The organism is Kitasatospora sp. P5_F3 (assembly GCF_054049135.1).
On the sequence record NZ_JBFUMY010000004.1, the window covers coordinates 1 to 113,500 of the forward strand.

The following is a 113,500-nucleotide window of genomic DNA, read 5'->3' on the forward strand; positions in this document are numbered from 1 at the left end:
GTGCGGGCCGGGGTCCGAGCGCGCCGCCGCCGCCCCCGCCCGCCGAGCTGCGCTCCCCGCCGGCCCAGCCCGCACCCGGCTCCGTACCGGTCCCGGGTGCGCCGCCGGTCGGCTACGGCTACCCGGACGCCGCCTCGCTGGGCGCCCCGGCCCCGGCCGCGCCCCCGGCGCCGATGCCCGTGCCGCCGCCACAGCCGGTGAACCCGGGCCTGCCGTCGATCGGCCCCGGCAGCAGCGCGGTGGTCCGCTACCGGGGTCCGGACGGCTCCGAGCAGACCCTGATCCAGCGCAGCGAGCCCGGCACCCCGCACCCGGAGTGGAAGGCGCTCCAGGAGCTGCGCCGGCTCAACGTCCCGCCGGACCAGGTGCTCGAACTGCACACCGACCTGGAGTGCTGCGACCTGCCCGGCGGCTACTGCCTGCGGATGGTCCGGGCGGCCTGGCCGAACGTCCGGCTCAGCCACACCGCCGCGTACGGCCGCGACCAGCAGGCCAGGCAGGCCGGGATGGCGGTGCTGCTGGACCACGTGGACCAGCTGCACCAGCTCGCGGCCGCACCGCAGCGCCCCCGTCCGGTCCGCGCGCCGCTGCCGCAGCCCGGTGCGCTCTCCGGTGCGCCGGTACCGCTGCCGCCGGCCGGACCGCAGCAGCTGGCGGCCGAGCTCGGTCAGGTCTTCGGCCCCGGCGTGTTCCGGTTCGAGCAGCGCGCGGTCTCCCGGCAGGGCGTACCCGAGCCGGTCGCGCAGACCCTGATGTGGGCCGGGCTGCCGCGCGACTTCGCGCCGTTCTTCTGGGCCCAGGCCCAGGAGGGCCGCCCGATCCCGACCCTCGCCGAGCTGGCCGCCGAGCGCGGCCTGCCCGCCGGGCCGGACTTCGGCGGCTACCTGGTGCTGGGCAACGACTACGGCCGTCAGCTCTGCGTCCAGTACGGCACCGCGGCGGTGGTGGCGGTGGACCTGGAGAACGGCGGCGAGGTCCCGCGCTTCGTCAACACCGGCGTCCCGGAGTTCGTCCGCTCGCTGGCCCTGCTGGGCCGGATGTGGCGGCTGCGCTACGGGCTGACGCCCGATCAGGCGGGCCGCTGGACCACCGATTTCCAGGCCCAGCTGCTGGCCGTCGACCCGGCCGCCCTGCAGTCGCCGGAGACCTGGTGGGCGGTGCTGCTGGAGCAGTTCTGGGACGGGCTGTTCTGATCCGAACCGAGTCACGGCCGAGGTGAGCTCGGTCACCCGGAGCTGGGGTGGAGCCATGTCGGATGGCCTTACCCCGGCTCTGCCTTGTTTGGGTTTCGATCCCATCTGCGCAAAATAGGTCAAGAGGAACGTCGTACCGGCGCTCCGCCAGCACGTCCGCCACCGGGGCTCCGTAGCCCGCGAGCACGAGGGGAAGAGCCATGAGCGACGCAGTCTCCCAGCACGGCTTCACCGCTGCCCGACGGGGCTATGCGCCCGAGCAGGTCGACGCGGCACTGGCCGCGTTCACGGTCGACCGGGACCGAGCGTGGGAGCAGCTCGGCGTGCTCGGCGCGGGTGCCCGCGAGATGGAGAAGCGGCTCGCCGAGGTCGTCAAGGCCGCCGAGGACGCACCCGACCCGGACTACGCGGCGCTCAGCGACCAGGCGGTCAAGCTGATGGCCATCGCCCAGGCCGAGGCACTGGCCGTCCGGGAGCTCGCCGAGCGCGCCGCCGAGGACGCCAGGGACGACGCGTACGAGGCCGGGCAGGCGGCCGCCAGCGCCGCCAAGGAGTTCGCCGCCACCACCCGGGGCGACGCCGACCAGGCCGCCCGCCGGACCGAGGAGCGGACCAGGGCCGAGGCGGAGAAGCTCCGCGCGGCCGCCGACGCGGAGGCCAGGGCGATCCGGGACGGCGCGACCGCTGCCGCCGCCAAGGTCCGGGTCGCCGCGGCCGAGGCCGAGGAACTGTCCGAGGACAAGCTGGCCGAGCGGCGCCGCCGGGCCGACGAGACCTTCACCGCCGCCGAGGCCAAGGCCGACGCCGAGGACGCCGAGATCTCGGCGACCGCCGAGAGCCGCCTCAAGGAGGCCGAGCAGCACCGCGAGTCGGTGCTCGCCCAGATCAAGCAGGCCGACGCCCAGGCGAACGCCAAGGCCGAGGAGCTGATCGCGAAGGCCCGGAGCGAGGCGGAGAAGATCCAGTCCGCGAGCGAGCGCGAGCAGCGCGAGTTCGCCGCCGAGCTGGAGCAGGTGCAGCAGCACCTCGACCACATCAAGCAGACCCTGGCCGCCCTCACCGGCGCGGTGGTCGGCCAGATCGAGAAGCCGCCGCAGACCGAGGCCGAGCCGCAGGACGTACCGAAGGACGCGCCCCAGGACACACCGAGGGACGCGCCGAAGGACATGGTCAAGGACCAGCCCGTCGACGCACCCACCACCGTGATCCCGGCGATCCCGGCCGTCCCGGCGAAGCCCCCGGCCCCGCCGGCCGCCCCTGCTCCCAAGCCCGGCGACGCGGAGACCCGGGTCATCCCCAGGATCGTGATCGTGGACGAGGGCCACGAGTACCCCAGCGAGGTGATCCGCCGGGGCTGACGACCCGTCAGAGCACCTCGACTGCCGCCCCGGTGAGCCGGCGGCGGCAGTCCAGGATGTAGCGGGCGTGCGTGGTGACGGCCTCGTAGTCGAAGTCGTCGTGGTCGGCGAGCAGCACGACGGCGTCGGCGGCGGCCAGCTCCTCGGGGGTGGCCTCGACCCGGCGGACGGCGGCGAACGGGTCGCCGTGGCTGTCCGGTTCGGCGGCCCGCTGGCCGGGGATCACCGGGTCGGGCATGTGGACGCCGACCACCACGTGCGGGTCGGCGGCGTGCACCTCGGCCCCCATCCGGACCAGCAGCTCGGCCACCCGGGCGGCCGGGGTCTCCCGGGCGTCGCCGGTGTTCTTCTTGTACGCCAGGCCGAGCAGCAGCACCCGGGAGCCCTTGACCGACCGCTGACGGTCGTTCAGCGCCTCGGTCAGCCGGCGCACCACGTAGTCGGGCATGTGGCTGTTCACGTCGTTGGCCAGCTCGACGAACCGGAACGACTGCCCGAGCGCCCGCTCCACCCGCCAGGACAGGTAGGACGGGTCGATCGGCAGGCAGTGCCCGCCGACACCCGGGCCCGGGGTGAAGCGCAGATAGCCGAACGGCTTGGTGGAGGCGGCGTCGATCGCCTCCCAGACGTCGATGCCGAGGTCGTGCGCGAACATCGCCAGCTCGTTCACCAGCGCGATGTTGACGTGCCGGAAGGTGTTCTCCAGCAGCTTGGTCAGCTCGGCCTCCTTGGTGGAGGAGACCGGCACGGTGCGCTCGACCAGCTGGGCGTAGAAGCCGTCCACCGCCGCCAGCCCGGCCGGCGAGGTGCCGGAGACCACCTTGGGGGTGTTCTCCAGCTTCCAGGTCGGGTTGCCCGGGTCGATCCGCTCCGGGCTGTAGCCGAGGTGGAAGTCCTGGCCGGCCGTCAGCCCCGAGCCCTGCTCCAGGATCGGGGCGAGCAGCTCCTCGGTGGTGCCCGGGTAGGTGGTGGACTCCAGCACCACGGTGGCCCCCGGGCGCAGGTACTGCGCCAGCAGCCGGGCCGAGGACTCGATGTACGAGAGGTCCGGCACCCCGTCCCGGAGCGGCGTCGGCACGGTGATCACGGCGACGTCGAAGCCCGCCACCTCTGCCGGGTCGGCGGTCGGCTGGTACGCCCCGCTCTCCAGCAGCGGCCGCAGCCGTGCCGCCGGGATGTCCTCGACGTACGACTCGCCGAGGGCCAGCCGCTTGATCCGCCGCTCGTCCACGTCGTACCCGACCACCTGGTGCCCGACCTCGGCGGCCCGGACCGCCAGTGGCAGCCCCACATACCCCTGGCCTGCGATGACGACGCGCATGACGAAGTACCCCCTCCATCGCGATTCACGGTGTCCCCACACCGTCTTCACACGAGAGAGTACGGAGCCCGGCCGGGCCGCGTGGGCCTTCGGGCAAAGTGGCGGGAACGGTGTTGTCCCGGAAAAAGCAGGTGCCGTGGTGCCCTTCAGGAAAGGGCACCACGGCTCCCGCGAATGGGCGCGGGCGCCCCCACCCAGGGCCGCCCGGCCACGCACTCCGACCCCCATCGGGGTGCGTCCGTGCCACCACAGCCATCCCCCACGGTTGGATGCGGCGGGCACGAACACCATCCTGCGCGATCACCATGGACGGGCAGTGACAGCAATATGTCGAGTTCGTGATCTGTGGGGTGCCGGGTCTTCGGGGAAACGCCCCGGCTTGCCCTGATCTCCGCCGGTCGTTGCTCACGGCGGCGGGTGCCCCGTCGGCGTAGGCTGGAGACCCCCGGGGCGCTCCGCGTTTCGGGCTGTTCGCGTTGCCCGGCCGGTCGCTCCGGCGCCTGGGCATTCCAGCCGTGGAGCCGAGAAGTATGAGCCTGTCCGGACTGCTCGATGTCGTCGTACGGGACGCCGCCCTCGCCGAGGCGATCGAGGCCGCGGCTGCCGGGCAGCGGCAGCACCTCGACCTGGTGGGACCGCCCGCCGCCCGCCCGTTCGCGATCGCCGCGCTGGCCCGGTCGTTGGCCGGGAAGGCGGGGGAGCGCGGCCGCCCGGTGCTGGCGGTGACCGCCACCGGCCGGGAGGCGGAGGACCTGGCGGCCAGCCTGCGTTCGCTGCTCCCGCCGGACGCGGTGGCGGAGTTCCCCGCGTGGGAGACGCTGCCGCATGAGCGGCTGTCACCGCGCTCGGACACCGTCGGCCGCCGCCTCGCGGTGCTGCGCCGGATCGTCCACCCGCGCGCCGACGACCCGGCGGCCGGGCCGGTGCAGGTGATCGTGGCCCCGGTCCGCTCGGTGCTGCAGCCGCAGGTGAAGGGGCTGGCCGAGCTGGAGCCGGTGGCGCTGCTGCGGGGTGAGCAGCACGATCTGGAGCAGGTGGCCAGGAAGCTCGCGGCCGCTGCCTACTCCCGGGTCGAACTGGTCGAGAAGCGCGGTGAGTTCGCCGTCCGCGGCGGCATCCTGGACGTCTTCCCGCCGACCGAGGAGCACCCGCTCCGGGTGGAGTTCTGGGGCGACGACGTCGAGGAGATCCGGTTCTTCAAGATCGCCGACCAGCGCTCGCTGGAGATCGCCGAACACGGCCTCTGGGCACCGCCCTGCCGTGAGCTGCTGCTCACCGACGAGGTGCGGGCCAAGGCCGCCGAGCTGGCGGCGCGTCACCCGGAGCTGGCCGAGATCCTGGACAAGATCGCCCAGGGCATCGCGGTCGAGGGCATGGAGTCGCTGGCGCCGGTCCTGGTGGACGAGATGGAGCTGCTGCTCGACGTGCTGCCGAGCGGCTCGGTCGCGGTGGTCTGCGACCCGGAGCGGGTCCGGACCCGGGCGGCCGACCTGGTGGCGACCAGTCAGGAGTTCCTGCACGCCTCCTGGGTGGCGGCGGCCTCCGGCGGTGACCGGCCGATCGACATCGAGATGATCGACGTCTCGGCGGCCTCGCTCTGGTCGCTGGCCGACGTCCGGGAGCACGCGGGCGAGGTCGGCCTGCCCTGGTGGTCCGTCAGCCCCTTTGCCACCAGCGACTCGAGCGTGACGGAGATCCTGGAGTTCGACGCCAACACCCTCACCCTCGGTATGCACGCCGTCGAGGCGTACCGGGGCGACACCGCCCGCGCCATCGCGGACGCCAAGGAACGGCTGAACGCCGACTGGCGGGTCGTCATGGTGACCGAGGGCCACGGACCGGCCTCCCGGCTGGCCGAGGTGCTGGCCGGCGAGGGCATCGCGGCCCGGCTGGTCGCCGACCTGGCCGAGGCGCCGACCCGGGACGTCGTGTACGTCTCCTGCGGCTCGATCGAGCACGGCTTCGTGGACGAGCAGCTCAAGCTGACCGTGATCACCGAGACCGACCTGTCCGGCCAGAAGTCCTCCACCAAGGACATGCGCCGGATGCCCTCGCGGCGCCGGAACGCGATCGACCCGCTGGCCCTGGCGGCCGGCGACTACGTGGTGCACGAGGCGCACGGCGTCGGCCGGTACGTGGAGATGGTGCAGCGCACCGTGCAGGGCGCCACCCGCGAGTACCTGGTGCTGGAGTACGCGCCCGCGAAGCGCGGCCACCCCGGCGACCGGCTGTTCGTGCCGACCGACCAGCTGGACCAGGTGACCAAGTACGTCGGCGGCGAGGCCCCGACCCTGCACCGGCTCGGCGGGGCGGACTGGGCGAAGACCAAGCAGCGGGCCAAGAAGGCCGTGCGCGAGATCGCCGGGGACCTGATCAAGCTGTACTCGGCCCGGATGGCCGCGCCGGGCCACACCTTCGGCCCGGACACCCCCTGGCAGCGCGAGCTGGAGGACGCGTTCCCGTACGCGGAGACGCCCGACCAGCTGACCACCATCGCCGAGGTCAAGTCGGACATGGAGAAGTCGGTCCCGATGGACCGGCTGATCTGCGGCGACGTCGGCTACGGCAAGACCGAGATCGCGGTCAGGGCGGCGTTCAAGGCGGTGCAGGACGGCAAGCAGGTGGCCGTGCTGGTGCCGACCACGCTGCTGGTGCAGCAGCACTTCTCCACCTTCGCCGAGCGGTACGCCAACTTCCCGGTGGTGGTGAAGGCACTCTCCCGGTTCCAGAGCGACAGCGAGGCGAAGGCCGTGCTGGAGGGCCTGTTCGAGGGCTCGGTGGACGTGGTGATCGGCACCCACCGGCTGTTCTCCTCCGAGACGAAGTTCAAGGACCTCGGCCTGGTCATCGTCGACGAGGAGCAGCGCTTCGGCGTCGAGCACAAGGAGCAGCTGAAGAAGCTCCGGGCCAACGTGGACGTGCTGACCATGTCGGCCACCCCGATCCCGCGCACCCTGGAGATGGCGGTCACCGGCATCCGGGAGATGTCCACCATCACCACCCCGCCGGAGGAGCGGCACCCGGTGCTGACCTTCGTCGGCCCGTACGACGAGAAGCAGATCTCGGCCGCGATCCGGCGTGAACTCCTGCGCGAGGGCCAGGTGTTCTACATCCACAACCGGGTCGAGTCGATCGACAAGGCGGCCGCCCGGCTGAAGGAGCTGGTGCCCGAGGCGCGGATCGCCACCGCGCACGGGCAGATGGGGGAGAACCTGCTGGAGAAGGTGGTGGTGGACTTCTGGGAGAAGGAGTTCGACGTGCTGGTCTCCACCACCATCGTGGAGTCGGGCATCGACATCTCGAACGCCAACACCCTGATCGTGGAGCGCGGCGACACCTTCGGCCTGTCCCAGCTGCACCAGCTGCGCGGCCGGGTGGGCCGTGGCCGCGAGCGCGGCTACGCCTACATGCTGTACCCGCCGGAGAAGCCGCTCACCGAGACCGCGCACGAGCGTCTGGCCACCATCGCCCAGCACACCGAGATGGGTGCGGGTATGTACGTGGCGATGAAGGACCTGGAGATCCGCGGCGCGGGCAACCTGCTCGGCGGCGAGCAGTCCGGGCACATCGCGGGCGTCGGCTTCGACCTCTACATGCGGATGGTCGGCGAGGCGGTGGCGGAGTTCCGCGACTCGTTGGCCAGTGGCGGCGCGGAGCCGGAGGAGGAGCCGCTGGAGGTGAAGATCGAGCTGCCGGTGGACGCCCACGTGCCGCACGACTACGCCCCCGGTGAGCGGCTGCGCCTGCAGGCGTACCGCTCGATCGCGGCGGTCAACTCCGAGGAGGACATCGTCCAGGTCCGCGAGGAGCTGACGGACCGTTACGGCAAGCTGCCGGAGGCGGTGGAGAACCTGCTGCTGGTCGCGGCCCTGCGGCTGTACGCGCGGCGCTGCGGGATCGGTGACATCACGCTGGCCGGGGCGAACGTCCGGTTCGGGCCGGTGGAGCTGCGCGAGTCGCAGCAGCTGCGGCTGAACCGGATCTACCCGCGCAGCCAGGTCAAGGCCGCCGCCCGGCAGCTGCTGGTGCCCCGGCCGGCCACCGGCCGGATCGGCGGCAAGCCGCTGGTCGGGCGTGAACTGCTGGACTGGTGCCGGGAGTTCCTGACCACGATGTTCGACGACCTGGCGGGCGCGAAGAGGTAACTGTCTGCAGTGGTGCGCCGTGTCGGCGGTCTCGGGCCGGGTGCCCGAGGCCGCCGTGGTGTTTCCTGGCCGGCTGACCGTCAGCCGAGCGACCGTCAGCCGAGCTTCCACTGGCCGGTCTGCGGGGCGAAGCCGCTGTCCAGGGTGAACTGGACCTTGTCGAGCTTGGCGTCGGCGGGCACCTCGAAGGTGAGGAAGCCGAGGCCGCTCTCGCCCGCGGCGATGGTGGTGCCGGCCGCGAAGGACGGGCCCGCCTTGGTGTCGTCCAGGCTGGTGTTGAAGGCCTGGCCCTGGGCGTCGATCAGCTTGGCGCTGTTGGACGGCGAGTCGTTGTAGCCCTTGCCGGTGGCCTTGATCCGGAACTGGACGGCGACGAAGCGCTTGCCGTCGGCCGGCTTGCTGAACTCGTCGACGCCCTCGGCGTTGTCGACCAGCTTCACCGCGGTGACGTCGGCGGTGGTGTCCGCGAGGTTGCCCTTGAGGGCGATGGTGTCGCCGAGCTTGGCGGCAGCCTTCGCGCCCTCCGCGCTCTTGCCCGGGTCGGCGGCCTTGCTGCCGTCGGCCGAGGCGGTGGCGGCCGGCTTCGCCTCGGTGGAGACCGAGGGCTTGGTGTCGGTGCAGGCGGTGGCGCCGAGGACGACCAGGCCCGCGCTGAGCAGCAGGGCGGCGCGGCGGCGGGTGGTGGTGGCGATGGCCATGTCGAACTCCCAGGGTCTCGGGCTGCTTTGCGGCGACTGCCGCTTGCGATGGGTAGATCACATCATCTGCTGTGAACGATGTCAACACTGATTCACGAAAGCTCTCTGTTCACGCGTGAACGAGACGTCAAAGGGTCGATCGCTATGCTGTGTGGTCACACCTCGCCCCGAAGGAGCCCAGATGCCGGACCGCCCCGAGGTGACCGCCGTCGAGATCGCCAGGCTGGCGGGGGTCGGCCGGGCCGCCGTCAGCAACTGGCGCCGCCGCCACCCCGACTTCCCGCGCCCGGTCGGTGGCAGCGACAGCAGCCCCACCTTCCGGCTCGACCAGGTCGAGCGGTGGCTGCGCGAGCAGGGCAAGATCGCCGAGCTGCCGCTGATCGAGCAGACCTGGCGTCAGCTGGAGACCCTGCGCGATCCGGCCGGTCACCCGGCCGGCGCCGTCCCGGCCGCCGGGGCCTTCCTGCTGCTGCTGCACCGCGCCCCGGCCGCCTGGCCCGCGCTGGCCGGCGAGCCCGACACCACGCTGGCCACCGCGCTGCCCCGGGAGCTGCGCCGACTGACCGTCAGCGCCCTCGGCCCTGACGCCCCCGGCCTGCTAGACCTGCCCGCCCTGGCCGGGGCCACCTACCTCGACCTGGCCAGGATGCTGGCCCGGCTGGCCGGACAGCACGGCCCGGTGGCCGCGTACGAGCAACTGCTGGCCCGGCACGCCGAGGCGAACAGCCGTCAGCTCAGCCCCACTCCGCCGGAGGCCGCCGCGCTGCTCGGCGCGCTGGCCGGGCAGCCCGCCTCGGTGCTCGATCCGGCCTGCGGCCTCGGTGCCCTGCTGCTCGCGGTGCCCGGCGCGGCCCACCGGTCGGGCCAGGAGGCCGACCCGGTGCTCGGCGCGCTGGCCCTGCTCCGGCTGGCGCTGCACACCCCCGCCGACACCCCGGGCCCGCTCGGCCTGGACCTGCGCCCGGGCAGCGCCCTGCGGGCCGACGCCCACCCCGGCGGGCTCGCCGACGCGGTGCTCTGCCAGCCCCCGTACAACGAGCGCGACTGGGGCCACGACGAGCTCCAGTACGACAGCCGCTGGCTGGCCGGGGTGGTCCCGCCGCGCGGCGAGTCCGAACTCGCCTGGGTGCTGCACTGCCTGGCGCACACCGCACCGGGCGGCCTGGCCGCGCTGCTGCTGCCGCCGACCGTCGCCTCCCGCCGGGCGGGCCGCCGGGTCCGGGCCGAACTGCTGCGCAGCGGCGCGCTGCGCGCGGTGGTCGCACTGCCCGCCGGGGCCGCCCCGCCGTACGGCGTGCCGCTGCACCTGTGGGTGCTGCGCAGGCCCGCGCCCGGCGACGGCTTCCGCCAGGTGCTGCTGCTGGACGCCGTCCAGGCCGCCCCGGGCGACGGTGGCCGGGACCGGATCGACTGGCCGCAGCTGCACCGCACGGTGCTGGACGCCTGGCGCGGCTTCGACGCCGCCGCCACGGCCGGTACCGCGCTGCCCGCCGACCGGCCCGGGGTGCACCGGGCGGTGCCCGCGATCGACCTGCTCGACGACGAGACCGACCTGTCCCCGGCCCGCCACCTCCCGCCGGCCGCACCGGCCGGGGACGCCGACGGGCTGACCCACCTTCAACTCCGGCTGGCCGAACGGTTCGCCGCGCTGGCCGAGCCGGACGCCCTGCTGCCCCGGGTCAGCCCGGTGACCGGGGCCGGGACGGTCCCGGCCGTCACGGTCGGCGAACTCGCCAGGTCCGGCGCCCTGGAGGTGTACCCGGCGGGCCAGGGCGCCCCGGCCCGCACGCCGCTCGGCCCGGGGGAGACCGCGTTGCTCACCGACCACGACCTGATCAACGGTCACCCGCCGACTGCCTCATCGGCCGCCGAGGGCCCGGTCCCGACCGCCCGCCCGGGGGACGTGCTGGTGCCCGCGCTGGCCACCTCCGCCGCCCGGGTGGTCCGGCCGGGCGACCCCTACGACGGCGCCGCGCTCGGCGCCCGGGTGCACCTGCTGCGCCCCGACCCGGCGCAGCTCGACCCCGACCACCTGGCCGGCCTGCTGCGGGCCACCGACGCCACCCGGCGGGCCAGCAGCTACGCGTCCGGCACCACCCGGCTGGACATCCGCCGGTTCGAGCTGCCCCGCCTCCCGGTCGAGCGGCAGCGCGAACTCGGCGCCGCCTTCCGCCGGATCGCCGACTTCGAGGCCGCCCTCCAGCAGGCCACCGGGCTGGCCAGGACGCTCACCCAGGGACTGACCGACGGGCTGGCGGCGGGCACCCTGGAACCCTGAGACCGTCCGGCAGTTGGGGGTGGCGGAGGGTAGCGTGTGCGGGAACGTTCAGTCCTCGTACGGGAGTCCGCATGGCAGGTCAGCAGTTCGGCGCGCCGGGTCCGTTCCGGGTCGGGCCGAAGATCCTGTTCTGTCTCGTGCCGCTGCTCAGCCTCGGGCTGCTCGGCCTGGTGCCCTCGCTGGTGCTGGCACTGCGCCGCAGGCGGGCGGTGGACGTGCTCGGCGCCGTCGTGTTCGTGCTGCTCCAACTCACCCTGTACGTCAGCATCGGACTCTCGAAGCCGGACGCCCAGGACTCCTTCAGCCTGATCGGCGGCCTCGCCCTGATGGTGCTCTGGCTCGGCGCGCCGGTGCACTTCCTGGTGCTCGACGCGCGGGGCGGCGCGGCGAAGGCCGTACCGCCGGCGCAGCCCGGTGCCTGGTACCCGCCGCCGCAGTACCCGGCCGCCCCGCCGACCCCGCCGCAGCCGGTGCCGGTGCAGCCCGCACCGCAGGCGTCCGCGCCGACCCAGGACGACCTGCAGCAGCTCGGTGAACTGTTGCGCCGTCAGGCCCAGGACGGCAGCCGGTGACCGTCTCCCGGGTGATCGCCGACCGCTACCGGCTGGCGGAGAAGATCGGCCACGGCGGCATGGGCCAGGTCTGGGCCGGGCACGACGAGCGGCTCGGCCGCCGGGTCGCGGTCAAGCTGCTCCGTACCGACCTGCTCAACTCCGCCGACGGCACCGGGGCCGACGCCACCACCAGCCGCAGCGACGAGCTGCGCCGCCGGTTCCTGCGCGAGTGCCGGGTCACCGCCGCGCTCGACCATCCCGGCCTGGTCACCGTCTTCGACGCGGGGGAGGACGGCGGCGAGCTCTACCTGGTCATGCAGCGCGTGCCCGGCCTCAGCCTGGCCGATCTGATCGCCGAGCAGGAGCCGTTCCCGATCGTCTGGGCGGTCGCCGTGGCCGCCCAGCTGTGCACCGCGCTGGCCGCCGTGCACGCCGTCCCGGTGGTGCACCGCGACCTCAAGCCGAGCAATGTGATGGTCCGTGAGGACGGCCGGGTGGTGCTGCTCGACCTCGGCATCGCCACCGCCCTGGACACCGACGCGACCCGGCTGACGCTGACCGGCGTACCGATCGGCAGCCCCGCCTACATGGCCCCCGAGCAGGCGCTGGCCGGCACCGCCGATCCGCGCAGCGACCTCTACGCGCTCGGCTGCCTGCTGCACGAGATGCTCGCGGGGGAGGCCCCGTTCCGGGCCCCGACCGCCCTCGGGGTGCTCCGGCGGCACGTGGACGAGCCGCCCGCCGCCCTGCGCACCCTCCGCCCCGAGGTGCCCGCCGTACTGGAGACGCTGGTCCTCGACCTGCTCGCCAAGCGCCCCGAGGACCGCCCGGCCGACGCCGGCCAGGTGTACGCCCGGCTGCTGCCGCTGCTCCCGGCCGCCGGGGTCGAACTCCAGCCCCCGGTCGGCCCGTTGCCGGACCCGACCCGGCCGTACCGGTACCCGCACCAGCCCCACCGGCCGCAGTCCGCCGCAGTCCCGGCACCCGCCGCTCCGGTGGACGATCTCACCGGCGCCTTCGCCGAGCTCTCCGACCTGGTCGCCGCCCGGCGGTACGCCGAGGTGACCGAACTGGCCGGCCGACTGCTGCCCCGGGCCCGGGTCCAACTCGGCGACGCCGCACCGCTGGTGCAGACCGTCCGGACCATCTACGCCCGCACCCTGCGCGAGCAGCGGCGTTACCGGGAGGCGCTGGCGGAGTACCGGCAGCTGCTCGCCGACGCCGGGGCCGACCCCGAGCGCAGCTTCGAACTCCGGGAGCAGATCGGCCTGCTCCGGGTCCAGCTGGGTGACCGCGAGGGCGCCTGGCAGTGGCTGCTGGAACTGCTGCTGGAGCGCGAACGGAGCCACGGCCCGCACCACCCGGACGTCCTCCGGCTGCGCACCCACCTGAACGGTCTCGGCTCGGCCACCCCGCCGCCCACCCCGGTCCGGGGCAACCCGTACGCCAACAGCTGAGGGCGGCCGGGGTTCACCCGAAGTAAAGCCGTTTGGCCCGTGCCGATGCTCTTGGCCAAACGTCCCGGAGCTTGGAGACTGTGCACCGTCAGGAGAACCACGCGCACCCCACAACTCCCGGGAGCCCCACGTGATCCGCACCCGCACCGCGCTCCGCCACGGCCGAACCGCCGTCGGCGTCCTGCTCGCCGGGGCCGCCCTGGCCGCCTGTGGCAGTGGGGCACCCCACCAGGGGTCGGCAGCCGTGGTCGGCGGCGAACAGATCTCCATCGCGGCGGTCGAGTCCAGGGTGGCCGGGCTGCGGGACGCCGTCGCGGCCGAGTCGGGCGGTCAGCAGACCACCGAGCGGGCCGGGCTGGTGCGGCGGACGGTCGCCGAACTGGTGCTCAACGAGGTGGTGGCCAAGGCCCTGGCTGACCGTCAACTCACGGTGACCGACGGGGAGATCGACGAGGCCAGGGAGAGCGAGGCCAAGATGCTCGGCGGCATGGCCGAGCTCCAGCGCGAGCTGCTGTTCAAGCAGAGCGTCCCGGCCGGTGACGTCACCGCCTTCTACCGCCAGCAGCTGGGTATCCAGAAGCTCGCCGCCGCCCAGGGCAAGGACGCCCGCAGCGCCGAGGGCGACGCGGTGATCCGGGCCGCCCTCACCGACGCCGGGGCCAAGCTGAAGATCGAGGTCAACCCGCGCTACGGCCAATGGGACGTCCGGCAGATCGGCCTGACCAACACCGTCTCCGACTGGCTCCGGCAGCCCGCGGCCACCGCTGCCTGACCCCGGCCGGGCCAGGTAGGTTCGGAGGGTGGACACTCCGAAGCTGATCCTGCTCACCACCACCCACCGGGTCGCCCCCGGCCTGCTCTCCTGGCCCGCCTGGCAGGCACTGCACGGGGCGGCCCGGGTCCTCGCCGCGGACCCGGACCACCCGCAACTGCCCGCCGTACGCCAGGCCGGCGTCGAGGTGGAACTCGTCGAGCGCGGCACCGCCCCGGCGCTGGCCCGGCTGCTCACCGGCACCGATGGCACCGTGGTGTGGCTCGGCAGCATCGACGGCGACCCCGGGCTGACCGACGCCCTCGCCCGGATCGCGGTCGAGGAGGCCGGCCGGGTCCCCGAGATCGAGCTGCTGCCCGGCTCCTACGACCTGCCCGGCGCCCGACTGCTCGACCTGGCCTCGGTGATGGACCGGCTCCGCTCGCCCGGCGGCTGCCCCTGGGACGCCGAGCAGACCCACGAGTCGCTGGTGAAGTACCTGGTCGAGGAGACCTTCGAACTGGTCGAGGCGATCGAGGAGGGCGACCGCGAGACCTTCCGCGAGGAGCTCGGCGACGTCCTGCTGCAGGTCTTCTTCCACTCCCGGATCGCCGAGGAGGACACCGAGGAGCCGTTCTCCATCGACGACGTCGCGGGCGACATCGTGGAGAAGCTGATGTACCGCCACCCGCACGTCTTCGGTGACGTCGAGGCCACCGGGTCCGCCCAGGTCGAGGCCAACTGGGAGCAGCTCAAGGCCGCCGAGAAGCAGCGCGACTCCATCCTGGACGGGGTCCCCGCCGGGCTGCCCGCACTCGCCTACGCGGCCAAGCTGGTCTCCCGGGTCCGCCGCGCAGGCTTCACCGCCGTCCCCGACGCCCCGTACGCCCTCCCGGCCGAGCTCACCCCGGAGTCGGCGGGCCGCCTGCTCCTCGCGGTCGCCCAACGCGCCTACGACGCCGACGTGGACATCGACGCAGCCCTCCGCACGGCGGCTCGCGCCTACCGCGACGACGTCCGCTCAGCTGAAAGCTGACGTCAGGTATCTACGGTCAGGGGCTCGGGGAACTGCGAGGAGGTCTGGCGCTCGGGTCGAAATGCAAAGTGCCTGACCAGCTACGCAGGTGCAGTGCTTCCGAGGTCGGCGTCGCAGTTCCCCGAGCCCCTGGTGGCTGATGCCTGAGCGCGTGCCAGAACTCAGTGGGAGACCTGGACGCCCCGCTGGCGGGGGATGACCTCGCTGATGGCGTCGCCGATCTGGGCCAGGAGTTCGGCCAGCGGGTCGAGGTGGTCGGGGAGTTCGGCCAGCGCGAGGATGCGTTCGCCGTCGGGGCCGGCCACGCAGAACAGGTCGATCGGGCCGAGGTGCTTCGCGGCGGTGGCCACCAGCGCGGCCACGTCGCTGGGCTGCCGGGCGTCGCCGCTGACGCCGACCACGGGGCAGCCGGGCCGGTCGAGTTCGGTGGCGAGGTCCTCGGCGACCCCGGGGCGTTGGTCGGCGATCAGCATGCCGGCGGCGCCGGCCGCCGCGAACCGACGGGCCAGGCCGATGCCTGAACCGCCTTCGAGCACCGCGATGACCACCACTGCCCCGGCTACCCGCATGGCCTGCTCCTCCCTGAGAGCTACGCCCGGTGGAGCACGCCGCACCGGCGTCCACCGAGACCGTATCGGAGGATCGTAAGCACGCCACGATCCTCCGCAAGAGCAATTACCCGCCAGGTGACCCAGCTCACTCCTCTTCTGGCAGGTTACGGTGCACGACATGCCGGAAACGCACCTGAATCCCCAGCCGGAACTCTTCACCTGGGAGTTCGCCGCCGACCCCTACCCCGCGTACGCGTGGCTGCGCGAGCACGCGCCGGTGCACCGCACCACGCTGCCCAGCGGGGTGGAGGCGTGGCTGGTCACCCGGTACGCGGACGCCCGGCAGGCGTTGGCGGACGGGCGGCTGTCGAAGAACCCGGCGCACCACAGCGGGCAGGCGCACAAGACCGGCCGGGTCGGCATCCCGGGCGAGCGGCAGGCGGATCTGATGACGCATCTGCTGAACATCGACCCGCCGGACCACACCCGGCTGCGGCGGCTGGTGTCGAAGGCGTTCACGCCGCGCCGGGTGGCGGAGTTCGAGCCCAGGGTGCAGCAGTTGACGGACCGGCTGATCGACGACTTCGCGGCCCGTGGCTCGGCCGACCTGATCCACGAGTTCGCCTTCCCGCTCCCCATCTACGCGATCTGCGACCTGCTCGGCGTGCCGCCGGAGGACCAGGACGACCTGCGGGACTGGGCGGGCGCGATGATCCGTCACCACGGCGGGCAGCGCGGCGGGGTGGGGCGGGCGGTGAAGAGGATCCGGACCTACCTGCTGGAGCTGATCCACCGCAAGCGGGCCGACCTGGGTGACGATCTGATCTCCGGTCTGATCAGGGCGAGTGACCACGGTGAGCACCTGACCGAGAACGAGGCCGCGGCGATGGCCTTCATCCTGCTGTTCGCCGGCTTCGAGACCACCATCAACCTGATCGGCAACGGCACCTACGCGCTGCTCCGCAACCCGGCCCAACGTGCGTTGCTGCAGGAGTCGGTGCAGCGCGGCGAGACGGCGCTGCTGGCCACGGCGGTGGAGGAACTGCTGCGCTACGACGGCCCGGTGGAGCTGGCCACCTGGCGGTTCGCCACCGAGCCGCTGACCGTCGGCGGCGTGGACATCCCGGTCGGCGACCCGGTGTTGGTGGTGCTGGCGGCGGCCGACCGGGACCCGGCCAGGTTCGCCGGAGAGAACACCCTGGACCTCGCCCGCAAGGACAATCCGCACCTCGGATTCGGCCACGGCATCCACTACTGCATCGGCGCCCCGCTGGCCCGGCTGGAGGGTCAATTCGCCCTGGCCACGCTGCTGACCAGGCTGCCCGACCTCCAACTGGCCGCCGACCCCGAGGAGCTGCGCTGGCGGGGCGGTCTGATCATGCGCGGGCTGCGGGAGTTGCCGGTGTCGTTCACGCCGGAGGGCGCCGACGTGCGCTGACGGCGTGTCGGTCAGATCTGATCAGGTGTGATCTGAGTACGCATCAATCCGGACATACCAGTGCGGTTTGTGGACGATCTATCGTCTGGCGTGATTTCCGTGTGATGTGTTCGACATAAGCTTGTGATCGATCGGGTCATCTGCTTACTCTCCCTGGTGTTCGCAGCTGCGAACCCCGTGCGCGGAACGCCGAATCCTGCCCGCCGCGCTGCCGGGACACCGACCAGACCCTTGGGCAGGGGCGGGGGACCCAGGTAAGTCGCCGTCCCCCACGGCTTGGGGTGAAGCCGCCAGCAGTGGCGGCCGGGCCACCTCCCGGTCCGAACCCGACAGCTCACCTCGCAGGCGTGCGGAGAGGGACTTCTTCATGCTCTTCACCGGTTCGGGCCGTCATCGTCGTCGTACGCAGGCCGAGAAGATCATCGCCGTCGCGGGTGTCGCGGGCGTCGGCATCGCACTCCCGCTGTTGACCGCCACCGGCGCGCAGGCCGCCCCGGTCGACACCTGGGAGAAGGTCGCCCAGTGCGAGAGTGGCGGCAACTGGAGCATCAACACCGGGAACGGCTTCTACGGCGGACTCCAGTTCACCCCGAGCACCTGGAAGGCGTTCGGCGGTCAGCAGTACGCCGGGCAGGCCAACCAGGCCAGCAAGGGCCAGCAGATCGCCGTCGCCGAGAAGGTGCTCGCCTCCCAGGGCCCGGGCGCCTGGCCGGTCTGCTCGGTCAAGGCCGGTCTGTCCAAGGGTGGTTCGGCCGCCCAGGTGGACACCTCCTCGGACCGTGCCACCCGCTCGGAGACCCGCGCCCCGGCGCCGGCCGCCAAGTCCTCGAAGCAGACCACGCCGAAGGCGTCGGCCGCCCCGAAGCCCGCGACCCCGAAGTCGGCCGCGCCGACGGTGACCGCACCGAAGCACGCCGCGCCGACGACGCCGGCCGCCGGCGGATACACCGTCAAGTCGGGTGACACCCTGTCCGACATCGCCGCTGCCAACGGCCTGAACTGGCAGCAGGTTTACCAGGCCAACCAGTCCGTCATCGGCGGCGACCCGGACCTGATCCTGCCGGGTCAGGTGCTCAAGCTCGGCTGAGTCGCGACCCGCTGATTCACGACACACCGTCAGGCGGGGTCGTACCGGCTTGTTCCGGTACGACCCCGTTTACGGTCATTCAGGTGAACTACCGATGAGTAGCCGGGCCACACGGTGAGACGGGACCAAGGTCAGCGTGGCCCCGGGCTCCGGTGCGGTTAGGCTCTGGTCGTAACGACAACAGATCCCGCTTCCGTCAAGGAGATGCCTCGTGCCGTCCATTGATGTCGTCGTAGCCCGTGAGATTCTCGACTCCCGTGGCAACCCCACGGTCGAGGTCGAGGTCGGTCTGGACGACGGCAGCACCGGCCGTGCCGCCGTCCCGTCGGGTGCTTCCACCGGTGCCTTCGAGGCTCTTGAGCTGCGCGACGGCGACAAGAACCGCTACTTCGGCAAGGGTGTCGAGAAGGCCGTGCTGGCCGTCATCGAGCAGATCGGCCCGGAGCTGGTCGGCTACGACGCCACCGAGCAGCGGCTGATCGACCAGGCCATGCTCGACCTGGACGCCACCCCGGACAAGTCCTCGCTCGGCGCCAACGCGATCCTCGGCGTCTCGCTCGCCGTGGCGCACGCCGCCTCCGAGGCCAGCGACCTGCCGCTGTTCCGCTACCTCGGTGGCCCGAACGCGCACGTGCTGCCCGTCCCGATGATGAACATCCTCAACGGTGGGTCGCACGCCGACTCCAACGTCGACATCCAGGAGTTCATGATCGCGCCGATCGGCGCCGAGTCCTTCTCCGAGGCCGTCCGCTGGGGCGTCGAGGTCTACCACACGCTCAAGGGCGTGCTGAAGGAGCGCGGCCTCTCCACCGGTCTGGGCGACGAGGGCGGCTTCGCGCCGAACCTCGACTCCAACCGTGAGGCCCTCGACCTCATCGTCGAGGCCATCAAGAAGGCCGGCTACACCCCGGGCAAGGACGTCGCGCTCGCCCTGGACGTCGCCGCCTCCGAGTTCTTCAAGGACGGCGCCTACCAGTTCGAGGGCAAGGCGCTCTCCTCCGCCGAGCTGATCGCCTACTACGCCGAGCTGGTCGCCGCGTACCCGCTGGTCTCGATCGAGGACCCGCTGGACGAGCAGGACTGGGACGGCTGGAAGGCCATGACGGACGAGCTGGGCGACAAGGTCCAGCTGGTCGGTGACGACCTGTTCGTCACCAACCCGGTCCGCCTGGCCCGTGGCATCGAGACCGGCACCGCCAACGCGATGCTGGTGAAGGTGAACCAGATCGGTTCGCTGACCGAGACCCTGGACGCCGTCGAGCTGGCCCAGCGCAACGGCTACCGCTGCATGATGTCGCACCGCTCCGGCGAGACCGAGGACGTCACCATCGCCGACCTCGCCGTCGCCACCAACTGCGGCCAGATCAAGACCGGCGCCCCGGCCCGCTCCGAGCGCGTCGCCAAGTACAACCAGCTGCTGCGCATCGAGGAGATCCTCGACGACGCCGCGGAGTACGCCGGCCGTGGCGCGTTCCCGCGGTTCCGTACCGAGGCCTGAGACATCAGGGGCTGACACCCCAGGCGTCTGAACCGGTGCCCCGGCTCCCACCCCGTAGGGTGGAGGGCCGGGGCACCGGCATGTGATCAGGAGGGGTACCAGCGATGTGGAAGATTCCGGGCTTGGCGGCGCGACCGCGCTTCACCAGCCGGGCCACCGTCCTGGTGCTGGTGCTCTGTTCGCTGGTGGCGATCCTCGCCTACCCGACCCGGCAGTTCATCTCGCAGCGCTCGGACATCTCCGACCAGCGGACCAAGGCCGAGCACGCCAGGCAGCAGGTCGAGCAGCTCCGCCGGGAGCGCGCCCGCTGGCAGGACCCGGAGTTCGTCAAGGCGCAGGGCCGGGAGCGGCTGCACTACGCGATGCCCGGCGAGACCCCCTTCATCTCGGTGGACCCGAACCCGCCGAGCCCCAAGTCCTCCTCGGCCGACGCGGGGTCAGCCCCGCAGGCCAAGGCCGCCCAGCCCTGGTACGCCAGTGTCTGGGACTCGGTCGACCAGGCCGACTCCACCCCCGCACCCCGCTAGAGGCAGCGCATCCCCATGACTGAGAACCCGACCGTCCCGGACCAGGACGTCGCCGCGATCGCGGCCCAGCTCGGCCGCGTCCCGCGCGGCCTGCGCGGGGTGGCGCACCGCTGCCCGTGCGGCAACCCCGACGTGGTGGAGACCGCGCCCCGGCTGCCGGACGGCACGCCGTTCCCCACCCTGTACTACCTGACCTGCCCCAAGGCCGCCTCGCTGATCGGCACCCTGGAGGCGGACGGGGTGATGAAGGATCAGACCGCCCGGCTGGCCGAGGATCCGGAGCTGGCGGCGGCGTACCAGAAGGCGCACGAGGACTACATCGCGCGCCGGGACGCCATCGAGGTGCTGGAGGGCTTCCCGAGCGCGGGCGGCATGCCGGACCGGGTGAAGTGCCTGCACGTCCTGGTCGGCCACTCGCTGGCGGCGGGCCCGGGGGTCAACCCGCTCGGCGACGAGGCGATCGGGATGCTGGAGGACTGGTGGGCCAAGGGCCCCTGCGTCTCGCCGGAGGAGGTCGAGGCGGCCGGTGGCCGGGTGGCCAGGAACCGGGCCAAGAACCAGGACCACGCGGCCGTGATCGCCGCCAAGGAGCAGCTGGCCGCCGAGCGCGCGGCCAAGCGCGCCGAGGCCGAGCAGGACGAGGAGTCCGAGTGAGCACCAGCAGGGTCGGCGCGATCGACTGCGGCACCAACTCCATCCGCCTGCTGGTCGCCGACCTCGACCCGGAGACCGGTGAGATCACCGACCTGGACCGCCGGATGGTGATCAACCGGCTCGGCCAGGACGTGGACCGGACCGGCCGGCTGGCGCCCGAGGCGCTGGAGCGCACTTTCGCGGCCTGCCGCGAGTACGCCGCCGTGCTGGCCGAGTACGGGGTCGGCCCCGACCGGCTGCGGTTCGTCGCCACCAGTGCCTCCCGGGACGCGGAGAACAGCGCCGAGTACGTCGCCGGGGTGCGCGAGATCCTCGGCGTCGAGCCGACCGTGGTGAGCGGTGACGAGGAGGCCCGGCTGTCCTTCACCGGCGCCACCAAGGAGCTGACCGGTGGTCAGTTCCCGTCCCCGTACCTGGTGTTCGACCTGGGCGGCGGCTCGACCGAGTTCGTGCTCGGCGGGCAGGACGTCGAGGCGGCCCGCTCGGTGGACATCGGCTGCGTCCGGCTGACCGAGCGGCACTTCGCCGGTTCGGAGCTGCCCGCGCTCGGCCAGATCTCCCGCGCCAAGGCTGATGTCCGGGCCGCGCTGGACGTGGCGGCCGAGGCGGTCCCGCTGACCGCCGCCGCCACCCTGGTCGGCCTGGCGGGCACCGTCACCACGGTGGCGGGCATCGCGCTGGAGCTGCCCGCGTACGACTCCGAGGCCATCCACCACGCCCGCCTGACGGTGGACCAGGTCCGCGAGGTGGCCGGCCGGCTGCTGACCATGACGCACGAGCAGCGCGCCGCGATCCCGGTGATGCACCCCGGCCGGGTGGACGTGATCGGCGCGGGCGCCCTGGTGCTGCTGGAGATCATGGAGCGGACCGGCGCCGCCGAGCTGGTGGTGAGCGAGCACGACATCCTCGACGGGATCGCCTGGAGCCTGGTCTCCTGACCCCGCGAAGACCCCACGCAGACCCCACGCAGACTCCGCGAAGACCCCTGCCGGACCCCGTCCGGACGGCCCCGGGACGCCCCTTCGGCACCCGGGGCCGCGTGCTGATCGGCGTGCCGCGAGAAACTTCGTGAATTTCTTCACATGGCGATCCAGTCATTCGTCGCACTCCGATGTCCCCTCCGTCCGGAATGCGGGACCGAAGGTCGACTCCGGCGGGTGTCCATCGGATCGCAGGCAGGTATCGGGGTCGGTGATGGAATCGAAACGCCAGTGCGGGAACCCGCTCACGGTGGGGATCGTTGCTGCTCAGAGCCGCCCCGTCGGCCGGGCGCCGCACAGGGACCGTCCCGGCGGTGTGAGGTGACACCCTCGCCGGGAAAGTGTGGCCGGGCAGTGTAGCAGGTGCTGTCCAGGGGCTTGTGACGGGCCTCACGAAGGTGCCCCCAACCGGGGGTGGATACTTTCGGATATGAGCACCACGGAGCGTCCTCGCATCCTCGTAGTCGGCGGTGGTTACGTCGGCCTGTATGCCGCGATGCGCATCCTCAAGAAGATGCGCTACGGCGAAGCGACCGTCACGGTCGTCGACCCGCGGTCGTACATGACGTACCTGCCCTTCCTCCCCGAGGCGGCCGGCGGCAACGTCGCGCCTCGCAACCTCGTTGCCCCGCTGCGCAGCGCCCTCAAGAAGGCGGAGGTGCTCACCGGTCACGTGACCGATGTGGACCACGCCCGCAAGGTCGCCACCATCCACCCCGCCGCGGGCGACTCGTACGAGCTGTCCTTCGACTACCTCGTCGTGGCCACCGGCTCGGTCTCCCGCACCTTCCCGATCCCCGGCCTGGCCGAGCACGGCATCGGCATGAAGACGGTCGAGGAGGCGATCAGCCTCCGCAACCACGTCATGGCGCAGCTGGACAAGGCCGAGTCCACCACGGACGAGGCGATCCGCCGCAAGGCCCTGACCTTCGTGGTGATCGGCGGCGGCTTCGCCGGCGTCGAGACCATCGCCGAGGTCGAGGACATGGCGCGGGACGCGGCGAAGATCTACAAGACCGTCAGCCGTGACGACATGCGCTTCATCCTGGTGGAGGCGGCCAACCGCATCCTCCCGGAGATGGGCCCGGACCTCGGTCTGTGGACCAAGGAGAAGCTCGAAGAGCGCAACATCGAGATCTACATCGAGACCTCGATGGACTCCTGCGTCGACCAGCACGTGGTGCTGAAGAACGGTGTCGAGGCCGACGCCTCCACCATCGTGTGGACGGCGGGCGTCAAGCCCAACCCGATCCTCAACCGTTTCGGTCTGCCGCTCGGCCCGCGCGGTCACGTGGACACCGCCCCGACCCTCCAGGTCCAGGGCTTCGACTACGTCTGGGCGGCCGGCGACAACGCGCAGGTCCCCGACCTCGCCGTCGGCGACGGTGCCTGGTGCCCGCCGAACGCGCAGCACGCGGTCCGTCAGGCCATCGTGCTCGCCGACAACGTGATCTCGGGCATGCGGGGCTTCCCGCAGGCTGAGTACAAGCACAAGAACCTCGGTGCGGTGGCCGGTCTCGGTCTGCACAAGGGCGTGGCGATCCTCTTCGGCAAGTACAAGCTGAAGGGCCGTCCGGCCTGGTGGTTCCACCGCCTGTACCACGGCAGCCGGGTGCCGACCATGAACCGCAAGGTCCGGGTCTTCACCGACTGGACGCTGGCGATGTTCCTCAAGCGCGAGACCGTGGGTCTGGCCGAGATGGAGAACCCGTTCGTGGCGTTCCAGGAGGCTGCGGCCCCCGCGCCGAAGCCGGTGGCTGCCGCTGCCGCCGCCGAGCCGGTGAAGGAGCTCGCGAGCAGCAAGTAGGACGACTGGCCCCGGGACGACCCGGGGTACGAGTCGGAGGCTCTCCGCCCGGCAGCGTCGCCGGACCACGACCTCCGTGGTGCTCAGCCGGCCGTGCGACCGGGCGGAGTACAGCAGTTCAGAGCCAAGCAGGTAGACAGAAGGCCCCCGCCGGAACCCTCCCCGGCAGGGGCCTTCTGCGTGTTCGGACGGACCGTCAGTCGGTCTTGATGCTCTCCAGGATGTCCAGCTTGGACGCCCGGCGGGCGGGCCAGAGCGCCGCCACCAGGCCGACCAGCCCGGCCATCAGCAGGAAGAGCAGCAGCTGACCGTACGGCAGCTCGGTGACCAGGCCCGGGATGCTGGAGCCCAGGGTGCCGTTCACCGCCCAGGCCAGGAAGACGCCGAGCAGCACGCCGATGGTCGCGCCGAACAGCGAGATCACCACCGACTCGAGCCGGACCATCCGCTTGATGCCGCTCCGGTCCAGACCGATCGCGCGCAGCATTCCGATCTCCCTCTTCCGCTCGAAGACCGACATGGCCAGGGTGTTGATCACGCCGAGCACGGCGACCAGCACCGACATGGCCAGCAGGCCGTACATCATGTTCAGGGCGAAGGAGATGATCTTGCTGAACTCCTCCTTCATGTCCTCCTGGCTCTTCACCTCGATCACCGGGTTCTTGCCGGTGGCGTCCTTGATGGACTGCTGAAGCGCCGCGGTGGCACCGTCGGTGCCGCGCACCAGGACGTCCCGGATGTCGATGTCGTCCTTGGCGTGCTTGGCGATCTCGGCGTTGGACATCACCGTGTTGGAGAGCAGGTCGATCGACTGGAAGACGCCGCCGACGGTGACCGTGCCGGTGCTGCCGTCGCCGTAGCCGATCTGCACGGCGCTGCCGACCGCGAGGTTGTCGCGCTTCGCCCGCTCGCTGCTGACCAGCACCTGACCCTGGCTCAGGGAGTTGGCCGAGCCGCTGTCCATGGTGAGGTCGAGCAGCTTGTCCAGGCTCTTGGCGTCGACCCCGCTGATCGCGGAGGTCCGGCCGTTCAGCTCCCAGTAGACGTTGGTCAGCGGGCTGGAGGCGGCCACGCCGGGGGCCTTGGCCACGTCGGCGGCCAGCTCGGGCGACATGCTCATCCGGTTGGCGGTGGTCACGTTGTAGTCCGCGACCATGCCCTTGGTGACGATCCGGTCCACCGCGCCGCCGACCGAGGCGCCGAGCACGGTCATTGCGGAGACCAGGGTCAGGCCGATGGTCAGCGCGGCGGCGGTGGTGGCCGTCCGGCGCGGGTTGCGGACCGCGTTGCGGCGGGCCAGCTTGCCGGGCGTGCCGAACAGCCGGGCCAGCAGCGGGCCGACCAGGGCGATCATCGGGCGGGACAGCAGCGGCAGCAGGATGAAGATGCCGATCAGTGCGAGCGGGGCGCCGCCGGCGATCAGGTACCGGCCGTTCTCCCCGCCGGCCGCGGCGCCGCCGAAGATCAGCGCGAAGCCGCCGGCCGTGATCACCGAGCCGATGATGTTCCGGATCAGCAGGCTCTTGTGGGTGCTGGGCTGGTCACCGCTGCTCATCGCGGCCACCGGGGCGACCCGGGAGGCCCGGATCGCGGGCAGCACGGCGGACAGCACGGTCACCAGCACGCCGACCACCAGGGCCACCGCGATGGTCACCGGGGCGACCACCAGCGGTCCGGTGGGCATGCCGGCCGAGAACACCTTCATCAGCGACTGCATCCCGGCGCCGATCCCGATACCGGCCAGCAGGCCGGCCACCGAGGCGGTCAGGCCGATCACCAGCGCCTCGACCAGCACCGACCTGGTGACCTGCCAGCGCCCGGCACCGACCGCGCGGAGCAGGGCCAGCTCCTTGGTGCGCTGGGCGACCAGCATGGTGAAGGTGTTGGCGATGATGAAGATGCCGACGAACAGCGAGATCCCGGCGAAGGCGAGCAGCATGGTCTTCATGCCGGACGTGCCGGCGGAGATCTGCTTGGTCTCGTCAGCCGTCAGCTGCTCACCGGTCTGGACGATGAACTGGGTGCCCTGCGGCAGTGTGGTCTGCACCTCGGTGAGCAGCGCGTCCTGCGTCACGCCGGGCTTGGCCTGCACGGTGACCGTGCTGAACTGACCCGGGGTCAGCAGGAACTGCTGCGCGCTCGCGGTGTCCATCAGGGTGAGCGAGCCGCCGGAACTGACCTGCGGGTCGTCGGTGGTGAAGATGCCGGTCAGCCTGGCGTCCACGGCCGGGCCGTTGCCGGCGATCCGGACGGTGTCGCCGACCCGGTAGCCACCGCTGCTCGCGGCCTCCTGGTCCAGTGCGATCTCGCCGGACTTCTGCGGGCCGCGGCCCTGGGCCATCGGGTAGCGGCTGTCCTGACCGGTGGCGTCCGGGTTGAAGTTCGCACCGCGGGCCTGCCAGGCCTGGCCGATCAGGACGCCCTTCCGGTCGGCCACGCCGGTGAAGCCGCCCACCACGCCCTGCGCCTTGGCGGTGCCGGGCAGCGCGGCGATCTTGTCGACCGTCGCCTTGGTCAGCTCGCCGCCGGTGGCGTCGCTCCGGTCGCGGGCGGAGGCGCCCGAACCTGCGGCGTTGTCGGTGACCAGGACGGAGATGTCCGAGTAGCTCTTGGAGTAGCTGTTCTTCATGGCCTGGCCGAGCGTGTCGGAGAAGACCATGGTGCCGGCCACGAAGGCCGTGCCGAGCATGACGGCCAGTGCCGTCATGAGGAGTCGGCCCTTGTGGGCCAGCACATTGCGCAGTGCGGTGCGGAACATGGGGTGTCCTGGGGGGAGTTGGGTTCGGGCCGGTGGGTGGCGGAGCGTCAGCTCGTGCGGCCCTTGGCGTCGAAGCGGCGCATCCGGTCCAGGACGCTGTCGGCGGTGGGATTGGTCAGCTCGTCGACGACGCGGCCGTCGGCGAGGAAGATCACGCGGTCCGCGTAGGAGGCGGCGACCGGGTCGTGGGTGACCATCACGACGGTCTGGCCGAGCTCGCGGACCGAGTTGCGCAGGAAGGAGAGGATCTCCGCGCCGGAGCGGGAGTCCAGGTTGCCGGTGGGCTCGTCGGCGAAGACGATGTCCGGCCGGGAGGCCAGCGCGCGGGCGCAGGCGACGCGCTGCTGCTGGCCGCCGGAGAGCTGCGAGGGGCGGTGCGAGAGCCGGCCGGAGAGGCCGACCGTGTCGACCACCCGGTCGAGCCAGGCCTTGTCGACCTTGCGGCCGGCGATGTCCATCGGCAGCGTGATGTTCTCCAGCGCGGTCAGCGTGGGCAGCAGGTTGAAGGCCTGGAAGACGAAGCCGATGTGGTCGCGGCGGAGCTTGGTGAGCTGCTTGTCGCGCAGCCCGACCAGCTCGGTGTCGCCGATCATCGAGGAGCCGGAGGAGACCGTGTCGAGGCCCGCCATGCAGTGCATGAGGGTCGACTTGCCCGAGCCGGACGGACCCATGATCGCGGTGAACTGGCCCTGCGGGAACGCCACGCTGACGTTGTCCAGCGCGACCACCTTGGTCTCGCCCTCCCCGTAGACCTTGTTCAGGCCGGTGGCTCGGGCGGCCGCCTGGCCGGTCTGGACGGCGGATGCGGTCGTGGTGGTCACGGGGGACTCCTTGCGGACGTGGCGTGCGGAAGTGGTGTGGACGGTCGGTGCGCAGAGCACCGGCGTATGCGGGGTCCGGCTTTCTCCTCCTGCGGTATGACACAACCCCTGAGAGTGGCGCCGTGGCCGATTCCGAACCGGGGTTGGCCGAATCACCGACGATTCGTCAGATGGCAAGGAAACATGACAAATTAGCTGGCGGAGAGTGTGCGAAAGGGTGCACCGGGCGACTAGTCTCGGGGGTAGCCCGCACAGGGGCGGAGGGGTTCCCGCCCGGGTGGTGGAACGCAGACACGGGCAGCTTAAAACTGCTTGGCCGCGAGGCCGTGCCGGTTCGAGTCCGGCCCCGGGCACCACTCCGCGCCAGGTCGTCCGGCCGCGAAATCCGCGCAGCGACGGCCCGAGAGATCATCCTCGCGGCGTAGACTGCTTCCTTTGCCAAGGCATTACCCTGGAGCGGTGCGGGTGGCACGATGCCGCCCCGGAGGGAATGACATGAGAAGCAGCAACCCGGTCTTCTCGCGGGAGGGCTCCTTCACCCGCGAGAACGGTAACGGCTACGCGGGGTTCAACACGGGCCAGCCGCAGGCCGGGGCCCCGAACGCGGGCAACCCGTACGGCAACAACCCCTACGGCAACAATCCCTACGCACAGCCGCAGGGCGGCGGGCTGACGGACGACCAGCTGGTCGAGATGTACCAGGCGCCGTCGGCCGGCCCGCTGCAGACCGGCCGGATGACCATGGACGACGTGGTCGCCCGGACCGCGCTCACCCTGCTCACGCTGGTGGTGTCGGGCGCGGTCGCCTGGTTCGCGCTGCCGGCCGCCAACTTCGGCCCGGCCATGGTCGCCGCCTTCGCGGCCTTCGTGGTCGCCATGGTGATCACCTTCAAGCAGAGCGTCAGCGCCCCGCTGATCATCACCTACGCGGCGCTGGAGGGCTTCTTCCTCGGTGCGATCAGCCACGCCTTCGACATGATCTGGGAGGGCATCGCGATCCAGGCGGTGCTGGGCACGGCGGCGGTCTTCGCGGCGATGCTGATCGCCTACAAGTCCGGCCGGATCCGGGTCACCCCGCGCTACACCAGGATCGGCATCGCGATCGCGATGGGCTTCGTGCTGCTGCTGCTGGTCAACCTGGTGGCCTCGATGCTCGGTGCCGACATGGGCCTGCGCTCGGGCCCGCTCGGCATTCTGGTCGGCATCGTCGGCATCGCGCTCGGCGCCTTCTTCCTCTCGCTGGACTTCGCCGAGATCGAGGCGGGAATCCAGGGCGGCGCCCCGCAGCAGGAGTCCTGGCGGGCGGCCTTCGGGCTGACCCTCTCGTTGGTCTGGATCTACATGGAGATGCTCCGGCTGATCGCGATCCTGCGCGGCGACGACTAATCCCCACCTGCACTTCCGGAGGCGCGGCGGACCACTCGGTCCGGCCGCGCCTCCGGCCTTTCCGGGGCCGGTCCGAGAAGCCCTAGGCTCGTGGGATGGCAGATGCGCAGACCTTGCTGGCCGCCGTGGACCGGCTGGCCGACCGCTTCCGTTCGATGCCGCAGAGCCGGCTGCTCGGGCCGGTGCCCGGGTACCCGAGCCGGGCCGCCGCCGTGCACGCGCTGGCTTCCCGGCTGGCCGGGCGGGCGCKGGCGGCGGCGGGGCAGCCGGACCGGAGCTTTCCGGACGCCGGGGCCTTCGCGGCCGGGGACCAACTCGCGGTCGCCGGGCGGGAGCTGGCGGCCGTGGCGGACGCCCCGGCGCTGGCCGAAGCGATGGCCGAGGTCCGGGGCGTCGACGAACTGACCGCGTGAAGATCTGAGAAGCGCCGAAGGCCGGTCGAGTCGGTAACCCCAGGGATCCTCGCCGGCCCGGACGGCGTCGATCAGCCGGTAGGCCGCCTCCCGGTCGCCGGGGGCGACGCAGAGCGTGGTGCCGTCGGCGAAGGCGTACACGTCCAGGGTGCCGAGCGGGCCGGGACGGACGTCGGTGAGCGTGACGGCCTCCTCGGCCAGCGAGGCCAGCCGGGTGTCGGTCCACTCGCGGGACGGGGCCTGGCTCGGGACGAAGTCGGGGTGCGAGGGGTGGCGGCGCGGGTCGGGTGCGGCCACCGGCTCGGCGTCCGGGGTCGACTCGGTGTCGAGCAGTCCGGCCTCCAGGCCGGTGGCCAGCAGGTCGGCCTCGCGGCGGGCCCTGGCCTCACCGGCGGTCTCGCCGCCGACTCCGGCACCGGTCCCGGCGGGGTGGCCGCCGGCAGGGTGGCCGCCGGTGGCCGGGCGGGCCGGGGTGCCGCCGTCCTCGTTGATCAGGTCCTCCAGCGCGGAGCGCAGCGCCTCGCCGAACTCCGGGTCCATCGTGCCGGAGTGGTCGGCCGCGTCCTGCGGGCCGGTCGGCCGCGGGAAGAACAGCGGCCACTCCTCACCGGGGTTGAGCCCGGCGCTGGTGAAGGGGGAGTCGAAGAGCGGCGCGTCCTCGGCCGCCCTGGCCTCCTGCTCGGCCCAGAACGCCCGGGCCTCGGCTATCTCCCGCTCACGGTCGGCGGCCAGCGCCTCGTTGACCGCGCGGCGGATCACGGCTTCGTCAACCGGCGCCGGGGCGGCGGCACTTGAAGGTTCGGACGGGACGGCGAGCCGACGGGCCAGGCTGCGCAGCTGCATCAGGACAGCGGTGCAGAGGGCGATCAGGACCAGCAGCAGGGAGATGTACACGGCGCTCACGGAACGTACTCCTAGCGAGGAGTGGAACGGGGTTACGTCTCCACACTGCCGCATGGGGCGGAGTTACTGCAGTGGCAGATGTCCGATTTGTCCGGGACTTTCGGCCTTGTCCTCAAATTGTTAGGTAGTGCCGTTCTACGCAGCGGAGTTGACCGACTTCGGGGTGTCGACAAAACGGGCCTGGAAGGGCATGCGGAGGGGCGGATCACGATCGCGATGTGATCCGCCCCTCAGTCACACAGGGTCACTCCGAACGGGTGGTGCGGGCCGGCCCGGTGACTCAGCTGAGTCGCTCGATCACCATCGCCATACCCTGGCCGCCGCCGACGCACATGGTCTCCAGACCGAACTGCTTGTCGTGCCACTGGAGCGAGTTGATCAGGGTGGTGGTGAGCCGGGCGCCGGTCATGCCGAACGGGTGGCCGACCGCGATCGCGCCGCCGTTCACGTTCAGCTTCTCCAGCGGGATGCCCAAGTCCCGGTAGGACGGGATGACCTGGGCCGCAAAGGCCTCGTTGATCTCCACCAGGTCGATGTCGTCGATGGTCAGGCCGGCCCGCTTGAGCGCCTGGCGGCTGGCCTCGACCGGGCCGTAGCCCATGATCTCGGGGGAGAGGCCGCTGACCCCGGTGGAGACCACCCGGGCGAGCGGGGTCAGGCCGAGCTCGCGGGCCTTGGTGTCGGACATGATCACCAGGGCGGCGGCGCCGTCGTTGAGCGGGCAGCAGTTACCAGCGGTAACCGTGCCGTCCGGGCGGAACACCGGCTTCAGGCCGGAGACCGCGTCCAGGGTGACCCCCGCGCGCGGGCCGTCGTCGGTGCTCACCACGGTGCCGTCGGGCAGCGTGACGGGGGTGATCTCGCGGGCCCAGAAGCCGGACTTGATGGCCGCCTCGGCCAGGTTCTGCGAGCGGACCCCGAACTCGTCCTGCTCGGCCCGGGTGATGCCCTTGAGCGCGGCCAGGTTCTCGGCGGTCTGGCCCATCGCGATGTACGCGTCCGGCAGCAGGCCGTCCTCACGCGGGTCGTGCCACTCGCCGCCGCCCTCGGCCGCCCGGCGGGCGGTGCGCGCCACGGCGTCCCCGAACAGCGGGTTCTGGGTGCCGGGCATGCCGTCCGAGGTGCCGTTGATGCTGCGCGAGACGGTCTCGACGCCGGCCGAGAGGAAGATGTCGCCCTCGCCCGCCTTGATCGCGTGCAGTGCCATCCGGGTGGTCTGCAGCGAGGAGGAGCAGTACCGGGTGATGGTGGCGCCGGGCAGGTAGTCCATACCCATCTGGACCGCGATGGTGCGGGCCAGGTTGTGGCCCTGCTCGCCGCCGGGCAGGCCGCAGCCGAGCATCAGGTCCTCGATCAGGCGCGGGTCCAGCTCGGGCACCTTGGCCAGCGCGGCGCCGATGATCTGCGCGGTCAGGTCGTCCGGCCGGATGTCCTTCAGGGAGCCCTTGAAGGCCCGGCCGATCGGCGAACGGGCGGCGCTGACGATGACGGCTTCGGGCATGACGGGCTCCTCGCTGAGTGTCTCCGGACTGCGGGGCGTACACGTCCGACCGTACTCCGGCCCAAGCGGTCAGCCCGGGAGGAAAGTTACCGCTAAGTAGCTCGGACGTCACCCGTTCCCGGGTGTGAGTTGGCCGACGCCGACCCCGCCTCCGGAATGCTCTCCGAGCTGTCCGGCAGGCCCAGTCGCAGCCGCAGTTTGACCTGCGCCCAGCGGCGGCCCAGATCGCCGAGCCGCTCGGCGGCGGCCACCTCGGTGCCGGAGCGCCCGGCGGCGGCGGCCGCGGCCACCGCCATCGGCAGCACCTGCTCGGCCTCGATCCTGGGACCCGACTCCTCCGGCCAGAGGTCCAGCACGGCGCAGAGCGAGGGCAGCAGCGCCATCGCGGCGGTCGCGTAGCCCTGCGCGGAGGGGTGGTAGCGGTCGGCCGCGAACATCTCCGGGCGGGCCGCGAACTCCGGGCCGAGCAGCGAGCCGAGCGACACCGTCCGGCCGCCCTGCTCCACCACCGCGATGGTCTGGGCCGCCGCCAGCTGCCGGCTGACCCGCCGGGCCACCCAGCGCAGCGGCGGCCGCACCGGCTTGATGGTGCCCAGGTCCGGACAGGTGCCGACCACCACCTGGCAGCCCGCCTCGCGCAGCGCCCGTACCGTCTCGCCGAGTTGACGGACCGCCAGGGCGGCGGGGGTGTGCTTGGTCACGTCGTTGGCGCCGATGATGATCACCGCCAGCTCCGGCCGGTGCGGCAGGGCCAGCTCCACCTGGCCGGCCAGCTCGACGGACTGGGCGCCGGACCGGGCCACGTTCACCAGCCGGACCCGGCGCTCGGCCACCGAGGCCAGCCCGGTCGCGAGCAGCGCGCCGGGGGTCTCCTCCCCCGTGGTCACGCCGAGCCCTGCCGCCGTCGAGTCACCCAGAAAGGCGAGCACCAGCGGCGGCTGGTCACTCCCGGGGTCGGCGAAGGCCGCCCCGTAGACCCCGTCCGCGGGCGGCGGCTCGCCGTCCAGCAGCCCGACCGCGCGGATCGCCAGCCTGCTCTCGGTCACCAGCAGGCCGATCAGCCCGACCCCGAGCAGACCGAGACCGCCGCCCCCGTACGCGGCCGCCGTGGCGATACGCCGGGCCACCCGGGCCCGTGACACCTGTGCCGCTGCCACCCCGGCCCCCCTTCACCTGGCCCCTCCTGCGGGGCGCCACCTGTGCTCTGTCCCTCTTAGGTACCCAGGGATCCGGGGGCCTATCGGGGCGGATCGCCCATCCGGTGGGTGAACGTACGGGAAGTGAAGAGGCCGAATCGGACGTCGCGCGTGTGCGCGTCCGTCCCTTGAGACGCCCTAGGCTTTGAAGTACCCATAGCTGTCGTAGCGTCCCAGACCGGGAGGACCCCCGTGCGGTACCACAATTCGATCATCGACCTGGTCGGCAACACACCCCTGGTGAAGCTCAACAAGGTCACCGAGGGGATCAGCGCCACCGTGCTGGCGAAGGTCGAGTACTTCAACCCCGGGGGGTCGATCAAGGACCGCATCGCGATGCGCATGATCGAGGCCGCCGAGGCGTCCGGCGCCCTCAAGCCGGGCGGCACGATCGTCGAGCCCACCTCGGGCAACACCGGTGTCGGCCTGGCGATCGTGGCCCAGCAGAAGGGCTACCACTGCATCTTCGTCTGTCCGGACAAGGTGTCCACCGACAAGATCAACACGCTGCGGGCCTACGGTGCCGAGGTGGTGGTCTGCCCGACCGCCGTCGCCCCCGAGCACCCGGACTCCTACTACAACGTCTCCGACCGCCTGGTCCGGGAGACCCCGAACGCCTGGAAGCCGGACCAGTACTCCAACCCGGAGAACCCGGCCTCGCACTACCACTCGACCGGTCCCGAGCTCTGGGAGCAGACCGAGGGAAAGATCACCCACCTGGTGGCGGGCGTCGGCACCGGCGGCACCATCTCCGGCACCGGCGGCTACCTCAAGGAGGCCTCCGGCGGTGCGGTCAAGGTGATCGGCGCCGACCCGGAGGGCTCGGTCTACTCCGGCGGCACCGGCCGTCCGTACCTGGTCGAGGGTGTCGGTGAGGACTTCTGGCCGACCGCCTACGACCGGAACGTGGCGGACGAGATCGTCGCGGTCTCGGACAAGGACTCGTTCCAGATGACCCGCCGCCTCGCCAAGGAGGAGGGCCTGCTGGTCGGCGGCTCCTGCGGGATGGCCGTGGTGGCCGCCCTGGAGGTGGCCAGGCGGCTCGGCCCGGACGACGTGGTCGTGGTGATCCTGCCCGACGGCGGCCGGGGCTACCTCTCGAAGATCTTCAACGACGACTGGATGGCCGACTACGGCTTCCTGCCGTCGGGCACCGACGAGGCACACATCGGCGAGGTGCTGGCCCGCAAGGACGCGATCGAGCACGAGGGCATCCCGCAGTTCGTCCACATGCACCCGAGCGAGACGGTCGCCGAGGCCGTCCGGGTGCTGCGGGACTTCGGCGTCTCGCAGATGCCGGTGGTCTCCCCGGGCGCCGGGCACCCCGACATCATGGCGGGCGAGGTGATCGGCTCGGTGGTCGAGCGCGAGGTGCTGGAGGGCCTGTTCACCCAGCGGATCGCGCTCACCGACACGCTGGAGAGCGTGATGTCCAAGCCGCTGCCCGTGGTCGGCTCCGGCGAGACGGTGACCAGTCTGATGACCGTACTGGAGAAGGCCGACGCCGCCGTGGTGCTGGTCGAGGGCAAGCCGCAGGGCATCGTGACCAGCCAGGACCTGCTGGCCTTCCTGGCCACCCGGGCCGGTCACTGATCTGTCGTCAGCCCGCCCGGGCCGCCGGAAGGGTGAGGATTCGTCTCCTCACGAAGTGGTACACCGGTGTCACCTCCGCGCATCACGCGGTTAACACGGCTCGGGCAATGTATGAGTCACGGCAAGACGCCGAGCATGGTGACAGCAACAGTCGGGAGCGGCTCCCCGGCACCGCAGTCACCACGGACACGTCGGTCGGCCCTGACCCGGCCTTCCGTGTCCGCCCGTAGGGGTTGCCGTCGTCCCGCCCCTGGCAGCGGTCTCGACCGAGGCCAGGGTGCGGCGGCTCCTGCGGCACCTACCGCGCCGAAAGGCGCGTCTCCGTGGCTCCCGGGTGGGGGAGTCCGACGGAGACGGAAGGGTCGGCCCCCGGTTTCCGGGGGCCGGCCCGTCGTACGCCTCAGCATCGAAATCATCGCCGAGATCACCGACGAGCAGGCCCTGAAGGCCGCCGCACTCGCCCAGGTCCAGAGCGACGAGTACTTGGACGACGAGGAGCGCACCCAGTCGGTGGAGGCGATCGAGGTGGACCCGTCCGGTTCGCTCGCGCACTTCATCGACCCGGTGGCGCTGCTCGGCGAGGTGCCGGGCATCGAGCTGACCTCGGCCACCTGGGAGTCCGCCCAGACCGAGTTCGACCCGACCGACGAGAACTGGGACGAGTACGCCGTCGAGGCGGCCGAGTAGTCCCTCCCGTACCACGAATCGCCCGTCCGGACTGCTCCGGGCGGGCGATTCGTCCGTTATGGCGGCATCTTCAGTAGTCTCATACGATCTCAACCGTTTGGTGATGGAACCGCTTCGTCCTGGATTGCGTTGTTTGTATCCGTAGCGCCCGCAGGTGAAGAGCAGGGAGACCGACCGTGACGTCAGCCGATGAGCAGCGCCCCACCCCCGGCAGCAGCTGGACCCGACGCGGGGTGCTGGGCGGTCTGCTGGGCGCCCCGGTCCTGCTGCTGGCGGCCTGCAGCGGCGACTCCGACAAGGGCGGCGGCGGTGGCGGTACCGGGGGTGGCGCGAGCAGCTCGCCGAAGACCTCGGTCGCCAAGATCACGGTGGTCCCGGCCGACGGTGTGACGGATGCCTCCTTCACCGAGCCGGTGAAGATCACCGTCGCCGACGGCAAGCTCAGCTCGGTCAAGCTCACCGGTGAGGACGGCAAGGAGATACCCGGGCAGCTCGCCGCCGACGGGGCGAGCTGGGTCTCCACCGGGCCGCTCACCAGTGGTGCCAAGTACCGCGTGGCGGCCGTCGCGCTGGACGCGGACAAGCTGGAGGCGGACGCCAACACCAAGTTCGGCACCGCCTCGCCGGCCAACACCTTCATCGGCTACTTCACCCCGGAGAACGGCTCGACCGTCGGGGTGGGTATGCCGGTCTCGATCAACTTCAACAAGCCGGTCACCAACCGGAAGGCCGTCCAGCAGGCGATCACGGTGACCGCGCAGCCGGGCGTCGAGATCGTCGGCCACTGGTTCTCCAGCACCCGGCTGGACTTCCGGCCGCAGCAGTACTGGGCGAAGGGCACCAGGGTCACCCTGCAGCTCCGGCTGAAGGACGTGGAGGGCGCCAAGGGCGTCTACGGCACCCAGTCCAAGGACGTGAACTTCACCATCGGCCGCAGCCAGACCAGCGTGGCCGACCTCTCCGCCGACACCCTCACGGTCACCACCGACGGTCAGGTCACCGCGACCTACCCGGTCATCGGCGGCGCCCCCGAGCACAAGACCTGGGCCGGCAAGCTGGTCATCTCCGAGCAGTACCAGCAGACCAAGATGGACTCCGCCACGGTCGGCCTCGGCGACGAGTACAACATCCCGGACGTGCCGCACGCGCAGCGGCTGACCACCTCGGGCACCTTCATCCACGGCAACTACTGGTCGCCCGACTCGCAGTTCGGCAACGCCAACACCAGCCATGGCTGCATCTCCCTCAAGGACGCCAAGGGTGCTTCGGACCCGAACACCAACGGGGCCAAGTTCTACGCGAGTTCGATGGTGGGCGACGTGGTCGAGGTGATCAACTCCGGTGACCGGACGGTCGATCCGTCGAACGGCCTGAACGGCTGGAACATGGACTGGGCGACCTGGCGGGCGGGCAGTGCGATCTGACCCCCGCGGTCGGACTGTCGTAAGAACCGGATAAGTTATGGGGCACGTCCCGATTCCGCCACGACCGGCGAAATCGGGGTGCCCCGGCGGGTGAAAGCTGCTTGTCTGGGCACCGTATCCAGCAGCAGTCAAACCTTTCCGCCCGGCTGTCGACACCGCCTGGGCGCAGCCTTACGGGGGAGAGTTCCATCAACACCACCATGCGCCGCACGGTCCGGGGGGCCGTCGCCGCGACCGCCTGCACCGTTGTCCTCGCCACCGGCCTGGCCGCCTGTGGCACCGTCAAGCAGCTGACCGCCGCCGAGAAGGTCTCCGACGCCTTCGGCAACATCACGGACAGCAAGACCTTCAAGGCCGAGCTCTCCTTCGGGGCGACGGCCGACGAGATCCTCGCGTTCGACAAGCTCGCCAGCGACAAGGGCGAGCAGATGGACCGCAAGACCGCCGAGCTGATGGCCGAGCTGAAGATCTCGCTCGCGGTCAGCGCGGACAAGCCGCTCAAGGACCTCGAGTCCTTCAAGAACGCCCAGTCCGGCGCCGACCCGCTCAACTCGCTCGGCCAGGACCCCGGTTACGACGTCGCGTACGCGCTGTCCGGCAAGAGCGGCAAGAGCTACGCCGAGCTGCGCCTGGTCGACGGCAACTTCTACGTGAAGGCCGATGTCGACGGCATCGCCCAGCTGGCCGGCGAGGACGCCGGTGAGATCAAGGACGCCGCCGGGGCCTTCCCGAAGGTGATCCAGGACGCCCTCGCCGGCAAGTGGATCTCCATCGAGGGCAAGACCCTCAAGGAGTTCGCCGAGCAGGCGACCAAGGCGGCCGGCAGCAAGCCCGGCGGCGCCTCGGCCGCTCCCTCGGTCGACCCGAAGGTCGCCTCCGGCCTGGTGAACACCGTCAAGGACGTCCTCTCCCGCAACGTCACCTTCGAGGACAAGGGCAAGCACGACGGCGCCGAGCACATCTACGTCGCCGCTCCGGCCAAGGCCCTCGCGGACGACCTGCTGAAGAGCATCAAGCCGGTGCTCAAGGACATCCCGGGGATGGAGAAGCTGCCCGGCGCCGCCCCGACCGACATCCCGGACAAGAAGATCGGCTTGGACGTCTTCATCAAGGACGGCTCGGTCTCCGAGATCTCCTTCGACCTGGCCCAGATCGACTCCAAGCTGCCGGCCGAGGCGCACCTGCCGGTCAAGGTGACCTTCAGCAAGGACGCCGGGGAGGCCCCGAAGGCTCCGGACGGCGCCACCAAGTTCGCGATGTCCGACTTCGAGGAGATCGTCACCTCGATGATGGGCTCGGCCGGCAGCAAGGCCAAGACCGGCGGCAAGACCGCCGCGGCCCCGCTGACGGCAGCTCAGCTCAAGGAGCTGACGGCCAAGGGCATCCCCGAGGCACAGATCAAGCTGCTGAACCAGAGCGGCATGACCTACGAGCAGATCAAGAAGCTGCTCGACGCCACCAGCTGACACCCCGTACGTGACGAAGGCCCCGCCGGTTCTCCGACGGGGCCTTCATCGTCCTTGAGGAGAACGAACGTGACGCAGTCTCAACAGGTCCCGCAGGCGACCGACGAACGGCTCTGCTGGCTCGCGGTCCGGGACCACCTGGGCCGGAAGAGCCGGCGGACGGGCTTCGCCGGTCTGCTCCAGGTCGTGGGCACGGTGCTCGGCAGCGGGTTGGCAGCCCGGATCGGTGGCGACATGCGAAGGGACGGCACAGCGCAGAAGATGGGCCACTACGCGTTCGCCGTGGACGCCGCTGCGGATCGCCTCACCGCCGACGAACGTCGGCAACTGCGCGCCACCGGCGAGGTTCCCGGCTGGTTCCTCGCCGATGTCGAGCAGCGTGCCGCTGAACGGCGCAAGCGCCGCTAGGCCCCGGCCACCGACGACCCGGTCTCAGCCCTCGGTGCGGGCCACGCCGATCGGGCAGCTGGCGCCGGTGCCGCCGAGCGTGCTGTGCCATGTGACCGATTGCGGCTGGCTCGACGAGTCGCTCTCTCGTGGCGTGGTCACCAGTCCACCTCACCGTTTCCACGGAGCATCGGGCGGTATGCGGCGATGGCGTGGTCGGGCTGGTTATGGTGCTCCATCGCCTCGGCCACGGCGTGGAGCCAGGTGCCCAGGCTGGGCCATCCGAGGAAGCTTGCCGTGTCGTCGTGTGGGGCGTGTCCGAGGTGGTTGTGCCACGTTCCGGGGCCTGCCTCGATGAAGTGCTCGTCCCCGTCCCCGCCGGCGAACGGGATCCACAGCGCTCCCCACCAAGGATCCTGCTGGTCGTCGGGATCTTCGGGCTCCCAGATGTCCATGCGCATGCTGCGGATCTCGATGACCTGTTCGGTCGAGTACAGCTGTCCGCAGGGGAGCACGCCAATGCGACTCTCGTCGCCGTTGTGGCAGAGCAGAGATTCCCGGAGATCAAACGGCAGCGAAGCCCCGAGGAGTGTCTCCGCGCGCTCGATTTTCCAGTGGGGAGGCGGGAGGGCGCAACTGCGCATGGCTGGCCCGGGCATGGTTGGCCAACCACCGGTCGATGCGGCTCCAGGACGAGGTCACTGACGGTATGACTGGCGGGAGGCCTGCGCGCGGCGGCTCGATCATGCGGAGCAGCATCTCAGGGCGCCCCGACAGGCCGGGCTACGGGCGCAGGCCAGGGCGATCCTTACTCGCCGGTCTTGGCGACGCCGATCTGGCAGGCAGGGCCCCAGCCCGTAGAAGGGTCACTCAGGTTGACACCCGTGCCGGCGAGTGCGCTGCGGCCGTGCCGTGGTGCTGGTCCGACTCCCATTCGTGGGGGCGCGGAGACCGCCGGTGGTCTCTCGTACCCGACCGAAGCGGGCACGGGATGTCGGGTGCGGCAGGGTGGGGCCTTCCTAGGGTGAGTGATCGAAGGGGAAGGAGACCGGGGTGCTGGAACGGCTGAACCAGGCCATGGAACACGTCGAGGGCAATCTCGACCAGCAGATCGATGTGGCCGAGCTGGCCCGCATCGCGCTGACGTCCGAGTACCACTTGCGGCGGCTGTTCTCCATGCTGGCCGGGATCCCGCTGTCGGAGTACATCCGGCGCCGGCGGCTGACGGTCGCGGGCGCTGAGGTGCTCGCGGGGGAGCGGACGCTGCTGGACGTCGCGACGCGGTACGGCTACGGATCGGCCGAGGCGTTCGCACGGGCGTTCCGCGCGGTGCACGGTGTCGGTCCGGGTGAGGCCAGGCGGACCGGTGCGGCTCTGCAGTCCCAGTCCCGGATGTCCTTCCGACTCATCATCGAAGGGAGCAGCACCATGAAGTACCAGGTCGTGGAGAAGGAGGAGTTTCGTGTCGTCGGCAAGAAGGCCACAGTCCCTCTGATCCACGAGGGGGTGAACCCGTACATCGCCGAGCATGTCCGGAGCATCGGACCGGAGACTGTGCAGCGCATCGCGAGCCTGTCCGATCAGGAGCCGGAGGGGATCCTCTCGGTGGTCGTGCATCTCTCCGACAGCCGTGAGGAGGGAAGCGAACTCGACTACTGGCATGCGGTGGTGACCAGCGCCGGGGCGCCCGAGGACCTTGACGTGCTTACTGTCCCGGCGGGTACGTGGGCCGTCTTCGAGAACACCGGGCCGTACCCGCAGGCGCTTCAGCACCTGTGGCGGGACGTGTTCACGCAGTGGTTCCCGTCCAACCCGTACGCGAGTCGGCCGGGGCCCGAGATCCTGCGTACCCGACCGTCGGCGGACTGGACGGAGTCGGACACACAGCTGTGGATTCCGGTGGAACGCAGCCCGGCCATCCGTTAGGCGCCTGGCCTGCACACAGTTCGAGCCCTCGCCCGGAAGATCGGGGAGGGCTCGAACTGTGTGCGGATGCTTCAGCTGTCTGTCTTGGCCACGCCGATCGGGCAGCTGGCGCCGGTGCCGCCGAGGCCGCAGTAGCCGTTCGGGTTCTTGGCGTCGGACAGGTACTGCTGGTGGTAGGGCTCGGCCGGGTAGAACGGGCCGGCCGGGCCGGTCTCGGTGGTGATCGGGCCGAGGCCGATCGCGGTCAGGGCGGGCTGGAAGGCGTCCCGCGAGGCGGCCAGGGCGGCCGCCTGCTCCGGGGTGTGGGTGTACGCGGCGGAGCGGTACTGGGTGCCCTGGTCGTTGCCCTGGCGGAAGCCCTGGGTCGGGTCGTGCGCCTCCCAGAAGGTCTTCAGCAGCGTCTCGTACGAGACCAGCGCCGGGTCGTAGACCACCCGGACCGCCTCGGTGTGCCCGGTCCGGCCGCTGCACACCTCTTCGTAGGTCGGGTTCGGGGTGTGCCCGCCCTGGTAGCCGACCAGGGTGGTCCACACTCCGTCCAGCTCCCAGAACTTCCGCTCGGCGCCCCAGAAGCACCCCAACCCGAAGTCGGCCGTCTCAAGACCGGCGGGATAGGGGCCGGTCAGCGGGGTGCCGAGCACGGTGTGCGGCTCGGTCAGGGCGAACTGCGGGGCCGCCCGGCCGGGCAGGGCCTGCTCGGCGGTGACCAGCTCGCTCTTGTGACGGTTGAACAGCACGGCTGCTCCCAGTGATCGGGGGACTGTGCCTGCTGCAACGCCCTGCGGCCGCCCGGGATTCCGCCGGGCCAGCTCCGGGTGGTCCGGCCGGGCGGCCGCGATGTCGGCCAGCACGGCGTCCACGGCGGCCCGCAGCGGCTGGGAGGTCCGGGTCTCGGCGTCGTTGAACTGCTCGCCGTAGGCGTCCAGCTTGAGGGTGCTGAGCAGGCTGCCGGCCGGGGCGGCGGCGATCGCGCCGTCGACGAAGGCGTGCATCAGCTCGTTGCTGCCGTGCCACTTGCGGCACCAGTACTGCATCGCCTGCCAGTGCGCGTCCCGGTTCAGCGGGGTCCGCTTGACCACCTCGGCCCAGAACGCCCGGAACTGCTCGTTCGACCACTTGTCGCCCCGGGCCAGCGCGAGCTGGGCCAGATACGGGCCCGGGTCCGCGGCCGGGGCCAGCCGGACGGCCTCGGCGGCGGCCGCGGTGGCCTGCCGGAGCTTCTGCCCGAACCCCTGCCACATCTCGTTGGTGACGGTGTTGGCGTAGCCGGAGCCACGGATCGCCCAGCCCGCGTGGACCAGGGCCACTACGTGCAGTGAAGCGGCGTCGGAGTTGTCCGGCTGCTCCATCCGCCAGGCGTTCAGCCAACTGTCGTCGTGGCAGGCCGGGTTGACGAAGAGCTCGGTCCGCTCCCAGCGCTCGTCCCAGTCGGTGCCCGCCGCGKCGATGTACGCGGCGGGCACCCGCCAGCTGCCCTCCCGGGCGGCCGACAGGGCGATCCGGGCGTCGTCGTCGACCGTGGTGCGGCCGAGCACCAGACCCTGATTGGGCACCAGGCCGAACCGGGAGGCGAGGGCCGGGTCCGACAGCACCTGGATGTGCTTCCGGCCGGCGGCCCGCCTGGCCCGCAGCCACTTGAACAGGGTGTACAGCAGTACGCCGGCGGCGATGGTGGAGAACAGCATGCGGTGACTCCGGTGGTTCAGTGAGCGGCCGGGGTGAGCCCGGCGTTGGTGAGCAGGGTGCGCAGTGGTGCGGTGTCCGAGGCGTCCGCGACCGCGGCGTCCAGGGCGGGGGTGAAGGCTTCGTCCCAGCCGTCCGGCAGGTGCAGGACGGCGGTGGTGGACCAGGAGAACTCCCAGTGCGCCAGGCCCGATTCGGCCAGCGCCAGCACGGTGAGCCCGGCCAGGCTGGACCGGAAGACCGGGCGGGCGAGCTCGCGGGCGGCCTGGCCGGTCGCGGCAGTGGTCTGCTCGCGGCGCGGCAGCCGGCCGGCCAGCTCCCAGGTACGTCCGGCGTCGATCGCGTCCAGCAGCGCCTCGACCGTGCCGGGCAGCCCGGCGGAGACGAGCGCGGTCAGGATCGGCTGGCTGTCCTCGCGGCAGTCGGCCAGGCAGACGGTCTGCACCAGCTCCGGCCACTCCACCCGGCGCTTGGTCGCCGCCTCGGGCACCAGCGAGACCGACTCCAGCTCGGCCAGCGTCCGTTCGGCCTCGCGCAGCAGCCCGAGCGCGGAGCCGGAACCCTCGGCGGCCCGGCCGTCGTCGGGCAGCGCCTCGATCGCGGCGACCCGCAGGGAGATCGGCGGGTGCGAGTCGTACGGGTCGGCGTCGTCCTGGTCCGGCTCCAGCGCCAGCTCGGCCAGCTCCTGCCGGCGCTTCGGGTCGGCGAGCAGCTCGGCCAGACCGCCGTACACCTGACCCGGCATCGGCAGCAGCCCGGCGGACCAGCCGATGGTGGCGTACCGGTTGAGGTAGAAGTCCTCGGCGGCGGCCAGCAGCGGCAGCCGGCGCAGCGCGGCGGCGGTGGCGTCCCGTCCGGCGATCGCGGCGGCGGACCGGTCGGCGGCGTACTCCTGACGGCGGCTCACCGACTCGGAGACCCGGAAGTACAGCTTGGCGTACTGGGTGAAGAGCTTGGCCAGCGCCCGGTCGACGCCGCCGCCGGCCTTCTGGTCGGAGACCTGCTTGCCCTTGGCCAGCCGCTTCGCGGCCTTCGCCCTGAGCTCGGCCTCCTGCTGGGCCTGGTGGCCGTCGGCGCGCGCGTGCAGGCCGTGGATGGTGTGCAGGATCGCGGTCCGCCCGGCGACCGTGACCCCGGCCAGCCGGACGTCGCGGTTGCTGTAGTGGCCGAACTCGTGGGCCAGCACCGAGTCCAGCTCGGCCTCGGTCAGGCCGATCAGCAGCGGCGCGCCGATCACCAGGTGCCGCTTGCCGGGGATCAGCCCGAGCAGCTTGGTCTCCTCCCGGACACCCGCGTTCACCTCGGGGATCAGCCGGATCTCGGCCGGGCCGCGGACGCCGGTCCGCTCGGCGATCCGGTCCACCCCGGCCCACAGCTCCGGCTGCTGATCCCGGGTCACCGGCAGGCCGTACGCCTCGCCCTGCTCGCGCGGGCGGCGGGTCAGGAAGACCACCCGGAGCACGGGGTAGGCGACGGCCAGGCTGAGCAGGATCAGCTTGCCGATCGCCGGGTTCAGCCGCCCGGTCTCCAGCACCAGGGCGACGTCGGCGCCCAGCACGCCGAGCACCAGGCCGGCCGCGAGCAGGTAGAAGCCGACCAGCATGGCGACCGCGAGTGCGGCCCGCCCCGCGGTGCTCATTCCGGTGGGTCGCGCGGGCGTGCCCATGCGGTCCTCCCCCTCTGACGTTCCGTCCGCAGCCTGAACATGTGTGCGGAAATTGCAGATCGTAGCCGCCCGGCAGGTCGCACTTGACGGGTGGTCGGCAACGCGGGCGCTCTGCCCGCCCTTGGCCCGGTTCGACCACTAGGCTCGGGAGTATGACCGAGCACCAGCTTCCCCAGGGCTTCGAGACTCTCGCCATCCACGCGGGTCAGGAAGCAGACCCCCAGACCGGGGCCGTCGTCACGCCGATCTACCAGGTCTCCACCTACAAGCAGGACGGCGTCGGCGGCCTCCGGAACGGCTACGAGTACAGCCGCTCCGCCAACCCCACCCGGACCGCCCTCGAGGAGTGCCTCGCCGCGATCGAGGGCGGCGCCCGCGGGCTCGCCTTCGCCTCCGGCCTGGCCGCCGAGGACACCCTGCTGCGCACCGTGCTGAAGCCGGGCGACCACATCGTCATCCCGAACGACGCCTACGGCGGCACCTTCCGGCTGTTCGCCAAGGTGCTCACCCGCTGGGGCGTCGAGTTCTCCGTCGCGGACACCCAGAACCTGGCCGCCGTCCGGGACGCGCTGCGCCCCAGCACCCGCGCGGTCTGGGTGGAGACCCCCTCCAACCCGCTGCTCGGCATCTCCGACATCGCCGGTCTTGCCGAGGTGGCCCACCAGGCCGGTGCGCTGCTGGTGGTGGACAACACCTTCGCCAGCCCGTACCTGCAGCAGCCGATCTCGTTCGGCGCCGACGTGGTGGTGCACTCGACCACCAAGTACATGGGCGGCCACTCCGACGTGGTCGGCGGCGCCCTGGTGGCGGCCGAGGCGGGTCTCGGTGAGGAGCTGGCGTACCACCAGAACGCGATGGGCGCGGTGGCCGGGCCGTTCGACTCCTGGCTGGTGCTGCGCGGCATCAAGACCCTCGGGGTCCGGATGGACCGGCACAGCTCCAACGCCGGGAAGGTCGCCGAGCTGCTCTCCGCACACCCCAAGGTCAGCCAGGTGATCTACCCCGGTCTGGAGTCGCACCCCGGGCACGACATCGCGGCCAAGCAGATGAAGGCGTTCGGCGGGATGGTCTCGTTCCGGGTCAACGGCGGCGAGCAGGCCGCGGTGGACGTCTGCAACCGGGCCGAGCTGTTCACCCTCGGCGAGTCGCTGGGCGGCGTCGAGTCGCTGATCGAGCACCCGGGCCGGATGACGCACGCCTCGGTGGCGGGCTCGGCGCTGGAGGTGCCGGCCGACCTGGTCCGGGTCTCGGTCGGCATCGAGTCGATCGACGACCTGCTCGCGGACCTCACCCGCGCCCTGGGCTGACGCCCGCACCATAGGCAGGGGCTCAGCCCTACGGTCCAGGGGCTCGGGGAACTGCGAGGAGATCGGGCGCCGGGGTCACGTACGAAAGTGCCTGACCACCTACGCACAGATCACCTTGCAAGGGTCGGCGTCGCAGTTCCCCGAGCCCCTGTCTGCCGGACCATCTGCCTCGAAGAGGACGTATGCACAACTGGCCGATCACCCTGGACGACGTCCGCGGTGCGCACAAGATGCTCGCCGGGGTCGCCCGGGTCACCCCGATGGAGAGCAGCCGGTATCTGGCGGGGCTGATCGGCGCGCCGGTGCACCTCAAGTGCGAGAACCTGCAGCGCACCGGTTCGTTCAAGCTGCGCGGCGCGTACGTCCGGATCGCCGGTCTTTCGCCGGTGGAGCGGGCCGGTGGTGTGGTGGCGGCGAGTGCGGGCAACCACGCGCAGGGGGTGGCACTGGCCGCCTCGCTGCTGGGGGTGCGGTCCACCGTCTTCATGCCGTTGGCGGCTCCGCTCCCGAAGGTGGCCGCGACCCGGGACTACGGTGCCGAGGTCCGGCTGCACGGCAGCACCGTGGACGAGGCCCTGCAGGCGGCCCAGCACTACGCGGACGCGACCGGTGCGGTGTTCATCCACCCGTTCGACCACTGGGACATCATCACCGGTCAGGCCACCGTCGGCCTGGAGATCCTGGAGCAGTGCCCGGAGGTCCGCACCATCCTGGTCGGGGTGGGCGGCGGCGGGCTGCTGGCCGGGATCGCGGCGGCGGTCAAGCCGCTCCGCCCCGACGTCCAGGTGATCGGGGTGCAGGCGGCTGGCGCGGCCGCGTACCCGCCCTCGCTGGCGGCGGGCCGGCCGGTCTCGCTGGAGCGCTTCGCGACCATGGCGGACGGGATCATGGTCGGCCGTCCGGGTGACATCCCGTTCGAGGTGGTGAACACGCTGGCCGACGGTGTCAGGACGGTCTCCGAGGAGGGCCTGTCCCGAGCTCTGCTGCTCAGCCTGGAGCGGCTCAAGCTGGTGGTCGAGCCGGCCGGGGCGAGCCCGTTGGCCGCGCTGCTGGAGCATCCGGAGAGCTTCCGGGGACCGGTGGTGGCGGTGCTCTCGGGCGGCAACATCGACCCGCAGCTGATGCAACGGGTGCTGCGGCACGGCCTGGTGGCCGCGGGCCGGTACCTGTCGATCCGGGTCCGGCTGGCCGACAAGCCGGGCGCGCTGGCCGATCTGCTGGCGGTGCTCACCCGGGTGGACGCCAACGTGCTGGACATCGCGCACGTCCGGATCGACCCCCGGCTCGGTCTGACCGAGGTCGAGGTGGATCTGCACCTGGAGACCAAGGGGCCCGAGCACTGCGCCGTGGTGCTGGGCGATCTCCGGGACGCGGGCTACGTGGTCACCCAGTAGCGCCCGAAAACTCCAGAAGGCCGAAAACCAGCGGCGGTTGTCAGTCCCAACTGAGAGGGTGTCAGCGCGGATCGGCTCCGCGCTGTCCTTGCTGCGCCATGAGCTCGATCCTTGACGCGATATATCGCGAGCTGACATTCTCGCGATGCATCGCGTTTCTCCGATGTCCCTCCCTGGGCATGGAACCCGGTCCGACCGGGTATTGCCACCGGGTCAGAGTGGACATATCAGTCATATCGTCAGAGGAGATGAGGCAGGCTCATGGCGCCAGCCATCCAAGCCGAGAACCTGGTCAAGACCTTCGGTGACGTACGTGCCCTCGACGGCGTCAGCCTCGACGTTCCGGAGGGCACGGTACTCGGACTGCTCGGCCCGAACGGCGCCGGCAAGACCACCACGGTCCGCGTTCTCACCACCCTGCTCCGCCCCGACTCCGGCCACGCCGTGGTCGCCGGGGTGGACGTGCTCAAGCACCCGAACAAGGTGCGCAGCCTGATCGGCCTCTCCGGTCAGTACGCCGCCGTCGACGAGTACCTGACGGGCCGTGAGAACCTGCAGATGGTCGGCGAGCTCTACCAGATGAGCGTGCGGGACGCGAAGGCCCGCGCCCGCGAGCTGCTGGAGTGGTTCAACCTCGGCGAGGCCGCCGACCGCACCGCCAAGACCTACTCCGGCGGTATGCGCCGCCGGCTCGACCTGGCGGCCGCGCTGGTGGTCCGGCCCCCGGTGATGTTCCTGGACGAGCCGACCACGGGTCTGGACCCGCGCAACCGGCTCGCGCTCTGGGAGGTCATCGAGACCCTGGTCGAGCAGGGCACCACCCTGCTGCTGACCACCCAGTACCTGGAGGAGGCGGACCGCCTCGCCCACGACATCGCGGTGGTCGACCACGGCAAGGTGATCGCCCGCGGCACCGCCGACGAGCTCAAGGCCCAGATCGGCGGCGAGCGGGTCGAGGTGGTGGTGCACGAGCGGGACGACGTGACCGAGGCGCTGGCCGCGCTGGCCCCGTACGCCAAGGGTGACCCGACGCTGGAGAAGAACACGCGCAAGATCACCATCCCGGTCAGCGGTGGCGCCAAGGTGCTCGCCGACGTGATCCGCGAGCTGGACTCGCGCTCGATCGTGATCGACGACATCGGTCTGCGCCGCCCGACCCTGGACGACGTGTTCCTCTCGCTGACCGGCCACGCCACGGCCGCGGAGGTCGAGGAAGAGGACGAGTCGCAGCCCGCCAAGGGCCGCAAGAGCCATGGGAAGGACGCCTGATGACCACTGCCACCGAACACGCGATCGGCGGCGCCGTCCCGCAGCAGCGGCACGGCATCAGCGCGATGCTGCACGACTCCTGGGTGATCGCCAAGCGCAACCTGCGCCGGATGACCCGGATCCCGGAGATCGTGGTCTTCGGGCTGATGCAGCCGGTGATGTTCGTGCTGCTGTTCTCGTACGTGATGGGCGGGGCGATCCAGATCCCCGGCACCAGCGCGAGTGCCAGCACGTACACCCAGTTCCTGATGGCGGGCATCTTCGCCCAGACCGTCACCTTCGCGGTGGCCGGCGCCTCGGCCGGTATCGCGGAGGACATGACCAAGGGGCTGGTGGACCGGTTCCGCTCGCTCCCGATGACCCGCTCCGCAGTGCTGGTCGGCCGCACGCTGGCCGACCTGGTGCAGACCGCCTTCACCCTGGTGGTCCTGATGATCGTCGCGGTGCTGGTCGGCTGGCGGATCCACGAGGGCTTCCCGAAGGCGCTCGTCGCGTTCGGGCTGCTGCTCCTGCTGGGCTACGCCTTCTCCTGGATCGGCGCGCTGATCGGTCTGTCGGTGCGCAGTCCGGAGGCGGCCACCTCGGCCGGTCTGATCTGGCTGTTCCCGCTGACCTTCATCTCGAACGCCTTCGTGCCGGTCAGCTCGATGCCGGGCTGGCTGCAGCCGATCGCCTACTGGAACCCGTTCAGTGCGACGGTGCAGGCCTGCCGCGACCTGTTCGGCAACCAGGTCGGCCCGGTGACGGGCGGCTGGCCGATGGAGAACGCGATCCTGCTGTCGGTCATCTGGTCCGTGGTGATCACAGCGGGGTTCTCCTGGCTCTCGGTCCGGAAGTACCGCTCCGCGATCGGCTGAGCCCGGTACGCCGAACGGCGGCCGTCCCCCTGCACGGGGACGGCCGCCGTTCGCGTGTCGGTCGGGCTCAGGCGTGCGGCGTGGCCGCGATCACCTTGACCATCGCCCGCTTGCCGTTCGGCAGCTCGTAGTGGGCCTCGTCGCCGATCTTCTTGCCGTCGATGGCCGAGCCGAGCGGGGACTGCGGGGAGTACACCTCCACCTCGGAGGCGCCCGCCATCTCGCGGGAGCCGAGCAGGAAGACCATGGTGTCGTCCTCGTCGCCGTCGAAGGCGATCGTCACGACCATGCCGGGGGCCACCACGCCGGAGTCCGCCGGGGCCTCGCCGACCTTGGCCCGCTCCAGCAGCTGGGTAAGCTGACGGATCCGCAGCTCGCCCTTGCCCTGGTCGTCACGGGCCGCGTGGTAGCCGGCGTTCTCCTTGAGGTCGCCTTCCTCGCGGGCCGCTTCGATCTTCTTGACGATCTCGGCGCGCCAGGGTCCGGTCATGTAGTCCAGCTCGGCCTTGAGCTGGTCATAGCCGGACTGAGTGAGCCAGGTCACGTTCTCGCTGGTCTGGGTCACAGGTGCTCCTCGTAGGTGCTGGGCTGCGCTGAGGGTTGGTGTCAGCCGGGAACGGTCGTACTACAAAGCAACGCCCGCTCTCGTGCCGTCCGGCCGGAGAGGGGCGAAACCACGACCCTAACAATTTCCGGACCGGAGCGGGAGGGCCACGAGCGGCGCCGACCCGGCGATTCCCGGTACGGATGCCCGGTCGGGGCGTCGAATATGCGCCCGAACGGATTACTTGCCGGGAGCACAACCGAGCAGCTCGGCGGCGGTGGCCCGGGCCGTGGTGCGCAGCGTGACCACCTCGTCGTACTTGGAACCGGCGGCCGGGATCGGGAAGTCGTGCAGCCCCACCACGCCGCCGTCCTCGGACTGCGCGCGGACGGTGCAGACCCCCGCCGTGCCGTCCTCCTTGAGCACCGAGAGCTGCACCTGGATCTCCGCGTCGGAGACCACCTGGAAGCCCGGCAGCAGACCGCTCATGACCGAGCCCTTGGAGACGTAGCTGACGCCCAGCCAGCCGACCAGCGCCAGGCCGAGTGCGCCGCAGACCAGGCCGGTGATCCGCAGCCGGCGGTCCGCCTCGCGGTCACCGAGCTTTCCGTAGCGGGCGGGGGCGGTGGTCGTACGTCCGGAGTCCATGGGCGGCTCAGTCCTTTCGACGAGGGGCCGACGGTCCACCGGGGGAATGGATCGGCCCTCCGGTCAGTCACTATAGGAGGGCAGCATCCGCGCCGGACGCGGCGGGGGACCGGCCCGACGAACCGGATGATTCCCGGAAGGAAACCAGGCGTTGACTGAGCAGTTGCGACTGATGGCGGTACACGCGCACCCGGACGACGAGTCCAGCAAGGGCGCCGCCACCATGGCCATGTACGTCTCACAGGGGGTGGACGTGCTGGTCGCCACCTGCACCGGCGGTGAGCGTGGCTCGATTCTCAACCCCAAGCTCCAGGGCGACCCGTGGGTCGAGGAGAACATCCACGAGGTGCGGCGGAAGGAAATGGACGCCGCCCGCGAGATCCTCGGCGTCAAGCAGGCCTGGCTCGGCTTCGTCGACTCCGGCCTGCCGGAGGGCGACCCGCTGCCGCCGCTGCCCGAGGGCTGCTTCGCGCTCCAGGAGGTGGCCGATGCGGCCGCCCCGCTGGTGAAGCTGATCCGCGAGTTCCGGCCGCACGTGATCACCACGTACGACGAGAACGGCGGCTACCCGCACCCCGACCACATCATGACCCACAAGATCACCATGGCCGCCTTCGACGCCGCCGGTGACCCGGACGCCTATCCCGAGGCCGGCGCGCCCTGGCAGCCGTCCAAGGTCTACTACAACCACGGCTTCCCGATGGGCCGGATCCGGGCGATGCACGGCTACCTGGTGGAGAACGGCCTCGAGTCGCCGTACGGCGAGTGGATCGAGGGGTGGGAGAAGAGCGGCCGCGAGGAGCGCGAGATCACCACCCGGGTGGTCTGCGACGACTGGTTCGAGACCCGGGACCGCGCGCTGATCGCGCACGCCACCCAGATCGACCCGGACGGACCGTGGTTCCGGATCCCGCTGGAGGTCCAGAAGAAGGTCTGGCCGACCGAGGACTACGAGCTGGTCCGCTCGCAGGTGGACACCGACCTCCCCGAGGACGACCTGTTCGCCGGCCTGCGCGCCAAGGTCACCACCGCCTGACACCCCGACACGCACCCACCCCGGTGACCCGGTCCGTGTAGGGCCGGGTCACCATGGGAGACATGAGCACCCCGATGCACCTCACCACCCTCGCCGCCGAGACCTTCGACAAGGCCAAGGTGACGCCCGGCCTGCTGGGCTTCGTGGTCTTCGCCGCCCTCGGCGTGGCCACCTGGTTCCTGGTCAAGTCGATGAACAAGCAGTTCGGCCGGGTGACCTTCGTCGAGGAGCCCGAGCAGCCCAAGGACTGACGTCCGTCAGAGGGCACTCAGGTCGATCTCGACGGCGAACGGCGCGGCGGCCCTGACCACGCCGGTGAACACCTCGCCGTCCCGGTAGGCCCGGCTCGCCGGGTCGAGGACGTACGTGTAGACGAGCGGTACGCCGGTGGCGGCCTGCTCGATCCGCCAGTAGAAGGCGATCCCGGCCTTCGCGTACTGGTCGACCTTGACGATCCGGTCGGTGGTCTCCGAGCCCGGTGAGACGACCTCGACCACCAGCAGCACGTGCTCCGGCCGGGTGGGCGCGATGTCGATGCTGTCCGCCCGGTAGACCACCACGTCCGGGCGGCGGTTGGTCAGCGGGACGTCCTGCAGCCGCACGTCGAAGTCCGTGTCGGCGTTCCACTCCGGACCTGCGGCGGCCTCCAGGGCGTTCGCGAGCAGTCGGGCCAACCGGTTGTGCCGCGTGGACGCACTCGGGCTTGCGACGACCATCCCGTCCACGATCTCGATCTCCGCGCACTGCTCCGCCGACCACGAGTCGTACTGCTCAGCGGTGATCTGACGGTGCATCCAGGCCGGAGCGATCATCTCGGCGGTCATGACCAACCTCCCCTGAGCCTGCTCGACGGGCTTGGCGCTGCTGAAATCTCAGCGTACTGCCCCGGGCCTGACCCCGTGGGGGCGTGCTGATGCGCAAGGATGGGGGCATGCCGAACCGTCTCGCGGACGCGACCTCGCCGTACCTGCAGCAGCATGCCGACAACCCGGTGGACTGGTGGCCCTGGGGGCCGGAGGCCTTCGAGGAGGCGGCGCGGCGGGGGGTGCCGGTGCTGCTGTCGGTCGGGTACGCGGCGTGCCACTGGTGTCATGTGATGGCCCATGAGTCCTTCGAGGACGAGGCGATCGCCCAGTACGCCAACGAGCACTTCGTCGCGGTGAAGGTGGACCGCGAGGAGCGGCCCGACGTGGACGCGGTGTACATGGAGGCGGTGCAGGCGGCCACCGGGCAGGGTGGGTGGCCGATGACGGTCTTCCTGACGCCGGAGAAGGACCCGTTCTACTTCGGGACGTACTTCCCGCCCGCCCCCCGGCACGGCATGCCCGGCTTCCGGCAGGTGCTGGAGGGGGTCAGTGCCGCCTGGCGGGACCGCCGGGACGAGGTCGGCGAGGTGGCCGAGCGGATCAGGGCCGACCTGGCCGAGCGGGCCTCGGTGTACGGGGTCGGCAGCGGGGTCCACCAGGTGCCCGGCGCCGAGGAGTTGGCCAAGGCGGCGGCCGAGCTCGGCCGGAGTTACGACGACAAGCGCGGCGGCTTCGGCGGCGCGCCCAAGTTCCCGCCGTCTATGGCGGTGGAGTTCCTGCTCAGGCACCATGCGAGCACCGGCTCGGCCGAGGCGCTGGAGATGGCTCGGCACACCTGTGAGGCGATGGCCAGGGGCGGGATCTACGACCAGCTCGGCGGCGGCTTCGCCCGGTACGCGGTGGACGCCGACTGGGTGGTGCCGCACTTCGAGAAGATGCTCTACGATAACGCCCTGCTGCTCCGGGTCTACCTGCACCTGTGGCGGGCCACCGGCGACGAGCTGCCGCGCCGGATCGCGCTGGAGACCGCCGGCTTCCTGCTCGCCGAACTCCGCACCCCCGAGGGCGGGTTCGCCTCCGCGCTGGACGCGGACAGCCTGGATGCGGCCACCGGCAAGTCCGCCGAGGGCGCGTACTACGCCTGGACCCCGGAGCAGCTGGTCGAGGTGCTGGGCGCCGAGGACGGTGCGTTGGCCACCGTGCTGTTCGAGGTCACCGGCACCTTCGAGCACGGCTCCTCGGTGCTCCAGCTGCTCTCCGACCCGGTGGACGAGGTGGCCTACCAGCGGGTCAGGGACCGACTGCTGACGGCGCGTCGGACGCGGCCCGCACCGGCCAGGGACGACAAGGTGGTGGCGGCCTGGAACGGTCTGGCGATCGCCGCGCTGGCCGAGACCGGGGCGCTGCTGGAGCGGCCGGACCTGGTGGAGGCCGCCGTCCGGGCCGCCGATCTGCTGCTCGCCGTCCACCTGACCGAGGACGGCCGCCTGCTGCGCACCTCCAGGGACGGCCGGGCCGGGGCCAACGCCGGTGTGCTGGAGGACTACGCGGACACCGCCGAGGGATTCCTCGCGCTGTACGCGGTGACCGGAGACGCGGAGTGGCTCGGGCTGGCCGGCGGGCTGCTCGACACCGTGCTGGGTCACTTTGTCGACACTGCGTCAGGCGCCCTGTACGACACGGCGGACGACGCCGAGGAGCTGATCCGCCGCCCGCAGGACCCGACCGACAACGCCACCCCCTCGGGCTGGACCGCCGCCGCGCAGGCGCTGCTCACGTACGCCGCCTACACCGGCTCCGAGCGCCACCGGACCGCCGCCGAGCGGGCGTTGGGGATTGTCGGCGCACTGGGCAGCCGGGCGCCCCGGTTCATCGGCTGGGGTCTGGCCGCCGCCGAGGCGCTGGCCGACGGTCCGCGCGAGGTCGCCGTGATCGGCCGACCCGAGGTCGCCGAGACCGCGCTGCTGCACCGGACCGCCCTGCTCGGCACCGCGCCGGGCGCCGTGGTGGCGGTCGGTGAGCCGGGCTCGGCGGAGGTGCCGCTGCTGGTGGACCGGCCGCTGCTGGACGGCGAGTCGGCCGCGTACGTCTGCCACCACTTCAGCTGTGACGCCCCGACGGCGGACCCGGCGGAGCTGGCCGCCAAGCTGGGCGTACGGGTCGGAAATCTTGGTGCGTGAGCGTCCGGTGCTCGGACACAATGCCCCATGACCTGGACTCTCAGCTCCTCCCCGGCCGAATTCCGCGCACAGGCCGGTGACTTCCTGGCCGCCCACCCGGCCGAGAACACCGTGCTGCTCACCCTGCTGCACAACCTCACCGAGGGCGGCCCGCACGTCTACGGCCCGGCGGATCCGCAGTTCGGCTGGTGGCGGCCCGCGCCGGACGCCCCGGTGGTCGGCGCCTTCGCGCGGACCCCGCCGTACCCGCTCCGGCTGAGCCTGATGCCGGAGCGGGCGGCCGCCGAGCTGGCGGCGGCGCTGGCCGGGGTGGAGGTGCCCGCGGTGGGCGGCGGGGTGGCCACGGCCACCGCCTTCGCGGCGGCGAGGCCGCAGGAGTCCACCGTCACCTCCAACGAACGGCTTTACCGGCTGGGTGAGTTGGTCGATCCCTCGCCGCTGCCCGACGGGACGGTCCGGCTCGCCACGGCGGACGATGTCGAGCTGCTGGTGGAGTGGTTCGGCGCCTTCGTCGCCGAGGCGGAGCTGGCCATCCCGAACGAGAACCACCGGCCCACGGTCGAACGGCGGACCGCCGGTGGGCATCTGCACATCTGGGAGCACCAGGGCACCCCGGTCTCGTTCGCCGCCGTCAGCCCGGTGATCGCCGGGATGTCGCGGATCGGCCCGGTGTACACGCCGCCGGAGCACCGGGGGCGGGGGTACGCGAGCGGGGTGGTCGCGGCGGGGTCGGCGCACGCACTCGCGGCCGGGGCCGAAGAGGTGTTGCTCTACACGGACCTGGCCAACCCGACCAGCAACTCGATCTACCAGAAGCTGGGTTACCGGGCGGTCGAGGACTGCGTCAGCCTGAGTTTCGAGGTCTGACGCCGGATTGGGGGCGCGGGGCGGGCACCACTAGGATCCGGGGCCATGACGAGACGCGGCCTGGCGCTGGCCTTCGCGATACCCCTCTCCGTGCTGCCGGGTGCCGACGTGGCGCACGCGGAGGTCTGCACGTCGATGGCCACCGGTACCTACCGGACCGACGGCGTGTACGGCCAGATCCCCCAGGTGCGGATGGGCGGCTCGCGGACGGTCGACAACGTGCTGACCCTGGACGCCCCGGACCAGGCATCAGCCGTGTTCCAGCTGCAGATCGTCTCCGTGGACCAGCAGACCCCCGGACCGGCGCCGTCCGCCCGGCTGAGTGTGGACGGCGGCCCGGCGCACGGCTTCTCGTTCACTTGGCAGCCGCCCCGGATAGCCGGGACCATGGGCAGCTGGGTCTCCAACGAGGTCCAGTTCGGCGGCCTGTCGCGGGGCCGGCACGTGCTGCACGAGACCCTGTCGATGCCCGTCGGCAGCCCGAACGGGGTGTACGAGCTCGGTGCGATGGTGGCCCTCGGGCCGTGCTCCATGATCACCGTCAGCAAGCTGGGCGGGGTGAGCTTCTCCTTCACCGGCGGCAGCCCGGCCCAGGCGGCCACCCCGGCCCCCGGCGGTACGACCCGGAAGCCGACCCCTCGGGCCACACCGACCGCCATGCCGACGTCGAGCCCGCAGGCGACGGCGAGCCCGACCCCGGTGCCGAGCCCGACCACTGAGGCACCGTCACCCACGCCGACGCCGAGCGCGAGCCCGACCCCGGTGCCGAGCCCCACGCCGACGGTCACGCCGCCCCCGAGCCCGACCCCGGTCACCCTGGCGGTCACCCCCGTCGGCCACAGCGGTTCCGGGCTGCCGTGGGCGCKGGGCGCCCTGGTCGCGGTGGCCGGGCTCGGGGCGGGTGGGGTGTTCGTGGTCCGGCGCCGACGCGACGCTGCGGCGGGCGGTGCGCAGGACGGTTTCTAGTCCCAGTCCCACCGGATGCCCAGCAGGCACGGGGTCAGGGCACTCGCCACCAGGTGCACACAGTGGTGCCCGTCCAGGGTCAGCTCCTCGGTCTCGTACGGGTCCTCGCCCGGGGTCCGGGAGGCGAAGCGGTGGCAGCGCACGGGCAGTGCGTCGGGGTGGAAGGTGACCTGGAGGACGTACTGCCCGGCGCCGGAGTTGAAGCCGCGGATGTACTCGCAGCTCGGCCCGGCGGCGGGGGCGTCGTCGAAGCCGTAGCCGAGCAGGTGGGTGTCGCCGGTGCGCAGCCGGCGGTCCAACAGCAGCTCGGCGACCAGCATTTCGGCATCGGGGTCGCGGCGGATCCGGCCGGGGCGGCAGTTCTCCTCGGCCCGGACGGCGACCCGGGTGATGTCGCAGCCCGGGTCGCCCTGATAGAGCGCCAGATAGCGGTCGATGCCGTCGCGGTGGGCCCGCAGGGCGTGTTGGGAGTCGCGGCGGACCATCTGCCGGTCGGCACCGATCCGGACCCGCTCGATGTGCGTGACGGTGTGCAGGCCGGTGTCGGGCGGGCCGGCGATGGTGGCGAGCAGACCGTCCACCGCGGCGGCGGGGGCGATCAGGTCGCGGTAGGGGCGGGTGGCGGGTGAGGCCGGTCCGGTGGGGGCCTGGCGGGGGCCGAGCAGCCGGGTGAGGGAGTGTTCGGGGAGCTCCAGCACCTCCTCCAACATCCGTACCGCGCGCAGGGATTCGGCCCGTTCGGGGCGTCTTCGGCCCTGCTGCCAGTAGCTCAGGCTGGTGACGCCGACCTGGACGCCGCGTTGGGCGAGGTGCTGCCGGAGTCGGTTCAGGGCGAGTCCGCGCGCGCTGATGGCGGCGCGCAGTGCGAGGTGGAAGGGCCCGGTACGGAGTACCGCCGCCAGCTCGGGCTGGGCGGTCTGCTGCATGGCCGGCTCCCGTCTGCCTGCTTGACCGTGAATATTCACACGGACGCGGCGAGTTGTCACCAGTCAGGACGGATTCCCGGCCCCCGAGCGGGAGTTCCGTTCACACCGTACGCGGGCCCGTTCACACCCGGCCGGGGCGGCCGACCAGGTCCGTTGACCGGGACACGGCACGGGCCGATGCTCTGTCCACCGCGTCCGGACGCGGTCCCCCACATCCCCTCTCCTGCGGACTCGCAAGGAGGAGAAATCCCATGCCAACTTCTCGGATACGCCTGCGTCGGGCGGTTGCCGCCCTCGCGCTCGGCATCCTCGCCCCGGCCCTCACGGTGGTCACCGCCGCCCCGGCACCCGCCGCCTCGATCCCGCACGTCCAGCCGGCCTCGGTCACCCCGGGCGCCGTCTCGGCACTGGCGGCGCGCAAGCTCAACATCACCATGCAGTCGCAGCAGCAGACCAACTGGTGCTGGGCGGCGAGCGGCAACACCATCGCCACCTACTACGGCTACACCTACAGCCAGAACCAGTTCTGCAACGTGGCCTTCAACCGGTCGGTGAACTCGACCTGCCCCAACAACCAGGCCTCGCTGAGCAATGTGCAGACCGCACTGAGCTGGATCGGCATCAACCCCGGCTCGTACGTCAACGGCTACCTGCGCTACACCACCGTGCAGACCGAGATCGACGCCAGCCGCCCGATCGAGACCCGCATCCAGTGGTCCTCCGGCGGCGGTCACATGCACGTGATCTACGGCTACGACACCGCGAACAACTGGGTGTACTGGGGCGACCCGTGGCCCTCCAGCTACCGCTACAACTGGGCCGACTACTCGTACTACGTGAGCAACAGCTCGTTCTCCTGGACTCACTCCCTCTACCGGATCGGTGCGTGAGGAGATGACCGACATGCGTAGGTACACCCACCGCCTCGCGGCCGTCACCGCGCTGGCCGCCACCCTCGGCCTGGCCCTCGCGCTCCCCGCCCAGGCGGCGGAGGGCGGCGCCCCGGCCCCGGCCCCGGTCGCCGCCGCCGAGCTCTCGGCGGCCCGCAGCACGGCCGAATCCCCGGCCGTGCTGGCACAGTTGGGCCGGTTCTTCGCCCGGAAGGGCGTGCCGCCGACCACGTCGCTCGACCTCAGCCCGGCCGACGAGGCCCGGGCCGCCGCACAGGCCGCACCCCGGCTGAGCGGTGCCACCGTGCCGGTCTACACCCTGGACCCGGCGTTCGTGGCGGGCACCTCAGGAGCGGCCGTGGCCAAGGCCGAGTTCGTGGCCAGCAAGGTGGTCGCGGCCGACGGGCAGACCGCCTCGGTCTGGACCGTCAAGCAGGACAGCAGCTGGCGGGTCGTCAACATCGCCACCGGTGGCGACGAGACCGACTACGCGGCGCAGGCCGCGGGCACCGGCGGCGGCACGGTCTTCCGGGAGCCGCAGCTGAACGCCTGGTACGTGCTGCGGGACGGCCGGGTGCTGCCGCTGGACGACGACGCCGTGCGGTCGGTCGGCCAGGCCGGCGTCACCCTGACCGCCTACCAGCAGCTGGTGCACCAGCGGTACGGCGACAAGCTGCCCGGTTCGGCGTACGACCGGGCGGGCAAGGGCGGTGGCTACGAGACGGCCGGCCCGGCTGCGGAGCCGGACGGCCTGCCGCCGCTGACGGCGGGGGTGGCGGGCGCGGCCCTGGCAGTCACCGCCCTGATCGGGATCGGCCTGGCGGTTCGCCGCAGCAGGCAGGACGGCTGATCCAGCGAACCAGGAGGGTGGCCCGGGAAATACCCGTGCCACCCTCCTGTCGTGTGCCTCCGGTGAGGGCCCACCTGTTTGATTTGACGAACCGTTGACCCCTCGTTCGCCTGGCCGCCCGACCGGTATGTCACCGTGTGTGGTGTTGAGTACCCGGCGGGTGGCTGGAGGGGGAGCAGATGGCGGCGCGGGGAGTGCGGGTCGAGGGCGCGCTGGTGGGCGTGGCCGCCGCGCTGGCGGTGGTGCTGGCGTACGTGTTCGGCGGCCCGCAGCTGGTCTGGATCGTCGCGGCGGCCGAGGTCGCCCTGGTGATGCTGGACGTGGCCCGCCGGTTCCGGGTGCGCGGCCACGAGCGGCCGAGCGCGGAGGGGCCGGAGGGTGCGCACTGCGAGCGCTGCCGGCGGGCCAGGGAGCGGCTCGACGGCGGCTCAGTTGGCGACGCTGTACGCCACCAGTGAGATACCGACGTACTGCGCGATGAACGCCCCCAGGGTGAAGGCGTGGAAGACCTCGTGGAAGCCGAACCAGTGCGGTGACGGGTTCGGCTTCTTCAGTCCGTAGACCACCCCGCCCAGGCTGTAGAGCACACCGCCGACGATCAGCAGGGTGACCACCGCCGCGCCGCCCGCCTGCAGGAACTCGGGCAGGAAGAACACCGCGGCCCAGCCGAGCGCCAGGTAGCAGGGCGTGTAGAGCCAGCGCGGCGCCCCGACCCAGAACACCCGGAACGCGACCCCGGCCAGCGCTCCGCCCCAGACCAGCCAGAGCAGCAGCTGCCGCTGGCCGCCCTCCAGCAGCAGGATGGTGAACGGGGTGTACGAGCCCGCGATGATCAGGAAGATGTTCGCGTGGTCGAGCCGGCGCAGGATCGCGTCGCCGCGCGGCCCCCAGGTGAAGCGGTGGTACACCGCGCTCACCCCGAACAGCAGCCAGGCGCTGACCGAGTAGACCGCGCAGGCGATCCGGGCCTCGGTGGAGTCCGCCAGGCAGATCAACACGATTCCGGCGGCCAGCGCCGCCGGGAACATCCCCGCGTGCAGCCACCCACGCCATTTGGGCTTGATCTCGACCGATGCGTCCGTCATGGCCAACATGCTACCTACGGTTCCGTAGGTTACTGGGACGTAGGTAGTGACGGTCACCACTTTTGGACGTTATGGAGTATTGGATCGAGGTTGCCTGAGGGTCCGGATCGGACGGTGGAGCCTTGTTACTCACCAGTACTTAGCCAAGATGGCGCAAAAGTTCGGTAGAAATTGCCATCTTGCCGAATTGGGGCCTTGAGGCCGGAGCTACGGTGTAACCACCCTCAACCCCCCGCGACGCCGTCTCCTAGCCGAGATGGCGTGAAACGGAGCGATCGTGTCGTACGAGAACTCTGCTCTCAGCGCATCCGCGCCCACCCGCCACAAGCGTCTGCTGGCCTGGGTGAGCGAGATCGCGGAGCTGACCCAGCCGGACCGCATCGAGTGGTGTGACGGCTCGGAGGAGGAGTACCAGCGCCTCGCCGATCTGCTCGTCGCCCAGGGCACCTTCAAGAAGCTCAACCCGGAGAAGCGCGCCAACTCCTACCTCGCCACCTCCGACCCCTCGGACGTGGCCCGGGTCGAGGACCGCACCTACATCTGCTCCGAGCTGGAGAAGGACGCGGGCCCGACCAACAACTGGAAGGCCCCCGCCGAGATGCGGGAGATCTTCACCGGTACGGACGGCCTGTTCAAGGGCGCGATGAAGGGCCGCACGATGTACGTCGTGCCGTTCTCGATGGGCCCGGTCGGCTCCCCGCTGGCGGCGTACGGCGTGGAGATCACCGACTCCGCCTACGTCGCGGTGTCGATGCGCGTGATGACCCGGATGGGTCAGGCCGTGCTCGACCAGCTCGGCGAGGACGGCGAGTTCGTCAAGGCCGTGCACACCGTCGGCGCCCCGCTGGCCGAGGGCGAGGCCGACGTGCCGTGGCCCTGCAGCACCACCAAGTACATCTCGCACTACCCGGAGACCCGGGAGATCTGGTCCTTCGGCTCCGGCTACGGCGGCAACGCCCTGCTCGGCAAGAAGTGCTACGCGCTGCGGATCGCCTCCACGATGGCCCGTGACGAGGGCTGGCTGGCCGAGCACATGCTCATCCTCAAGCTGACCCCGCCGACCGGCGGCGCGGCCAAGTACGTCACCGCGGCGTTCCCGTCCGCCTGCGGCAAGACCAACCTGGCGATGCTCCAGCCGACCATCCCGGGCTGGAAGGTCGAGACCATCGGCGACGACATCGCCTGGATGCGGTTCGGCGCCGACGGTCAGCTCTACGCGATCAACCCGGAGGCCGGCTTCTTCGGCGTCGCCCCGGGCACCGGCGTGGACACCAACGCCAACGCGATCGACACCCTGCACAGCAACACCGTCTTCACCAACGTCGCGCTGACCGACGACGGTGACGTCTGGTGGGAGGGCCTGACCGAGGAGGCCCCGGCACACCTGATCGACTGGCGCGGCAACGACTGGACCCCCGAGTCCGGCACCCCCGCCGCCCACCCGAACGCGCGGTTCGCCGTCCCGGCCGCGCAGTGCCCGACCATCGCCCCCGAGTGGGAGGACCCGGCGGGTGTGCCGATCTCGGCCATCCTGTTCGGCGGCCGCCGGGCCACCGCCGTCCCGCTGGTGACCGAGTCCTTCGACTGGCAGCACGGTGTCTTCCTGGGCGCGAACATCGCCTCCGAGAAGACCGCCGCCGCCGAGGGCACCGTGGGCGAGCTGCGCCGCGACCCGTTCGCGATGCTGCCGTTCTGCGGCTACAACATGGGCGACTACTTCGGCCACTGGCTGAAGCTGGGCGCGCAGGCCGACGCCTCGAAGCTCCCGAAGATCTACTACGTGAACTGGTTCCGCAAGAACAACGCGGGCAAGTTCGTCTGGCCGGGCTACGGCGAGAACAGCCGGGTGCTGAAGTGGATCGTCGAGCGCCTGGAGGGCATCGGCGCCGGTGTCGAGACCCCGATCGGCGTGCTGCCGACCGTCGAGGGCTTCGACCTCAAGGGCCTGGACATCCCGCAGCAGGACCTCGACCTGCTGTTCTCGGTGGACGCCGACATCTGGCGCCAGGAGGCCGCCCTGGTGCCGGCCCACCTGGAGCTGTTCGGCGAGCACACCCCCAAGGCACTCTGGGACGAGTACGAGGCGCTGGTGCAGCGCCTCGGCTGACGCGGCAGAGACAGCTACGGCCGGAGCCTCGGCCGGACGATCCTCCCCCGACCAAGAGGGGATCGTCCGGATCGGGACTCCGGCCGTAGCTGTTTTCCGCAGTGGCACTCAGGGCTGGACGTAGCCGGACAGGAAGTCGCCGATCCGGGTGACGGCGTCGGTGATCTCCTCCGCCCGGGGCAGCGTGACCAGCCGGAAGTGGTCCGGCTCGGGCCAGTTGAAGCCGGTGCCCTGGACGATCAGGATGCGCTGGGCCCGCAGCAGGTCCAGCACCATCTGGGCGTCGTCCTTGATCTTGTAGACCTGCGGGTCCAGCCTCGGGAAGGCGTACAGCGCGCCCTTCGGCTTCACACAGCTCACGCCCGGGATGTCGTTCAGCAGCTTGTAGGCCGCGTCCCGGGACTCCAGCAGCCGGCCGCCGGGCAGGATCAGCTCCTTGATGGACTGCCGGCCGCCGAGCGCCGCCGCCACCGCGTGCTGGGCGGGCATGTTGGCGCAGAGCCGCATGCTGGCCAGCACGGTCAGGCCCTCGATGTAGCTGCGGGCCCGGTTCCGGTCACCGGAGAGCACCATCCAGCCGGAGCGGAAGCCCGCCACCCGGTAGGACTTGGACATGCCGTTGAAGGTGACGCAGAACAGGTCGGGCGCCAGGGTGGCGAGCGGGATGTGCACCGCGTCGTCGTAGAGGATCTTGTCGTAGATCTCGTCCGCGTAGATCACCAGCTTGTGGCGGCGGGCGATCTCGACGATGCCCTCCAGGATCTCCAGCGGGTAGACCGCCCCGGTCGGGTTGTTCGGGTTGATCACCACGATCGCCCGGGTCCGGTCGGTGACCTTGGCCTCGATGTCCGCCAGATCCGGGTACCACTCCGACTGCTCGTCGCAGCGGTAGTGCACCGCGGTACCGCCGGACAGGCTGACCGAGGCCGTCCACAGCGGGTAGTCCGGCGCCGGGACGAGCACCTCGTCGCCGTCGTCCAGCAGCGCGGTCATCGCCAGCTGGATCAGTTCGGAGACCCCGTTGCCGAGGAAGACGTCCTCGACCGTGAGGCCGTGCAGGCCGCGCTCCTCGTAGTGCATCACCACCGCCCGGCGCGCGGACAGCAGACCCTTGGAGTCGCCGTAGCCGTGCGCGGAGGAGAGGTTCTTCAGGATGTCCTGGAGGATCTCGGGAGGCGCGTCGAAGCCGAAGACGGCGGGATTGCCGGTGTTCAGCTTGAGGATGCGATGCCCCTGGTCCTCCAGTCGCATCGCCTCATCGAGCACCGGGCCGCGGATGTCGTAACAGACATTGGCAAGCTTGCTGGACTGGATGACCTGCATGCCAGGTAACTTTACGACCGATGCCGCTGGAATCCTCACGTGCTTTTGCACACAACGTCACGTCGGCCTGCCAGGCTGGTGCCGTGATCGCGATTCTGGGTGGGGKGGCGGTGGGGCTCGCGCTGACTCCGGGGGTGCGCCGGGCGGTCGGCCGGTACGCGGTCCCCTATGAAGGGGAGCCCGCCGCCCGCGCGCTCTCGCTGCCGACGGCCGCGCTGGTGTCGGCGGGGGTCGGTGCGGCGGTCGGCGCCGGGTACGGCTCGGCCGGGTGGCCGGTGCTGGTCTGGGTGGCGCTGCTCGGGGTGGTGCTCGGCCTGGTCGACGCCTCGGTGCACCGGCTGCCGGACGTGCTCACCGCGACGCTGGCGGCGGGCACCGCCGTCCTGCTGCTGGTGACGGAACGTCAGTCCCTGCTGCGCTGTCTGCTCGCCGCGCTCGCCCTCGGGCTCGGTTTCGCGCTCCTCGCGCTGCTCGCCCCGATCGGCCTCGGCGACGCCAAGCTGGCCCCGAGCCTGGGCGCGCTGCTCGCGGTCACCGGCTGGGGCACCGTGCTGGCCGGGCTGGTGTACGCCTTCCTGCTGGCCGGACTCTGGGCCGTCGCCCTGCTGCTCACCCGCCGGGCCGGGCGACAGGACGCGCTGGCCTTCGGCCCTTTCCTGCTGCTCGGCACCCTGCTCGCGGTGCTGGCCACGGGCTGACGCGCCGTCAAGGGTGAGGCCCGCCGCACCTGGTGGGTACGGCGGGCCTCGGTGGTACGCGGCCCCACCCTCATAGGGCGGCGCACCGGGGAGGTGTTACGGCATGGCGTGGACGAACGGGCCCACGGTGTTGGAGAAGGCGTTGCCGTTGTTGGCGTCCCAGTTGGTCGACCAGGTCATCGCGCCGCGGATGGTCGGCCACTTGGCCGGCGGGACGAAGCTGCCGCAGTTGGTGCCGGTGGCGAGGCAGCTCAGCGCGTTGTTGACCACGCTCGGGGCCACGTAACCGCCGCCCGCCGCCTTGCTGGAGGCCGGGACGCCGATGCCGACCTGGTCCGGGCGCAGGCCGCCCTGGATCTGGGTGCAGACCTGGGCGGTGATGAAGTCGATGGTGCCCTGGTTGTAGACCTTGCCGTCGCAGCCGTTCATGCCACCCGAGTTGTAGAACTGGGTGTTCATCACGGTGAGGACGGACTTGGTCTTGAGCGCCAGCTTGAAGTACGCGCCGTCGGTGCTGTAGACGCCGATGGTCTCGGGCGCCATGGTCAGGACGAACTTCGAGCCGACCTTGGCCTGCAGGTTGAGCAGCGCGTTACCCAGGTGCTCCGGGTTGAGGCCGTTCTCCAGGTCGACGTCGATGCCGTCGAAGCCGTAGTCCTTCAGCACCGCGTAGGCGCTGTCGGTGAAGGCGGCCGCGGCGGTGGCGTCGCCGACCGAGATGGCGCCGTTCTGGCCGCCGATGGAGAGGATGACCTTCTTGCCGGCCGCCTGCTTGGCCTTCACGTCGGCCCGGAACTGGGCGTCGGTGTAGCCGCCGAGCTTGGTGGACAGACCCGGGTCGAGCAGGAAGGTGATCGCCCCGGCCTTGGTCGGGACGGAGTCCGCGAAGGAGACCGCGATGATGTCGTACGCGCTCTGCACCTCGCTCAGCTTCTGGACGGTCGCACCGTTGTCGAAGTTGTGCCAGTAGCCGGTGACCACGTGCTTGGGCAGGTCGGTGACCGGGCCGGTGGGCGTCACGGTCGGGCTGGCGCTGGCCGACGGCGAGGCCGAGGCGCTCGCGGAGGCACTCGGGGAGGCGGAGGCCGACGGCGAGGCGGACGCGCTGGGGGAGGCGGAGGCACTCGCGCTCGGCGAAGCCGACGCGGAGGCGGAGGCGGACGGGGAGGCGGTGCCGCCCGGGCCGGTCAGCGTGATGTCGTCCGCGTTGTACGCACCCTGGCCGTACCAGCCGTGCACGTACAGCGTGACGCTGCTGACGCCCGCGCCGGTGGTGAAGGTGGAGGAGAGCTGGTTCCAGCTGGACTGGCTCGACCAGGTGGAAGGGTCGGTGCCGCCGGTGCCGCGCACGCCGAGGTAGGTGTACGGGCCCTGCACCCAGCCGGCCAGCGAGTAGCTGGTGTTGGGCAGCACGCTGACGGTCTGTCGGCACTCGGCGGTGTCCGAGGCGCTGGGCGCCGCGTTCAGCGCGTACGAGCCGGAGTGGGCCGGGGTGCCGACGACGCTCGCGCCGCCGGTGCAGGTCCAGCCGTTGAGGTTCCCTCCCTCGAAGCCGCCGTTGCTCACCAGGTTGCCCACGGCGGCGTTGGCGCCGCCGGCGAACAGGGCGAGACCGGTGGCGGCCAGCGCGAGCGCGGTGGTCCCGGCCGCGAGGACGGCGGGGAGAGGGCTGCGCCGGCGCCGGTGGGACGGCTGCTGCAGCGTTCGGGCCATGGAGACGCTCCTGTGGGGGAGGGGACTTCCGGTGGCAGGGCTGGAGAGGGCGGCGACCTGTGGGGTGGTTGCTGCCCTCGGTCAAAAGCTGGACTAGACCATTGGCAAGCGTCAAGAAGTCGGCGTCGGCTTACGGGACATTTAAGGAACCGGAGACCGTTCCGTGTCCGGCGTCACATCGCCGATTTCGGGCCGTGACACCTTCGGTACCTGCGGCTTTACCGTGCGGACCGGTCCGGGAGTAGGCTGCGCGAGGGTATTTGCCGTACCCGAGGGGACCGAGCACAAAGGGGCCGAACAACATGGGTCTGCGGGACGTGGTGGAGCGCACGCCGGGTCTCCGAACCATGCTGGACAACGCCTACCGGCTCTACGGCCGCCGGGTCGAGGTCCACCTCGCCAACACCCCGCACCACATCGGCGTGATCCTGGACGGCAACCGCCGCTGGGCCCGCGCCACCGGCGGCACCACGGCCGACGGACACCAGCGCGGTGCGGACAAGATCAGCGAGTTCCTGGGCTGGTGCGACGAGACGCACGTCCAGGTGGTCACGCTCTGGATGCTCTCCACCGACAACCTCTCCCGCCCGGCCGACGAGCTGGTGCCGCTGCTCGGGATCATCGAGGACACCGTCCGCCGGCTCGCCGCCGACGGACGCTGGAAGGTCCACCCGGTCGGCGCGCTCGACCTGCTCCCGTCCCGGACCTCCGACGTGCTCAAGGAGGCCGCCGAGGCCACCTCCGGCATCGACGGCATCACCGTCAACGTCGCCGTCGGGTACGGCGGCCGGCACGAGATCGCCGACGCGGTCCGCTCGCTGCTCCAGGAGCACGCGGGCCGGGGCACCTCGATCGAGGAGCTCGCCGAGATCCTCGACGTCGAGCACATCGCCGAACACCTCTACACCAAGGGCCAGCCCGACCCCGACCTGGTGATCCGCACCTCGGGCGAGCAGCGGCTGTCCGGCTTCCTGCTCTGGCAGAGCGCACACAGCGAGTTCTACTTCTGCGAGGCCTACTGGCCGGCCTTCCGCAAGGTCGACTTCCTGCGGGCCCTGCGCGACTTCCAACTGAGGAACCGTCGCCTCGGGCTGTGAGACGGGCGGGCGCGGGGCTGGGGGTGTGGGGGTCGTCCCCCACGGTGACGCAGCCTGCTTCTGCGAGGCCTGCTGGCCGGCCTTCCGCGAGGTCGCCCAGGAAGGTGTGGGGCCTCCGGGCGCTGCGCGACTTCCAACTGAGGAACCGTCGCCTCGGGCTGTGAAGGTCCCGGGTGGGAGCTGACGCACCGAAAGTTAACCAACGATGATCCGTCGTTGGGTTCGCGGCGCGGTTCGCCTGGGAATACCCCTCTCAGACCGGTACTCCGGCCAACCGGGGTCGCGGGGACCGGCATGCCGCGGGTGACGCAGGGTCATCCGCTCTGGAGGCCTAGTGGTCAGTACAAAGAGCCGCCGGACACCAGACCGGCGCACGTACGTTCTCGACACCAGCGTGCTCCTGGCGGACCCACTCGCCATGACCCGTTTCGAGGAGCACGAGGTCGTCCTCCCCGTGGTGGTGGTCACGGAGTTGGAGGCCAAGCGGCACCATCCGGAGCTGGGCTACTTCGCCCGCCAGGCGCTCAGGCTGCTGGACGACTTCCGGGTCCGCTTCGGGCGCCTGGACGAGCCGATTCCGGTCGGCGAGCTCGGTGGCAGCATCCGGGTGGAGCTCAACCACTCGGACACCTCGGTGCTCCCGGCCGGCTACCGGCTCGGCGGCGGTGAGGCGGACACCAGAATCCTCGCCGTCGCGCGCAATCTGCAGGCCGAGGGGTACGACGTCACCGTCGTCTCCAAGGATCTGCCGATGCGGATCAAGGCCAGTGCGGTCGGCCTGCTCGCCGAGGAGTACCGGGCCGAGCTGGCGATCACCTCCGGTTGGACCGGAATGTCCGAACTGCAGGTCTCCGGCGACCAGGTGGACGCGCTGTTCGGCGCGGGCCACGACCTCGCGGTGGACGTGCAGGGCGCGGAGGAGCTCCCGGTGCACACCGGGCTGGTGCTCACCTCGGAGCGCGGCCGGGCCCTCGGCCGGGTCACCCAGGACGGCCGGGTCCGGCTGGTCCGGGGCGACCGGGAGGTGTTCGGGCTGCGCGGCCGGAGCGCCGAGCAGCGGGTCGCCCTCGATCTGCTGCTCGACCAGGAGGTGGGGATCGTCTCGATGGGCGGCCGGGCGGGCACCGGCAAGTCCGCGTTGGCGCTGTGCGCCGGTCTGGAGGCGGTGCTGGAGCGGCAGCAGCACCGGAAGGTGATGGTCTTCCGGCCGCTCTACGCGGTCGGTGGGCAGGAGTTGGGCTATCTGCCCGGTTCCGAGTCGGAGAAGATGAGCCCCTGGGCGCAGGCGGTCTTCGACACCCTCTCGGCCGTCACCACCCCGGACGTGATCGAGGAGGTGATCTCCCGCGGGATGCTGGAGGTCCTCCCGCTCACCCACATCCGGGGCCGGTCGCTGCACGACGCCTTCGTGATCGTGGACGAGGCGCAGTCGCTGGAGCGGAACGTCCTGCTCACCGTGCTGTCCCGGATCGGCCAGGGCTCGCGGGTGGTGCTCACCCACGACGTCGCCCAGCGCGACAACCTCAGGGTGGGCCGGTACGACGGAGTGGTCGCGGTGGTGGAGAAGCTGAAGGGGCACCCGCTGTTCGCCCACATCACGCTGACCCGCTCGGAGCGCTCGCCGATCGCGGCGCTGGTGACGGAGCTGCTGGAGGACGTGAACCCCTAGGCCGACCTGGGCCAACCTCGGTCATAACGGGGCAGAACCGGACAGCGGGACCTGGTACGAAGTATCAGGTCCCGCTGCTGTCACCACATCTGACGGTCCTTCGCCGGGTACTCGGGCAAACGTGCTGGTCGCGAAGTCTGTGAGATGCGCCACGCAACCGGGAATTGCGTTGACCCGTCCCCGTGCGGCATGGTGAGGGTTCTGTCAGGCCCCGCGTACGGCACATATCACCCGACAACTCCGGTTATCGGGTGGACAACTGAACAAGGATGAGCCGTACGCCGCCCGAACGAAACGCCGATCCGGCACTTGCCGGTCCGGTGCCGGGCCCGTGTCTCCCGTGACCAGAGCACCATCATGGAGACCAGCGACCAGGGGCATGTTGCGCCCCCAGCGGTCACGTGTACGGGGCGACGCCGGAAGGAAACCATGTGACTCGGATCTCGGTCCGGGGAGTTGCTGTCGCCTCAGCCACCGCCGTCACCGCTGTCGGTGCCGTCGTGGGTGTGGCCTCGGGCAGCGAGGGCACGCAGACCCAGACGGTCGACGTCGCCGGAGCCACCCTGCTCCAGGACGTCCCGATCGGTGCCCAGGCGCAGGCCGTCAGCGACCACTTCACCGCTCAGGCGAACGCTCAGCAGGCGTCCGCCGACGCCGCGGCCAAGAAGGCTGCCGAGGAGGCCGCGCGCCTGAAGGCCGCTGCCGACGCGCAGGCCAAGGCCGACGCCGAGAAGGCCGCCAAGGCCGCCGAGGCGAAGCGCAAGGCCGACGAGGAGGCCGCGAACCGCGCCAAGGCGCGCTCCGTGATGACCCCCGTCAGCCCGGGCTCGGTCCAGGAGATGGCACTCCAGATCGTCGGCGACCAGACCCAGTTCCAGTGCTTCAGCCAGATCGTGAAGCGCGAGAGTGGCTGGGACTACACCGCCAGCAACCCCAGCTCCGGTGCCTACGGTCTGGTCCAGGCGCTGCCCGGCACCAAGATGGCCTCGGCCGGCGCCGACTGGCGGACCAACCCCGCGACCCAGATCAAGTGGGGCCTGAACTACATGAACAGCCGCTACGGCTCGCCCTGCGGCGCGTGGTCGTTCTGGCAGTCGCACCACTGGTACTAGACACACCGTCAGACCACACGTACGGCCCCGATCCCCCTGGGATCGGGGCCGTCGTCGTCTCCCGGTGCCCGCAGGGGCGGGCCGCGCCGCCCGGGCCGGCTGACCAGCGCGCCTCGGGCGGTGCGGTCCTGGGTGCGGTACGCGACGCCCCGGAGTGGGTCCTGGATGCTCCGGAGCGGCCGGTCCGCGGACGGTTGGTCCGTGTAACGGGGCCCTTCCCCGCATTTAGGGGGATCGAAACATAGTGGTGTGTGACGGTTTGTCGGATCGTTACCGCCGAACTCCCGGGTGCTGCCCCGTCTCGGCCGGGTACCGTCGTCCCGGACGGCCGTGGCGGGACCCACGGCGCGAACGGGGAGCGGTGGTTCGGGTGGCACAGGGCTGGTGGATATCGCGGGCGGCGGTCCGGCTGGGCAGCGAGCTCCAGCAGCGGGCTGCCCTCGCGGCCGCACGCAACGAGCAGCAACCGGAGGAGCCGCTCCCGGCACCCCGTGAACCCGAGCCGGTGGTGGTCGAGATCAAGCCCGAACCGGTACGCGAGTACCACGCACCACGCCCGGCCACCCCGGCCGAGGCGGTGCCCTGGAGTCTGCGGGTGGCGGCCGAGTCGACCTGGCGGTTGCTGCTGCTGGCCGCCGCGCTCTACCTGCTCTTCGAAGTGGTCGACATGCTCCGGCTGGTCGCCTTCGCGGTGCTGGCCGCCCTGCTGATCTCCGCCCTGCTGGAGCCGACCGTCTCCTGGCTGCGCCGGCGCGGTGTACCGCGCTCGGTGGCGGCGGCAGGAACGTTCCTGAGCGGGGTGGCCGGGATCGGCCTGGTCGGCTGGTTCGTGATCTGGCAGGTGACCACCAACCTGCACTCGGTCACCGACCAGGTCCAGGAGGGGGTCGAACGGATCCGGGACTGGCTGGTCACCGGACCGCTGCACCTGACGGAGCAGCAGATCACCGACTTCGCCAAGCAGATCTCCACCGCGATCGGCACCAACTCCGAGCAGATCACCTCCGCCGGGTTCACCGGCGTGACCATCGCGGTCGAGGTGCTGACCGGCGTGGTGCTCACCGCCTTCACCACGTTCTTCCTGCTCTACGACGGCGCCAAGATCTGGGGCTGGGCCATCGGCATGCTGCCCCGGCAGTCCCGCTACGCGATGGCCGGCGCGGGCCCGAAGGCGTGGGCCACCCTGACCGCGTACGTGCGCGGCACCGTGTGCGTGGCCTTCATCGACGCACTCTGCATCGGGATCGGCATCCAGCTGCTCGGTGTCCAACTGGCGCTGCCGCTGGCCGTGATCGTCTTCCTCGGAGCCTTCGTGCCGCTGGTCGGCGCACTGGTCACCGGGACCATCGCGGTGCTGATCGCGCTGGTCACCCAGGGGCCGTTCACCGCGCTGATGGTGATGGTCGTGCTGGTCGCGGTGCAGCAGATCGAGGGGCACCTGCTCCAGCCGCTGATCCTCGGCCGCGCGGTCCGGGTCCACCCACTGGCCGTGGTTCTCGGCGTCGCGGCGGGCACCATCGTCGGCGGCATCGGCGGCGCGATCGTCTCCGTCCCCCTGATCGCCGTCACCAACACCGTGGTGGTCCACCTCCGCCGCCGCGCGGCGGCGGGCCAACAGGTGTTCGAAGCCCTCGAAGCCGCACGCTCCCACTGAGGGACTCGGGCACACGCCAAGGGGCTCGGGGAACTGCGACGCCGACCTCGAAAAAGGTCACGCGTACGTAGTTCCCCGAGCCCCTTGGTGGTGCAACTGACCGTCAGACCAGGGCGGCAGCCAGCACAGCCTCGGAGTCGAGGGTGGCCGCCACGGCCTGGAGCACCGCCGCGATCTTGATCGAGGCCTGGATGACCTCGCGGTCGACGCCCGCCTTGCGGAGCACGCCCTCGTGCGAGTCGAGGCACTGACCGCAGCCGTTGATCGCGGAGACCGCGAAGCACCACAGCTCGAAGTCGGCCTTCTCCACACCCGGCGTGCCGATGATGTTCATCCGCAGCCCGGCCCGCATCCCGCTGTACTCCTTGTCGGAGAGCAGGTGGGTGGTCCGGTAGTAGACGTTGTTCATGCCCATGACGGCGGCCGCGCCCTTGGCGGCGTTGTACGCCGCCGGGCTCAGCTCGGCCTTGGCGACGGGTTCCAGCTCACGGAGCACCGCCGGCGAGCGGGTCGCCATGGCGCAGGAGAGCACCGTGCCCCAGAGCTGCTGTGCGGGCAGCTCGGAGTTGCCTATGACCGCGCTCAGGTTGAGCTTGAGGTCCTTGGCGTAGTCCGGCAGGGCGGCCTTGAGCTCGTCCAGTGCCATCGGTCAGCCCGCCAGCAGGGTCTGGGCGTCGAGGGTGTCCTCGCCCTTGGTCCAGTTGCACGGGCAGAGCTCGTCGGTCTGCAGGGCGTCGAGCACCCGCAGGACCTCCTTGGGGTTACGGCCGACGGAACCGGCGGTCACCATGACGAACTGGATCTCGTTGTTCGGGTCCACGATGAAGACCGCGCGCTGGGCGGTGCCGTCCGCACCCTCGACGCCGCAGGCCCGCATCAGGTCGTGCTTGACGTCGGCCAGCATCGGGAAGGGCAGGTCGCGGAGGTCCTTGTGGTCCTTGCGCCAGGCGTGGTGCACGAACTCGGAGTCGCCGGAGACGCCGAGGATCTGGGCGTCACGGTCGGCGAACTCCTCGTTCAGCTTGCCGAACGCCGCGATCTCGGTCGGGCAGACGAAGGTGAAGTCCATCGGCCAGAAGAAGACGATCTTCCACTTGCCCTCGTAGGACTTGTGGTTGATCTCGGCGAAGGCGTTCGCGGCGTCGAGGTCGACACAGGCGTTGAGTTCGAACTCCGGGAACTTGTCACCGATCGTAAGCACGATTCGCTTCTCCAGGCTTGGAAACTGAGGGAAAGTGTCCGCAATGCGGACAACATCCACAGTCGCATACGGCTACTGATAGCGGAAATCGTTAGACTCGTTCCAACTGATCGGAGAGAGTTATCAGTACTGCGAACCCCAAGCCCCGCACCCCCACCATCGCCCAGCTGAAGGCCTTCCTGGCAGTCGCCGAGCACCGGCACTTCCGCGAGGCCGCCGCAGCCGGCGGCACCAGCCAGCCCGCACTGTCCGGCGCGGTCGCCGCGCTTGAGGAGACACTCGGCGCGCAGCTGGTCGAGCGTACGACGCGGAAGGTCATCATCACTCCCCTGGGGGAGCGGGTTGCCGATCACGCGCGCCGGGTGCTGTCCGCTCTGCACGCCCTCACGGAGGAGGTCGAGGCGGCCCGCCGGCCGTTCACCGGGCCGCTGCACCTCGGGGTGATCCCGACCGTGGCACCGTACCTGCTGCCGACCGTGCTCCGGCTGGTCCGGGGCAGCTACCCCGAGCTCGAACTGCATGTGCACGAGGAGCGCACCCCCGCGCTGCTGGACGGCCTGGCCGCCGGGCGGCTCGACGTGCTGCTGCTCGCGCTGCCCTCCGGCGGCGCCTCGCCGACCCGGGACATCCCGCTGTTCGACGAGGACTTCGTGCTGGTCACTCCGCCCGAGCACGAGCTGGCCGGCCGGGTCGACGTGCCCCGGGACGTACTGCTCGACCTGGACGTGCTGCTGCTGGAGGAGGGGCACTGCCTGCGCGACCAGGCCCTCGACCTCTGCCGGGAGATCGGCGCGGACGGCTCCGGCGGTTCGACCCGGGCGGCCGGGCTCTCCACCCTGGTCCAGCTGGTGGCGGGCGGGCTCGGGGTGACCCTGCTGCCGGCCACCGCCCTGGACGTCGAGGCGGGCCGGACCGACCGGCTGGCCGCCGTCCGGTTCGCCGACCCGGCGCCCGGCCGCCGGATCGGCCTGGCCACCCGCCCGGGCTCGGCCCGCACCCCGGAGTACGAACGGTTCGCCACCGCGCTGCGCGAGGTGCTGGTCGAGCTGCCGGTGCGGATCGTCCCGTGATGCGTGGTTTGCCGCCCCGCCGCCTGAGGTTCTCCCCGAGTTGCCGGTCAGGACCGTGCTGTGACGGGTAATCACTCCCTAGGCTGACCGCAGTGATCGGGGAGGGGTGGGCGGATGTACGTCTCCAGGCTCGAAGTGGAGAACCTGCGCGGCTTCCGGGGTGTCAGGAACGTCGATCTCGACCTGACCAGGCCGGACGGCTCGCACGCCGGCTGGACGGTGCTGGCCGGGCCGAACGGTGCGGGCAAGACCACGCTGCTGGCGGCCCTCGCGGCCGCCCTGGGCGAGGAGACCGATCCGGCGGGCTGGCTGGCGCCGGGCGAGGACGAGGGCGGTATCCGGCTGGACGGCGCGCACTGGCGGGTCACCCGGACCGAGGACGGCATCACCGCGCGGCGCAACGGCGTGCTCGGCTTCTGGGCCGGCTACCCCGCCCGGCGTGAACTCACCGAGGGCATCGGCTGGTTGGCTGGCCAGCAACTGCAGGCCCTGGAGCGTCAGCCCGGTGCGGTCGAGCTGGTGGCCGGGGTCCGCGCGCTGCTCGACGACGGGCTGCTGCCCGCCGGGTACCGGATCGGCCGGATCGACAGCGACGGGCTCCAGGTCGACTGCGGCGGGACGGAGCACCCGCTCGGCGGCGGCCTGGCGGCGGCCGTCGGCCTGGTGCTCGACCTGCTGGCCCGGATCCACCAGGCGTACCCGGAGCAGGAGTTGGTGATCGACGGCACGCCGCCGACGGTGCCGGTGCCCGGCGTGGTGCTGATCGACGAGGTGGAGGCGCACCTCCACCTGGACTGGCAGCAGCGCCTGGGGGAGTGGCTGGTCGGACACTTCCCCGGTCTCCAGTTCATCGTCAGCACCCACAGCCCGTACGTCTGCCAGTCGGCCGACCCGGGCGGGCTGGTCCGACTGCCCGGCCCCGGCGAGGAGTCGGCGCCGTACGTGCTGGACGAGGACCTGCACCAGCGGATCGTCTACGGGAGCGGGGACGACACCGCGCTGACCGAGCTGTTCGGGCTGCCGAGCGTCTACTCCCCGCAGGCCGAGGCCGAGCGGCGGCTGCTGATCGCGCTGGAGCGCAAGCTGTACGCGGGGCACGCCTCCAGCGCCGAGGTGGCCGAGTACCGGGAGCTGGGTGCCCGGTTGAACGCCTCGCTGGCTGCCCGGGTGGACGAGGCCAGGGACAGGCTGGGCGGTGCCCGATGATCCCGCTGCAACGGCCGCCGCTGACCGAGCAGTTGGAGGCAGAGCTGGCCCGCCGCACCGAGGCGATCCGGAAGGCCGGGCCGACCACCGCGACCGGCCGGGCGGCCTGGCGGACGGCCCGCGAGCCCAAGGCCAGGCTGCGCACCCTGCTGCACCGGATGACCCCCGGCCTGCTGCGCTGCATGTACTGCGGCGACAACCTGGGCACCGACATCGACCACTTCGAGCCGATCGCCCGGGCCCCGCTGCGCACCTTCGACTGGCACAACCACCTGCTGGCCTGCGCCTACTGCAACTCCAACCAGAAGCGCGACCGCTTCCCGACCGACCCGGCCAGCGGCACCCCGCTGCTGATAGACCCGGCCACCGAGGACCCGGCCGACCACCTGCTGCTCTACCTGGAGTCCGGCGCCTACCAGGGCCTGACCGCCAAGGGCCACGCGACCATCGACGTCTTCGCCCTCAACTCCCGCGCCGAGCTGGTCCGGGGCCGCCGCCTGGCCTTCACCGTGGTCAAGGCCCTGCTCCGGGACTGGCACACCCGCACCACCGCCGGGGACCACGCCACCGCCGCCGAGATCGCCGACGCCCTCGATCTGCTCTGGCAGGCCGACGTGGTCCGCGCGGTGTATCGCCTGGCCGGGAACCCGTCGTTGGCGGAGGTCGTCCTGGGCCCCGAAGCCTCGACTGCTCTGACCGCCCTGGCTTGATCAAACCTTCGGCAACCGCTGCTCGAACCACACGACCTTCCCCGCCCCCAGCCGGGTCGCCCCCCACCGCTCCGCGCACCGCGCGACTATCTGCAGCCCCCGCCCGCGCTCCTCCTCGGGCCCGGCCCGCCGGGCCCGAGGCAACAACGCGCTGTCGTCACCGACCTCGCACCGCAGCACCGACGTCCGCACCAGCCGCAGCGTCACCGGGCGGGTGGCGTGCTGGATCGCGTTGGTGACCAGCTCACTCACCATCAGCTCGGTGTTCTCCGCCAGCGTCTCCAGGCCCCACCGTCGCAGTGCGTGGCCGACCAACCGCCGTGCCCGGCCCGGGGTTTCGTGCCGGGGCTGGAGGTACCAGTACGCCACGTCCTCGGCCGGGATGCCGTCGAAGGCGGCGGCCAGCAGGGCGACGTCGTCGGCCCGGTCGCCGGGCGGGAGGATCCGCAGCGCCTCCTGGCAGAGGTGCTCGGGGGAGTGCCGGTGCGCGCCGCTCAGCCGCGCCCGGAGCAGCTCCAGGCCGGTGGTGAGCGACCGCCGCCGGGACTCCACCAGGCCGTCGGTGAACAGCACCAGCGCGGATCCGGGCGGCGCGGGCAGCTCGACCGAGGTGAAGTCCACCCCGCCGACCCCGATCGGCGCCCCGGGCGGCAGCTCCAGCAACTCGGCCCGCCCGTCCGGGCCGACCAGCACCGGCGGTACGTGGCCCGCGTTGGCGAGCACCACCCGATTCGCGATCGGGTCGTAGACCGCGTACACGCAGGTGGCCAAGTGCTGCTCCCGGCCGAGGCGTTGGGCCTGCTCGTCGAGGTGGTAGAGCACCTCGTGCGGGGGCAGGTCGAGGGCGGCCAGGGTCTGCGCGCTGGTGCGCAGCTGGCCCATGATGGCGGCCGAGGTGAGCGAGTGGCCCATCACGTCGCCGACGATCAGGGCGACCCGGTTGCCGGGCAGCGGGACGGAGTCGTACCAGTCCCCGCCGACCTGGGTGCCGCGCTCGCAGGGCAGGTAACGGTGCGCCAGCCGGACCCCGTGCCGCTGCGGCAGGTGGGTGGGCAGCATGCTGCGCTGCAGCTCGTCGGCGATCTCCCACTCGCGGGTGTAGCGCAGCGCGGTGTCCACCGCGAGCCCGCCCTGGGTGGCCAGGTGGGCGGCGGTCGCGGTGTCGGTGGCGTCGAAGGCCAGCGCGGCGTCGTACGCGGAGGTCAGCTCGAAGGTGTCCGGCGACTGCGGGGTGCCGCCGAACGGCGTCGGCCGGGGAACGGCCGGGGTGACCTTGCCGGGTCGCCGGATCAGCAGCAGCAGGCCGAGCACCGTCTTACGGCCGCGCAGCGGCAGCGCCAACAGTGCTGTGCCGCTGGCGAGCCGGCCCAGCGTACGGGCGCCGTAGAGCTCCTCCAGCAGCGGCCGGAGCCGGGCGGCGGAGGGGGTGCCGAGCACGACCGGGCCGGTCGGGAACTGCTGGTCGAGCGCCCGGGACACCGGCCCGCCGGGCCGTAGCCGGCGCGTCCCGGACCGGCGGCCGAGCCGGGTGCCGTGCCGGTGATGGATGGTCAGCGCGGTCGGGCTGCCCGGGTCGCGCTCCAGGTCGGGCAGCGGCTCGCGCAGGTGCACCACGGCCGCGTCGGCCAGCGCCGGGACCAGCACCTTGCCGAGGTTGCGCAGCGTGGCGGCCAGGTCGAGCGAGGTGTTGATCCGTCGGGTCGCGCTGTCCAGGTACGCCAGCCGCTCGGCCGTGCGCGGCCGCCCGCCCGGCAGCGGCGACGGGCGACGCTGGGGCGGGACGGCGGGAGGCTGCCCGGTCAGGGGCTCGGGAAGGTCGCGCACAGGCTGCCGTTCTGCGAGAGGAGAGCTGGGGACCAACAGTCGATCAGCCGACCCGTCGACAGCGGAGGAAGAGCTGCTCCTCCGGCGGCAGGGTGGTGCTCGCGGGGGCGTACGGGTGGCCGGAGTGCGCCTCGACCGAGAACCCGGCCCGGTGCAGCGTCTGCTCCAGCTCCTCCCGCAGGTAGCCGCTGATTCTTATCTCGTGGCCGAGGAACGGCAGCGGGGCGTCGTCCAGATCCGCCTCGACCATGCCGAGCGCGAGCAGGCCGCCCGGCCGGAGCAAGGTCCGGATCTGCCCGAGCACCTCGGCGATCTCCGCCTGCGGCAGCAGGATGAGCGAGAAGAACGCGGTGGCCGCGGCGTACCGCCCGGCCGCTGCCGGGCCCAACTCCGGTGCGCCCCAAGCCCGTACGGCGCGCTCGGTGGCCAGGTCGTACATGTCGATCCGGTGGTACTCGGCGCCCGGCACGCCCTGCCTGGCTAGCCGCAGCATCCCGTCCGAGAGGTCGACCCCGGTCACCCGGAGGCCGCCGTCGGTCAGCTGGCGGACCGTCGGATCACCGGTGCCGCAGCCGATGTCCAGCACCGGGGCACCCGGCTCCAGCGCGTCGAGCAGCCACTCACCGCAGGCCAGCTGACCGGCCTTGTCCGGAAACGCCTCGGCATAGCGGGCGCCGATGGTGTCGAAGGCCACCGCCTGGAGTGCGCGCTCGGTGCGACGACGGCACTGGGGGTCGGCATGGAAGGGCCCGTGGCCCTGGGCGGGATCGGATATCTGTCCGGTCGTCACGATTGAGAGGCACCTTTCCACCCTGGCCGCCACCCGCCGGTGCCCGGGCTGCCGCCTGTCGGCGCCGTCCACCGCGCGTGACGGTCCGTCACGCTCCCGCGTCACTCTGTGCTGCGTCGCCGCCCTGCCTGTCGCTCCGCTCCACTTGCCGGCCCGCCGTCAATACGTCGCTGGCCTCCGAGAATAGGCGCGATCAACGGACCATAGGGTCCATTTCCGGCCAACTCGTGGGTGTTGGGATGAATTTGGCCGGGATGGCCGGAGCGTTCCGGGGCGGTCGGGGGTGGTGCGAAACCCCGCCTCGCGCCGCGTGGCGCGACGGGGTGGCCCGCCCCGAGCTGTGTTGGTGCAGGCCGCTCCGGCGTTTATCGGATGTCAATCGGCGGGTGCCAGAGTAGGGACCAGCGCCGGGGAAGCGTCGAGGTGCTCCCGCAGCCGGGGGGCTGCGGGAGTACTGACACGTCGAGGGGGCCTGCCGGGGGGCAGGTGGTCACGGCGCGGGGGGTGCGGCGGGCTCGGTGTGCTGTTGCTGCTCGATGAGGTCCTGCACGGGGAGGACTTCGGGCACACCGAGCCGCGTGAACACGGCGAGCGCCTCCTGAAGACAGGCCAGCCCACGCGCGGGCTGACCCAGTTTCAGGAGCGCCTCGCCGAGCGCCGCGTTGGCCAGGCCCTGGCAGTACGCGGCATCCAGCTCCTGGGCGATCGCGAGCGACTCGTCCGCTGCCTCGGCCGCCTCGGCGTACTGGCCGTCGGCGAGCAGGCAGGGCGCGAGACGGGCGAGGGAGTAACCCTCCCAGAGCCGGTGCTGCTGTGAGCGGTAGAGCTCGTTGGCCTCGCGGAGGTGTCCTGCCGCTTCGGCCGGCGCGCCGGTGGATCGCAGCACGACGCCCAGTTGGTACAGCGTGTCCGCGAGGCAGGCGGTGTTGCCCGAGATCCGGGCCGCGGCCTCCGCCTCCTGGGCCGACCGTACGGCGGCTTCCGGCTGACCGAGATCGAGGTGGGCCCGGGCGATGTTCCCCAGCAATCGTGCCGCGCTGACACTCGCGTCCAGACTGTGGCTGATCGAGTGGGCCTGCTCGAAGAACGGCAGTGCCTCGGCGGTACGGCTCGCCAGACTCAGCACGATCGCGAGCAGGTTCGCGACCGAGATCCTCAGGTAGGTGCGGTCGTCCCGGCCGAGCAGGTCCAGGCTCTGCCGGAGCGAGACCTCGGCGTGCTGGTACTCCCCGGACATGTGCTGCAGGAAGCCCAGGGCGAAGCGGATCCGCGCGAGCGCGGGAGCATCGCCCTGTGGCTGGGCGTTGATGTCCGCCGTGTGCAGGGCGATCCGGATCCGCTGACCGTGGGTCGGGTCCTCCACAAGACTGTTGAGCATGATCAGCAGGTCGACGGCGGGGCGGAGCAGTTCGAGGGGTTCCCGGACGGCAGCCTCTATGGTGCTCAGCAGCAGGGCGAGCTCCGACTTGAGCCAGCTGCCGGCGGCGGCACTGTCCGCCAGCGTCAGACCGGCGGCGATCGGCTGGTGCAGGGTCTCGGGCAGGAGGTCGTCCGGCTCCATGGCCCGGGCGGCGTTCCGCATGGTGGCCAGCAGCAGGTCCAGCAGCCGGAGCAGGGCGGCCTGTTGCTCGCCGGTGTCCTTGAGCTTCTCGTTCTGCCGCTGGGCGAACAGTCTCAGCAGGTCGTGGTAGCGGTACCGGCCGGGAGTGAAGCACTCCAGCATGTTGGCCTCGACGAGTGCCTCGGCCAGCGACTCCGCGTCGTCCTGGTCGGTGCCGAGCAGGGCGGCGACCGCTTCCAGCGGCAGGTCGGGAGTGTCCACCACGGAGAGCAGCCGGAAGGCGCGTGCCTCTTCCGGACGCAGCTGGCCGTAACCGAGACCGATGGTGGTCTCCACCGCCAGGTTTCCGAGTTGTAGCTCGTGCAGCCTTCGCCGCTGGTCCGCTAAGCGCCTGGCGAGGTCCGAGACGCTCCACCGAGGGCGGCTGGCCAGCCGGGCGGCGGCGATCCGGACCGCGAGCGGAAGAAACCCGCAGGCCGTCACCACCGCGAGTGCGGCGTCCTGTTCGGCAGCCACCCGCTGCTCGCCGACGATGGCCGAGAACAACGCCAGCGCCTCATCGGGCGTCAGCTCCTCGACATCGACCAGGTGCGCCCCTGGCAGCTCGGCCAGCCGGGAGCGGCTGGTGATGAGTACGGCGCTGCCGGAGACGCCCGGGATCAGCGGGGACAGCTGCCGGGCGTCCTTGGCGTTGTCCAGCAGGATCAGCATCCGGCGTTCGGCGAGCAGCGAACGGTACAGCGCGGCGCGCTGCTCCAGGGTGTCCGGAGTCTCCGGCACGCCCAGTGAGTACAGGAAGTCGCCCAGCACCACGGCTGGATCCGCCGGTGACGCGCTGGGGCCTCGCAGGTCGACGTACAGCTGCCCGTCGGGGAACTCCGAGCGGATGCTGTGGGCCAGGTGTACGGCCAGCGTGGTCTTGCCGACGCCGCCGATGCCCGCCAACGAGGTCACCACCACCGCCTGTCCCGAGCCGCTCCGGAGTACGTCCCGCAGCTCACGCACCAGCTCGGACCGGCCGCTGAAGTCCGATACGTCCGCCGGAAGTTGGGCGGGTGGGACGAAGGCTGCCGCTTCCTCGGAGTCCGGCTTCGCGATCACGGTCAGGGTGGGCATCAGGGTCGGGTCGGCGGCCAGGATGCGTGAGTGCATCGCGGCCAGCCCGGCACCTGGTTCGACTCCCAGCTCCTCGATCAGCAGCTTGCGGGTGTCGGTGTAGACGCCGAGGGCCTCCGCCTGGCGGCCGCAGCGGTAGAGCGCGAGCATCAGGAGCTCGCGGAGCTGTTCGCGCAGTGGGTGCTCGGCGGACAGTGAGCTCAGCTCGGTCACCGTCTCGGCGTGCAGGCCGATCTCCAGTGCTGCTGCGCAGCGCTCCTCGCAAGCCGCGATCTGACGCCCCACCAGCTGGTTCCGGTGGTTTTCCGCGTGCGGACCGGGGATGCCGGCCAGTGGGCGGCCGCTCCACAGGGAGAGCGCGGAGGCCAGCAGCCGGTGAGTCTCGCGGTAGTCGCCGTTCGCCCTGGCCACTGCGGCCCTGGCGGCCCCTTGCTCGAAGGCGGTGAGGTCGAGCGACTCCGGCGGGATCCGCAGAGCGTACCCGTCGCTCACCGAGACCAGCAGCTCGGCGGGGGCTCGCATCTCGCGGTTGGGCTCGATCAGCGCGCGTAGCCGGGAGACATACGTCCGCAGCGCGGCCACGGCCTGCGGTGGGGGTCGATCGCCCCACAGGCCGTCCACCAGTTCCTGCGTGGTGACCGGGCGGCCCTGGTTGAGGAGCAGTGCGACCAGGACGGCCTGCTGCTGTGGTGAGCCGAGTGCCAGGTGTTGCTCGCCGCGCCAGGCCTGCACGGGGCCGAGCACCTGGAAGCGCAGTGGGTGCGGCTGCCCCTGAAGCTCCATGAGAGTTCCCCCGATGATGGCCAAGGTGAGGCGCCAGCTTATGAGGAAGCCGGCAAACGTTGGAGAAGCAGACGGACCTCGGGATGTTTATAAGACATTTAGCGAGACCTACGATACTGGGCCCGCGCCCTGACCCGTCCGTCCGGGCTGACACACAATCTCATTACCTGAAAGGCGGCGTCATGGCCGACATCGAGACCACCACCACGACCCCGGCACCGATCCAGCCGACGGCCGAGGTCGCACCTGTCGAGCAGACCCTCACCGCCGTGGACCCGGAGGCGCAGCTACTGGAGGTCCTTGAGGACCTGGCCGCCGACGAGCCGGAGAGCGACGCCGTCCCGCCCGTGACGGAGCCGAAGAAGACCGGCGACTTCGAGCCACTCGGTACGGTCACCAACCGCCCGTAAGGAAAAGCGGAATGCCAGTGCCCCACTCCACCACGCAGGCGGAGCGGGGCACTTGTCGTTATTCCGCGGACCGCACCCGAAGGCTGGTGATCAGCGGTCCGTCGGTGACCTCCGCGAAGAAGTCGTTGCCCTTGTCGTCGACCACGATGAAGGCCGGGAAGTCCTCGACCTCGATCCGCCAGACCGCCTCCATGCCCAGCTCGGCGTACTCCAGCACCTCGACCTTGCGGATGCAGTCCTGCGCCAGCCGCGCGGCGGGCCCGCCGATCGAGCCGAGGTAGAAGCCGCCGTGCTCGGCGCACGCCTTGGTGACCTGCTTCGAGCGGTTGCCCTTGGCGAGCATCACCATCGAGCCGCCCGCCGCCTGGAACTGGTCGACGTAACTGTCCATCCGCCCGGCCGTGGTGGGGCCGAACGAACCCGAGGCGAAGCCCTCCGGGGTCTTGGCCGGGCCGGCGTAGTAGACCGGGTGGTCCTTCAGGTACTGCGGCATGCCCTCGCCCGCGTCCAGCCGCTCCTTGATCTTCGCGTGCGCGATGTCGCGGGCGACCACCAGCGTGCCGGTGAGCGAGAGCCGGGTCTTCACCGGGTACTTGGCGAGCTCGGCGCGGATCTCGGACATCGGCTGGTTCAGGTCGATCCTGACCACGTCGTCGTCAAGGTGCTCGTCCGTGGTGTCCGGCAGGTACTTCGCCGGGTCGGTCTCGAGCTGCTCCAGGAAGATGCCGTCCGCCGTGATCTTGCCCAGCGCCTGGCGGTCGGCCGAGCAGGAGACGGCCATCGCGACCGGCAACGAGGCACCGTGCCGGGGCAGCCGGATCACCCGGACGTCGTGGCAGAAGTACTTGCCGCCGAACTGGGCGCCGATGCCGATCTTCTGGGTCAGCTCGGTGACCTTGGCCTCCAGCTCCAGGTCGCGGAAGCCGTGCCCGGTGGCCGCGTCGCCGCTGGTCGGCAGCTCGTCCAGGTAGTGCGCCGAGGCGTACTTGGCGGTCTTCAGCGCGAACTCGGCACTCGTACCGCCGACCACGATCGCCAGGTGGTACGGCGGGCAGGCCGCCGTGCCGAGTGAACGGATCTTCTGCTCGAGGAAGTTGAGCATCGAGTCCTCGTTCAGGATGGCCTTGGTCTCCTGGTAGAGGTACGACTTGTTGGCGCTGCCGCCGCCCTTGGCCATGAACAGGAACTTGTAGGCGTCGCCGTCCGCCGCGTACAGCTCGATCTGGGCCGGCAGGTTGTTGCCGGTGTTCTTCTCGTCCCACATCGTCACCGGCGCCATCTGCGAGTAGCGCAGGTTCAGCTTGGTGTACGCGTCGAACACGCCGCGGGCGATGGCGGCCTCGTCGCGGCCCTCGGTCAGCACGTTCTGGCCGCGCTTGCCCATCACGATCGCGGTGCCGGTGTCCTGGCACATCGGCAGGATGCCGCCGGCCGAGATGTTGACGTTCTTCAGCAGGTCCAGCGCGACGAAGCGGTCGTTCGGGCTGGCCTCCGGGTCGTCCAGGATCCGGCGGAGCTGGGCCAGGTGGGCCGGGCGCAGGTAGTGCGAGATGTCGTGCATCGCCTCGGCGGTGAGCAGCCGCAGGGCCTCGGGCTCGACCTGGAGGAAGCGGCGGCCGCCGGCCTCGACGACGCTGACGCCCTCGGAGGTCAGCTTGCGGTACGGCGTGGGATCCGCACCGAGGGGGAGGAGGTCGGAGTACGCGAACTCTGGCGTGGGAGCCATGGGTGGAGGTCCTTAACTGATCCGGCTGCGTCGACGAAGCACCTTCAAGACTAGGTCCCGGCCGAGCGGCCGGTGCGCGCAGGTGAACCTGCGTGACCGGGGTCACGCCGACTACCGCCGAACTCTCGTTCGGGAGGGGGTCCGGTGGCTAGGCTGGCTCCGTGGACAACTCGCCGTCGATGGACGACCAGCCGGGCCAGTCGCCCGTACCGATGACCAAGTCCGAGGCCAAGCCGGACCTGACCAAGAAGCCCTTCGACGCGGCTCCGGTGGCGGAGGCCGAGCTGCGCGCCTCGGACGCCGACCGGGAGCGGATCGCCGAGCTGCTGCGGGACGCGTACGCCGAGGGCCGGCTCACTGTCGAGGAGCACTCCGAGCGGATCGAGGCGGCCTACAACGCCCGCACGCTGGGCGAGTTGGTGCCGCTGACCAGGGACCTGCCCGCGCACCGGCCGCTCTCCGCCGAGCAGCCGCAGACTACGGCCCCGCGCGCACCGCAGTCGCAGCCGCAGCTGCCGGCCCGGAGCGAGTCGCCGACCATGGTGGCGGTCTTCGGGGGCAGCAGCCGGAAGGGCCGCTGGCGGGTGGGCTCGCACCTGCGCGCGGTGGCGGTGTTCGGCGGGGTGGAGATCGACCTCAGTGACGCCGTGTTCGAGTCGCCCGAGGTGGAGATCGAGGTCTGGGCGGTCTTCGGCGGCGTCGACATCAAGGTGCCGGAGAACGTCTCGCTGCACGGCAGCGGGGTCGGGATCTTCGGCGGCTTCGACGTCCGGGAGCAGACCTCGGCCGATCCGTACGCGCCGGTGGTCCGGGTGAAGGGCGCGGCGATCTTCGGCGGCTGCGAGGCCAGGCCCCGGCGCGGCAAGAAGCTCCGGGAGTGGGTGCGCAAGCAGCTCGACGGCTGACCGTTCGTGACCTCACGGGCCGTCAACTTCGGGGCGGGCACTCGATCCTGGGTCGAGTGCAGCCTGTAGTCGGCCGCATGCGGTGTGCATGAATCCGGCGGTGGCGGGGTAGTTCCAGACGCATATCGTTTCTTGTACGGCTGTGACCCCGGGGGCAGTTGAAACCTACGGATGCCGCGAGCGGGGTCGGTAACGGGGCAGCCGGGCAGGGAACCTTCCCCCGAGTTCTCTTGAGCCCGTCAGGAGTTAGCCGTGCTGCATCCCATCGAGTCCAGCGCCCGTGTCGCCCCCCAACCGGCGGCCCGTAGTACCACCGCTCCGGCGGCGGTGGCGGCGCAGCGGCTCGACCAACGGGAGGACAGTCCCTGGCACACCGGGGCAGCCTGCCGACGGGACGAGGCCGGGCTGTTCTTCGCCCCGTCGAAGGAGCCCACGGCGGCCCGGCTGTCCCGGGAGGAGCACGCCAAGCAGGTCTGCGCGCGCTGCCCGGTCCTGCTGGAGTGCCGGGAGCACGCCCTGGCCCAGCCCGAGCCGTACGGCGTCTGGGGCGGCCTCACGGCGGCCGAGCGCCGGGTGGTGCTGGCCCGGCGGCGGCGCCGGGAGGCCGAGCTGCGGATACCGGCGGCCCGCCGGATAGCCGGCTGAACCGAGCCCGGCCGTCGAGGGCTGCGCTCTGGGCAGGTGCTCAGCCGTTGACTACCCAGGGGCTCGGGGAACTGCGAGGAGATCTGGCGCCGGGGTCACAGGCGAAAGTGCCTGACCACCTACGCACGGATCACCTTGTCCGAGGTCGGCGTCGCAGTTCCCCGAGCCCCTGGGCCGTAGACGGCTGATGCGCAGAGCGCAGGTGCCCGAGCCCCGGGGTGCGTCAGTTGGCGCGGTCGAAGTCGATCGCGCTGTAGGCCCGCAGCTTGGAGAGCTTGTGGGTGGAGTCGATCTGACGGATCGTCCCGCTCTTCGAGCGCATCACCAGCGAGCTGGTGGTGGCGGTGGCCTGGCGGTAGTGCACGCCGCGGAGCAGCTCGCCGTCGGTGATGCCGGTGGCGACGAAGAACACGTTCTCGCCGCTGACCAGGTCGTCGGTGGTGAGCACCCGGTCCAGGTCGTGCCCGGCGTCCAGCGCCTTCTGCCGCTCGGCGTCGTCCTTCGGCCAGAGCTTGCCCTGGATCACGCCGCCCATGCACTTCATGGCACAGGCCGCGATGATCCCCTCGGGGGTGCCGCCGATGCCCATCAGCAGGTCGACGCCGGTGCCCGCGCGGGCGGTCATGATGGCGCCCGCCACGTCGCCGTCGGTGATGAACTTGATCCGGGCGCCGGCCTCGCGGATCTCCTTGACCAGACCCGCGTGGCGCGGCCGGTCGAGCACCATGACGGTGACGTCCTCGACCGAGCTGCCCTTGGCCTTGGCGACCCGGCGGATGTTCACGGCGGCGGGGGCGGTGATGTCGACGTAGTCGGCGGCCTCGGGGCCGCAGACCAGCTTGTCCATGTAGAAGACCGCGCTCGGGTCGAACATGGTGCCGCGGTCGGCGACGGCCAGCACCGCGACGGCGTTGGCCATGCCCTTGGCGGTGAGCGTGGTGCCGTCCACCGGGTCCACAGCGACGTCGCACTCGGCGCCGGTGCCGTCGCCGACCCGCTCGCCGTTGTAGAGCATCGGGGCTTCGTCCTTCTCGCCCTCACCGATGACGACCACGCCGTTCATCGACACGGTGGACACCAGGGTGCGCATGGCCTTCACGGCCGCGCCGTCGGCGCCGTTCTTGTCGCCCCTGCCGACCCACCGGCCGGCCGCCATGGCGGCGGCCTCGGTGACCCGGACGAGTTCGAGGGCGAGGTTCCGATCGGGGGCCTCCGGGGCCACGATCAGGGAGCTGGGGAAGTTGCTGTGCTGGGCGGTCATCGTCGATACCTCTCTGTACGCGACGGCCAGAGCGCCCGACAAGTGCCAGGTCGAACGCCGTGATGAGGGTCCTGCGATCGTATCTGCCCACCTCATGGCTGTCTGTGGCGCACCCCCGGCTGGCCTCGTACTGCGTCCACTGGCCGTTCCCCGGCCGGATTCACCCGTCCGGGAGGACCCCGGTGGTAGGGGTGGGGAAGGGGATGGTTCACGATGAGGGGGTGGCAGGGAAAAGCAGCATGAGAGGCCGGCAGACGGTACGGGACATGGTCCTGTCGATGCTGGCGATCGGTGGCGTGGTCTTCGTCGGGTACCTCTTCATCCCGCACTCCGAGGGCTCCGGGCTGAAGGCGGTCGACTACCGCTCCTCGGCAGCCTCGGCCAAGCGCGCCGCGCCGTACCCGGTGCTGGCCCCGGAGGGCCTGTCCGACCGGTGGAAGGCCACCTCGGTCGAGTACAACCAGGACAAGAAGCGGCCGAAGGCCTGGCACCTGGGCTTCCTCACGCCGGGCGGCCAGTACGCGGCGGTCGAGCAGAGCCTGGAGCCCCGCGAGAAGGCGGTCACCGACACGGTCGAGGGAGCGAAGCCGGACGGTACCGCGACGATCGGCGGCCAGGAGTGGCAGCGCTACCAGGGCAAGTCCTACCGCGCCCTGGTGGTCCAGAGCGGCAGTGCCACCACCGTTGTCGTCGGCAGCGCAGGCTGGGAGGAACTCACCGAGTTCGCCCAGTCGCTGCGGTAGTACTCGGAACGTACCGAAGCCCCCGGCCGTGGCCGGGGGCTTCGTCGTACCTGCGGGGTCACCGTCAGACGGTGGTGACAACCTCGTCGTAGGCCAGGCGCGGGGAGCGCGGGTACCAGGCGTCCTCGCCCGGCTTGCCGATGTTGACCACGGCCAGCACCGAGTGCTCGCCGTCGGCGAAGAACTCCTTGTTGATGCCCTCGGCGTTGTAGCCGGTCATCGGGCCGGCGGCCAGGCCGGCGGCGCGGACGCCGAGGATGAAGTAGCCGGCCTGCAGCGCACCGTTGAAGTGGGCGGACGCCTCACGGACCGGGCGCTCGGTGAAGAACAGCTCGGCGGCCTGCGGGAAGGACGGGAGCTGGGCCGGCAGCTCCTCGTGGAACTCGTTGTCGGCGGCCAGGATCGCGACCAGCGGGGCGGTGGCGGTCTTGGGCTTGTTGCCGTCGGCCATGTGCTGCAGCAGGCGCTCGCGGCCCTCGGGGGAGCGGACCAGGATCACGCGCAGCGGCTGCTGGTTGAACGCGGTCGGGGCGAACTTGACCAGGTCGTAGATCGCCTGGACCTGCTCGTCGCTGACCGGCTCGTCGGTGAAGGTGTTGGCGGTGCGGGCCTCACGGAAGAGCAGGTCCTGGGCGGCGGCGTCGAGAGCCAGGGTCATTACGGATCCACCTCTACGGGATATACGTCTGCGTCACGGAGCAGCGGTTTGCGCGCCGTTCGGTACGGTCCAACGTTAGGTGAAACTTAAACCATTCCGCAACTGGCCTGTGAACCACGTCACATGGTGAGATGCGAGCTACTCGCCGCCGGTCTCCCCGCCCTCGGCGGCCAGTGCCGCGTCCAGCCGGGCCCGGGCGCCGTCCAGCCAGCGCTGGCAGACCTTCGCCAGCTGCTCGCCGCGCTCCCAGAGAGCCAGTGACTCCTCCAGGGGGACGCCGCCCGCCTCCAGCTGCCGGACCACGTCGAGCAGCGCATCCCGCGCCTGCTCGTAACCGAGGCTGTCGTCCGCGTTATTCCCCTGCTGCTCTGTCATTCCGTCAGGGTAGGCGTTGCGGCGGACAATTCGGGTGTGTCCCGGTGCCGTCGCTGGCTACCCTCGGCGCCATGACGCCCCAGGTGAGACCCGCCACCCCCGAGGACGCCGCCGAGCTGGTCCGGCTGCGCGGCCTGATGTTCGAAGCGATGTCGGGGAAGCCGGACCCGGGCGGCTGGCAACCGGCCGCCGAGCAGGTGCTGCGCGAGCGGCTGGCCGGCCCGGACGACCGGCGCACCATGCCCGCCTTCGTGGTCGACGACCCGGACCTGCCCGGCCGGCTGGCCGCCTGCGCGGTCGGCACCCTGGAGCGACGGCTGCCCGCACCCGGGCACCCCGACGGCCTGTTCGGCTTCGTCTTCAACATCTGCACCGCCCCCGGCCACCGCCGCCGGGGCTACGCCCGGGCCTGTACCGAGGCCCTGCTGGCCTGGTTCGACGCCCGCCGGGTCACCAGGATCGACCTGCACGCCACCGAGGGCGGCGAAGCGCTGTACCGCAGCCTCGGCTTCCACGAGCACTCCGTACCACTCTCCCGCCAGCGGCTGCTTCAGTCCTGACGGGCCGTGACCTCGAAGGCGCCCTCGGCGACCCGGGCGTGCAGCAGCTCGCCGGGTGTCAGGTCGGCCGGATCGCTGACCACCCGGCCGTCGGCGTGCTGGAGCACCGCGTAGCCGCGTTGCAGGGTGGCCAGCGGGGAGAGTGCGACCACCCGGGCCAGGGTGTGGCCGAGGTCGGACTCGGCGGCGTCCAGCCGGTGGCCGAGGACCCGCCGGGAGCGCTCCAGGAGGGCCGCGACCTGCTCGGCCGGGCCGTCCACCAGCCGGTGCGGGGCGGCCAGCACCGGACGGCTGAGCAGACCGGCCAGGCCCGCCTGCTCACGCTCCACCCGGTGGGTGATGTGCCGCCTGGCCCGGTCCCTGAGCTGGTGCACCCGACTCAGCTCCTCGTTCACGTCCGGCACCACCCGCTTGGCGGCGTCGGTCGGGGTGGAGGCCCGCAGGTCGGCGACGAAGTCCAACAGCGGCTGGTCCGGCTCGTGCCCGATCGCGCTGACCACCGGCGTACGGGCGGCGGCCACCGCCCGGAGCAGGCCCTCGTCCGAGAACGGCAGCAGGTCCTCCACGCTGCCGCCGCCGCGGGCCACGATGATCACGTCCACCTCGGGGTGCTCGTCCAACTCCCGTACGGCGGCGGTCACCTGGGCCACGGCGGCGTTGCCCTGCACCGGGACGTTCCGGATCTCGAAGCGGACGGCGGGCCAGCGGCGCCGCGCGTTCTCCAGTACGTCGCGCTCGGCGGCCGAGCCCCGGCCGGTGACCAGGCCGACGCAGTGCGGCAGGAACGGCAGCCGCTGCTTGCGCTCGGCGGCGAACAGGCCCTCGGCGGCCAGCTTTCGCTTCAGGTGCTCCAGCCGGGCGAGCAGCTCGCCCAGGCCGACCAGCCGGATCTCGGTGGCCCGCAGCGAGAGGGTGCCCCGGGCGACGTACCACTCGGGTCTGGCGAAGACCAGCACCCGGGAGCCTTCCTGGACGTCCTCGGCGACCTGGTCGAAGACCTGCCGGAAGCAGGTGACGGTCAGTGAGACGTCCCGGTCCGGGTCACGCAGCGTCAGAAACACCACGCCCGCCCCCGGGCGCCGACTGATCTGGGTGATCTGCCCCTCTACCCAGACCGCCCCGAGCCGGTCCACCCAGCCGCCGATGAGCGCGGAAACCTTGCCGACCGGGATCGGCGCCTCGGGAGAGCTGCTGTTGGCCATACCGACGAGGCTAACCCTCTGCACCGACGCACTCCTTCGATGCCGCGCGCCGCCTGTGCGCCCCTTCGGCTCTAGGGTGGAGGCCGAGCAGGCGTCAACTTCGGGGAGCGGCGGGCTGATGGTGATTTCCAAGGGTGCGAACGTGCCGGTGGCGGCGGCCGAGGTGCTGGTCGAGCTGGGCTGGTCGACCGGCCCCGGCGTGCCGGACGCCGACGCGTCCGCGCTGTTGCTGGCGGGCGGCCGGGTCAGGTCCGACGCGGACTTCGTCTTCTACAACCAGCCGCAGGACGCCTCCGGGGCCGTCCGGCACACCGGGAAGCGGTCCGCCCCGGGCTCGGTGGTGGACACCCTGACCGTCCGGCTGGCCGGGCTCGACCCGGCGGTGGAGACGGTGGTGCTGGCCGCCTCCAGCGACGGCGGCCGGTTCGGCGCGCTGCCCGGGCTGTACCTGCGGGTGCTGGACGCGGCCTCCGGGACGGAGCTGGTCCGGTTCGAGGACACCGGGGCGGACACCGAGACGGCCTTCGTGCTCGGCGAGCTGTACCGGCGCGGCGAGGGCTGGAAGTTCCGCGCGGTGGGCCAGGGGTACGCCTCCGGGCTGGCCGGGCTGGCCACCGACTACGGCATCCAGGTCGACTCGGAGCCCGCTCCGGCTCCGGTGACCACCCCGGCTGCTGCTCCCGCTCCTGCCCCGCCGGTCGCGCCGCCCGCGCCGTACGCCGCTCCGCCGATGCCCGTGACCGCCCCGGCGGCCGCACCCGTGGCGGCGCCGCCCAGCTTCACCAAGATCACGCTGACCAAGGAGGCCCCCCGCCTGTCGCTGCGCAAGCACGGTGCGGTCGGCGGCCTGCTCCGGGTCAACCTCAACTGGGCCGCGGCCGCCGGTGCGCCGCAGAAGCAGCAGACCAGCGGCGGCGGTGCCGCAGGCTGGCTGGCGAAGCGGATGCGGGCGGCGGGCCCGTCCCCGATGGCCGGCCGGGACCTGGACCTGGCCTGCCTCTGGCAGCTCCGGGACGGCAGCTCCGGGATCGTGCAGGCGATCGGGCAGCGGTTCGGCGGGTTGTACGAGCCGCCGTTCATCCAGCTGGCCAACGACGACCGGACCGGCGCGGTGACCACCGGCGAGGACCTCTGGATCAACCTGGACCACGCCGACCTGATCCAGCGTCTGGTGGTCTTCGCGTTCGCCTTCGACAACCAGCCGCTGACCGGCCTGAACGGCCTGGCCACCCTCTACCCCGCCACCGGTGCACCGGTCGAACTGCCGCTGGACGGCTGCGACTTCCCGGCCACCAGCTGCGTGGTCGCACTGCTGGAGAACGAAGGCGACGGGCTGGTGGTGAACCGCCAGGGCCGGTACTTCCAGGCGGTCGAGGGCCGGTCGAACCACCAGCAGATCGACGAGGCGTACGGCTGGGGCCTGAACTGGAGTGCGGGCCGCAAGTGACGCCCGGCCGGGAGTGGTGCGGGCCGCAGGTGACGAAGGGTCAGCGCCCGCGCCCGACGGCCGGGCTCTGCACCACCAGCACCAGCAGTCCGACGGCCAGCCAGCTCGCGCCGACCCACTGGGCGGTGGGGGAGGCCTCGATCAGCACCCAGGCGATCACCGCCATGCCCAGCAGCGGGATCAGCAGGTGCCGGATCCAGTCCCGGGAGTCGCCCTTGACGGTGTACCAGCCGATCACCGAGGCGTGCAGCAGCTCGAACGCGAACAGCGCGCCGACGTTCACCACCGAGGTCAGCTGGTCGAGCCCGTCGTCCCGGCCGGCCGCCCAGACCGCCGCCACCAGGGTGACCAGGGCGGCGGTCAGCAGCGCCCGCCGGGGCACCGCCGTCCGGGCGTCCACTGCCGACAGCGCCCGGGGCAGCCGTCCCTCTCGGGCCATCGCGAACAGCAGCCGCCCGGCCGCCGCCTGCCCGGCCAGGGCGGCGAAGGCGGCGCCGATCGCCTTGCTGACCGCCACCAGGGTCTGCAGCCAGTGCCCGATCGAGGCGTCCACGGTGTCGTAGAAGGCCGACCCCTGCGCGGCCGGGTCGGCCGCCAGCTGTTGCGGCGTCACCGGCGTGAGCAGCGCGGCCAGGTAGGTCTGGGTCACGAACAGCACCCCGGCCAGCGCCAGGCACCAGAGCACCGCCTTGGCCACCGCCGCCGAGGCGCCGACCGCCTCCTCGACGAACGAGGCGATCGCGTCGAAGCCCAGGTAGGAGAGCACCGCCACCGAGACCGCCGAGACCACGGCGGTCATCGAGAAGCCGCCGACCCCGGTCAGCGGTGAGAGCCAGCCCCGCTCGGCGCCGTCCCTGACCAGCACCACCACGGCCGAGACCACGAAGACCGCCAGCACCACGATCTCCAGCGCCAGCACCGCGAAGCCGACCGCCGCTGCCGTCCTGACCCCGGTCAGGTTGAGCGCGGTGGTCACCAGCACCGCCAGCAGCGTCCAGACCCAGCGGGAGACGTCCGGGACCAGCGAGTTGAGCGCGATCCCGGAGAACAGGTACGCCACCGCCGGGATCAGCAGGTAGTCGAGCATCACCATCCAGCCGGCCACGAACCCCCAGCTCTCGCCGAGCCCGGCCCGGGCGTACGCGAAGACCGACCCGGTCTGCGGCACCGCCCGCACCATCTGGGCGTAGCTGTAGGCGGTGAACCCCATCGCGACGGTGGCGGCCAGATAGACCGCCGCGACCGCGCCGTGGCTCTTGGCGTCCAGCACGCCGAACACGCCGACCGGTGCCATCGGGGCGATGAACAGCAGCCCGTAGACCATCAGATCGCGTACGCCCAGGCTTCGGCGCAGGGCGCCCGGGGCTCCACTCTGCTCAGCCATGCTCAGATTTGAGCACTTCTGTCCCATTGCGTCCGGTAGCCGGTACCCGTCGGCGCGGCCCGGGCCCGCCCGTACCATGGGTGCCATGTCCAACTCTGCGCAGCGCCGTGTCCTGCTCGCCGCCCCCCGGGGCTACTGCGCGGGTGTCGACCGCGCCGTCATCGCCGTGGAGAAGGCCCTGGAGCAGTACGGGGCCCCGATCTACGTCCGCAAGGAGATCGTCCACAACAAGTTCGTGGTGCAGACCCTGGAGAAGCAGGGCGCGATCTTCGTCGACGAGACGGAGGAGGTGCCGGAGGGCTCGATCGTGGTCTTCTCCGCGCACGGTGTCGCCCCGTCCGTGCACGACGAGGCGAAGATCGGCAAGCTCGCCACCATCGATGCCACCTGCCCCCTGGTCACCAAGGTCCACAAGGAGGCCGTCCGGTTCGCCGAGGAGGACTACGACATCCTGCTGGTCGGCCACGAGGGCCACGAGGAGGTCGTCGGCACGATGGGCGAGGCGCCCGACCGGATCCACCTGGTGGACGGTGCCGAGGACGTCGCCAACGTGCAGGTCCGCGACGAGTCCAAGGTGGTCTGGCTGTCCCAGACCACGCTCTCGGTGGACGAGACGATGGCCACCGTCGGCGAGCTGAAGAAGCGTTTCCCGCTGCTGGTCAGCCCGCCCAGCGACGACATCTGCTACGCCACCCAGAACCGCCAGGTGGTGGTCAAGCAGATCGCCCCCGAGACCGATCTGCTGATCGTGGTCGGCTCCAAGAACTCCTCCAACTCGGTCCGCCTGGTCGAGGTCGGCCTGGAGTACGGCGCCAAGGCCGCCCATCTGGTGGACTTCGCCGACGAGATCGACGAGTCCTGGCTGGAGGGCGTCACCACGGTCGGCCTGACCAGCGGCGCCTCCGTCCCGGAGATCCTGGTCGAGGGCGTGCTCGCCTACCTGGCCGAGCGCGGCTACGGCGATGTGCAGACGGTCAAGACCGCCGAGGAGCACCTGATCTTCTCGCTGCCCAAGGAGCTCCGCCGCGACCTGCGGGCCGAGGCGGCCGGCAAGCTGTAGCGCGGTTCCGGCTGACGGACCGTAGGTTTGTCCACAGGTCTGTGGATGAGCGGAGGTACGCGGTGACGGCTGTGTTCGGTGTGGACATCGGTGGTTCGGGCATCAAGGGTGCCCCGGTCGATCTCGAGCGGGGCACCCTGGCCGAGGAGCGGCACAAGGTGCTGACGCCCCGTCCGGCCTCGCCCTCGGCGGTGGTCGAGGCGGTCCGTGAGGTGGTCGCGAACTTCGACCACCGGGGGCCGGTCGGGCTGACCTTCCCCGGCGTGGTGGTCGGCGGCCGGATCCACACCGCCGCCAACGTGGCCGAGGAGTGGATGGGGCTGGACGCCGCAGGTCTGTTCCGGGAGACCCTGGACCTGCCCGTCACCGTGGTCAACGACGCCGACGCGGCCGGCCTGGCCGAGGTCCGGTACGGCGCGGGGCAGGGCCGGGGCGGAGTGGTGCTGATGCTCACCTTCGGCACCGGCATCGGCAGCGCCCTGTTCACCGACGGCGCGCTGGTGCCCAACACCGAGCTGGGCCACCTCGAACTGCGCGGCAAAGACGCCGAACGCCGCGCCTCCTCGGCCGCCCGTGAGCGGCACGGGCTGAGCTGGCCCGAGTGGGCGGAGCGGGTGGACGAGTACCTGGACCTGGTGGAGATGCTGTTCTCGCCGCAGCTGATCATCGTCGGCGGTGGAGTGAGCCGGAAGCACGACAAGTTCCTGCCGCTGCTCAAGGAGCGCTCGGCCGAGATCGTCCCGGCGCTGCTGCGCAACGACGCGGGCATCGTCGGCGCAGCGATGGCCGCCGCACAGAGCTGAGGTCCCGTCAGGCCGTTCCTCAGGAGGCCCGGCTGCGCCGGATCCGCCGCTGTGCCAGGAACCGTGCACCCACGATCACCACGGCCAGACCGGTGCCGGTGAACAGCCAGCCCGCCCGCAGGGCAAGACCGCTGGCCAGCGCCACCACCTGACCGGTCACCCCGGACGCCGCGCCCGGCGCGAAGCAGACCAGCGCCAGCGCGAACGCGATCGGCCCGCTGATCGGCGCGGCCGGCAGATCCGCCAGCCGTACCCGGACGGCCAGTTGGAAGCAGACCACCAGGTAGCCGAGCCCGAACAGCACCCCGAGATCGCCGAACAGCAGCCGGTCCACCGCTGCCGCCGCCAGCGTCGCGGCCAGCGCCAGCACGCCGGTGCCGACCGCCGTCAGCCGGGCCGGTGGACCGCTGCGGGCCTTGGTCCGGGACCGCAGCGGCTGCGGCAGCCGAAGCGGCAGCCGCAGCTTCGGTACCGCTGCCCGGGCGTCGGGGGGCATGGCAGGCCCCGGTACGGCGGCCTCGCCGGCGCCGGCTGGCGGTCGGCGTCTGGGCCCTGGCGGCTGGGTACGGATGCTCTGCTCCACTCGTCCAACGTACGGTCCGATCATCGCCACACGGTGTAATGGCGCGTTCGCCTCATTCCGTGTCCCCAGCCGGCGTAACGTCCGGGGGCGAACGATCAACCGGGGGACGGCCGGTCGGAGTTCGGCTCCGCCCGCTTGCCCCCGAGTGGACCGCTCGTCCGCACAGCCGACGGCGCGGTGTGACCGGGGCCGTAGACTTGGCGATCGGCTCGGGGCACCCGCGCCGCTCCACGCCCTCCAAGCCCACGGGACTGCGCCACATGTCGCTCACGATCGGAATCGTCGGCCTGCCGAACGTCGGCAAGTCGACCCTGTTCAACGCCCTGACCAAGAACGACGTGCTGGCGGCCAACTACCCGTTCGCCACCATCGAGCCCAACGTGGGCGTCGTCGGCGTGCCGGACGCCCGGCTGGCCGTGCTGGCCGGGATCTTCGGCTCCCAGCGGCTCCTCCCGGCGACGGTCGACTTCGTCGACATCGCGGGCATCGTTCGCGGCGCCTCGGTCGGTGAGGGCCTGGGCAACAAGTTCCTGGCGAACATCCGCGAGTCGGACGCGATCTGCCAGGTCATCCGCGCCTTCGTCGACCCCGACGTGGTGCACGTGGACGGCAAGGTCTCGCCCAAGGACGACATCGAGACCATCAACACCGAGCTGATCCTCGCCGACCTCCAGTCGATCGAGAAGGTCCTGCCGCGGCTCCAGAAGGAGTCCCGGCTGAAGAAGGAGAGCGCGGCCACCCTGGCCGCCGCCGAGGCCGCCCAGAAGATCCTGGAGTCCGGCAAGACCCTGTTCGAGGTCGGCTTCGACGCCTCCTCGGTCCGGGAGCTGCACCTGCTCACCACCAAGCCCTTCCTCTACGTCTTCAACGTGGATGAGGAGGAGCTCACCAACGAGGAGTTCAAGGCCGAGCAGCGGGCCCTGGTCGCCCCCGCCGAGGCGATCTTCCTCAACGCCAAGATCGAGTCCGAGCTGATCGGCATGGACGAGGACGAGGCCCTCGAACTCCTCCAGTCCATGGGCCAGGAGGAGACCGGCATGTCCACCCTCGGCCGGGTCGGCTTCGAGACCCTCGGCCTGCAGACCTACCTCACGGCCGGCCCGAAGGAGGTCCGCGCCTGGACCATCAAGAAGGGCGCGACCGCCCCCGAGGCGGCCGGTGTGATCCACACCGACTTCCAGAAGGGCTTCATCAAGGCCGAGATCGTCTCCTTCGACGACCTGGTCGAGTGCGGCTCCATCCCCGACGCCCGCTCCAAGGGCAAGGCCCGGATCGAGGGCAAGGAGTACGTCATGCAGGACGGCGACGTGGTGGAGTTCCGCTTCAACGTGTAATTGCTCTGCTGTTGAACGCTAGGTAGTTCGTCAAGTCTGCAGGCCAGAAGGGGTCGGACTCTGGAGAGTCCGACCCCTTCGTCGCCCCCCGTGCTGGACATTCTGACGGGGGATCAGTGGCGATCAGGTCTCGTAAACGGTCGAGCGATGTCCGACGTGAACGACCCAGACCACCAGTTCCCCGTTGTCGATGGTGTAGACGACGCGGTAGTCACCGACTCGCAGGCGGCGACGTTCGGGCTGGGACACGAGTGCGGTGGTTTTGAATCCGAGGGGATCGGTCTCCAGCTCGGTCAGCTTGGCCAGGATGCGCAGCGCCATGTCGCGAGGGATCTTCCGAAGCTCGGCCTGCGCCTCGGGCCGGAAGACCGTGTGGTACTCACTCACTGCGTGCCAGCGTCTCCCTCATGATGTCCTCGATCGGGATGCCGGGCGCCGGGTTGGCCATGCGCTCGTCAATGATCCGGTTGATCTCGCGCTCTTCCCACTCCTGGTACTTGCGCAGCACCTCGATCGACACCACGGCGGCGACTTCCTTCCCTCGGCGCGTGATCACCGTGGGCGTGTCGTCCCGTTCTGCCCGCTCCACGACCTCAGCCAGGTGCGCGCGCACGTCGCGGATGGACTCTATGGGCATCTGACTCATGCGCCCAAGAGTACAGAGTGTGCCATGTGTACACAACGTGCGGTCCGTGGCGAGCGAGCGGGCCGGCAGTGGTTCCGGCTTACCGATTCCCTCGTTCCCGTACCGTCCCGCCGCCGGTCTCCAGTTCGTCGATCGAGGACAGGAGGCGGCGGGCGTTGGCAGGGCTGCTCAGCAGGTAGGCGGTCTCCTTGAGCGACTGGTAGTCCTCCAGCGAGACGATGACCACCGGCTCGTGTCCGGTTGCTCAACGTACAAGAAACTGCGGGTCAGCCGAGAAGGCCGAGGCGGGGGCCGCCGTGGGCCTGTAGGCGGCGGAGGAAGGCCAGGACGCCGGCTGAGCCGCCGGCCCAGGTGGCGGAGGAGGTGGTCAGGTCGGCGTCGGGGAAGGTGGGGCGGGGGCGGGTGCCGCCGCTGCGGGTCAGGATGAGTTCGGCGACGGTGCGGGCGGCGTCCCAGAACTCCTCGGAGGCGGAGTGGGAGGCCAGCGCGACGTCCACCATCAGCTCGCCGACTCCCGCGAGTCCGCAGCACTGCGTGACCAGCGGCATCCGTGGCGCCAGGGCGGCGCAGGTGCGGGCGGTCCGCTTTGCGAGGGTGAGGTACTCCGGTTCGTCCAGGCGGTCGGCGGCCCGGACGAGTACGGTGCCGAGGCCGGCCAGGCCGCGGCACCAGGAGCCGTAGCGGCGGGTCGCCCCCGGACTGGTCGCCGCCGTGATGATGCCCGGAGTGACGGAGGCGAGGCGGGCGCATGCCGCTCTGGCGTGGGCGACTGCGGCCGGATCCCCCGTGGCGCTGCCGTATTCGAGCAGGAAGTAGGCGACACCGGCCTTGCCGTGGGCGAAGCCTTCGAGGAGGGCGGCGCTGCCGGTCGTGCCGGAGCCCGTGGGTGCCAGCCGGGCGGTGCCGGAGACGAGCATCAGGGAGCACTGCGCGGCGATGGCGAGATGGTCGCCGGCGCCGGAGGCATGTCGGGCCAGCAGCAGTCGGCCGAGGCCGATGCCTGCGACGCCCTCGATCTGGTCCGCCTCCGGGGGCCCGCCGTCCGGTCCTTCCGAAGGCAGGGCGGGAAGGTCGGAGCGGGCGCCCAACCCCGCTGTGGTGAGGAAGAGTTCGACCCCGGTGCGCCCCGAGTAGAAGCCCGCCGACAGCGCCCTGGACTGTTCGGCGGTCCACCGTGCCAGCGCGTCGACGGCCTCGCGCACTTCGGTCCGGTGCGTGTGCTGCAGAAGTTCCAGTCCCAGGCCGGAACTTCCGCCGTAGACGTCGATCGGGGTCGGGATGTTCGCGCGCGCGGCGAGCGCCGGGTCCGCGATCCTGCGCGCTTCGGCGACGCAGAACGCGGTGGTGTGCTCGACGATCTCCTGAAGGAGGTCATCGTCGAGTCGCGGTGGCCGGGCTGCGCTGCGCCGGACCGGCGTCCCGGTGCGCAGGCGGCCGGCGCCGACGGCCCGTACGGCCGGGTCGAAGCTCATCAGGTCGCTGATCACCGCCCCGATCTCCCGGTGCTCCGGGCCGGGCAGGGCCCAGGCCAGGCCGAGCAGGGTGCGGTCCCGGTTGATCCCGGCGTCGGTGTCGACGATCACCGGGTCCATGCCGGTGGCGGCGAAGAACAGGGTCGCGCCCAGGGCGTAGTAGTCGTCGGCGGCTTCGGCCGGTCCGCTCTCGCGGGCAACCGGCTTGCTGTAGCCGGGAGTTGCTCCGGTCGGTCCGAGGCCGCCCAGGGTGCTGATGCCGAAGTCGATCACCTGGCACCGGCCGGCCAGGTCGAGAACCACGTTGTCGGGCTTGAGGTCGCGGACGACCACGTCCTGGCCGTGGACGTCGTCCAGTACGCGCAGGAGTCGGGCGGCGAGGCCGGAGAGCGTACGCCCCGGCCGGGCGTCGTCGTCCCGGTAGGGGCCGTTCCGCTGGACCTCCCGGCGTAGGTCCCGGTCGCCGCAACTGCTCATCACCAGGTACTCGTCGGACCGGTGCCGGAAGTAGTCCAGCACCCGGGGCACGTCCGCGACGGAGTCGAGGGCAGCGAGCACCGCGCGCTCGTTTCGCAGCCGGTCCCGGGTGTCCGCGCCGGATTCGTCCTCGGCCACGAAGGCCCGGGCCTGTTTGACCACCACCGGTTGCCCGGAGGCGAGGTCGACCGCGCGGTAGACGTTGCCCTGTGGTTTGCGCACGATGCCGGCGGTGACCCGATAGCGTCCGCCGCCGAATCCGGGCGAGGCCGGTTTCCCGGTGCGTGCGGATTGGTCGGCGAAGGGATCTTCGGCCCACGGTGGACAGCGGTAGGAACCGGTGGCCAGGCCGTCGAAGACCCGGCCGTCCGGTCCGGTCATGACCGATTCGAGCCGCCCGCTCCGGCCGGTCCGGTAGCTGCCGGTGAAAGGCCCGTACCGGTAGTAGACCGGGGCGTCCGGATCGACCCGCCGGTCGCTGACGATCTGCGGACCCTCCCGGCCGCGGAGTACGGCGACGAGCTCCTCGGCGATCCCGACGATGGTGCCGGCCAGGGGATAGACCGTGATCGCCTTGCCGACGGCACCGGCACTCGGCACGCCCGAGTTGATCGCGCGCAGGGTCTCCGGATCCTTGGCGAACTTCGCGTGGCAGACGTGCCGTTGCAGCACCGGCAGGACGAGGCCGGTCACGGCCTCCAGGTCACCGGGCCGGGCCGAGACATGCAACTTCCAGCCGTGCGCCATCGCCGGCATGCGCGGATCGTTCAGGTACGACCAGACGTCGTCGGACCATCCGCTGGGGCCGGCGATGGGCACGGTCACTGTCAGAAGTCGTCGCAGCCGTAGCGGGTGGTGGCGGTCACCCACGGGTCGGCGAGGCACGCCGTGTGCTCGAGGTCGCTGCGGTCGTCGTCCTCGAACACGATGACCTCGTCGTCGAGTTCGAGCGGTCCCGCGTCGCGGAAGTCGGCGGTCTTCAGGAGTTCCAGCACGGCAGTGGGCATGTGACGCCTCCGGGTCTCGTCGCGCATTCGATGATGGCGCGGGTCACGGCCGGTGCAGACCGGTGGGTCTGCTGGGCCAAGGTCCTGATCCACGAAGGTAGATAGCGTCGATCGACCTGACAAGAGGTCAGAAACCATTAACTTAACGGCTGTTCACCGCTCTCCGGGCCGCGAGGGGAGGGGGCTTCGCGATCGGATCATCCGCGAGTCCCTCACGAGTTCTCCATGGTTTGCGCTCCGAAAGCTTCCATCGAACACATGACCGTGATTGCATGGCATGCAGAGCGAATGATCCATCGCGGGGTCGAACATCCGGGCGGGGGGTTCGAAACCATGGCGCGCACCGGGCAGTTGGCGCCCTTGCCGGGGGAGCGATTAGCGGACCTCCTCGGCGTCTGCGCCCTGACCTCGGCGCTGCCGGAAGTCCTGGTGGACGGGGCCGTCGAGGCCGCCGGCCGCAGCGAGCAGCGCAGCCGCGCGCTGACGGCGCGGACGGTCGTGTACTTCACATTGGCGATGTGGCTCTACCCGGCCAGCGGGTACGGCGAGGTGATGCGGCTGCTGTTGGCGGGCCTGGCCCGCAAGCACCGGTGGGCCCGGCGGCTCTCGGTGCCGTCCACGGCGGCTATCACCAAGGCTCGGCAGCGGTTGGGCCCGGGGCCGCTGCGGCTGCTGTTCGAGAAGGTGGCAGGACCGACCGCCCAGCCCGGGACGGACGGCGCCTCCCCCTGGCAGTGGCGCCTGATGTCACTCGACGTGGCCCTGCTGGACGTACCGGACTCACCCGACAACCGGCAGGCGTACGGCGGCCCCGACGGCCCGTCGGCCGGGCGGGGGCTGCCACAGGTGAAGGTGCTGGCCCTCGCCGAGAGCGCCAGCCACGCGGTCCGCGCGGCAGCGCTCGGAGCCCCGGGCCCGGCAGGTGCCGAGCCGGCCCGCGAGGTGCTCGCCGGGCTGCAGCCGGGGCAGCTCGTGGTGGCGGCAAGCGGCGCTCTGTCCTACGACCTGTGGACCTGGGCCCGTGGACGCGGCGCGGATCTGCTCTGGGAGGCGAAGCCCTCCCTGGACCTGCCGCCCCTGCGGCTCCTCGCCGACGGTTCCTACCTCTCCCGGCTGGCGGGCTCCACGGCTGCCGACCGCCTGGTCCCGGTGCGGGTGGTCGACTGCGCCCTCCCCACCCTCGACCGGTCCGGCCGATGTACGGGCCTGCGGGCCGGGCGACTGGTCTGCTCGATCCTGGAACCGTCCGGGGCCCCCGCGGCGGAACTGGCCGGGCTGTACGCCGCGCGCTGGCGCCTCGACACCCTGATCGACGAACTGGGCGCCCGTCAGGGCCGGTCCCGCCCGGTGCTCCGCTCGAAGTCCCCGGCCATGGTCGAGCAGGAGGTCTGGGCGATGCTCCTCACCCACCACGCGATCCGGGCACTCGTGGTGGGTGGGACCGAAGGCGGGTGAGGGCTCCGGGGCACCGTCAAGCCTCGGTCGGGAGGCCGGAGTTGAGGTGGGCTGTCGCCTCTCGGGTGAGGACGGTGCGGAAAGCGGCGGTCAGGGGGTCGGGGTCGGTGCGGGTCCAGACGGCGAGTGGGCGGCGGATGGGTGGGTCGGGGTGGAGCAGCCGACCGTCGAAGCCGGGTGGGAGGACGTGGGCAGCGGCGAGGGTGGGGCCGAGGCCGGCGGCGGCGAGGAGGGGAGCGGCGGCCGTCTGTTCGGTGCGGACCGCGGTCCGGGGCTGGAAGCCGGCGGCCGCGCAGGCCTGGTCGAGGAGATCGGCGAGGCCGTTGCCGGGGGCGTAGTGCACCCAGGCGCGGTCGGCGAGCGAAGAGAGCCGAAAGGGGCCGGTGGCAGCCGGGTCGTCGGCCGCGACCACCACCACGAACTCCTCCTCGCCGATCGGGTGGACGGGCCCTGCCCAGCCGGGCGGTGGCGGTCCGAGCGCCAGGTCGGCCTGGCCGGCGGCCATGGCATCGCGCAGTTCGTCGGCGTGCCGGTGCTCGAACAGGCGGATGCCGATGTCGGGGCGGACCCGCCGCCAGGCCCGCAGGACGGTCGGCAGCAGGCCGAGGCTGTAGCCGTAGAGGGTGGCGAGTTCCACCTCGCCGCTCGCGGTGCCCGCGGTCCGGCGGGCGGCCTCCTCGGCGCGTCGGGATTCGGCGAGGGCGGCGCGGGCGTGCGGGAGCATCGCGCGGCCGGCCGGGGTGAGGCGGATCAGGCGGGGCAGTCGTTCCAGCAGGGGGCCGCCCAACTGCCGTTCCAGTACCCGGATCTGGTGCGACAGGGCGGGTTGGGTGACGTGCAGGAGTTCGGCGGCGCGGGTGAACGAGCCCTGGTCGACGATCGCCACCAGGTACTCCAACTGCCGCAAGGTCACCATGAGCTGATGTTATGACAGGTAGGAGAAACAGAACCTGGACTCATCCGTCCGGCTCGGCGGATGATCGAAGCCGACCCGCAGCGAGCGGAGCCACCATCCAGTACCGGGAGCGTCGGGCCATGAAGACCGCACTTGTCGTCGGAGCGAACGGCGTGATCGGCAGCAACCTGGTCGACCATCTGGTGGCCACCGGCGACTGGGACGTGATCGGGCTGTCCCGCCGGGGCGGCGAACCGGCCGAGCGGGTGCGCTACCTGAGCGTGGACCTGCTCGACCCGGTCGAGACCAAGGCGAAGCTGGCCGGGCTCACCGAGGTCACCCACGTCTTCTACGCCGCGTACCAGGACCGGCCGACCTGGGCCGAGTTGGTGCCGCCCAACCTGGCCATGCTGACCAACGTGATGGAGGCCGTCGAGCCGGTCGCGACCGGGCTGCGGCACGTCAGTCTGATGCAGGGGTACAAGGTGTACGGCGCGCATCTGGGCCCGTTCAAGACCCCGGCCCGGGAGAGCGACCCGTACTTCATGCCGCCCGAGTTCATGCACGACCAGCAGGCCTTCCTGACGGCCCGGCAGCTCGGCAAGGACTGGACCTGGTCGGCGATCCGGCCCTCGGTGGTGACCGGCTTCGCGCTCGGCAACCCGATGAACCTGGCGATGGTGATCGCGGTCTATGCCGCGATGTCCAAGCAGTTGGGGCTGCCGCTGCGGTTCCCGGGGAAGCCGGGTGCGTACGACGCCCTGCTGGAGGTCACCGACGCCGGGCTGCTGGCCCGGGCCACGGTCTGGGCGGCGACCGACGAGCGGTGCGCCAACCAGGCGTTCAACATCAACAACGGCGACCTGTTCCGCTGGAGCGAGCTCTGGCCGAAGATCGCCGGGTTCTTCGAGCTGGACGTGGCCCCCGGCCTGCCGCTCGCGCTCGGCACGGTGATGGCCGACAAGGAACCCCTGTGGGACGCCATGGTCGCCGAGCACGACCTGGCGCCGCACAGCTACCAGGAGGTCTCCTCCTGGGGGTTCGGCGACTTCGTCTTCTCCTGGGACTACGACATGTTCGCGGACGGCTCGAAGGCGCGGCGGTTCGGCTTCCACGAGTACGTCGACACCGGGGCGATGTTCCTGGAGATCTTCGAGGACTTCCGCCGCCGTCGGATCATCCCGTAGCAGGCAGCTGTCGTACGGTGGCGGGATCACTAGAGAACGGACCGGCCCCGTGGTTTCTCGCCCGTACGTCCTGTTGAGCGCCGCGATGTCGATCGACGGGTATCTGGACGACGCCTCGCTCGAACGGCTGCTGCTCTCCGGGCCGGCCGACTTCGACCGGGTGGACGAGTTGCGGGCGGGCAGCGACGCGATCCTGGTCGGCGGCAACACGCTGCGCCGGGACAACCCCCGACTGCTCGTCAACTCGCCTGCCCGGCGGGCCGAAAGGGTCAGGGCCGGGCGGTCCGAGTACCCCGTCAAGGTGACCCTGAGTCGCAGTGGCGAGCTGTCGAGGGAGCTGAACTTCTGGCACACCGGCGGCGAGCGGATCGTGTACACCGGCGCTGCCGCGCGCGACCGGCTGGCCGCCGAACTGGCCGGGCTGGCCGAGGTGGTGGACACCGGTGAGCGGGTCGAGCTGGGCGCGGTGCTGGACGATCTGGGCGCGCGCGGGGTGCGGCGGCTGATGGTGGAGGGCGGCAGCAGCGTGCACACCCAGTTCCTGGCCGAGGGGCTGGCGGACGAGCTCCAGCTGGCGGTGGCGCCGCTGCTGGTCGGGCAGCCGGACGCGCCGAGGTTCGTCGGCCCGGCCGACTTCCCGGGCGGGCCGACCCGGCGGATGCGGCTGCTGGAGGCCCGTACGGTGGGTGACGTCGTGCTGCTCCGCTACGCCCTGAAGGAGACCGCCTCGTGAAGACCGACGCCGACTGGCTGGCCCGGGCCGTCGAACTGTCCCGGCGCTGCCCGTTCTCGGAGACCGCCTTCTCGGTCGGGGCGGTGATCGTCGGAGCGGACGGCGAGCTGCTCAGCGAGGGGTACAGCCGGGAGACCGACGCGAAGGTGCACGCCGAGGAGTCCGCGCTCGCCAAACTGCCCGCCGGTGACCCGAGGCTGCGGACCGCCACCGTGTACAGCTCGCTGGAGCCGTGCGGGGAGCGGGCCTCCCGGCCGCGCACCTGCGCGCAGCTGATCATCGCGGCGGGGGTGCCCCGGGTGGTGCTGGCCTGGCGGGAGCCCGACCTGTTCGTGACCGGGTGTCAGGGGACGGCGCTGCTCACCGCGGCGGGCGTCGAGGTGGTCGAGCTGCCCGAGCTGGCGGAGGCGGCCCGCGAGGTCAATGCGCACCTGCTTGGCTGAGTTTTGTAGCCTGGTATGACAAACCCCGCTCGGAGGAGTCTGCCCATGTCTGTCACCCTGCCTGCCCGCGCCCTGCTGCTCGACATGGACGGCACCCTGGTGAACTCCGAGGCGGCGGTGGAGCGTTGCTGGCGGCGCTGGGCGGCCGAGCACGGTATCGACGGCGACGAGGCGATGCGGGTGGTGCACGGCCGGCAGGGACACCTGAGCATGGCGATCCTGCTGCCGGAGCGCCCGATGGAGCAGAACCTGGCGGACAACCGGCGGATGCTGGCCGAGGAGGTCGCCGACCTGGACGGTGTGGTGGAGGTGCCGGGCGCGGCCGTCTTCCTGGCCGCGCTGGAGCGGCTGCCGCACGCGCTGGTCACCTCGGCGGACGAGACACTGGCCACGGCCCGGATGACGGCGGCCGGGCTGCGGCTGCCCGCCCTGCGGGTGACCGCCGAGTCGGTGGGCGCCAGCAAGCCGGACCCGGAGGGCTTCCTGAAGGGCGCGGCGGGCCTGGGCGTGGACCCGGCGGACTGCGTGGTCTTCGAGGACTCCGAGGCGGGCATCATGGCGGGCCGGGCGGCCGGCATGCGGGTGGTGGGCGTCGGCCCGCGCGCGGCGGCCTTCGGCCCGACCGTGCAGGTGGACACCCTGGAGCAGGTCAGGGTGGTCCCGGCCGCCGACGGCGGCCTGGTGCTGGAGATCGGCTGAGCAGCCACCGGACCCCTGAACAGCTGGGGCCTGCCGTTCAGGGGCGGGGCGGCAGCGGCAGCGGCAGGGCGGGCAGGCCGTCCACGCTGACCGGGATGTACGGCTTGCCCTCGCAGTAGACCGCGAACTCCTCGTCGGTCTTGCGGTCGAAGAACTCCGCGTGCATCGTGCGGTCCTCCTGGTACTCCATCAGCGGGACCGCGAAGCCGCAGGAGTCGCTCACCCGGGTGGCGTGCACCAGCACGATGCAGCGCAGCGCGCTGCCGTCGGCGGCCGGGTCGAAGCGGCCGATCAGCTCGGCGAAGCGCGGGTCGTCCCGGAACACCAGCTCGCCGCGCCCGTGTACCCGGACCACGGTGGGCGGGCCGGTGAAGGCGCACCACATCAGCGTGATCCGGCCGTTCTCCCGCACGTGCGCCAGGGTCTCGGCGGTGCTGCCACCGAAGTCCAGGAACGCCAGGGTGAGTTCGTCCAGCACTACCAGGGTGCCGGACCGGCCCTTGGGGGAGAGGTTGACGTGCCCGTCCTCGGACAGCGGGGCGGTGGCGGTGAAGAAGATCGGCTGACTCTCGATGAACTTCCGCAGCCGGCCGTCGATCCGTTCGTAAGTCTTTCCCATGGCCTGATTATGGCGAACTCTGCCCGCCCGGACGACGTGCCGCAGGAGTCGTCTTGTCATCCGAGACGGATATTCTCAACCTGCGAGACGTCGGCGTACGCTCGAAAGGACGGCGAACGGGTCGTCAGAGCGAGGGGAGCCCACCGTGAACGATCGTCAGGCCGTCTACACCCACGGCCACCAGGAGTCGGTGCTGCGCTCGCACCGGTCCCGTACGGCAGCGAACTCGGCGGCCTATCTGCTGCCCGAGCTGCGGGCCGGCCAGGCCCTGTTGGACGTCGGCTGCGGCCCCGGCACGATCACCGCGGACCTGGCCGAACTGGTCGGCCCGACCGGGCGGGTGGTCGCGGTGGACCGCTCGGCCGAGGTGCTGGCCCAGGCGGCGGAGTACGTGGCGGGGCGGGGGATCGGCAACGTGACCTTCGAGCGTGCCGACGCCTACCGACTGCCGTACGCCGACGGTGAGTTCGACGTGGTGCACGCCCACCAGGTGCTGCAGCACGTGGCCGAACCTGTGCTGGTGCTGCGCGAGCTGCGCCGGGTGACCGCGCCCGGCGGGGTGGTCGCGGTCCGGGACGCCGACTACGCCGCGATGGCCTGGTATCCCGAACTGCCGTAACTGGCCGCGTGGATGGCGCTGTACCAGCAGGTGGCCCGGGCGAACGAGGGCGAGCCGAACGCCGGGCGCCGGCTGGCGGCCTGGGCCAGGGCGGCCGGCTTCGAGGAGCTCGAGTGCTCCTCGTCCAACTGGACGTACGCCACCGCCGCGCAGCGCGACTGGTGGGGAGACAGCTGGGCGGACCGGGTGGTCGACTCGGACTTCGCGAACGTGGCGTCAGGGGGCTTCGCCACCGAAGGGGAACTGGAGTGGATCGCCGCAGGCTGGCGGCGCTGGGCAGCCGACCCGGACGGCTGGTTCGCCGTGCCGAGCGGTGAAGTGCTGGCCCGGGTCCGCTAGTTGCAGGCTGACGTCCTGTCCTGGTCCAGCGCTTACCTCCCGTTAACCGTGGCCGTACCCGGCGGTAGCAGAGCGGTCATAGCTTTCGGGGAGCACCAGGCCCGGCCCGCCCCCCMCCGGGCCGGGCCGCTGCCGCCCTAGGGTGTGGCCATGGGGACGTACCGGGTGATGCGGCAGGACGACAACGGCAACCGCTTTCTGGTGGCCAAGGACCTGGCCCGGCCGGAGGCCGAGGCGCTGGCCGCCGAGTTCGAGGCCCGGGGGCACAAGCAGCTGTACTGGGTGGAGTCCGCGCAGAACCGGATCGTCGTGGGCGGCGCACTCATCCATCAGGGCCGGGTGCTGGCCGCCCGGCGCAGCGCCCCGCCCGAGGTGGCGGGCAGCTGGGAGTTCCCGGGCGGCAAGGCCGAACCGGGGGAGACCGAGGAGCAGGCCCTGGAGCGGGAGCTCCTGGAGGAGCTCGGGGTACGGGCCCGCGCACTGCACCGCCTGCCCGGCAGCTGGCTGGTCCGGCCCGGCCTGGAACTCCGGATCTGGGCCGCCGAACTGATCACCGGTGAGCCCCAGCCCCTCCAGGACCACGACCGACTCCGCTGGCTCGGCCCCACCGAACTGACCACGGTCGACTGGCTGGCCCACGACCGTGAGGTGCTCCCGCACGTCGCTGCGCTGCTGCACTGAGCTCAGCCGTTTACGGTCAGGGGCTCGGGGAACTGCGAGGAGATCTGGCGCCGGGGTCACATGCAAAAGTGCCTGACCGCCCACGTGCGGATCACCATGCGCGAGGTCGGCGTCGCAGTTCCCCGAGCCCCTGACCGTAGATGCCGAGCGCCTGCCCAAAGCCGCGCGTGGTTGGGCCAGGTAGGTCAATCAGAAAAGCCGACCCGTTCGCCGGGGTAGCCTGGCGTTCTGTTGGGTATGTCACTTTTCGGCAGTATTCGTCACCATAGGTGAGGCGGTCGGTGTCGAGCACGGGTAACGACGGCGGAGAGCAGCCGTCCGCGGACGGAGCCTCCCGGCGGGGGCCGCGACCAGCGGTGGCCGGAGCGGGTGCGACCCCACGGCCCAGGTCGGTCGGCAGCGCCTCGGCCCGGGCCCGCCTGCGTCGGCTGACACCGAAACCCCCCACCGCGCACCCCGCTGCAGCCCAGGCCCCGCGCCCGTCCGCCGAACCCCGGACGGGGAGCGCCAGGGGCGGCCCGACCGCCCCGTACCCGGGGCTGGACAGATCCCCGGTGGAGGCGTTCGGCGAGCGCGCCGAGGGCAGCCTGTTCGACGTGGTGAAGGTGGCCATCGCGATCCTGGACACCTCGGGCCGGGTGGTGCTCTGGAGCCCGGCCGCCGAGGAGCTGCTCGGGTGGCCCAGCGAGCTGCTGGTCGGCCGCCGGATCGACGAGCTGATGGCCGATCAGGAGCTGGTCGGCCGGGTCAGGGCGGCGATCCAGGCGACCCTGCGCAACGGCCACTGGCAGGGCTTCACCTCGCTGCAGCACCGGGACGACGGCGAGGTCGGGGTGGAGGCCAGGATCTCGCTGCTGGTGGACGGCGACGGCACCCCGTTCCTGCAGGTGGCGCTGGCGGAGGCCAGTGCGCTGCGGGCGGTGGAGCGCGATCTCGCGGTCCGGGACGCGCTGTTCGAGCAGTCCCCGCTGGGCATCGCGATCCTGGACACCGAGCTGCGCTACACCGCCGTCAACCACACGCTGGCCGAGATGAACGGCGTCCCGGCCGAGGAGCACGTCGGCCGGACCACCGGGGAGACGCTGCCCGAGCGGGCCGCCGACGAGATCACCGCGATCCAGCGGCAGGTGCTGGCCACCGGGGAGCCGGTGATCGACGTGACGCTGGCCTCGCCGGTGACCGCGCGGTCCGGCTTCCGGTCGATCTCGTACAGCCGGATGACCGACCGGGCGGGCCGGGTGCTCGGGATCTCCGGCACCGTGATGGACGTGACCGAGCGGTACCGGGCGGTGGCCAAGGTCGAGCACGCCAGGCGCAGGCTCTCGCTGCTCAACGAGTTCGGCTCCCGGGTCGGCGACCTGCTGGACGCCGCCCGGATCGCCCAGGAGCTGGCCGGTGCGGTGGTGCCCAGGCTGGCCGACTACGCGGCGGTGATCCTCTTGCAGGCGGTCGCGCACGGCGACGACCTGCCCCGGCACGGCCACGACCGCAGGACCTCGCTGCTCCAGCTCGGCACCGCCTCGGTGCAGGACGCCCCCGAGGTCGAGGTGATGCTCCGTCGGGGCGCCAGGATCACCTTCGCCGACGACTCCGCCTTCGGCCGGGCGCTCCGGACCGGCATCCCCGAACTGCTCTCCGGCCCCGAGGAGTTGAGCGACCTGACCTACGAAGGTGACCCCAAGGTGCAGGCCGCCCACGACCTCGGCGTGCACTCCCGGCTGGTGGTCCCGCTGCGGGCCAGGGGGATCGTGATCGGTCTGCTGGTGATCAGCCGGGCCGGGTACCGGGAGGGCTTCGACCGGGACGACCTGGCCTTCAGCGTCGAACTCGCGGACCGCGCAGGCAGCTCACTGGACAACGCCAGGTTGTACGCCCGGGAGCGCACGGCCGCGCTGACGCTCCAGCGCACCCTGCTGCCGCAGCAGGTCCCGCAGCCCGCCGGGATCGAGGTCGCCTACCGGTACGTGCCCGGCAGCAGCGGCACCGAGGTCGGCGGCGACTGGTTCGACGTCATCCCGCTGCCGGACGGCCGCACGGCGCTGGTGGTCGGCGACGTGATGGGCCACGGCCTGCGGGCCGCCGCCACGATGGGGCGGCTGCGCACCGCCGTGCGCACCCTGGCCGGTCTCGACCTGGCGCCCGAGGTGCTGCTGCGGCACGTCCACGAACTGACCGACGACCTGGCCCACGGGCCGGACGAAGCACTGCTCGCCACCTGCGTGTACGCGGTCTTCGACCCGTCCACCCAGCGGCTGACCGCGACCAAGGCGGGCCACATCCCGCCGATCCTGATCGTGCCCAAGGAGCCGGTGGAGGAGCCGTCCAGGATCGGCAGCGCGCTGACCGGCGGGGTCGGCCAGATCCTCGACCTGCCGTCCGGGGCCCCGCTCGGCGTCGGCGGCGTCCCGTTCGAGTCGATCGAACTGGAGATCCCCGAGGGCAGTCTGCTGGTGCTCTGCACCGACGGCCTGGTGGAGTCCAGGGACAAGGACCTGGACGTCGGCCTCGGGCGGCTGCTCACCGTGCTGGAGCAGCCGTACGCCTCGATCCAGCAGGCCTGTGAGGCCGTCCTGGACACCATGGAGCAGGGCCGCGAACCCGACGACGTGGCGCTGCTGCTGGCCCGGCTCGGTCGCGGGCGGGCGGGCATTCCGACGGCTGGCTGGACGCTGCCCGCCGAGCCCACCGCGGTCTCCCGGGCCCGGCGGCTGGTCCGCGGCACGCTGGCCGAGTGGGAGGTCGAACACCTCACCGACACCGCCGAGTTGCTGGTCAGCGAGCTGGTCACGAACTCGGTCCGGTACGCCAGCGCCCCGATCGGCGTCCGGCTCACCCTCGGCGAGACGCTGCTGGTGGAGATCTCCGACCCGCTGCCCGACCCGCCGCGCGAGCGGCACGCCGCCGAGGCGGACGAAGGCGGCCGGGGTCTGGAGCTGGTCCGCCGGCTGGCGCTGCGCTGGGGGGCCAGGGCCGAGGGCATGGGCAAGGTGGTCTGGTTCGAGCTGGACCCCGAGGACGACCACCTCGAGTAGCGGCGCGCGCCGACCAGCGATCTTGTGGCCCGCCCGGTGGTTCGAACAGCCACCTCCGGGTAGGGAGGAGCAGGGAAGTGGAGTCCTGAGTCGATGTTGTGATGTTGGGGGCGTGTGCGCCTGCCCTCCGATGATGAATACTCGGTGTTCTCGACATCCGGATGGGCGCGGGTTGGAGGGGATCGGACCGTTGAACAGCATCCCGGCGTGGAAAGCGTCGAGCGGCAGCGGCCATGTCGCCGTGCCCGGGCAGCCGAGCGGTCCTGATCTCCGGGCGGCCGTGGCCGCCGACTGGGGCGACTACGACAAGTCCGGGACGATCTACGACTACATCCGGGTCGCCACCTTCGCGATCGGCCCGGACGGCCGGATCACCCAGTGGAGCGCCCGCGCGGCCGAGTTCTTCGGCGTCCCCGCCGAGGAGGCGGTCGGCACCGACCCGGTGACCACCTTCGTCCCCCGCGAGCTCTGGCAGCGCGGCCGGGTCCGGCTGGAGAGCATCCTCGCGGGCGAGGAGTGGGTCGGCACCGCCCCGTACCGGGACGCCACCGGCGCCGAGGGCCTGGCCGAGCTGTACGTGATGCCGGACAGCGGCACCCCGGGCGCCACCTGCCTCGCCGTCGACCTCGGGCGGCTGCGCCGGATCGAGACCGACCTGGCCGCCTCCGAGGCGGTCTTCGGGCAGACCCCGACCGGCTTCTTCCTCTTCGACCCCGAGCTGCGCCTGCAGCGGGTGAACCCGGCCTTCGCCACCGCCGTCGGCCTGCCCACCCACGAACTCCCCGGGCTCAACCCGTACGACCTGTTCCTGCCCGGCGAGGCGGACCGGCTGATGGTCGCGCTGCGCAAGGTGCTGGCGGGCGGCGGCCCGGTGCTCGACCTGCGCTTCACCGGTGCCGTCCCGCGCACCGCCACGGTGCCGGCCCGGGACGGCGGCCGCCGCTGGGCGATCTCGCTGTACCGGCTGAACAGCGCCAACGGCCGCCCGATGGGCGTGGCCGGCCAGGTGCTCGACGTGACGAGTCGTCATGTCGCCGAGCGCGAGGCGGCCGGGGTCCGGCGCAGCCTGGCGCTGCTGAACGAGGCCAGCACCCACATCGGCTCCACCCTCGACCTGGAGACCACCGCCAAGGAACTGCTCGACGTGATCGTCCCGCAGTTCTGCGACCTGGCCAGCGTCGACCTCTACACCGCACTGCTGTCCGGCGAGTCAGGACCGGTCTCCGGCCAGGCCGGCGCCTCGGACGGCTCCGGCGAGCTGCGCCGGGTGGCCGTCTCCAGCGTGGTCGGCGGCGCCTCCAGCGTGCTCGGCGCCGAGGGCGCAGTCCCGGTCGCCGAGGCCGGCGGCTCGCTCTGTTACCCCCGCCGCTCCCCGCACGCCCGCGCGCTGCGCACCGGCCGCAGCGTGGTCCCGCAGCCGGGTCCCGACCCGCTGCTGCGTTCCACCCTGGTGGTGCCGCTGGTCGCCCGCGACCAGGTGCTCGGCCTGGTCCAGCTCTCCCGCGCGATCGGCAGCGAACCCTTCGACGCCCGGGACGTGGCGATCGCCGAGGAGCTGGTCGCCCGCGCCGCCGTCTGCGTCGACAACGCCCGGCTCTACCGCCGCGAGCACGAGCGGGCGCTGATCCTCCAGCGCAGCCTGCTCCCCCCGGGCAACCCGGCCGCCACCGGCCTGGAGATCGCCCGCCGCTACCTCCCGAGCAACAACAACACCGAGGTCGGCGGCGACTGGTTCGACGTCATCCCGCTGCCCGGCAGCCGGACCGCCCTGGTGATCGGCGACGTGATGGGCCGCGGCCTGCGTGCCGCCGTCGCGATGGGCCAACTCCGCACCGCCGTCCGCACCCTGGCCCTGCTCGAGCTCGACCCGGCCGAGGTGCTCACCGCCCTGGACGAGATCGCCCGCGGACTCGGCGGCGACACCACCGCCCCCGGCGAGGAGGCCGAGGTCTACCTCGCCACCTGCGTCTACGCGGTCTACGACGCGGTCAAGCAGCGCTGCATCTTCGCCAACGCCGGCCACCTGCCACCCGTCCTGCTCAGCCCCGGTGAGCCCGCCCTGATGCTCGAGGTCCCGCCCGGGCTCCCGCTCGGCGTCGGTGGCGAGCCCTTCGAGGAGGTCACCGTCACGCTGCCGGACGGCGCCGTGCTCGGCCTCTACACCGACGGCCTGGTGGAGTCCCGCAAGCACCAGCTGGACGAGGGCCTGCGGGCCTTCCGGACCGCCCTCACCGGCGGCTCCCGCGAGCTGGAGAGCCTCTGCGACGAGGTGCTGCACGAGCTGATCCCGCATCACGGCGAGGACGACATCGCCCTCCTGATGGCCAAGGTCCAGCCGCTCCCCGAGGACGCGGTCGGCGACTGGAAGCTCCCCTCCGAGCCCACCTCGGTCTCCAAGGCCCGCGAACTCGCCTGCTCCTGGCTGCTGGTCCGCGGCATGGACGAGCTGGTCGACACCACCGAACTGCTGGTCAGCGAACTGGTCACGAACGCCCTCCGGCACGGCCGCGGCGACATCCGCCTGCGACTGCTCCGGGACCGCACGGTGGTCTGCGAGGTCTGGGACGACGGCTACGCCCAGCCCCGCCAACGCCGCGCCCAGGAGACCGACGAAGGCGGCCGCGGCCTCCAGCTGGTCAGCCTGCTCGCCGAACGCTGGGGCAGCCGCCGTACCCCGAACGGCAAGATCGTCTGGTTCGAGCTGACCCTCTGACCTTTTGCAGAGGCCCGGCCACCTACGCGCGGATCACCTTTTACGAGGTCGGCGTCGCAGTTCCCCGAGCCCCTGGACCGTAGACGGCTGGGATAGTGCATCCGAGTGGCATCTGCCAGGCTGACGCCGTGTCAGGCCGGGCAGACCGGTGGTGACCGGTTCAGTGGGTGGATGCGTGCCCGTCAGCTTCTCGCCGTTGCCGTTCTGACCGTGTCGCTGGCCGGTTGCTCCGAGGACCAGCCGGCCCAGCCGGCTGCGTCCGACGTCACCGCCGTCGACCGTGACCAGGTCCGGGACGGTGGGACGGTGCGGTGGGCGGTGGAGGCGGTCCCGGCGACGCTCAACGTGTACCAGCCGGAGGCCACCGCCGACACCGAGCTGCTCACCGAGGCGCTGCTGCCGCACCTGTTCCGGCTGGACGACCACGCCCGCCCCACCGCGGACCCGGACTACCTGACCGCCGCCGAGTCCACCCCGGCCGGGCAGAGCCCGCAGACGGTGACGTACCGCCTCAACCCGCAGGCGGTCTGGACCGACGGCACCCCGATCACCGCCGCCGACTTCACCGCCCAGTGGCACGCCCTGGGCGACGGCGCCGACCCGGCCTACCGCAGCGGGCACCCGGCGGGATACGCCGCGATCGCCGCCGTCACCCAGGGCGCGGACGACCGCGAGGTCAAGGTCGCCTTCAAGCAGCCGTACGCCGGCTGGCGGACGCTGTTCAGCCCGCTCTACCCGGCCGCCGCCACCGCGACCCCGGCTGCCTTCAACCAGCCGCTGACCAACGCCCCGTCGGCCGGCCCGTTCACCGTGAAGACGTACGACCGGGCCGGCGGCCGGGCCACCGTGGTCCGCAACCCGCGCTGGTGGGGCGACCCCGCCAAGGCGGAGGCGATCGACTTCCTGGCCACCCCGGCCGCCGAACGGCTGGACGCCCTGGACAAGGGCACCCTGGACATCGCCGCGCTCACCGACGCCGTCGATC

Annotated in this window: 95 protein-coding genes, 1 tRNA gene, 3 pseudogenes and 1 riboswitch (1 of these 100 cut by a window edge); of the genes and pseudogenes, 62 read left to right on the top strand and 37 right to left on the bottom strand. The window is 71.5% G+C overall.

Going from position 1 to position 113,500, the window contains the following annotated elements; all coding sequences use genetic code 11:
* A partial coding sequence (locus ACXJMZ_RS02535) for an SUKH-4 family immunity protein (RefSeq protein ID WP_457028318.1) occupies positions 1-1,193 on the top strand: 1,193 nt, incomplete at its 5' end.
* 200 nt (positions 1,194-1,393) lie between these two features.
* The gene (locus ACXJMZ_RS02540; protein WP_457028319.1) at positions 1,394-2,551 is read left to right on the top strand and encodes a hypothetical protein; all 1,158 of its coding nucleotides are present in this window, start codon (positions 1,394-1,396) and stop codon (positions 2,549-2,551) included.
* A 7-nt stretch (positions 2,552-2,558) separates the two neighbouring features.
* Here ACXJMZ_RS02540 and ACXJMZ_RS02545 read toward each other — a convergent pair whose 3' ends face one another.
* Complete coding sequence (locus ACXJMZ_RS02545; protein ID WP_457028320.1) at positions 2,559-3,872, bottom strand: nucleotide sugar dehydrogenase; 1,314 nt, start codon at positions 3,870-3,872, stop codon at positions 2,559-2,561.
* A gap of 530 nt (positions 3,873-4,402) precedes the next feature.
* On the opposite strand from ACXJMZ_RS02545, the gene mfd reads away from it, so the two are divergent.
* Positions 4,403-8,017: a transcription-repair coupling factor gene (gene mfd / locus ACXJMZ_RS02550; protein WP_457028321.1), complete on the top strand. Its 3,615-nt coding sequence runs from the start codon at positions 4,403-4,405 to the stop codon at positions 8,015-8,017.
* A gap of 95 nt (positions 8,018-8,112) precedes the next feature.
* Here mfd and ACXJMZ_RS02555 read toward each other — a convergent pair whose 3' ends face one another.
* Positions 8,113-8,715, bottom strand: coding sequence for a DUF4352 domain-containing protein (locus ACXJMZ_RS02555; RefSeq protein ID WP_457028322.1), 603 nt, complete (start codon positions 8,713-8,715; stop codon positions 8,113-8,115).
* 181 nt (positions 8,716-8,896) lie between these two features.
* Here ACXJMZ_RS02555 and ACXJMZ_RS02560 point away from each other — a divergent pair, with 181 nt between their 5' ends.
* The 5 genes from ACXJMZ_RS02560 (at position 8,897) to ACXJMZ_RS02580 (ending at position 14,791) form a co-directional block, all read left to right on the top strand.
* Positions 8,897-10,993 (top strand): N-6 DNA methylase, encoded by a 2,097-nt coding sequence (locus tag ACXJMZ_RS02560; RefSeq protein ID WP_457028323.1) that lies wholly within the window; start codon positions 8,897-8,899, stop codon positions 10,991-10,993.
* A 71-nt stretch (positions 10,994-11,064) separates the two neighbouring features.
* Positions 11,065-11,565 (top strand): hypothetical protein, encoded by a 501-nt coding sequence (locus tag ACXJMZ_RS02565; protein ID WP_457028324.1) that lies wholly within the window; start codon positions 11,065-11,067, stop codon positions 11,563-11,565.
* The gene (locus tag ACXJMZ_RS02570; protein ID WP_457028325.1) at positions 11,562-13,004 is read left to right on the top strand and encodes a serine/threonine-protein kinase; all 1,443 of its coding nucleotides are present in this window, start codon (positions 11,562-11,564) and stop codon (positions 13,002-13,004) included. Before ACXJMZ_RS02565 ends, ACXJMZ_RS02570 begins: the two co-directional genes overlap by 4 nt.
* A gap of 130 nt (positions 13,005-13,134) precedes the next feature.
* Complete coding sequence (locus ACXJMZ_RS02575; protein WP_457028326.1) at positions 13,135-13,776, top strand: SurA N-terminal domain-containing protein; 642 nt, start codon at positions 13,135-13,137, stop codon at positions 13,774-13,776.
* 28 nt (positions 13,777-13,804) lie between these two features.
* Positions 13,805-14,791 (top strand): MazG family protein, encoded by a 987-nt coding sequence (locus ACXJMZ_RS02580; RefSeq protein ID WP_457028327.1) that lies wholly within the window; start codon positions 13,805-13,807, stop codon positions 14,789-14,791.
* A 161-nt stretch (positions 14,792-14,952) separates the two neighbouring features.
* On the opposite strand, the gene ACXJMZ_RS02585 is transcribed toward ACXJMZ_RS02580, so the two are convergent.
* The gene (locus tag ACXJMZ_RS02585) at positions 14,953-15,360 is read right to left on the bottom strand and encodes an SDR family NAD(P)-dependent oxidoreductase (RefSeq protein ID WP_057227359.1); all 408 of its coding nucleotides are present in this window, start codon (positions 15,358-15,360) and stop codon (positions 14,953-14,955) included.
* Between the two features lie 160 nt (positions 15,361-15,520).
* On the opposite strand from ACXJMZ_RS02585, the gene ACXJMZ_RS02590 reads away from it, so the two are divergent.
* From ACXJMZ_RS02590 to ACXJMZ_RS02620, 7 genes are all read left to right on the top strand, one after another.
* Positions 15,521-16,780, top strand: coding sequence for a cytochrome P450 family protein (locus ACXJMZ_RS02590; RefSeq protein WP_457028328.1), 1,260 nt, complete (start codon positions 15,521-15,523; stop codon positions 16,778-16,780).
* A 211-nt stretch (positions 16,781-16,991) separates the two neighbouring features.
* Positions 16,992-17,142: riboswitch (cyclic di-AMP (ydaO/yuaA leader) on the top strand.
* Between the two features lie 5 nt (positions 17,143-17,147).
* Positions 17,148-17,867 carry a transglycosylase family protein gene (locus ACXJMZ_RS02595; protein ID WP_457028329.1) on the top strand — a complete coding sequence of 240 codons (720 nt, stop codon included), beginning with the start codon at positions 17,148-17,150 and terminating at the stop codon, positions 17,865-17,867.
* 211 nt (positions 17,868-18,078) lie between these two features.
* Complete coding sequence (eno, locus tag ACXJMZ_RS02600) at positions 18,079-19,365, top strand: phosphopyruvate hydratase (protein ID WP_457028330.1); 1,287 nt, start codon at positions 18,079-18,081, stop codon at positions 19,363-19,365.
* 104 nt (positions 19,366-19,469) lie between these two features.
* A complete protein-coding gene (locus ACXJMZ_RS02605; RefSeq protein WP_457028331.1) occupies positions 19,470-19,892 on the top strand; it encodes an FtsB family cell division protein in 423 nt (140 codons plus the stop codon).
* Positions 19,893-19,907: 15 nt separating this feature from the next.
* On the top strand, positions 19,908-20,546 hold the full coding sequence (locus ACXJMZ_RS02610) for a DUF501 domain-containing protein (RefSeq protein ID WP_057227350.1): 639 nt from the start codon (positions 19,908-19,910) through the stop codon (positions 20,544-20,546).
* Positions 20,543-21,484, top strand: coding sequence for a Ppx/GppA phosphatase family protein (locus ACXJMZ_RS02615; protein WP_457028332.1), 942 nt, complete (start codon positions 20,543-20,545; stop codon positions 21,482-21,484). Before ACXJMZ_RS02610 ends, ACXJMZ_RS02615 begins: the two co-directional genes overlap by 4 nt.
* Before the next feature lie 472 nt (positions 21,485-21,956).
* Positions 21,957-23,333 carry an NAD(P)/FAD-dependent oxidoreductase gene (locus ACXJMZ_RS02620; protein WP_457028333.1) on the top strand — a complete coding sequence of 459 codons (1,377 nt, stop codon included), beginning with the start codon at positions 21,957-21,959 and terminating at the stop codon, positions 23,331-23,333.
* A gap of 196 nt (positions 23,334-23,529) precedes the next feature.
* Here the strand turns inward: ACXJMZ_RS02620 and ACXJMZ_RS02625 are convergent, their stop codons facing one another.
* The gene (locus ACXJMZ_RS02625) at positions 23,530-26,091 is read right to left on the bottom strand and encodes an ABC transporter permease (protein ID WP_457028334.1); all 2,562 of its coding nucleotides are present in this window, start codon (positions 26,089-26,091) and stop codon (positions 23,530-23,532) included.
* A gap of 47 nt (positions 26,092-26,138) precedes the next feature.
* A complete protein-coding gene (locus ACXJMZ_RS02630; protein WP_457028335.1) occupies positions 26,139-26,912 on the bottom strand; it encodes an ABC transporter ATP-binding protein in 774 nt (257 codons plus the stop codon).
* 271 nt (positions 26,913-27,183) lie between these two features.
* Between ACXJMZ_RS02630 and ACXJMZ_RS02635 the strand changes: the two genes are divergently transcribed.
* Positions 27,184-27,268: transfer RNA gene (locus ACXJMZ_RS02635), tRNA-Leu, on the top strand.
* Between the two features lie 139 nt (positions 27,269-27,407).
* Entirely contained in the window at positions 27,408-28,298 is an 891-nt protein-coding gene (locus ACXJMZ_RS02640; RefSeq protein WP_457028336.1) for a Bax inhibitor-1/YccA family protein, read from the top strand.
* A 455-nt stretch (positions 28,299-28,753) separates the two neighbouring features.
* Here ACXJMZ_RS02640 and ACXJMZ_RS02645 read toward each other — a convergent pair.
* The 3 genes and pseudogenes from ACXJMZ_RS02645 to ACXJMZ_RS02655 form a co-directional block, all read right to left on the bottom strand.
* Positions 28,754-29,539 (bottom strand): annotated as a pseudogene (locus tag ACXJMZ_RS02645) (hypothetical protein); the annotation flags it as partial.
* A gap of 355 nt (positions 29,540-29,894) precedes the next feature.
* On the bottom strand, positions 29,895-31,115 hold the full coding sequence (locus ACXJMZ_RS02650) for an acetyl-CoA C-acetyltransferase (RefSeq protein WP_457028337.1): 1,221 nt from the start codon (positions 31,113-31,115) through the stop codon (positions 29,895-29,897).
* Between the two features lie 92 nt (positions 31,116-31,207).
* Entirely contained in the window at positions 31,208-32,272 is a 1,065-nt protein-coding gene (locus tag ACXJMZ_RS02655; protein WP_457028338.1) for an SGNH/GDSL hydrolase family protein, read from the bottom strand.
* 231 nt (positions 32,273-32,503) lie between these two features.
* Here ACXJMZ_RS02655 and ACXJMZ_RS02660 point away from each other — a divergent pair, with 231 nt between their 5' ends.
* The 5 genes from ACXJMZ_RS02660 (at position 32,504) to ACXJMZ_RS02680 (ending at position 37,889) form a co-directional block, all read left to right on the top strand.
* Positions 32,504-33,904: a cystathionine beta-synthase gene (locus ACXJMZ_RS02660; RefSeq protein WP_457028339.1), complete on the top strand. Its 1,401-nt coding sequence runs from the start codon at positions 32,504-32,506 to the stop codon at positions 33,902-33,904.
* A 483-nt stretch (positions 33,905-34,387) separates the two neighbouring features.
* The gene (locus ACXJMZ_RS02665; RefSeq protein ID WP_457028340.1) at positions 34,388-34,591 is read left to right on the top strand and encodes a hypothetical protein; all 204 of its coding nucleotides are present in this window, start codon (positions 34,388-34,390) and stop codon (positions 34,589-34,591) included.
* A 176-nt stretch (positions 34,592-34,767) separates the two neighbouring features.
* Positions 34,768-36,015 (top strand): L,D-transpeptidase, encoded by a 1,248-nt coding sequence (locus ACXJMZ_RS02670; protein WP_457028341.1) that lies wholly within the window; start codon positions 34,768-34,770, stop codon positions 36,013-36,015.
* Positions 36,016-36,215: 200 nt separating this feature from the next.
* Positions 36,216-37,481, top strand: coding sequence for a hypothetical protein (locus ACXJMZ_RS02675; RefSeq protein WP_457028342.1), 1,266 nt, complete (start codon positions 36,216-36,218; stop codon positions 37,479-37,481).
* Positions 37,482-37,550: 69 nt separating this feature from the next.
* A complete protein-coding gene (locus ACXJMZ_RS02680; RefSeq protein WP_457028343.1) occupies positions 37,551-37,889 on the top strand; it encodes a hypothetical protein in 339 nt (112 codons plus the stop codon).
* 137 nt (positions 37,890-38,026) lie between these two features.
* Here ACXJMZ_RS02680 and ACXJMZ_RS02685 read toward each other — a convergent pair whose 3' ends face one another.
* Positions 38,027-38,512: an SMI1/KNR4 family protein gene (locus ACXJMZ_RS02685; protein WP_457028344.1), complete on the bottom strand. Its 486-nt coding sequence runs from the start codon at positions 38,510-38,512 to the stop codon at positions 38,027-38,029.
* A 409-nt stretch (positions 38,513-38,921) separates the two neighbouring features.
* On the opposite strand from ACXJMZ_RS02685, the gene ACXJMZ_RS02690 reads away from it, so the two are divergent.
* A complete protein-coding gene (locus ACXJMZ_RS02690; RefSeq protein WP_457028345.1) occupies positions 38,922-39,794 on the top strand; it encodes a GyrI-like domain-containing protein in 873 nt (290 codons plus the stop codon).
* Between the two features lie 71 nt (positions 39,795-39,865).
* On the opposite strand, the gene msrA is transcribed toward ACXJMZ_RS02690, so the two are convergent.
* The gene (msrA, locus tag ACXJMZ_RS02695) at positions 39,866-40,531 is read right to left on the bottom strand and encodes a peptide-methionine (S)-S-oxide reductase MsrA (protein WP_457028442.1); all 666 of its coding nucleotides are present in this window, start codon (positions 40,529-40,531) and stop codon (positions 39,866-39,868) included.
* Between the two features lie 965 nt (positions 40,532-41,496).
* Complete coding sequence (locus ACXJMZ_RS02700; protein WP_457028346.1) at positions 41,497-43,143, bottom strand: M48 family metalloprotease; 1,647 nt, start codon at positions 43,141-43,143, stop codon at positions 41,497-41,499.
* A gap of 152 nt (positions 43,144-43,295) precedes the next feature.
* Between ACXJMZ_RS02700 and ACXJMZ_RS02705 the strand changes: the two genes are divergently transcribed.
* The 4 genes from ACXJMZ_RS02705 (at position 43,296) to ACXJMZ_RS02720 (ending at position 47,970) form a co-directional block, all read left to right on the top strand.
* On the top strand, positions 43,296-44,450 hold the full coding sequence (locus ACXJMZ_RS02705) for a cystathionine gamma-synthase (RefSeq protein ID WP_457028347.1): 1,155 nt from the start codon (positions 43,296-43,298) through the stop codon (positions 44,448-44,450).
* Positions 44,451-44,632: 182 nt separating this feature from the next.
* Positions 44,633-45,844 carry a threonine ammonia-lyase gene (gene ilvA / locus ACXJMZ_RS02710; RefSeq protein ID WP_457028348.1) on the top strand — a complete coding sequence of 404 codons (1,212 nt, stop codon included), beginning with the start codon at positions 44,633-44,635 and terminating at the stop codon, positions 45,842-45,844.
* Between the two features lie 261 nt (positions 45,845-46,105).
* Entirely contained in the window at positions 46,106-47,113 is a 1,008-nt protein-coding gene (locus ACXJMZ_RS02715) for an ATP-binding cassette domain-containing protein (protein ID WP_457028349.1), read from the top strand.
* Positions 47,113-47,970: an ABC transporter permease gene (locus ACXJMZ_RS02720; RefSeq protein ID WP_457028350.1), complete on the top strand. Its 858-nt coding sequence runs from the start codon at positions 47,113-47,115 to the stop codon at positions 47,968-47,970. Before ACXJMZ_RS02715 ends, ACXJMZ_RS02720 begins: the two co-directional genes overlap by 1 nt.
* Before the next feature lie 67 nt (positions 47,971-48,037).
* Here the strand turns inward: ACXJMZ_RS02720 and greA are convergent, their stop codons facing one another.
* Together greA and ACXJMZ_RS02730 are read right to left on the bottom strand one after the other, a co-directional pair.
* Positions 48,038-48,535, bottom strand: a complete 498-nt coding sequence (greA, locus tag ACXJMZ_RS02725) for a transcription elongation factor GreA (protein ID WP_457028351.1) — start codon at positions 48,533-48,535, stop codon at positions 48,038-48,040.
* A gap of 219 nt (positions 48,536-48,754) precedes the next feature.
* Positions 48,755-49,162, bottom strand: coding sequence for a DUF4307 domain-containing protein (locus ACXJMZ_RS02730; protein WP_457028352.1), 408 nt, complete (start codon positions 49,160-49,162; stop codon positions 48,755-48,757).
* Positions 49,163-49,313: 151 nt separating this feature from the next.
* On the opposite strand from ACXJMZ_RS02730, the gene mca reads away from it, so the two are divergent.
* Both mca and ACXJMZ_RS02740 read left to right on the top strand, forming a co-directional pair.
* Complete coding sequence (gene mca / locus ACXJMZ_RS02735; RefSeq protein ID WP_457028353.1) at positions 49,314-50,198, top strand: mycothiol conjugate amidase Mca; 885 nt, start codon at positions 49,314-49,316, stop codon at positions 50,196-50,198.
* Positions 50,199-50,260: 62 nt separating this feature from the next.
* Positions 50,261-50,449, top strand: a complete 189-nt coding sequence (locus ACXJMZ_RS02740; RefSeq protein ID WP_369824279.1) for a hypothetical protein — start codon at positions 50,261-50,263, stop codon at positions 50,447-50,449.
* 6 nt (positions 50,450-50,455) lie between these two features.
* Here the strand turns inward: ACXJMZ_RS02740 and ACXJMZ_RS02745 are convergent, their stop codons facing one another.
* Positions 50,456-51,022, bottom strand: coding sequence for a Uma2 family endonuclease (locus ACXJMZ_RS02745; RefSeq protein WP_457028354.1), 567 nt, complete (start codon positions 51,020-51,022; stop codon positions 50,456-50,458).
* Positions 51,023-51,129: 107 nt separating this feature from the next.
* Between ACXJMZ_RS02745 and ACXJMZ_RS02750 the strand changes: the two genes are divergently transcribed.
* Genes ACXJMZ_RS02750 through ACXJMZ_RS02760 form a run of 3 tightly spaced genes read left to right on the top strand, consistent with a single transcriptional unit; the run spans position 51,130 to position 55,017 of the window.
* Positions 51,130-53,184 (top strand): thioredoxin domain-containing protein, encoded by a 2,055-nt coding sequence (locus ACXJMZ_RS02750; RefSeq protein ID WP_457028355.1) that lies wholly within the window; start codon positions 51,130-51,132, stop codon positions 53,182-53,184.
* A gap of 27 nt (positions 53,185-53,211) precedes the next feature.
* Entirely contained in the window at positions 53,212-54,051 is an 840-nt protein-coding gene (locus tag ACXJMZ_RS02755) for a GNAT family N-acetyltransferase (RefSeq protein WP_457028356.1), read from the top strand.
* Between the two features lie 45 nt (positions 54,052-54,096).
* Entirely contained in the window at positions 54,097-55,017 is a 921-nt protein-coding gene (locus tag ACXJMZ_RS02760) for a hypothetical protein (RefSeq protein ID WP_457028357.1), read from the top strand.
* Here the strand turns inward: ACXJMZ_RS02760 and ACXJMZ_RS02765 are convergent.
* On the bottom strand, positions 55,014-55,943 hold the full coding sequence (locus ACXJMZ_RS02765; protein WP_457028358.1) for a hypothetical protein: 930 nt from the start codon (positions 55,941-55,943) through the stop codon (positions 55,014-55,016). The two genes, ACXJMZ_RS02760 and ACXJMZ_RS02765, sit on opposite strands and share 4 nt — an antisense overlap.
* Before the next feature lie 251 nt (positions 55,944-56,194).
* Here ACXJMZ_RS02765 and ACXJMZ_RS02770 point away from each other — a divergent pair, with 251 nt between their 5' ends.
* The 3 genes from ACXJMZ_RS02770 to ACXJMZ_RS02780 all read left to right on the top strand — a co-directional run bounded on the left by ACXJMZ_RS02770 (position 56,195) and on the right by ACXJMZ_RS02780 (position 58,141).
* Positions 56,195-56,833 carry a papain-like cysteine protease family protein gene (locus ACXJMZ_RS02770; protein WP_457028359.1) on the top strand — a complete coding sequence of 213 codons (639 nt, stop codon included), beginning with the start codon at positions 56,195-56,197 and terminating at the stop codon, positions 56,831-56,833.
* A 13-nt stretch (positions 56,834-56,846) separates the two neighbouring features.
* Positions 56,847-57,683 (top strand): hypothetical protein, encoded by an 837-nt coding sequence (locus ACXJMZ_RS02775; RefSeq protein WP_457028360.1) that lies wholly within the window; start codon positions 56,847-56,849, stop codon positions 57,681-57,683.
* A gap of 179 nt (positions 57,684-57,862) precedes the next feature.
* Positions 57,863-58,141 carry a hypothetical protein gene (locus tag ACXJMZ_RS02780; protein ID WP_457028361.1) on the top strand — a complete coding sequence of 93 codons (279 nt, stop codon included), beginning with the start codon at positions 57,863-57,865 and terminating at the stop codon, positions 58,139-58,141.
* Here the strand turns inward: ACXJMZ_RS02780 and trhA are convergent.
* Positions 58,112-58,777 carry a PAQR family membrane homeostasis protein TrhA gene (trhA, locus tag ACXJMZ_RS02785; protein ID WP_457028362.1) on the bottom strand — a complete coding sequence of 222 codons (666 nt, stop codon included), beginning with the start codon at positions 58,775-58,777 and terminating at the stop codon, positions 58,112-58,114. The genes ACXJMZ_RS02780 and trhA overlap by 30 nt on opposite strands.
* 268 nt (positions 58,778-59,045) lie before the next feature.
* On the opposite strand from trhA, the gene ACXJMZ_RS02790 reads away from it, so the two are divergent.
* Positions 59,046-60,875, top strand: a complete 1,830-nt coding sequence (locus ACXJMZ_RS02790) for a phosphoenolpyruvate carboxykinase (GTP) (protein ID WP_457028363.1) — start codon at positions 59,046-59,048, stop codon at positions 60,873-60,875.
* Positions 60,876-60,983: 108 nt separating this feature from the next.
* On the opposite strand, the gene ACXJMZ_RS02795 is transcribed toward ACXJMZ_RS02790, so the two are convergent.
* The gene (locus tag ACXJMZ_RS02795; protein ID WP_057227282.1) at positions 60,984-62,198 is read right to left on the bottom strand and encodes a pyridoxal phosphate-dependent aminotransferase; all 1,215 of its coding nucleotides are present in this window, start codon (positions 62,196-62,198) and stop codon (positions 60,984-60,986) included.
* Positions 62,199-62,281: 83 nt separating this feature from the next.
* On the opposite strand from ACXJMZ_RS02795, the gene ACXJMZ_RS02800 reads away from it, so the two are divergent.
* A complete protein-coding gene (locus ACXJMZ_RS02800) occupies positions 62,282-62,896 on the top strand; it encodes a prepilin peptidase (RefSeq protein WP_457028364.1) in 615 nt (204 codons plus the stop codon).
* A gap of 96 nt (positions 62,897-62,992) precedes the next feature.
* Here the strand turns inward: ACXJMZ_RS02800 and ACXJMZ_RS02805 are convergent, their stop codons facing one another.
* Positions 62,993-64,609, bottom strand: a complete 1,617-nt coding sequence (locus tag ACXJMZ_RS02805) for a chitinase (RefSeq protein ID WP_457028365.1) — start codon at positions 64,607-64,609, stop codon at positions 62,993-62,995.
* A 347-nt stretch (positions 64,610-64,956) separates the two neighbouring features.
* Between ACXJMZ_RS02805 and ACXJMZ_RS02810 the strand changes: the two genes are divergently transcribed.
* The 4 genes from ACXJMZ_RS02810 (at position 64,957) to ACXJMZ_RS02825 (ending at position 70,141) form a co-directional block, all read left to right on the top strand.
* Positions 64,957-65,706 (top strand): isoprenyl transferase, encoded by a 750-nt coding sequence (locus ACXJMZ_RS02810; protein ID WP_057228005.1) that lies wholly within the window; start codon positions 64,957-64,959, stop codon positions 65,704-65,706.
* A gap of 334 nt (positions 65,707-66,040) precedes the next feature.
* Positions 66,041-67,375 carry a PhoH family protein gene (locus tag ACXJMZ_RS02815; RefSeq protein ID WP_457028366.1) on the top strand — a complete coding sequence of 445 codons (1,335 nt, stop codon included), beginning with the start codon at positions 66,041-66,043 and terminating at the stop codon, positions 67,373-67,375.
* A gap of 431 nt (positions 67,376-67,806) precedes the next feature.
* Entirely contained in the window at positions 67,807-68,487 is a 681-nt protein-coding gene (locus ACXJMZ_RS02820) for an aggregation-promoting factor C-terminal-like domain-containing protein (protein WP_057227273.1), read from the top strand.
* Between the two features lie 370 nt (positions 68,488-68,857).
* Positions 68,858-70,141 carry an AI-2E family transporter gene (locus ACXJMZ_RS02825; protein WP_457028367.1) on the top strand — a complete coding sequence of 428 codons (1,284 nt, stop codon included), beginning with the start codon at positions 68,858-68,860 and terminating at the stop codon, positions 70,139-70,141.
* A gap of 103 nt (positions 70,142-70,244) precedes the next feature.
* Here ACXJMZ_RS02825 and ACXJMZ_RS02830 read toward each other — a convergent pair whose 3' ends face one another.
* Both ACXJMZ_RS02830 and ACXJMZ_RS02835 read right to left on the bottom strand, forming a co-directional pair.
* Positions 70,245-70,787, bottom strand: a complete 543-nt coding sequence (locus ACXJMZ_RS02830) for an alkyl hydroperoxide reductase (RefSeq protein WP_457028368.1) — start codon at positions 70,785-70,787, stop codon at positions 70,245-70,247.
* Between the two features lie 3 nt (positions 70,788-70,790).
* Complete coding sequence (locus ACXJMZ_RS02835) at positions 70,791-71,342, bottom strand: peroxiredoxin (RefSeq protein ID WP_057227269.1); 552 nt, start codon at positions 71,340-71,342, stop codon at positions 70,791-70,793.
* Between the two features lie 122 nt (positions 71,343-71,464).
* Here ACXJMZ_RS02835 and ACXJMZ_RS02840 point away from each other — a divergent pair, with 122 nt between their 5' ends.
* The 3 genes from ACXJMZ_RS02840 (at position 71,465) to ACXJMZ_RS02850 (ending at position 74,328) form a co-directional block, all read left to right on the top strand.
* The gene (locus tag ACXJMZ_RS02840; RefSeq protein ID WP_457028443.1) at positions 71,465-72,412 is read left to right on the top strand and encodes a LysR substrate-binding domain-containing protein; all 948 of its coding nucleotides are present in this window, start codon (positions 71,465-71,467) and stop codon (positions 72,410-72,412) included.
* A 114-nt stretch (positions 72,413-72,526) separates the two neighbouring features.
* Complete coding sequence (locus ACXJMZ_RS02845; RefSeq protein WP_457028369.1) at positions 72,527-73,618, top strand: AAA family ATPase; 1,092 nt, start codon at positions 72,527-72,529, stop codon at positions 73,616-73,618.
* Positions 73,615-74,328 carry an HNH endonuclease gene (locus ACXJMZ_RS02850; RefSeq protein WP_457028370.1) on the top strand — a complete coding sequence of 238 codons (714 nt, stop codon included), beginning with the start codon at positions 73,615-73,617 and terminating at the stop codon, positions 74,326-74,328. Before ACXJMZ_RS02845 ends, ACXJMZ_RS02850 begins: the two co-directional genes overlap by 4 nt.
* Here ACXJMZ_RS02850 and ACXJMZ_RS02855 read toward each other — a convergent pair whose 3' ends face one another.
* The 3 genes from ACXJMZ_RS02855 to ACXJMZ_RS02865 form a co-directional block, all read right to left on the bottom strand.
* Positions 74,329-76,152 carry an ATP-binding SpoIIE family protein phosphatase gene (locus ACXJMZ_RS02855; protein WP_457028371.1) on the bottom strand — a complete coding sequence of 608 codons (1,824 nt, stop codon included), beginning with the start codon at positions 76,150-76,152 and terminating at the stop codon, positions 74,329-74,331.
* A 43-nt stretch (positions 76,153-76,195) separates the two neighbouring features.
* The gene (locus tag ACXJMZ_RS02860; RefSeq protein WP_457028444.1) at positions 76,196-76,846 is read right to left on the bottom strand and encodes a class I SAM-dependent methyltransferase; all 651 of its coding nucleotides are present in this window, start codon (positions 76,844-76,846) and stop codon (positions 76,196-76,198) included.
* A 586-nt stretch (positions 76,847-77,432) separates the two neighbouring features.
* Positions 77,433-80,402: an AfsR/SARP family transcriptional regulator gene (locus ACXJMZ_RS02865; protein ID WP_457028372.1), complete on the bottom strand. Its 2,970-nt coding sequence runs from the start codon at positions 80,400-80,402 to the stop codon at positions 77,433-77,435.
* A 182-nt stretch (positions 80,403-80,584) separates the two neighbouring features.
* On the opposite strand from ACXJMZ_RS02865, the gene ACXJMZ_RS02870 reads away from it, so the two are divergent.
* On the top strand, positions 80,585-80,812 hold the full coding sequence (locus ACXJMZ_RS02870) for a hypothetical protein (protein ID WP_457028373.1): 228 nt from the start codon (positions 80,585-80,587) through the stop codon (positions 80,810-80,812).
* A gap of 58 nt (positions 80,813-80,870) precedes the next feature.
* Here ACXJMZ_RS02870 and ACXJMZ_RS02875 read toward each other — a convergent pair whose 3' ends face one another.
* Positions 80,871-82,538, bottom strand: coding sequence for a fumarate hydratase (locus ACXJMZ_RS02875; RefSeq protein ID WP_457028374.1), 1,668 nt, complete (start codon positions 82,536-82,538; stop codon positions 80,871-80,873).
* Positions 82,539-82,717: 179 nt separating this feature from the next.
* Between ACXJMZ_RS02875 and ACXJMZ_RS02880 the strand changes: the two genes are divergently transcribed.
* Entirely contained in the window at positions 82,718-83,443 is a 726-nt protein-coding gene (locus tag ACXJMZ_RS02880) for a DUF1707 SHOCT-like domain-containing protein (RefSeq protein ID WP_457028445.1), read from the top strand.
* 252 nt (positions 83,444-83,695) lie between these two features.
* On the top strand, positions 83,696-84,088 hold the full coding sequence (locus ACXJMZ_RS02885) for a WhiB family transcriptional regulator (RefSeq protein WP_457028375.1): 393 nt from the start codon (positions 83,696-83,698) through the stop codon (positions 84,086-84,088).
* A 223-nt stretch (positions 84,089-84,311) separates the two neighbouring features.
* On the opposite strand, the gene glpX is transcribed toward ACXJMZ_RS02885, so the two are convergent.
* The gene (gene glpX / locus ACXJMZ_RS02890) at positions 84,312-85,349 is read right to left on the bottom strand and encodes a class II fructose-bisphosphatase (protein ID WP_057227253.1); all 1,038 of its coding nucleotides are present in this window, start codon (positions 85,347-85,349) and stop codon (positions 84,312-84,314) included.
* A gap of 239 nt (positions 85,350-85,588) precedes the next feature.
* Here glpX and ACXJMZ_RS02895 point away from each other — a divergent pair, with 239 nt between their 5' ends.
* Positions 85,589-86,092, top strand: coding sequence for a DUF4245 domain-containing protein (locus ACXJMZ_RS02895; protein ID WP_457028376.1), 504 nt, complete (start codon positions 85,589-85,591; stop codon positions 86,090-86,092).
* Between the two features lie 64 nt (positions 86,093-86,156).
* On the opposite strand, the gene ACXJMZ_RS02900 is transcribed toward ACXJMZ_RS02895, so the two are convergent.
* Entirely contained in the window at positions 86,157-86,750 is a 594-nt protein-coding gene (locus tag ACXJMZ_RS02900; RefSeq protein ID WP_457028377.1) for a malonic semialdehyde reductase, read from the bottom strand.
* 138 nt (positions 86,751-86,888) lie between these two features.
* Positions 86,889-87,125: an exodeoxyribonuclease VII small subunit gene (locus ACXJMZ_RS02905; protein ID WP_057227247.1), complete on the bottom strand. Its 237-nt coding sequence runs from the start codon at positions 87,123-87,125 to the stop codon at positions 86,889-86,891.
* A 71-nt stretch (positions 87,126-87,196) separates the two neighbouring features.
* Between ACXJMZ_RS02905 and ACXJMZ_RS02910 the strand changes: the two genes are divergently transcribed.
* Positions 87,197-87,685: a GNAT family N-acetyltransferase gene (locus tag ACXJMZ_RS02910; RefSeq protein ID WP_457028378.1), complete on the top strand. Its 489-nt coding sequence runs from the start codon at positions 87,197-87,199 to the stop codon at positions 87,683-87,685.
* Here ACXJMZ_RS02910 and xseA read toward each other — a convergent pair.
* Positions 87,676-88,887 (bottom strand): exodeoxyribonuclease VII large subunit, encoded by a 1,212-nt coding sequence (gene xseA / locus ACXJMZ_RS02915; protein WP_457028379.1) that lies wholly within the window; start codon positions 88,885-88,887, stop codon positions 87,676-87,678. The genes ACXJMZ_RS02910 and xseA overlap by 10 nt on opposite strands.
* A 118-nt stretch (positions 88,888-89,005) precedes the next feature.
* On the opposite strand from xseA, the gene ACXJMZ_RS02920 reads away from it, so the two are divergent.
* Positions 89,006-90,334 (top strand): TerD family protein, encoded by a 1,329-nt coding sequence (locus ACXJMZ_RS02920; RefSeq protein ID WP_457028380.1) that lies wholly within the window; start codon positions 89,006-89,008, stop codon positions 90,332-90,334.
* Positions 90,335-90,374: 40 nt separating this feature from the next.
* Here the strand turns inward: ACXJMZ_RS02920 and ACXJMZ_RS02925 are convergent, their stop codons facing one another.
* Positions 90,375-91,718, bottom strand: coding sequence for an APC family permease (locus tag ACXJMZ_RS02925; RefSeq protein WP_457028381.1), 1,344 nt, complete (start codon positions 91,716-91,718; stop codon positions 90,375-90,377).
* 85 nt (positions 91,719-91,803) lie between these two features.
* Here ACXJMZ_RS02925 and ACXJMZ_RS02930 point away from each other — a divergent pair, with 85 nt between their 5' ends.
* Positions 91,804-92,778: a 4-hydroxy-3-methylbut-2-enyl diphosphate reductase gene (locus tag ACXJMZ_RS02930; protein ID WP_457028382.1), complete on the top strand. Its 975-nt coding sequence runs from the start codon at positions 91,804-91,806 to the stop codon at positions 92,776-92,778.
* A 62-nt stretch (positions 92,779-92,840) separates the two neighbouring features.
* Positions 92,841-93,581, top strand: a complete 741-nt coding sequence (gene ppgK, locus ACXJMZ_RS02935) for a polyphosphate--glucose phosphotransferase (RefSeq protein WP_457028383.1) — start codon at positions 92,841-92,843, stop codon at positions 93,579-93,581.
* Positions 93,582-93,600: 19 nt separating this feature from the next.
* Here ppgK and ACXJMZ_RS02940 read toward each other — a convergent pair whose 3' ends face one another.
* A complete protein-coding gene (locus ACXJMZ_RS02940; RefSeq protein ID WP_457028384.1) occupies positions 93,601-94,077 on the bottom strand; it encodes a DUF6542 domain-containing protein in 477 nt (158 codons plus the stop codon).
* Positions 94,078-94,424: 347 nt separating this feature from the next.
* On the opposite strand from ACXJMZ_RS02940, the gene ychF reads away from it, so the two are divergent.
* Positions 94,425-95,498: a redox-regulated ATPase YchF gene (gene ychF, locus ACXJMZ_RS02945; RefSeq protein ID WP_057227227.1), complete on the top strand. Its 1,074-nt coding sequence runs from the start codon at positions 94,425-94,427 to the stop codon at positions 95,496-95,498.
* Positions 95,499-95,621: 123 nt separating this feature from the next.
* Here ychF and ACXJMZ_RS02950 read toward each other — a convergent pair whose 3' ends face one another.
* From ACXJMZ_RS02950 to ACXJMZ_RS02970, 5 genes are all read right to left on the bottom strand, one after another.
* Positions 95,622-95,885 (bottom strand): type II toxin-antitoxin system RelE family toxin, encoded by a 264-nt coding sequence (locus ACXJMZ_RS02950; protein ID WP_457028385.1) that lies wholly within the window; start codon positions 95,883-95,885, stop codon positions 95,622-95,624.
* Positions 95,878-96,144 (bottom strand): type II toxin-antitoxin system Phd/YefM family antitoxin, encoded by a 267-nt coding sequence (locus tag ACXJMZ_RS02955; RefSeq protein ID WP_457028386.1) that lies wholly within the window; start codon positions 96,142-96,144, stop codon positions 95,878-95,880. The genes ACXJMZ_RS02950 and ACXJMZ_RS02955 overlap by 8 nt, the downstream gene beginning before the upstream one ends.
* A gap of 79 nt (positions 96,145-96,223) precedes the next feature.
* Complete coding sequence (locus ACXJMZ_RS02960; RefSeq protein WP_457028387.1) at positions 96,224-96,370, bottom strand: type II toxin-antitoxin system Phd/YefM family antitoxin; 147 nt, start codon at positions 96,368-96,370, stop codon at positions 96,224-96,226.
* Between the two features lie 40 nt (positions 96,371-96,410).
* Positions 96,411-98,918 carry a class IV lanthionine synthetase LanL gene (gene lanL / locus ACXJMZ_RS02965; RefSeq protein ID WP_457028388.1) on the bottom strand — a complete coding sequence of 836 codons (2,508 nt, stop codon included), beginning with the start codon at positions 98,916-98,918 and terminating at the stop codon, positions 96,411-96,413.
* 2 nt (positions 98,919-98,920) lie between these two features.
* Positions 98,921-99,100 carry an SflA family class IV lanthipeptide gene (locus ACXJMZ_RS02970; protein WP_057227219.1) on the bottom strand — a complete coding sequence of 60 codons (180 nt, stop codon included), beginning with the start codon at positions 99,098-99,100 and terminating at the stop codon, positions 98,921-98,923.
* Positions 99,101-99,433: 333 nt separating this feature from the next.
* On the opposite strand from ACXJMZ_RS02970, the gene ACXJMZ_RS02975 reads away from it, so the two are divergent.
* On the top strand, positions 99,434-100,555 hold the full coding sequence (locus ACXJMZ_RS02975) for a transposase domain-containing protein (protein ID WP_457028389.1): 1,122 nt from the start codon (positions 99,434-99,436) through the stop codon (positions 100,553-100,555).
* Positions 100,556-100,571: 16 nt separating this feature from the next.
* Here ACXJMZ_RS02975 and ACXJMZ_RS02980 read toward each other — a convergent pair whose 3' ends face one another.
* Positions 100,572-101,471 carry a LysR family transcriptional regulator gene (locus tag ACXJMZ_RS02980; protein WP_457028390.1) on the bottom strand — a complete coding sequence of 300 codons (900 nt, stop codon included), beginning with the start codon at positions 101,469-101,471 and terminating at the stop codon, positions 100,572-100,574.
* Positions 101,472-101,590: 119 nt separating this feature from the next.
* Between ACXJMZ_RS02980 and ACXJMZ_RS02985 the strand changes: the two genes are divergently transcribed.
* The 3 genes and pseudogenes from ACXJMZ_RS02985 (at position 101,591) to ACXJMZ_RS02995 (ending at position 104,512) form a co-directional block, all read left to right on the top strand.
* Positions 101,591-102,637, top strand: coding sequence for an SDR family oxidoreductase (locus tag ACXJMZ_RS02985; protein ID WP_457028391.1), 1,047 nt, complete (start codon positions 101,591-101,593; stop codon positions 102,635-102,637).
* 85 nt (positions 102,638-102,722) lie between these two features.
* Positions 102,723-103,813 (top strand): annotated as a pseudogene (locus ACXJMZ_RS02990) (dihydrofolate reductase family protein).
* A 45-nt stretch (positions 103,814-103,858) separates the two neighbouring features.
* On the top strand, positions 103,859-104,512 hold the full coding sequence (locus ACXJMZ_RS02995; protein ID WP_457028392.1) for an HAD-IA family hydrolase: 654 nt from the start codon (positions 103,859-103,861) through the stop codon (positions 104,510-104,512).
* 37 nt (positions 104,513-104,549) lie between these two features.
* Here ACXJMZ_RS02995 and ACXJMZ_RS03000 read toward each other — a convergent pair whose 3' ends face one another.
* Positions 104,550-105,131: a pyridoxamine 5'-phosphate oxidase family protein gene (locus ACXJMZ_RS03000; protein ID WP_457028393.1), complete on the bottom strand. Its 582-nt coding sequence runs from the start codon at positions 105,129-105,131 to the stop codon at positions 104,550-104,552.
* 145 nt (positions 105,132-105,276) lie between these two features.
* Here ACXJMZ_RS03000 and ACXJMZ_RS03005 point away from each other — a divergent pair.
* The 5 genes and pseudogenes from ACXJMZ_RS03005 to ACXJMZ_RS03025 all read left to right on the top strand — a co-directional run.
* Positions 105,277-106,089: pseudogene (locus ACXJMZ_RS03005) on the top strand (methyltransferase domain-containing protein).
* Positions 106,090-106,392: 303 nt separating this feature from the next.
* The gene (locus tag ACXJMZ_RS03010) at positions 106,393-106,770 is read left to right on the top strand and encodes an NUDIX domain-containing protein (protein ID WP_457028446.1); all 378 of its coding nucleotides are present in this window, start codon (positions 106,393-106,395) and stop codon (positions 106,768-106,770) included.
* Between the two features lie 554 nt (positions 106,771-107,324).
* On the top strand, positions 107,325-109,802 hold the full coding sequence (locus ACXJMZ_RS03015) for a SpoIIE family protein phosphatase (protein ID WP_457028394.1): 2,478 nt from the start codon (positions 107,325-107,327) through the stop codon (positions 109,800-109,802).
* 133 nt (positions 109,803-109,935) lie between these two features.
* A complete protein-coding gene (locus ACXJMZ_RS03020; RefSeq protein ID WP_457028395.1) occupies positions 109,936-112,515 on the top strand; it encodes a SpoIIE family protein phosphatase in 2,580 nt (859 codons plus the stop codon).
* Between the two features lie 171 nt (positions 112,516-112,686).
* On the top strand, positions 112,687-113,500 hold the 5' portion of the coding sequence (locus tag ACXJMZ_RS03025) for an ABC transporter family substrate-binding protein (RefSeq protein WP_457028396.1). It continues 911 nt past the right edge of the window; only the first 814 of its 1,725 coding nucleotides appear in the window; the start codon lies at positions 112,687-112,689; its stop codon lies beyond the right edge, outside the window.

Bases quoted from the DNA above. Each gene is read 5' to 3' on its own strand.
- ACXJMZ_RS02540 (WP_457028319.1), top strand. From the start codon at position 1,394: ATGAGCGACGCAGTCTCCCAGCACGGCTTCACCGCTGCCCGACGGGGC.
- ACXJMZ_RS02545 (WP_457028320.1), bottom strand. From the start codon at position 3,872: ATGCGCGTCGTCATCGCAGGCCAGGGGTATGTGGGGCTGCCACTGGCG.
- mfd (WP_457028321.1), top strand. From the start codon at position 4,403: ATGAGCCTGTCCGGACTGCTCGATGTCGTCGTACGGGACGCCGCCCTC.
- ACXJMZ_RS02555 (WP_457028322.1), bottom strand. From the start codon at position 8,715: ATGGCCATCGCCACCACCACCCGCCGCCGCGCCGCCCTGCTGCTCAGC.
- ACXJMZ_RS02560 (WP_457028323.1), top strand. From the start codon at position 8,897: ATGCCGGACCGCCCCGAGGTGACCGCCGTCGAGATCGCCAGGCTGGCG.
- ACXJMZ_RS02565 (WP_457028324.1), top strand. From the start codon at position 11,065: ATGGCAGGTCAGCAGTTCGGCGCGCCGGGTCCGTTCCGGGTCGGGCCG.
- ACXJMZ_RS02585 (WP_057227359.1), bottom strand. From the start codon at position 15,360: ATGCGGGTAGCCGGGGCAGTGGTGGTCATCGCGGTGCTCGAAGGCGGT.
- ACXJMZ_RS02590 (WP_457028328.1), top strand. From the start codon at position 15,521: ATGCCGGAAACGCACCTGAATCCCCAGCCGGAACTCTTCACCTGGGAG.
- ACXJMZ_RS02595 (WP_457028329.1), top strand. From the start codon at position 17,148: ATGCTCTTCACCGGTTCGGGCCGTCATCGTCGTCGTACGCAGGCCGAG.
- ACXJMZ_RS02605 (WP_457028331.1), top strand. From the start codon at position 19,470: ATGTGGAAGATTCCGGGCTTGGCGGCGCGACCGCGCTTCACCAGCCGG.
- ACXJMZ_RS02610 (WP_057227350.1), top strand. From the start codon at position 19,908: ATGACTGAGAACCCGACCGTCCCGGACCAGGACGTCGCCGCGATCGCG.
- ACXJMZ_RS02620 (WP_457028333.1), top strand. From the start codon at position 21,957: ATGAGCACCACGGAGCGTCCTCGCATCCTCGTAGTCGGCGGTGGTTAC.
- ACXJMZ_RS02625 (WP_457028334.1), bottom strand. From the start codon at position 26,091: ATGTTCCGCACCGCACTGCGCAATGTGCTGGCCCACAAGGGCCGACTC.
- ACXJMZ_RS02640 (WP_457028336.1), top strand. From the start codon at position 27,408: ATGAGAAGCAGCAACCCGGTCTTCTCGCGGGAGGGCTCCTTCACCCGC.
- ACXJMZ_RS02650 (WP_457028337.1), bottom strand. From the start codon at position 31,115: ATGCCCGAAGCCGTCATCGTCAGCGCCGCCCGTTCGCCGATCGGCCGG.
- ACXJMZ_RS02675 (WP_457028342.1), top strand. From the start codon at position 36,216: ATGCGCCGCACGGTCCGGGGGGCCGTCGCCGCGACCGCCTGCACCGTT.
- ACXJMZ_RS02685 (WP_457028344.1), bottom strand. From the start codon at position 38,512: ATGCGCAGTTGCGCCCTCCCGCCTCCCCACTGGAAAATCGAGCGCGCG.
- ACXJMZ_RS02700 (WP_457028346.1), bottom strand. From the start codon at position 43,143: ATGGGCACGCCCGCGCGACCCACCGGAATGAGCACCGCGGGGCGGGCC.
- ACXJMZ_RS02705 (WP_457028347.1), top strand. From the start codon at position 43,296: ATGACCGAGCACCAGCTTCCCCAGGGCTTCGAGACTCTCGCCATCCAC.
- ilvA (WP_457028348.1), top strand. From the start codon at position 44,633: ATGCACAACTGGCCGATCACCCTGGACGACGTCCGCGGTGCGCACAAG.
- ACXJMZ_RS02715 (WP_457028349.1), top strand. From the start codon at position 46,106: ATGGCGCCAGCCATCCAAGCCGAGAACCTGGTCAAGACCTTCGGTGAC.
- ACXJMZ_RS02720 (WP_457028350.1), top strand. From the start codon at position 47,113: ATGACCACTGCCACCGAACACGCGATCGGCGGCGCCGTCCCGCAGCAG.
- ACXJMZ_RS02730 (WP_457028352.1), bottom strand. From the start codon at position 49,162: ATGGACTCCGGACGTACGACCACCGCCCCCGCCCGCTACGGAAAGCTC.
- ACXJMZ_RS02740 (WP_369824279.1), top strand. From the start codon at position 50,261: ATGAGCACCCCGATGCACCTCACCACCCTCGCCGCCGAGACCTTCGAC.
- ACXJMZ_RS02745 (WP_457028354.1), bottom strand. From the start codon at position 51,022: ATGACCGCCGAGATGATCGCTCCGGCCTGGATGCACCGTCAGATCACC.
- ACXJMZ_RS02750 (WP_457028355.1), top strand. From the start codon at position 51,130: ATGCCGAACCGTCTCGCGGACGCGACCTCGCCGTACCTGCAGCAGCAT.
- ACXJMZ_RS02755 (WP_457028356.1), top strand. From the start codon at position 53,212: ATGACCTGGACTCTCAGCTCCTCCCCGGCCGAATTCCGCGCACAGGCC.
- ACXJMZ_RS02765 (WP_457028358.1), bottom strand. From the start codon at position 55,943: ATGCAGCAGACCGCCCAGCCCGAGCTGGCGGCGGTACTCCGTACCGGG.
- ACXJMZ_RS02770 (WP_457028359.1), top strand. From the start codon at position 56,195: ATGCCAACTTCTCGGATACGCCTGCGTCGGGCGGTTGCCGCCCTCGCG.
- ACXJMZ_RS02775 (WP_457028360.1), top strand. From the start codon at position 56,847: ATGCGTAGGTACACCCACCGCCTCGCGGCCGTCACCGCGCTGGCCGCC.
- ACXJMZ_RS02780 (WP_457028361.1), top strand. From the start codon at position 57,863: ATGGCGGCGCGGGGAGTGCGGGTCGAGGGCGCGCTGGTGGGCGTGGCC.
- trhA (WP_457028362.1), bottom strand. From the start codon at position 58,777: ATGTTGGCCATGACGGACGCATCGGTCGAGATCAAGCCCAAATGGCGT.
- ACXJMZ_RS02795 (WP_057227282.1), bottom strand. From the start codon at position 62,198: ATGCAGGTCATCCAGTCCAGCAAGCTTGCCAATGTCTGTTACGACATC.
- ACXJMZ_RS02805 (WP_457028365.1), bottom strand. From the start codon at position 64,609: ATGGCCCGAACGCTGCAGCAGCCGTCCCACCGGCGCCGGCGCAGCCCT.
- ACXJMZ_RS02810 (WP_057228005.1), top strand. From the start codon at position 64,957: ATGCTGGACAACGCCTACCGGCTCTACGGCCGCCGGGTCGAGGTCCAC.
- ACXJMZ_RS02830 (WP_457028368.1), bottom strand. From the start codon at position 70,787: ATGGCACTGGACGAGCTCAAGGCCGCCCTGCCGGACTACGCCAAGGAC.
- ACXJMZ_RS02845 (WP_457028369.1), top strand. From the start codon at position 72,527: ATGTACGTCTCCAGGCTCGAAGTGGAGAACCTGCGCGGCTTCCGGGGT.
- ACXJMZ_RS02850 (WP_457028370.1), top strand. From the start codon at position 73,615: ATGATCCCGCTGCAACGGCCGCCGCTGACCGAGCAGTTGGAGGCAGAG.
- ACXJMZ_RS02865 (WP_457028372.1), bottom strand. From the start codon at position 80,402: ATGGAGCTTCAGGGGCAGCCGCACCCACTGCGCTTCCAGGTGCTCGGC.
- ACXJMZ_RS02870 (WP_457028373.1), top strand. From the start codon at position 80,585: ATGGCCGACATCGAGACCACCACCACGACCCCGGCACCGATCCAGCCG.
- ACXJMZ_RS02875 (WP_457028374.1), bottom strand. From the start codon at position 82,538: ATGGCTCCCACGCCAGAGTTCGCGTACTCCGACCTCCTCCCCCTCGGT.
- ACXJMZ_RS02880 (WP_457028445.1), top strand. From the start codon at position 82,718: ATGGACGACCAGCCGGGCCAGTCGCCCGTACCGATGACCAAGTCCGAG.
- glpX (WP_057227253.1), bottom strand. From the start codon at position 85,349: ATGACCGCCCAGCACAGCAACTTCCCCAGCTCCCTGATCGTGGCCCCG.
- ACXJMZ_RS02895 (WP_457028376.1), top strand. From the start codon at position 85,589: ATGAGAGGCCGGCAGACGGTACGGGACATGGTCCTGTCGATGCTGGCG.
- ACXJMZ_RS02900 (WP_457028377.1), bottom strand. From the start codon at position 86,750: ATGACCCTGGCTCTCGACGCCGCCGCCCAGGACCTGCTCTTCCGTGAG.
- ACXJMZ_RS02905 (WP_057227247.1), bottom strand. From the start codon at position 87,125: ATGACAGAGCAGCAGGGGAATAACGCGGACGACAGCCTCGGTTACGAG.
- ACXJMZ_RS02910 (WP_457028378.1), top strand. From the start codon at position 87,197: ATGACGCCCCAGGTGAGACCCGCCACCCCCGAGGACGCCGCCGAGCTG.
- xseA (WP_457028379.1), bottom strand. From the start codon at position 88,887: ATGGCCAACAGCAGCTCTCCCGAGGCGCCGATCCCGGTCGGCAAGGTT.
- ACXJMZ_RS02920 (WP_457028380.1), top strand. From the start codon at position 89,006: ATGGTGATTTCCAAGGGTGCGAACGTGCCGGTGGCGGCGGCCGAGGTG.
- ACXJMZ_RS02925 (WP_457028381.1), bottom strand. From the start codon at position 91,718: ATGGCTGAGCAGAGTGGAGCCCCGGGCGCCCTGCGCCGAAGCCTGGGC.
- ACXJMZ_RS02930 (WP_457028382.1), top strand. From the start codon at position 91,804: ATGTCCAACTCTGCGCAGCGCCGTGTCCTGCTCGCCGCCCCCCGGGGC.
- ACXJMZ_RS02940 (WP_457028384.1), bottom strand. From the start codon at position 94,077: ATGCCCCCCGACGCCCGGGCAGCGGTACCGAAGCTGCGGCTGCCGCTT.
- ychF (WP_057227227.1), top strand. From the start codon at position 94,425: ATGTCGCTCACGATCGGAATCGTCGGCCTGCCGAACGTCGGCAAGTCG.
- ACXJMZ_RS02955 (WP_457028386.1), bottom strand. From the start codon at position 96,144: ATGAGTCAGATGCCCATAGAGTCCATCCGCGACGTGCGCGCGCACCTG.
- ACXJMZ_RS02970 (WP_057227219.1), bottom strand. From the start codon at position 99,100: ATGCCCACTGCCGTGCTGGAACTCCTGAAGACCGCCGACTTCCGCGAC.
- ACXJMZ_RS02975 (WP_457028389.1), top strand. From the start codon at position 99,434: ATGGCGCGCACCGGGCAGTTGGCGCCCTTGCCGGGGGAGCGATTAGCG.
- ACXJMZ_RS02980 (WP_457028390.1), bottom strand. From the start codon at position 101,471: ATGGTGACCTTGCGGCAGTTGGAGTACCTGGTGGCGATCGTCGACCAG.
- ACXJMZ_RS02985 (WP_457028391.1), top strand. From the start codon at position 101,591: ATGAAGACCGCACTTGTCGTCGGAGCGAACGGCGTGATCGGCAGCAAC.
- ACXJMZ_RS02995 (WP_457028392.1), top strand. From the start codon at position 103,859: ATGTCTGTCACCCTGCCTGCCCGCGCCCTGCTGCTCGACATGGACGGC.
- ACXJMZ_RS03000 (WP_457028393.1), bottom strand. From the start codon at position 105,131: ATGGGAAAGACTTACGAACGGATCGACGGCCGGCTGCGGAAGTTCATC.
- ACXJMZ_RS03020 (WP_457028395.1), top strand. From the start codon at position 109,936: ATGAATACTCGGTGTTCTCGACATCCGGATGGGCGCGGGTTGGAGGGG.